The 114665-nt window shown below is 66.2% G+C and carries 95 protein-coding genes and 8 tRNA genes; 30 read left to right on the forward strand and 73 right to left on the reverse strand.

Features of this window, described 5'->3' with window-relative positions; genetic code table 11:
- The coding region (locus HNP46_RS35675) for a hypothetical protein (RefSeq protein WP_221454943.1) at nucleotides 1–206 on the forward strand (206 nt) is incomplete at its 5' end.
- An 88-nt stretch (nucleotides 207–294) separates the two neighbouring features.
- Here the strand turns inward: HNP46_RS35675 and HNP46_RS12135 are convergent.
- Nucleotides 295–5157: an NAD-glutamate dehydrogenase gene (locus HNP46_RS12135; protein WP_184589179.1), complete on the reverse strand. Its 4863-nt coding sequence runs from the start codon at nucleotides 5155–5157 to the stop codon at nucleotides 295–297.
- A gap of 305 nt (nucleotides 5158–5462) precedes the next feature.
- Between HNP46_RS12135 and HNP46_RS12140 the strand changes: the two genes are divergently transcribed.
- The 8 genes from HNP46_RS12140 (at nucleotide 5463) to HNP46_RS12175 (ending at nucleotide 14365) form a co-directional block, all read left to right on the forward strand.
- Nucleotides 5463–6335, forward strand: a complete 873-nt coding sequence (locus tag HNP46_RS12140) for a DUF1353 domain-containing protein (RefSeq protein WP_184589181.1) — start codon at nucleotides 5463–5465, stop codon at nucleotides 6333–6335.
- 62 nt (nucleotides 6336–6397) lie between these two features.
- A complete protein-coding gene (locus tag HNP46_RS12145; RefSeq protein ID WP_184589183.1) occupies nucleotides 6398–7357 on the forward strand; it encodes an AAA family ATPase in 960 nt (319 codons plus the stop codon).
- 1 nt (nucleotide 7358) lies between these two features.
- On the forward strand, nucleotides 7359–8303 hold the full coding sequence (locus HNP46_RS12150; RefSeq protein ID WP_184589185.1) for a DUF58 domain-containing protein: 945 nt from the start codon (nucleotides 7359–7361) through the stop codon (nucleotides 8301–8303).
- Entirely contained in the window at nucleotides 8300–8797 is a 498-nt protein-coding gene (locus HNP46_RS12155; RefSeq protein WP_184589187.1) for a DUF4381 domain-containing protein, read from the forward strand. The genes HNP46_RS12150 and HNP46_RS12155 overlap by 4 nt, the downstream gene beginning before the upstream one ends.
- Nucleotides 8790–9824 (forward strand): vWA domain-containing protein, encoded by a 1035-nt coding sequence (locus HNP46_RS12160; RefSeq protein WP_184589189.1) that lies wholly within the window; start codon nucleotides 8790–8792, stop codon nucleotides 9822–9824. The genes HNP46_RS12155 and HNP46_RS12160 overlap by 8 nt, the downstream gene beginning before the upstream one ends.
- Nucleotides 9821–11587: a VWA domain-containing protein gene (locus HNP46_RS12165; protein ID WP_184589191.1), complete on the forward strand. Its 1767-nt coding sequence runs from the start codon at nucleotides 9821–9823 to the stop codon at nucleotides 11585–11587. The genes HNP46_RS12160 and HNP46_RS12165 overlap by 4 nt, the downstream gene beginning before the upstream one ends.
- Nucleotides 11584–13230, forward strand: a complete 1647-nt coding sequence (locus HNP46_RS12170) for a BatD family protein (RefSeq protein ID WP_184589193.1) — start codon at nucleotides 11584–11586, stop codon at nucleotides 13228–13230. Before HNP46_RS12165 ends, HNP46_RS12170 begins: the two co-directional genes overlap by 4 nt.
- Before the next feature lie 37 nt (nucleotides 13231–13267).
- Nucleotides 13268–14365, forward strand: coding sequence for a chlorophyllase/cutinase-like alpha/beta fold protein (locus HNP46_RS12175; RefSeq protein ID WP_184589195.1), 1098 nt, complete (start codon nucleotides 13268–13270; stop codon nucleotides 14363–14365).
- A 564-nt stretch (nucleotides 14366–14929) separates the two neighbouring features.
- Here the strand turns inward: HNP46_RS12175 and HNP46_RS12180 are convergent.
- Complete coding sequence (locus HNP46_RS12180; RefSeq protein WP_184589197.1) at nucleotides 14930–15346, reverse strand: carboxymuconolactone decarboxylase family protein; 417 nt, start codon at nucleotides 15344–15346, stop codon at nucleotides 14930–14932.
- Nucleotides 15347–15458: 112 nt separating this feature from the next.
- Between HNP46_RS12180 and HNP46_RS12185 the strand changes: the two genes are divergently transcribed.
- Nucleotides 15459–16256, forward strand: coding sequence for a cyclase family protein (locus HNP46_RS12185; RefSeq protein ID WP_184589199.1), 798 nt, complete (start codon nucleotides 15459–15461; stop codon nucleotides 16254–16256).
- 178 nt (nucleotides 16257–16434) lie between these two features.
- On the opposite strand, the gene HNP46_RS12190 is transcribed toward HNP46_RS12185, so the two are convergent.
- The 10 genes from HNP46_RS12190 to HNP46_RS12235 form a co-directional block, all read right to left on the reverse strand.
- Nucleotides 16435–18816 carry an efflux RND transporter permease subunit gene (locus HNP46_RS12190; RefSeq protein ID WP_184589201.1) on the reverse strand — a complete coding sequence of 794 codons (2382 nt, stop codon included), beginning with the start codon at nucleotides 18814–18816 and terminating at the stop codon, nucleotides 16435–16437.
- A gap of 14 nt (nucleotides 18817–18830) precedes the next feature.
- Nucleotides 18831–19913: a WD40/YVTN/BNR-like repeat-containing protein gene (locus HNP46_RS12195; protein WP_184589203.1), complete on the reverse strand. Its 1083-nt coding sequence runs from the start codon at nucleotides 19911–19913 to the stop codon at nucleotides 18831–18833.
- A gap of 424 nt (nucleotides 19914–20337) precedes the next feature.
- Nucleotides 20338–21705, reverse strand: coding sequence for a DUF1329 domain-containing protein (locus HNP46_RS12200; RefSeq protein WP_184589205.1), 1368 nt, complete (start codon nucleotides 21703–21705; stop codon nucleotides 20338–20340).
- A 73-nt stretch (nucleotides 21706–21778) separates the two neighbouring features.
- Nucleotides 21779–23746: a DUF1302 domain-containing protein gene (locus tag HNP46_RS12205; protein ID WP_184589207.1), complete on the reverse strand. Its 1968-nt coding sequence runs from the start codon at nucleotides 23744–23746 to the stop codon at nucleotides 21779–21781.
- Nucleotides 23747–24233: 487 nt separating this feature from the next.
- The gene (pepN, locus tag HNP46_RS12210) at nucleotides 24234–26891 is read right to left on the reverse strand and encodes an aminopeptidase N (protein ID WP_184589210.1); all 2658 of its coding nucleotides are present in this window, start codon (nucleotides 26889–26891) and stop codon (nucleotides 24234–24236) included.
- A gap of 159 nt (nucleotides 26892–27050) precedes the next feature.
- Entirely contained in the window at nucleotides 27051–27878 is an 828-nt protein-coding gene (locus HNP46_RS12215) for a DUF2797 domain-containing protein (protein WP_184589212.1), read from the reverse strand.
- A complete protein-coding gene (locus HNP46_RS12220) occupies nucleotides 27878–28138 on the reverse strand; it encodes a YeaC family protein (RefSeq protein WP_184589214.1) in 261 nt (86 codons plus the stop codon). The genes HNP46_RS12215 and HNP46_RS12220 overlap by 1 nt, the downstream gene beginning before the upstream one ends.
- A 206-nt stretch (nucleotides 28139–28344) precedes the next feature.
- The gene (locus HNP46_RS12225; RefSeq protein ID WP_184589216.1) at nucleotides 28345–29217 is read right to left on the reverse strand and encodes a rhomboid family intramembrane serine protease; all 873 of its coding nucleotides are present in this window, start codon (nucleotides 29215–29217) and stop codon (nucleotides 28345–28347) included.
- A complete protein-coding gene (locus tag HNP46_RS12230) occupies nucleotides 29214–30194 on the reverse strand; it encodes a metallophosphoesterase (RefSeq protein ID WP_184589218.1) in 981 nt (326 codons plus the stop codon). Before HNP46_RS12230 ends, HNP46_RS12225 begins: the two co-directional genes overlap by 4 nt.
- The gene (locus HNP46_RS12235) at nucleotides 30194–31081 is read right to left on the reverse strand and encodes an NAD(+) kinase (RefSeq protein WP_017519352.1); all 888 of its coding nucleotides are present in this window, start codon (nucleotides 31079–31081) and stop codon (nucleotides 30194–30196) included. The genes HNP46_RS12230 and HNP46_RS12235 overlap by 1 nt, the downstream gene beginning before the upstream one ends.
- Before the next feature lie 112 nt (nucleotides 31082–31193).
- Between HNP46_RS12235 and HNP46_RS12240 the strand changes: the two genes are divergently transcribed.
- Nucleotides 31194–32132: a DUF1853 family protein gene (locus HNP46_RS12240; protein WP_184589220.1), complete on the forward strand. Its 939-nt coding sequence runs from the start codon at nucleotides 31194–31196 to the stop codon at nucleotides 32130–32132.
- Here HNP46_RS12240 and HNP46_RS12245 read toward each other — a convergent pair.
- From HNP46_RS12245 to HNP46_RS12255, 3 genes are all read right to left on the reverse strand, one after another.
- Nucleotides 32120–33022, reverse strand: coding sequence for a 1-aminocyclopropane-1-carboxylate deaminase/D-cysteine desulfhydrase (locus HNP46_RS12245; protein ID WP_260403158.1), 903 nt, complete (start codon nucleotides 33020–33022; stop codon nucleotides 32120–32122). The genes HNP46_RS12240 and HNP46_RS12245 overlap by 13 nt on opposite strands.
- 52 nt (nucleotides 33023–33074) lie before the next feature.
- The gene (locus tag HNP46_RS12250; protein ID WP_184589223.1) at nucleotides 33075–34535 is read right to left on the reverse strand and encodes a chromosome partitioning protein ParA; all 1461 of its coding nucleotides are present in this window, start codon (nucleotides 34533–34535) and stop codon (nucleotides 33075–33077) included.
- Between the two features lie 287 nt (nucleotides 34536–34822).
- Nucleotides 34823–36856, reverse strand: a complete 2034-nt coding sequence (locus HNP46_RS12255; RefSeq protein WP_184589225.1) for an NADPH-dependent 2,4-dienoyl-CoA reductase — start codon at nucleotides 36854–36856, stop codon at nucleotides 34823–34825.
- A 211-nt stretch (nucleotides 36857–37067) separates the two neighbouring features.
- On the opposite strand from HNP46_RS12255, the gene HNP46_RS12260 reads away from it, so the two are divergent.
- Together HNP46_RS12260 and HNP46_RS12265 are read left to right on the forward strand one after the other, a co-directional pair.
- Nucleotides 37068–38186 (forward strand): carbon-nitrogen hydrolase family protein, encoded by a 1119-nt coding sequence (locus tag HNP46_RS12260; RefSeq protein WP_184589522.1) that lies wholly within the window; start codon nucleotides 37068–37070, stop codon nucleotides 38184–38186.
- Nucleotides 38183–39220 (forward strand): AraC family transcriptional regulator, encoded by a 1038-nt coding sequence (locus HNP46_RS12265; RefSeq protein ID WP_184589227.1) that lies wholly within the window; start codon nucleotides 38183–38185, stop codon nucleotides 39218–39220. The genes HNP46_RS12260 and HNP46_RS12265 overlap by 4 nt, the downstream gene beginning before the upstream one ends.
- A 252-nt stretch (nucleotides 39221–39472) precedes the next feature.
- Here the strand turns inward: HNP46_RS12265 and HNP46_RS12270 are convergent.
- The 20 genes from HNP46_RS12270 to leuC form a co-directional block, all read right to left on the reverse strand.
- Nucleotides 39473–39549, reverse strand: a tRNA-Asp gene (locus tag HNP46_RS12270).
- Nucleotides 39550–39647: 98 nt separating this feature from the next.
- Nucleotides 39648–39724: transfer RNA gene (locus HNP46_RS12275), tRNA-Asp, on the reverse strand.
- Nucleotides 39725–39740: 16 nt separating this feature from the next.
- A tRNA-Val gene (locus tag HNP46_RS12280) sits at nucleotides 39741–39816 on the reverse strand.
- 265 nt (nucleotides 39817–40081) lie between these two features.
- Complete coding sequence (locus tag HNP46_RS12285) at nucleotides 40082–40840, reverse strand: SDR family oxidoreductase (protein ID WP_184589524.1); 759 nt, start codon at nucleotides 40838–40840, stop codon at nucleotides 40082–40084.
- 5 nt (nucleotides 40841–40845) lie between these two features.
- The gene (locus tag HNP46_RS12290) at nucleotides 40846–42057 is read right to left on the reverse strand and encodes an O-succinylhomoserine sulfhydrylase (protein ID WP_184589229.1); all 1212 of its coding nucleotides are present in this window, start codon (nucleotides 42055–42057) and stop codon (nucleotides 40846–40848) included.
- 27 nt (nucleotides 42058–42084) lie between these two features.
- Entirely contained in the window at nucleotides 42085–43590 is a 1506-nt protein-coding gene (purF, locus tag HNP46_RS12295) for an amidophosphoribosyltransferase (protein WP_184589231.1), read from the reverse strand.
- Between the two features lie 106 nt (nucleotides 43591–43696).
- A complete protein-coding gene (locus HNP46_RS12300; protein ID WP_138525869.1) occupies nucleotides 43697–44239 on the reverse strand; it encodes a CvpA family protein in 543 nt (180 codons plus the stop codon).
- A gap of 104 nt (nucleotides 44240–44343) precedes the next feature.
- Nucleotides 44344–45015, reverse strand: coding sequence for an SPOR domain-containing protein (locus tag HNP46_RS12305; protein WP_184589233.1), 672 nt, complete (start codon nucleotides 45013–45015; stop codon nucleotides 44344–44346).
- A gap of 23 nt (nucleotides 45016–45038) precedes the next feature.
- Nucleotides 45039–46319: a bifunctional tetrahydrofolate synthase/dihydrofolate synthase gene (folC, locus tag HNP46_RS12310; protein WP_184589235.1), complete on the reverse strand. Its 1281-nt coding sequence runs from the start codon at nucleotides 46317–46319 to the stop codon at nucleotides 45039–45041.
- Entirely contained in the window at nucleotides 46316–47191 is an 876-nt protein-coding gene (gene accD / locus HNP46_RS12315; RefSeq protein ID WP_184589237.1) for an acetyl-CoA carboxylase, carboxyltransferase subunit beta, read from the reverse strand. Before accD ends, folC begins: the two co-directional genes overlap by 4 nt.
- A gap of 257 nt (nucleotides 47192–47448) precedes the next feature.
- On the reverse strand, nucleotides 47449–48072 hold the full coding sequence (locus HNP46_RS12320) for a phosphoribosylanthranilate isomerase (protein WP_184589238.1): 624 nt from the start codon (nucleotides 48070–48072) through the stop codon (nucleotides 47449–47451).
- A gap of 57 nt (nucleotides 48073–48129) precedes the next feature.
- Nucleotides 48130–48987, reverse strand: coding sequence for a tRNA pseudouridine(38-40) synthase TruA (gene truA, locus HNP46_RS12325; RefSeq protein ID WP_184589240.1), 858 nt, complete (start codon nucleotides 48985–48987; stop codon nucleotides 48130–48132).
- Nucleotides 48988–49006: 19 nt separating this feature from the next.
- Entirely contained in the window at nucleotides 49007–51880 is a 2874-nt protein-coding gene (locus HNP46_RS12330; protein WP_184589242.1) for a FimV/HubP family polar landmark protein, read from the reverse strand.
- Between the two features lie 168 nt (nucleotides 51881–52048).
- A complete protein-coding gene (locus tag HNP46_RS12335) occupies nucleotides 52049–53059 on the reverse strand; it encodes an aspartate-semialdehyde dehydrogenase (protein ID WP_184589244.1) in 1011 nt (336 codons plus the stop codon).
- Nucleotides 53060–53154: 95 nt separating this feature from the next.
- Complete coding sequence (locus HNP46_RS12340) at nucleotides 53155–54363, reverse strand: type IV pilus assembly protein FimV (protein ID WP_260403159.1); 1209 nt, start codon at nucleotides 54361–54363, stop codon at nucleotides 53155–53157.
- Between the two features lie 273 nt (nucleotides 54364–54636).
- Nucleotides 54637–55749, reverse strand: coding sequence for an aspartate-semialdehyde dehydrogenase (gene asd / locus HNP46_RS12345; RefSeq protein WP_045211887.1), 1113 nt, complete (start codon nucleotides 55747–55749; stop codon nucleotides 54637–54639).
- Between the two features lie 80 nt (nucleotides 55750–55829).
- Nucleotides 55830–56912, reverse strand: a complete 1083-nt coding sequence (gene leuB / locus HNP46_RS12350) for a 3-isopropylmalate dehydrogenase (RefSeq protein ID WP_184589246.1) — start codon at nucleotides 56910–56912, stop codon at nucleotides 55830–55832.
- An 88-nt stretch (nucleotides 56913–57000) separates the two neighbouring features.
- On the reverse strand, nucleotides 57001–57765 hold the full coding sequence (locus tag HNP46_RS12355) for a class I SAM-dependent methyltransferase (RefSeq protein WP_184589248.1): 765 nt from the start codon (nucleotides 57763–57765) through the stop codon (nucleotides 57001–57003).
- 32 nt (nucleotides 57766–57797) lie between these two features.
- Entirely contained in the window at nucleotides 57798–58442 is a 645-nt protein-coding gene (gene leuD / locus HNP46_RS12360; protein ID WP_184589250.1) for a 3-isopropylmalate dehydratase small subunit, read from the reverse strand.
- A gap of 11 nt (nucleotides 58443–58453) precedes the next feature.
- Complete coding sequence (gene leuC, locus HNP46_RS12365; RefSeq protein ID WP_184589252.1) at nucleotides 58454–59881, reverse strand: 3-isopropylmalate dehydratase large subunit; 1428 nt, start codon at nucleotides 59879–59881, stop codon at nucleotides 58454–58456.
- Nucleotides 59882–60109: 228 nt separating this feature from the next.
- Between leuC and HNP46_RS12370 the strand changes: the two genes are divergently transcribed.
- Nucleotides 60110–61003 (forward strand): LysR family transcriptional regulator, encoded by an 894-nt coding sequence (locus HNP46_RS12370; protein ID WP_184589254.1) that lies wholly within the window; start codon nucleotides 60110–60112, stop codon nucleotides 61001–61003.
- A 112-nt stretch (nucleotides 61004–61115) separates the two neighbouring features.
- Entirely contained in the window at nucleotides 61116–63989 is a 2874-nt protein-coding gene (locus HNP46_RS12375; protein ID WP_184589256.1) for a bifunctional diguanylate cyclase/phosphodiesterase, read from the forward strand.
- Nucleotides 63990–63995: 6 nt separating this feature from the next.
- On the opposite strand, the gene HNP46_RS12380 is transcribed toward HNP46_RS12375, so the two are convergent.
- The gene (locus tag HNP46_RS12380; protein WP_184589258.1) at nucleotides 63996–64616 is read right to left on the reverse strand and encodes a helix-turn-helix domain-containing protein; all 621 of its coding nucleotides are present in this window, start codon (nucleotides 64614–64616) and stop codon (nucleotides 63996–63998) included.
- 111 nt (nucleotides 64617–64727) lie between these two features.
- Here HNP46_RS12380 and HNP46_RS12385 point away from each other — a divergent pair, with 111 nt between their 5' ends.
- The 3 genes from HNP46_RS12385 to HNP46_RS12395 are packed head-to-tail and all read left to right on the forward strand — an operon-like array spanning nucleotide 64728 to nucleotide 67361.
- Complete coding sequence (locus HNP46_RS12385) at nucleotides 64728–65840, forward strand: NAD(P)/FAD-dependent oxidoreductase (RefSeq protein WP_184589260.1); 1113 nt, start codon at nucleotides 64728–64730, stop codon at nucleotides 65838–65840.
- 20 nt (nucleotides 65841–65860) lie between these two features.
- Nucleotides 65861–66235, forward strand: a complete 375-nt coding sequence (locus HNP46_RS12390; RefSeq protein ID WP_184589263.1) for a RidA family protein — start codon at nucleotides 65861–65863, stop codon at nucleotides 66233–66235.
- Between the two features lie 58 nt (nucleotides 66236–66293).
- Entirely contained in the window at nucleotides 66294–67361 is a 1068-nt protein-coding gene (locus tag HNP46_RS12395; RefSeq protein ID WP_184589265.1) for a YkvI family membrane protein, read from the forward strand.
- Nucleotides 67362–67450: 89 nt separating this feature from the next.
- On the opposite strand, the gene HNP46_RS12400 is transcribed toward HNP46_RS12395, so the two are convergent.
- Entirely contained in the window at nucleotides 67451–67897 is a 447-nt protein-coding gene (locus HNP46_RS12400) for an Hsp20 family protein (protein WP_184589267.1), read from the reverse strand.
- A 147-nt stretch (nucleotides 67898–68044) separates the two neighbouring features.
- Here HNP46_RS12400 and HNP46_RS12405 point away from each other — a divergent pair, with 147 nt between their 5' ends.
- The gene (locus HNP46_RS12405; RefSeq protein ID WP_184589269.1) at nucleotides 68045–68791 is read left to right on the forward strand and encodes an SDR family oxidoreductase; all 747 of its coding nucleotides are present in this window, start codon (nucleotides 68045–68047) and stop codon (nucleotides 68789–68791) included.
- 122 nt (nucleotides 68792–68913) lie between these two features.
- Here HNP46_RS12405 and HNP46_RS12410 read toward each other — a convergent pair whose 3' ends face one another.
- From HNP46_RS12410 to HNP46_RS12460, 11 genes are all read right to left on the reverse strand, one after another.
- Entirely contained in the window at nucleotides 68914–69873 is a 960-nt protein-coding gene (locus HNP46_RS12410) for a tRNA dihydrouridine synthase (protein WP_184589271.1), read from the reverse strand.
- A 76-nt stretch (nucleotides 69874–69949) separates the two neighbouring features.
- Nucleotides 69950–70396, reverse strand: a complete 447-nt coding sequence (locus tag HNP46_RS12415; protein WP_184589273.1) for an acyl-CoA thioesterase — start codon at nucleotides 70394–70396, stop codon at nucleotides 69950–69952.
- The gene (locus tag HNP46_RS12420; RefSeq protein WP_184589275.1) at nucleotides 70393–71043 is read right to left on the reverse strand and encodes a bifunctional 4-hydroxy-2-oxoglutarate aldolase/2-dehydro-3-deoxy-phosphogluconate aldolase; all 651 of its coding nucleotides are present in this window, start codon (nucleotides 71041–71043) and stop codon (nucleotides 70393–70395) included. The genes HNP46_RS12415 and HNP46_RS12420 overlap by 4 nt, the downstream gene beginning before the upstream one ends.
- Nucleotides 71044–71209: 166 nt before the next feature.
- Nucleotides 71210–72049 (reverse strand): alpha/beta fold hydrolase, encoded by an 840-nt coding sequence (locus HNP46_RS12425; protein ID WP_184589277.1) that lies wholly within the window; start codon nucleotides 72047–72049, stop codon nucleotides 71210–71212.
- Nucleotides 72050–72062: 13 nt separating this feature from the next.
- Nucleotides 72063–72602 carry a TetR/AcrR family transcriptional regulator gene (locus HNP46_RS12430; protein ID WP_184589279.1) on the reverse strand — a complete coding sequence of 180 codons (540 nt, stop codon included), beginning with the start codon at nucleotides 72600–72602 and terminating at the stop codon, nucleotides 72063–72065.
- A gap of 169 nt (nucleotides 72603–72771) precedes the next feature.
- A tRNA-Glu gene (locus tag HNP46_RS12435) sits at nucleotides 72772–72847 on the reverse strand.
- A 58-nt stretch (nucleotides 72848–72905) separates the two neighbouring features.
- A tRNA-Ala gene (locus HNP46_RS12440) sits at nucleotides 72906–72981 on the reverse strand.
- Between the two features lie 44 nt (nucleotides 72982–73025).
- Nucleotides 73026–73101, reverse strand: a tRNA-Glu gene (locus HNP46_RS12445).
- Nucleotides 73102–73153: 52 nt separating this feature from the next.
- Nucleotides 73154–73229, reverse strand: a tRNA-Ala gene (locus HNP46_RS12450).
- 281 nt (nucleotides 73230–73510) lie between these two features.
- The gene (gene gltX, locus HNP46_RS12455; RefSeq protein WP_184589281.1) at nucleotides 73511–74995 is read right to left on the reverse strand and encodes a glutamate--tRNA ligase; all 1485 of its coding nucleotides are present in this window, start codon (nucleotides 74993–74995) and stop codon (nucleotides 73511–73513) included.
- A 75-nt stretch (nucleotides 74996–75070) separates the two neighbouring features.
- Entirely contained in the window at nucleotides 75071–75991 is a 921-nt protein-coding gene (locus HNP46_RS12460; protein ID WP_184589283.1) for a LysR family transcriptional regulator, read from the reverse strand.
- A 110-nt stretch (nucleotides 75992–76101) separates the two neighbouring features.
- Between HNP46_RS12460 and HNP46_RS12465 the strand changes: the two genes are divergently transcribed.
- Together HNP46_RS12465 and HNP46_RS12470 are read left to right on the forward strand one after the other, a co-directional pair.
- Nucleotides 76102–77136 (forward strand): HlyD family secretion protein, encoded by a 1035-nt coding sequence (locus HNP46_RS12465; RefSeq protein WP_184589285.1) that lies wholly within the window; start codon nucleotides 76102–76104, stop codon nucleotides 77134–77136.
- 49 nt (nucleotides 77137–77185) lie between these two features.
- On the forward strand, nucleotides 77186–78685 hold the full coding sequence (locus HNP46_RS12470) for an MDR family MFS transporter (RefSeq protein WP_184589528.1): 1500 nt from the start codon (nucleotides 77186–77188) through the stop codon (nucleotides 78683–78685).
- Nucleotides 78686–78774: 89 nt separating this feature from the next.
- Here HNP46_RS12470 and uvrB read toward each other — a convergent pair whose 3' ends face one another.
- On the reverse strand, nucleotides 78775–80784 hold the full coding sequence (gene uvrB, locus HNP46_RS12475; RefSeq protein ID WP_184589287.1) for an excinuclease ABC subunit UvrB: 2010 nt from the start codon (nucleotides 80782–80784) through the stop codon (nucleotides 78775–78777).
- A gap of 184 nt (nucleotides 80785–80968) precedes the next feature.
- Between uvrB and HNP46_RS12480 the strand changes: the two genes are divergently transcribed.
- Nucleotides 80969–82165, forward strand: coding sequence for an amino acid aminotransferase (locus tag HNP46_RS12480; RefSeq protein WP_184589289.1), 1197 nt, complete (start codon nucleotides 80969–80971; stop codon nucleotides 82163–82165).
- 69 nt (nucleotides 82166–82234) lie between these two features.
- Nucleotides 82235–82310 (forward strand) — tRNA-Asn (locus HNP46_RS12485).
- A 94-nt stretch (nucleotides 82311–82404) separates the two neighbouring features.
- On the opposite strand, the gene HNP46_RS12490 is transcribed toward HNP46_RS12485, so the two are convergent.
- The 9 genes from HNP46_RS12490 to HNP46_RS12530 form a co-directional block, all read right to left on the reverse strand.
- The gene (locus HNP46_RS12490; RefSeq protein ID WP_184589291.1) at nucleotides 82405–82752 is read right to left on the reverse strand and encodes a ComEA family DNA-binding protein; all 348 of its coding nucleotides are present in this window, start codon (nucleotides 82750–82752) and stop codon (nucleotides 82405–82407) included.
- A 193-nt stretch (nucleotides 82753–82945) separates the two neighbouring features.
- Entirely contained in the window at nucleotides 82946–84934 is a 1989-nt protein-coding gene (locus HNP46_RS12495) for a polysaccharide biosynthesis protein (RefSeq protein ID WP_184589293.1), read from the reverse strand.
- Between the two features lie 69 nt (nucleotides 84935–85003).
- On the reverse strand, nucleotides 85004–86029 hold the full coding sequence (locus HNP46_RS12500) for an MraY family glycosyltransferase (protein ID WP_184589295.1): 1026 nt from the start codon (nucleotides 86027–86029) through the stop codon (nucleotides 85004–85006).
- Nucleotides 86026–86988 (reverse strand): UDP-glucose 4-epimerase family protein, encoded by a 963-nt coding sequence (locus HNP46_RS12505; protein ID WP_184589298.1) that lies wholly within the window; start codon nucleotides 86986–86988, stop codon nucleotides 86026–86028. The genes HNP46_RS12500 and HNP46_RS12505 overlap by 4 nt, the downstream gene beginning before the upstream one ends.
- 56 nt (nucleotides 86989–87044) lie before the next feature.
- Nucleotides 87045–88193, reverse strand: coding sequence for a tetratricopeptide repeat protein (locus HNP46_RS12510; RefSeq protein ID WP_184589300.1), 1149 nt, complete (start codon nucleotides 88191–88193; stop codon nucleotides 87045–87047).
- Nucleotides 88186–88491, reverse strand: a complete 306-nt coding sequence (locus HNP46_RS12515) for a lipopolysaccharide assembly protein LapA domain-containing protein (protein ID WP_184589302.1) — start codon at nucleotides 88489–88491, stop codon at nucleotides 88186–88188. The genes HNP46_RS12510 and HNP46_RS12515 overlap by 8 nt, the downstream gene beginning before the upstream one ends.
- Nucleotides 88492–88524: 33 nt before the next feature.
- On the reverse strand, nucleotides 88525–88809 hold the full coding sequence (gene ihfB / locus HNP46_RS12520) for an integration host factor subunit beta (protein WP_003091441.1): 285 nt from the start codon (nucleotides 88807–88809) through the stop codon (nucleotides 88525–88527).
- Between the two features lie 202 nt (nucleotides 88810–89011).
- Nucleotides 89012–89611 (reverse strand): FMN-dependent NADH-azoreductase, encoded by a 600-nt coding sequence (locus HNP46_RS12525; RefSeq protein WP_184589305.1) that lies wholly within the window; start codon nucleotides 89609–89611, stop codon nucleotides 89012–89014.
- Between the two features lie 139 nt (nucleotides 89612–89750).
- Complete coding sequence (locus tag HNP46_RS12530; protein ID WP_184589307.1) at nucleotides 89751–90065, reverse strand: 3-phosphoglycerate kinase; 315 nt, start codon at nucleotides 90063–90065, stop codon at nucleotides 89751–89753.
- Nucleotides 90066–90119: 54 nt separating this feature from the next.
- Between HNP46_RS12530 and HNP46_RS12535 the strand changes: the two genes are divergently transcribed.
- From HNP46_RS12535 to HNP46_RS12550, 4 genes are all read left to right on the forward strand, one after another.
- Nucleotides 90120–91046, forward strand: coding sequence for a LysR family transcriptional regulator (locus HNP46_RS12535; protein WP_184589309.1), 927 nt, complete (start codon nucleotides 90120–90122; stop codon nucleotides 91044–91046).
- A 33-nt stretch (nucleotides 91047–91079) separates the two neighbouring features.
- The gene (locus HNP46_RS12540) at nucleotides 91080–91871 is read left to right on the forward strand and encodes an alpha/beta fold hydrolase (protein WP_184589311.1); all 792 of its coding nucleotides are present in this window, start codon (nucleotides 91080–91082) and stop codon (nucleotides 91869–91871) included.
- Nucleotides 91872–91899: 28 nt separating this feature from the next.
- Nucleotides 91900–92460, forward strand: a complete 561-nt coding sequence (locus HNP46_RS12545; protein ID WP_221454952.1) for a peptidylprolyl isomerase — start codon at nucleotides 91900–91902, stop codon at nucleotides 92458–92460.
- Between the two features lie 77 nt (nucleotides 92461–92537).
- Nucleotides 92538–94370 carry an ABC transporter ATP-binding protein gene (locus HNP46_RS12550; protein ID WP_184589315.1) on the forward strand — a complete coding sequence of 611 codons (1833 nt, stop codon included), beginning with the start codon at nucleotides 92538–92540 and terminating at the stop codon, nucleotides 94368–94370.
- 431 nt (nucleotides 94371–94801) lie between these two features.
- Here HNP46_RS12550 and HNP46_RS12555 read toward each other — a convergent pair whose 3' ends face one another.
- Genes HNP46_RS12555 through zwf form a run of 3 tightly spaced genes read right to left on the reverse strand, consistent with a single transcriptional unit; the run spans nucleotide 94802 to nucleotide 97654 of the window.
- Nucleotides 94802–95449 carry a bifunctional 4-hydroxy-2-oxoglutarate aldolase/2-dehydro-3-deoxy-phosphogluconate aldolase gene (locus HNP46_RS12555; RefSeq protein WP_184589317.1) on the reverse strand — a complete coding sequence of 216 codons (648 nt, stop codon included), beginning with the start codon at nucleotides 95447–95449 and terminating at the stop codon, nucleotides 94802–94804.
- A 32-nt stretch (nucleotides 95450–95481) separates the two neighbouring features.
- Complete coding sequence (pgl, locus tag HNP46_RS12560) at nucleotides 95482–96198, reverse strand: 6-phosphogluconolactonase (protein ID WP_184589319.1); 717 nt, start codon at nucleotides 96196–96198, stop codon at nucleotides 95482–95484.
- Nucleotides 96185–97654: a glucose-6-phosphate dehydrogenase gene (gene zwf / locus HNP46_RS12565; protein ID WP_184589321.1), complete on the reverse strand. Its 1470-nt coding sequence runs from the start codon at nucleotides 97652–97654 to the stop codon at nucleotides 96185–96187. The genes pgl and zwf overlap by 14 nt, the downstream gene beginning before the upstream one ends.
- 187 nt (nucleotides 97655–97841) lie before the next feature.
- On the opposite strand from zwf, the gene HNP46_RS12570 reads away from it, so the two are divergent.
- Nucleotides 97842–98699: a MurR/RpiR family transcriptional regulator gene (locus HNP46_RS12570; protein WP_184589323.1), complete on the forward strand. Its 858-nt coding sequence runs from the start codon at nucleotides 97842–97844 to the stop codon at nucleotides 98697–98699.
- Between the two features lie 286 nt (nucleotides 98700–98985).
- Here HNP46_RS12570 and HNP46_RS12575 read toward each other — a convergent pair whose 3' ends face one another.
- The 11 genes from HNP46_RS12575 to edd form a co-directional block, all read right to left on the reverse strand.
- Nucleotides 98986–99822: a D-hexose-6-phosphate mutarotase gene (locus tag HNP46_RS12575; protein WP_184589325.1), complete on the reverse strand. Its 837-nt coding sequence runs from the start codon at nucleotides 99820–99822 to the stop codon at nucleotides 98986–98988.
- A gap of 491 nt (nucleotides 99823–100313) precedes the next feature.
- Nucleotides 100314–101669 (reverse strand): carbohydrate porin, encoded by a 1356-nt coding sequence (locus HNP46_RS12580; RefSeq protein WP_184589327.1) that lies wholly within the window; start codon nucleotides 101667–101669, stop codon nucleotides 100314–100316.
- Nucleotides 101670–101741: 72 nt separating this feature from the next.
- On the reverse strand, nucleotides 101742–102902 hold the full coding sequence (locus tag HNP46_RS12585) for an ABC transporter ATP-binding protein (protein ID WP_184589329.1): 1161 nt from the start codon (nucleotides 102900–102902) through the stop codon (nucleotides 101742–101744).
- 11 nt (nucleotides 102903–102913) lie between these two features.
- Nucleotides 102914–103759, reverse strand: a complete 846-nt coding sequence (locus HNP46_RS12590; RefSeq protein WP_184589331.1) for a carbohydrate ABC transporter permease — start codon at nucleotides 103757–103759, stop codon at nucleotides 102914–102916.
- A complete protein-coding gene (locus tag HNP46_RS12595; protein WP_184589333.1) occupies nucleotides 103752–104678 on the reverse strand; it encodes a carbohydrate ABC transporter permease in 927 nt (308 codons plus the stop codon). The genes HNP46_RS12590 and HNP46_RS12595 overlap by 8 nt, the downstream gene beginning before the upstream one ends.
- A 103-nt stretch (nucleotides 104679–104781) precedes the next feature.
- Nucleotides 104782–106044, reverse strand: coding sequence for an ABC transporter substrate-binding protein (locus tag HNP46_RS12600; protein ID WP_184589335.1), 1263 nt, complete (start codon nucleotides 106042–106044; stop codon nucleotides 104782–104784).
- 364 nt (nucleotides 106045–106408) lie between these two features.
- Nucleotides 106409–106774: an endonuclease domain-containing protein gene (locus HNP46_RS12605; RefSeq protein ID WP_184589337.1), complete on the reverse strand. Its 366-nt coding sequence runs from the start codon at nucleotides 106772–106774 to the stop codon at nucleotides 106409–106411.
- Between the two features lie 263 nt (nucleotides 106775–107037).
- Entirely contained in the window at nucleotides 107038–108459 is a 1422-nt protein-coding gene (locus HNP46_RS12610; RefSeq protein ID WP_184589530.1) for an ATP-binding protein, read from the reverse strand.
- Between the two features lie 19 nt (nucleotides 108460–108478).
- A complete protein-coding gene (locus HNP46_RS12615) occupies nucleotides 108479–109213 on the reverse strand; it encodes a response regulator (protein WP_184589339.1) in 735 nt (244 codons plus the stop codon).
- A gap of 46 nt (nucleotides 109214–109259) precedes the next feature.
- Nucleotides 109260–110258, reverse strand: a complete 999-nt coding sequence (locus tag HNP46_RS12620) for a glucokinase (protein WP_184589341.1) — start codon at nucleotides 110256–110258, stop codon at nucleotides 109260–109262.
- A gap of 121 nt (nucleotides 110259–110379) precedes the next feature.
- Nucleotides 110380–112206, reverse strand: a complete 1827-nt coding sequence (gene edd / locus HNP46_RS12625; RefSeq protein ID WP_184589343.1) for a phosphogluconate dehydratase — start codon at nucleotides 112204–112206, stop codon at nucleotides 110380–110382.
- 128 nt (nucleotides 112207–112334) lie between these two features.
- On the opposite strand from edd, the gene gap reads away from it, so the two are divergent.
- Complete coding sequence (gap, locus tag HNP46_RS12630) at nucleotides 112335–113339, forward strand: type I glyceraldehyde-3-phosphate dehydrogenase (RefSeq protein ID WP_184589346.1); 1005 nt, start codon at nucleotides 112335–112337, stop codon at nucleotides 113337–113339.
- A 187-nt stretch (nucleotides 113340–113526) separates the two neighbouring features.
- Here the strand turns inward: gap and HNP46_RS12635 are convergent, their stop codons facing one another.
- On the reverse strand, nucleotides 113527–113709 hold the full coding sequence (locus HNP46_RS12635; RefSeq protein WP_088418061.1) for a DUF1289 domain-containing protein: 183 nt from the start codon (nucleotides 113707–113709) through the stop codon (nucleotides 113527–113529).
- A 169-nt stretch (nucleotides 113710–113878) separates the two neighbouring features.
- Here HNP46_RS12635 and HNP46_RS12640 point away from each other — a divergent pair, with 169 nt between their 5' ends.
- Nucleotides 113879–114658, forward strand: a complete 780-nt coding sequence (locus tag HNP46_RS12640) for a hypothetical protein (protein ID WP_184589348.1) — start codon at nucleotides 113879–113881, stop codon at nucleotides 114656–114658.
- Nucleotides 114659–114665: the final 7 nt, after the last annotated feature.

The raw sequence follows: 114665 nt of genomic DNA on the forward strand, positions 1-114665 counted from the left end.
TGGGCTCCTACTCGTGCTCGAACACTGCGGACCTGCAGCTTGCCTTGCGCCGCTCTCACCTCCGATCGTATCGGGAAAGGCAGACACAAGCGGACCTTGTCCGCGACATCCCCCGCCGCGAAGTCCACTGTTCGCCGGTATCCCCCGCCCATCTACAACAGCGCGCCATGGTCCTGATTGCGGACCTGGCCAGCGCCACGTCGTAAGCACGTCCCTCCCCACAAAACCCAAGCCGAAAAAAAGCCCCGCACGAGGCGGGGCTAGAGCATCAAAAGGTTTTCAGGGCGTTGAACGTCAGATCGCGCAGACGCCCTGCTGGTTGCTCTGCGCCAGGTCGAGCAGCTCGCGGTTGGCAACGGCGTACATGGCGTAGTCAGTGCTGGTGGAAGCGCGCAGGTCGGTGAGCATGGCGCGCCAGCGGGCGACCATCGGGGCGTGCTGTTCCAGCCACAGCGCCACACGCGCGTCGATCTCCGCCGGGCCGTCCTGCATCTGCAGTACGGAGACGGTGATCGCCCTCTGCTGCCAATCCAGATCGTCGCGGAAGGCTTCGCGGGCCAGCGCCTGCCAGTTGTTCTCCACCGGCAGGGAGCTGATCTGCTGCAGGTACCAGGTCAGTTCCAGCTCGCTGCCCAGGGCGAAGTAGGCGCGCGCCACGTCGGCCGGGTCCTGGCCGGTGACGTCCGCCGCTTCGACGATCGGCAGCAGGGTGTAGAGGTGACTGGTACCGGCGACCATACGCGCCAGCAGCTCCGGCACGCCGGCATCGACGTAGGCCTGATAGCGCGCCTGCCACAGCTCGCGGGTCGGGCCTTCGAGCAGTTCGTTGAGCTTCAGACCGAGGGCCGCGATACGCGGACCGAAGTGCGCGACGTCACGGGCGGCGTCCTGCTCGTTGCGACGGCTGCGCAGGAACCAGCGGGTCGCGCGGCGGCCCAGGCGCATCAGTTCGTCCATCAGGGTCAGCTGCACTTCCGCCGGCACCTGGTAGTCCAGCGCTTCGATCTGACGGAACCAGTGCGGCAGGTGGAAGACATCGCGCACGATCACGTAGGCACCCGCCACATTCGCCGGCGTCATGCCGGTGGATTCCTTCAGGCGCTGCACGAAGGTGATGCCCATGTGGTTGATCAGGTCGTTGGCGATCTGCGTGCTGACAATCTCGCGCTTCAGGCGGTGCCGGCGCATGGCCGGGGCGAAGGTTTCGACCAGGGTCTGCGGGAAGGCGGTCTCCATGTCGCGGGTCAGGTAGTCGTCGTCCGGGACCAGCGAGCCCAGCAGCTGTTCCTTCAGATCGATCTTGCTCCAGGAGATCAGCACGGAAAGCTCCGCGCGGGTCAGCCCCTGGCCGGCAGCGATACGCTCGGCCAGGCCCTCGTCGCTGGGCAGGAACTCCAGCGCGCGATCCAGCTTGCCGCGGCCTTCCAGGTCGCTCATCAGGCGCTTGTACTCGGCGATACGCTCGCGGGCGCGACGCTCGGCCAGGGACAGCGCCTGGGTCTGCTTGTAGTTGTTGCCCAGCACCAGGTCGGACACCTGGTCGGTCATTTCCGCGAGCAGCTTGTTGCGCTGCTTGCTGGTCATGTCGCCGGCGGTCACCACCTCGTTGAGCAGGATCTTGATGTTCACCTCGTGGTCGGAGCAGTCCACACCACCGGCGTTGTCGATGAAGTCGGTGTTGCAGGCGCCGCCGTTGAGGCCGAACTCGACCCGCGCCAGCTGAGTCATGCCCAGGTTGCCGCCCTCGCCCACCACTTTCACCCGCAGGTCGCGGCCGTCCACGCGCAGGCCGTCGTTGGCCTTGTCGCCGACGTCGGCATGGGTTTCCTTGCTCGACTTCACGTAGGTGCCGATACCGCCGTTCCACAGCAGGTCCACCGGCGCCTTGAGCAGCGCGTGGATCAGCTCGGTCGGGGTCAGGCGCTCGGCGTCGATGTCGAAGCGCGCGCGTACTTCCGGGGTCAGGGTGATGCTCTTCGCGCTGCGCAGGAAGATGCCGCCGCCGGCTGAGATCAGCGAGGCGTCGTAGTCGGCCCAGCTGGAGCGCGGCAGGTTGAACAGCCGCTGGCGCTCGGCGAAGCTCGCCGCCGGGTCCGGATTGGGGTCGAGGAAGATGTGCATATGGTTGAAGGCCGCGACCATCTGCAGCTTGTCCGACATCAGCAGGCCGTTGCCGAATACGTCGCCGGCCATGTCGCCGATGCCGATGACGGTGATGCTGTCCTGCTGCACGTTGATGCCGCGCTCACGGAAGTGGCGCTGCACCGAGACCCAGCCGCCACGGGCGGTGATCCCCATGCCCTTGTGGTCGTAGCCGGCGGAGCCGCCGGAGGCGAAGGCGTCGCCGAGCCAGAAGTTGTAGTCGGCGGAGAGCCCGTTGGCGATGTCGGAGAAGGTCGCGGTGCCCTTGTCCGCGGCCACCACCAGGTAGGGATCGTCGGCGTCGTGGCGGACCACGTTGGCCGGCGGTACGACCTGGCCTTCCTTGAGGTTGTCGGTGACGTCCAGCAGGCCGGAGATGAAGAGGCGGTAGCAGGCGATGGCCTCGGCCTGGATTTCATCGCGGCTGCCGCCGACCGGCAGGCGGCGCGGAATGAAGCCGCCCTTGGCGCCGGTCGGCACGATCACCGCATTCTTCACCTGCTGCGCCTTCACCAGGCCCAGCACTTCGGTGCGGTAGTCCTCTTCGCGATCCGACCAGCGCAGGCCGCCACGGGCCACGTCGCCGAAGCGCAGGTGCACGCCTTCCACCCGCGGGCAGTAGACGAAGATTTCGAACTTCGGCGTCGGCCGCGGAATTTCCGGGATGGCCTTGGGGTTGAACTTGAAGCTGAAGTAGCTCTTGTTCTGCCCGGCCGCGTCCGGCTGGTAGAAGTTGGTACGCAGGGTGGCCTTGATCAGGTCCAGATAGCGCCGCAGGATGCGGTCCTCGTTGAGCACCTGGACGTTGTCCAGCGCCGCGAGAATGGCCTGTTCGAGCTTCTGCTGCTTGTCTTCCAGGTCCTCGGCGGTGAGCTTGCGGGCCAGGTAGAAGCGCGTCTTGAACAGCCGCACCAGTTCGCGGGCGATGTCCACGTGGGCGTTCAGCGCGCTGGCGATGTAGCCCAGGTCGAAGCCCAGGCGGATCTGCTTGAGGTAGCGCGCGTAGGCGCGCAGCAGCGCCACGTCGCGCCACGGCAGACCGGCGGTCAGCACCAGGCGGTTGAAGGCGTCGTTCTCGGCATCGCCGTTGACGATGTGGACGAAGGCGTCCTGCAGGGTCTCGTTGAGCTCCTGGATGTTGACGTCCAGGCCCTCGGCGTAGGTGAAGGCGAAGTCGTGGATCCAGTATTCGCGGCCGTTGCTGTGGCGCAGGCGATAGGGGAACTCGCCGAGCACGCGCAGGCCGAGGTTCTCCAGGATCGGCAGGACATCCGACAGCGCCAGCGGCGTGTCGGCGTGGTAGAGCTTGCAGTGCAGCTGCTGCTCACCCTGGGCCAGCGGCTGGTAGAAGCTCATCACCAGCGGGCGGCTGTCGGAAAGGCTGGACAGGTGTTGCAGGTCGACCACCGCGAAATGCGCGGCGAAGCGCTCGCGGTAGCCGGCCGGGAAGCCTTTCGGGAAGTCTTCCAGCAGGGTGTTGCCCTGCCCTTCGCCGAAGTTCTCCAGCACCAGCGCGGCGTAGTCGTCCTGCCAGGAGCGGCAGGCCTGGATGGCTTCCTGCTCCAGCTGGGCGGTGTCGACGTCGATGCGGTTCTTCGGGTCGACGCGCAGGATGAACTGCACGCGGGCCAGGGTCGACTCGGAGAAGAAGGTCCAGAATTCGCAGTCGCTGGCCTTCAGGCGCTCCATCAGCACCTGCTGGATCTTCATCCGCGTTTCGGTGGAATAGATGTCGCGCGGCACGTAGGCCAGGCAGTAGGCGAAGCGGCCGTACGGGTCCTTGCGCAGGAACAGACGGATCTTGTTGCGTTCCTGGATCTGCACGATGGACATGGCGGTGTTGTACAGCTCGTCCACCGGGGTCTGGAACAGGTCGTCGCGCGGCAGCACTTCGAGGATCTGCGCCAGTTCCTTGCCCAGGTGCGCCTTGCTGTCGAAGCCGGAGTTCTTCAGCACGGCGGCGACCTTGCCGCGGATGAAGGGGATGTCGAACACGCTCTCGGCGTAGACCGCCGAGGTGTACAGGCCGAGGAAGCGGAACTCGCGGACCACCTTGCCCTTGGCGTCGATCTCGCGGATCGACACGTAGTCCGGGTAGGCCGGGCGGTGCACGCGGCTGGGCTGCGAGGCCTTGGCGAAGGACAGCAGCACCGGCTCGCGCAGGTAGGCGACGGCGTAGTCCTCGATGTGCAGGTCGTCCTTGTTCAGGCCGGCGCGCAGCAGCTTGGTCAGGCCGAGGAAGGCTTTCTCGTCGTACACCAGGTGGCCGCCATCGGCCTCCTCCTGCACGGTGAATTCTTCATAGCCAAGGAAGGTGAAGTTGTTGTCCAGCAGCCATTCGAGGAAGGCGCGCACCTCGGCGGTTTCTTCCGCACGGGCCTTGGCCTTGGATTTGCCCAGCCAGACCAGCAGTTCTTCGGCCTTGGTGCGCATCGCGGGGAAGTCGGCGACGGCCAGACGGACCTCGCCGAGCACGTCCAGCAGAGCTTTTTCCAGGGTGCGCAGTTCGGCGGCCTGGGAGACGCGGTCGATCTCCAGGTACATCAGCGATTCCTGATGCACGTCCTTGCCGGTGCTGTTCTTGGGCAGGATTTCCAGCAGTTCGCCCTTGGCGTTACGGCGCACGCTGAGCACGTTGGTCTGCAGGGTGTGGATGCTGTAGCCGCGGCGGTTCAGTTCCATGCGCACCGAGTCGACCAGGAACGGCTGGTCCGGGTGCAACACCTGCACGGCGGTGTGGGTGGACTGCCAGCCGTGTTTTTCGTAATCGGGGTTGTACACCGCCACTTCAGGCTGGGCGGGGTCGAAGCGTTCCAACAGGCGCCAGGAAGACAAGGTGCAGCCGACCAGGTCGGACAACCTGCGCTGGGTCAATTCGTCGAGGGAGATGAAGCCGAAGAACTGCTCGGCGAACAGGGCCACTTGTGGCAGGCCCTTGTCGTCGACGTGCTGCGCCAGGGCCGCTTTCAGTTGTTGCTGGAAGTCGGCTTTGCTGGCTGCGGTGAAGAACGCCATGTTGTTACTCCGCTGGACTCGTTTTGATGGATTGAGCGTAGAACGCATATCGTCTTGTGTCGGGCCACAGGTATAGCCGGGCAGTGTGACCCACGATTGACAGCCCCGACCGGGCGGTCACTCATCCCAGCGAGCTTATCGGGAGTCGACCGGCGCTGGCTTACGGGGCTGCGACATATTCGTTCAACGGCATGCAGGCGCGGCGCCTACGGGGAGACGACAGAAATCGTCGTACGATCGTTCCGCATCTGACTAAAGAAATGTCATAGCGCTATCATGGCAACCCCTCGCCTGGAACGGACGCCATGCAACGCCACCCGCCCCTGCACCGCCCGCTGCTGCGCCACCTGGACAACCTGCTGGTCACCCTGCTGGGCGTGGCGCTGCTGGTGCTGGCCTGGCTGTTCCTGGATGAGGCCGTGCGGCCGCTGCTGATCGGCGCGGTGCCGGTCTATCTGGGCGTCCTGCTGCCGCGCGTCGTCGGCCGGGGCGAGCGCCTGCGCCGTGTCGAAGCCGCACGGGAGCGCTCGGTGCGCGACTGGGGTTTCTGCAGCCGCGACCGCAACGGCCCGTGGATCAACTACATCGATTTCCCGCTGGTGCGCGAGGAGCCATTGTTCAACGGCCGCTTCTTCTATAGCGAGTGGCTGGTGGTGCACGACGGGCGCCTCATCATCAACCCCGGTCCGGCCAGCGTGGACCTCGCCGCCGGCACCGTCAGCTACGACTTCGGCTGCGCCCGCACCTACGCCTGGGACGGCTGCTCACCGAAAGTGCCGTTCTTCTGGGTCGCCACCCTCGGCACGCCGGACTGGTGGGAGCACCTGGAAAGTGTTCAATGCCTGCGCCACGGCCGGCAGAAGGAGCGCGTGATGTTCTGGCCGGTGGCGCACCACGCCAGCCTGGTGCACGACGCGCTGTACCAGTTCCTCAACGTGGCGCCGGTAACCAAGGCCGAGGCGGACGAGCTGTTCCACCGCATGTTGCTGGAAGCCGGCATGCCGCGCCTGCTGGCCTGGGTCTATCGCTTCGCGGTGGTCCATGGCGGCGCCCGCGACATGCGCCGGCAGCGCAACGGCAATACCGCCCTGCGCTGCCTGACCGCGCTGCCGGGTACCGCGACGCCTCAGGAACCACTAGCGCTGCACAAGGCTCGCAGCGCGGCGCTGCAAGAGTGACGGCCGATGCAGTAAAGTAGGCGGCCCGACAGCCCCACCCTTTCGTCCAGGAAATCCACGCGATGGAACATCGTGAGTCGCTCCTTGCACTGCGCCAGTATCTCTCCAGCCAGATCCTCGGCCAGGAAAAGCTCATCGAGCGGCTGCTCATCGCCCTGATCGCCGACGGCCACCTGCTGGTGGAAGGCGCACCGGGCCTGGCCAAGACCAAGGCGATCAAGGACCTGGCCGAAGGCCTGGAGGCCGAGTTCCACCGCATCCAGTTCACCCCCGACCTGCTCCCGGCCGACATCACCGGCACCGAGATCTATCGCCCGGAAAACGGCAGCTTCGTGTTCCAGCAGGGGCCGATCTTCCACCACCTGGTGCTGGCCGACGAAATCAACCGCGCGCCGGCCAAGGTGCAGTCCGCGCTGCTCGAAGCCATGGCCGAGCGCCAGGTCAGTGTCGGCCGCAGCACCTACGACCTGCCGCCGCTGTTCCTGGTGATGGCGACGCAGAACCCCATCGAGCAGGAAGGCACCTACCCGCTGCCCGAGGCCCAGCTCGACCGCTTCCTGATGCACGTGAAGATTGGCTACCCGGAAGCCTCCGTGGAGCGCCGCATCCTCCAGCAGGCCCGCGGTGAAGCGCTGCACGGCGAGACCAAGCCCGAACGCCGGGTCACCCAGGAAGCCATCTTCGCCGCCCGCCAGGAAATCCTCGGCCTGTACATGGCCGACGCCGTGGAGGAATACCTGGTGCAGCTGATCATGGCCACGCGCACCCCGGCCAAGTACGACGCCGAACTGGCCGAGTGGCTGTCCTATGGCGCCAGCCCGCGCGGTTCCATCGCCCTGGACCGCTGTGCACGCGCCCATGCCTGGCTGGCCGGGCGCGACTTCGTCAGCCCCGAGGACATCCAGGCGATGCTCTTCGACGTGCTGCGCCACCGCCTGATCCTCACCTTCGAGGCGGAAGCCGCCGGGATCGACCAGGACCGCGTGGTCCAGCGCATCCTCGACGTGGTCGCCGTCGCCTGACATGCACAGTGTCCTGGCGCCCGGCGTGGCGGTCTCCCTCGGCGAGCTGATCGAGATCCGTCACCGCCTGAACGAAGTCCAGCTGTTCTCCACGCCGTCGCGGCGCAGCCCGCTGATCGGCCTGCACCACTCGCGCCTGCGCGGCCGCGGCGTGGACTTCGACCAGGTGCGCGTGTACCAGGCCGGCGACGACGTGCGCACCATCGACTGGCGCGTCACCGCGCGCACCCAGGAGCCGCACACCAAGATGTTCCATGAGGAGCGCGAACGCCCGGTGTTCGTCCTCGTCGAGCAGAGCTCGCGGCTGTTCTTCGGCTCCGGGCTGTGCTTCAAATCCGTGCTGGCCGCCCGTGCCGCCGCCTTCGTCGGCTGGGCCGCGCTGGCGCACAACGATCGCATCGGCGGCCTGGTGTTCACCGACAGCGAGTGCCACGAGATCAAGCCGCGGCGCAGCAAGCAGAGCCTGCTGCAGCTGTTCAACCTGATCGTGCGCGCCAACCACGCACTGCTCGCCGGCTCCAACCTTGGCCTGAGCGGCGACGGTTTCGGCATGGCCCTGCGCCGCGCTCGCGAGGTGCTGAGACCGGGCAGCCTGATCATGGTGATGTGCGACGAGCGCGCCCTGGGCGAGGTGGCCGAACAGCAGTTGTCGCTGCTGGCAAGGCACACCGACCTGGTGCTGCTGCCGGTGTCCGACCCGCTCGACCACGCCCTGCCCGCCGCCGGCCTGCTGCGCTTCGCCGAAGGCCAGGCACAGCTGGAGCTGGACACCCACATCGACGAGCAGCGCCTGGCCTACCGCGCCCTAGGCGAGGCCCGCCGCGAACGCTGGCAGCGTCTGGCCATGCGCCTGGGCGTGCCACTGTTGCCGCTGACCACCCAGGAAGAGCTGGTGGAGCAACTGCGCAACCTGCTGGAACAGCACCAGCCGGGATATGCCAAATGAATCCGCTGGACCAGCTGGAACCGCTGATCGAGCCCGCCGCCGTGGCCTGGTGGCCGCCAGCGCCGGGCTGGTGGCTGCTCGCCGCGCTGCTGCCGGTGCTGTTCTGGGCGCTGTGGCGCCAGCGCCGACGCTGGCTGCCCCGGCGCAAGGCCAAGGTCGTCGCCGAGGCGCCGCTGGACCCGCTGCGCGAAGCCGCGCTGGAAGAACTCAAGCGCCTGCCGCGTCCCTACGACCGCGCCCCTGCCGGCCCCTGGCTGCAGGCGCTCAATGGCCTGCTCAAGCGCCTGTCCCGCGCGCGTTGGCCGGATAGCCACAGCCATACCCTGAGCGGTCGCGCCTGGCTGGCCTTCCTCGACACCCGCTGCCCGGCCGCCGGCCTGACCCGCTGGATGATCCTGGTGGAAGGTGGCTACCGCGCCGAGTGCAAGCTGGACGACAAGGCCATCGATGGCCTCGCCGCCGCCGTGGAAACCTGGGTGCGCAAGCATGTTTGAGCTCGCCTGGCCCTGGATCTTCCTGCTCGCCCCGCTGCCCTGGGTGATGCGTTTCATCCTGCCGCCGGCCGACAACGGCGAGGCGGCGCTCAAGGTCAGCTTCCTCAAGGAACTCGAAGGCCTCGCCGGCCGCCGCGCCCGCGCGCGCCTGCCGGCCTGGCGCCAGCAGGCGCCCTTTGCCCTGCTCTGGCTCTGCCTGCTGCTGGCCGCCGCGCGCCCGCAGTGGGTCGGCGAGCCGCTGCCGATCCCCGCCACCGGCCGCGACCTGCTGCTGGCCGTGGATGTCTCCGGCTCAATGGATTACACCGACATGACCTGGGACGGCGCCGAGATCAGCCGCCTGCACCTGGTGCAGAAGCTGTTCGGCGACTTCATCGAGGGCCGCCGCGGCGATCGCGTCGGGCTGATCCTGTTCGGCACCCGCGCCTACCTGCAGGCGCCGCTGACCTTCGACCGCCACACCGTGCGCGTCTGGCTCGACGAAGCGCTGATCGGCATCGCCGGCAAGGACACCGCCCTGGGCGACGCCATGGGCCTGGCAGTCAAGCGCCTGCGCCAGCGCCCGGCGCAGAGCCGCGTGCTGGTGCTGATCACCGACGGCGCCAACACCGCTGGCGAGATTTCCCCGCAGACCGCCGCGCGGCTGGCCGCAGAAGAACACGTCAAGGTCTACACCATCGGCATCGGCGCCGATCCCAAGCAGGGCGGCGTGGTCGGCCTGTTCGGCCTCAACCCGGGCCTGGACCTGGATGAACCGGCGCTCAAGGCCATCGCCGAGGCCACTGGCGGCGAGTACTTCCGCGCGCGCAACGGCGAAGAACTGCAGCGCATCTCCGAGAGCCTCGACCAGCTGGAGCCGGTGGAGCAGAAGCCGACCCAGGCGCGCCCGGCGATCGCCCTGTACCGCTGGCCGCTGCTGCTGGCACTGCTGATCAGCGCGGCGCTGGTGGTGGCCACCCTGTGGCCGCCGGAAGAATGGCGCTGGCCGGCGCGGATGACACGCCTGCAGAAGGAGCGTCGGCCATGACCGGCATCTGGCCGCACGTGCTGCACCCGCTGTGGCTGGTCCTGCTGCTGCCGCTGGGCTGGCTGCTGTGGAAGCTCTGGCACCGCGAACGCCGCGCCGGCCGCTGGCAACTGCTGTTGCCGCCGGCCTTCCATCCCTGGCTGCTGGCCGGCGGTGGCGGCCGCCACGAGCGCCGCCCGTGGATCTTCCTCGGCGTCGCCTGGCTGCTGGCCGTACTCGCCCTGCTCGGCCCCAGCTGGCAACAGGTGGAACAGCCGACCATGGAACGCAGCGACCCGCTGGTGGTGGTGCTGGAACTCACCCCGGCGATGCTCGCCACCGACCTCAAGCCCACGCGCCTGGAACAGGCCCGGCGCAAGTTGCTCGACCTGCTGCAGGCCCGCAGCGACGCGCAGACCGCCATCGTCGTCTACGCCGGCAGCGCCCACACGCTGGTGCCGCTGTCCAACGACCTGGGCACCGCGCGCAACCTGATCGACGCCCTCAAGCCGTCGATCATGCCCGAGCCCGGCCAGCGCGCCGACCTCGCGGTGGCCCAGGCGCGCCGCCTGCTGGACAGCGGCGCCGAGGGCAATGGCCGGATCCTGCTGATCACCAGCGCCCTGGACGCCCGTGAACGCCAGGGCATCCGCCAGGCGCTCAAGGGCAAGGGCAAGGACCTGCTGCTGCTCGCCGTCGGCACCCCCGGCGGCGCACCGATCGCCCAGGAGGACGGCACCTTCCTCAAGGACGACCAGGGCAACATCCTGGTGCCACGCCTGGACGAGAATTCGCTACGCGCCTTCGCCACCGACCTGGATGGGCGCTTCCAGCGCCTGCGCGCCAACGGCAGCGACCTGCGCAACCTCGGCCTGCTGGACAGCACCCAGGGCCTGCAGGTGAGTGAGGAAGACGCCCTGCTGCGCCTGCAGCGCTGGGCCGACCAGGGCTACTGGCTCCTGCTGCCGCTGCTCCTGCTCGCCGCCTGCGCCGGCCGCCGTGGCTGGCTGTTCAGCCTGCCCTTGCTGCTGCCGCTGCTGTGGGCGCCGCCGCAGGACGCCAACGCCTTCGAGCTGGGGGACCTCTGGCTGCGTCCCGACCAGCAAGGCCAGCGCCTGCTGGATGCCGGCCACCCTGCGGAGGCCGCGGAGCGCTTCGCCGACTTCCGCTGGAAGGGCCTGGCACTGTATCGCGCCGGCGATTACGTCGACGCCGCCCAGGCCTTTGCCCAGGGCGACGAAGCCGCCGACCACTACAACCGCGGCAACGCCCTGGCCCGGCAGAACGAACTGGAAGCCGCCATCGACGCCTACGACCAGGCCCTGGAGCGCAACCCCGAACTGGAGGCCGCGCGGCGCAACAAGACGCTGCTCGAAGACCTGCTGCGCCAGCGCAAGGACAACCCGGGCGCGGACAGCCAGGCGCAGCCGCCCCAGGAAAGCCACGACTCCGCACAGAGCAGCGACCCGCAGGCCGCCAAGCCGCAGGATCAGCAGCACGACGAAGAACACTCCGCCGAACGCGACTCGCAACCGGCGCCGGCGGCGAAGAATCCCTCCCAGGAGGCCGACCGGCCGTCCGCCAGCCATCCGGGCGGCCCGCCGGCCGAGCGCGACGCCGGGCAGGAAGAGGAAACCAACCCGGAGGACGCCGGTCCACTGGGTGACGAGCGCCGTCAGGCCCTGGAACAGTGGCTGCGGCAGATTCCCGACGATCCGTCCGAACTGTTGCGCCGCAAGTTCTGGTACCAGCAACAGCAGCAGCGCCAGGAACCCAATCCATGAGAAGGCTGATCTGCCTGACCCTGCTCTGCCTCGCCGCCTTCCGCGCCGAAGCCAGCTTCACCGCCAGCGTCGACCGCGCGCGCCTGACCCAGGGCGAAAGCGTCGAACTGACGCTGGAGTCCGACGACCCGACGCTGTTCGGCAAGCCTGACCTTAAACCGCTGGACGAGCACTTCGTGGTGCTCGGCACGCGCCAGGTCAACCGCCTGACCACCCTCAACGGCAAGTCCCAGGCCACCACCCGCTGGATCATCACCCTGCAGCCGCGCGACGAAGGCCAGGTAGAGATTCCGCCGATCCACCTGGGTGGCAACGCCAGCGAGCCGATCAGCCTGGAGGTGCTCAAGGCAGAGGAAAGTACCGACGCGCAGAAGCTCGCCCCGGTGTTCATCGACGCCAGCGTCGACCGCGAGGAAACCTGGGTGCAGTCCCAGGTGATCCTCACCCTGCGCATCAACCACTCGGTTTCGCTGTACGACGACAGCAGCCTTTCGCCGCTGCAGATGGCCGACGCCCGCGTCGAGCAACTGGGCGAACCGCGCACCTACGAGAAGGACATCAACGGCGTACGCCACGGTGTGATCGAGGTGCGCTACGCGATCTTCCCGCAGAAGAGCGGCACCCTGGAAATCCCCGGCCAGACCTTCAACGCCACCCAGGTGGCCCAGCGCCGCAGCGACGACTACAACCCCTTCGGCCCGCAACCGGGCAAGCAGGTACGGGTGGTCTCGCCGAGCATTCCGCTGCAGGTCGACCCGAAGCCCGCCGATTACCCCAAGGAGGCGCCCTGGCTGCCGGCCAGCGCGCTGAGCCTGAGCGAGACCTGGAGCCCGCAGCCGGAACAGGCCAAGGCCGGCGAAGCGCTGACGCGCAACATCATGCTGCGCGTGGAGGGCCTGTCCAGCGCCCAGCTGCCGCCTTTGCCGATCAGCCTGCCCGAGGGCCTGCGCCATTATCCGGACCAGCCGCAGCTGGCCAACGAAAGCGGCGACCAGGGCCTGATCGGCAGCCGCGAGGAGCGCGAGGCGCTGATCGCCGACAAGGCCGGGCAACTCGACCTGCCGCCGGTGGAAATCGTCTGGTGGAACACCCGCACCAGCCGCGTCGAACGCACCAGCCTGCCGGCGCGCACCCTGCAGGTAGCGGCCAATCCGCAGCTCGACGAGCACACGGATACCCCTCCTGCTCCGACGCAAAGCGCTTCGATCGACAGCACCCTGCTCTGGCCCTGGCAGTTGGCCTGCGCGCTGCTCAGCCTGACCACCCTGCTCGGCTTCGGCCTGTGGTGGCGCGCCCGCAGCCAACCGGCGGTCATCCGCGTGGCCCAGGCCGGGCCGAGCACTCGCACGCTGCTCGACGAGCTGCGTCGCGCCTGCCAGGCCAACGACTCCCACGCCACCCGCCAGGCGCTGGACGCCTGGGCGCGCCAGCAGCCGGAAACCCTGGCCGACATGGCGGCGCGCTTCGTGCCGCTGTCCGATGCGCTGGATGGCCTCAACGGCGCGCTGTACAGCGACAGCGAAGGCGGCCGCAACTGGCAGGGCGAGGATCTCTGGCGCGCCATCCGCACGCTCCCCGGAGCCGACCCGGACGCGCCGCCGGCAGCGGAAGCCAGCAGCCTGCCGCCGCTCTATCCACGCTGACAGCTATGCTGGAGCCATCCCCGCCAGAGGTGCCTCCATGCGTCGTCACCGGCTGATTCCGGCGCTGCTCGCCAGCCTGTTGCTTGCCCCCCTGCTGCACACCGCCCCGGTAGCAGCCGCCGATATCCTGCCGCCCACACAACCGTTGCAGGGGCCGGGCGGCTCGCACTACGCCCACGCCGACGTTCACCAGTGGCATTTCGATGTCGAGGGCGACGAATACTGGGTGTTCACCCCGGAGCGCCCCGTTCCGGCCAGCGCCCCGCTGATCGTCTTCACCCACGGCTGGAGCGTGATGCAGCCGGACCTGTATCGCGCCTGGATCGAACATATCGTGCGGCGCGGCGCGATCCTCATCTACCCGCGCTACCAGGCGACGCTGAAGACCCCGGCCGCGGAGTTCCTGCCCAACGCCGCCGACTCGGTGCGTCGCGCCATCGCCGACCTGCAGGCCGGCAAGCTGGGGGTAAAACCGCAGCTGGAGCACGTGGCCTATGTCGGTCACTCCGCCGGCGGCCTGATCGCCAGCGGGCTGGCCGCCTCCTGGCAACGCCTGGGCATCCCGCAACCGCGCGCGCTGATGGCGGTGGAGCCAGGCAAGAGCAGCGGCCCGCGCTGGCGCCAGGTGCCGCTGGAGCCGTTGTCGAACATCCCCGCCGGCACCCTGCTGCTGGCGGTCTGCGGCGACGAGGACGAACGCGTGGCCTGCGACGACGCCCGGCGCATCTACAGCGAAAGCACCCAGGTGGTCCCGCGCGACAAGGACCTGCTCCTGCTGCGCAGCGACCGCCACGGCAGCCCACCGCTACTGGCCAACCACGCCGCGCCCACCGCCCCGCGCTTCGACCCGCGCTATCCACCCAGCGATTCCACCAACTGGCTGCTCAACCGCGTGCAGGAACGGGTAAAGCAACGACTCAAGCAGGGCCAACCCTCGGCGCACAACGCCCTGGCCACCGATGCCATGGACTGGTACGGACCGTGGAAGCTGTTCGATGCGCTGTGCGACGCCGCCTTCTACGGCCAGGACCGCGACTACGCCCTGGGCGGCGGCCCGGCGCAGCTGTCCATGGGACGCTGGAGCGATGGCACGCCGGTGAAGGCTATCCAGCGGTTGTCCCCATCCCGTCCCTGATGGTTCGCGGAAGGACTGGGCGTCCCCCTCGGTCCTACGAAAAGCCACTGTTCCGGCTCTGGCTCTCAAAGACTTCCAGAGAAATGTCCGCACGCTCCGGAGTGCCCCTTTCAGGAGGCCGAAGGTGATCGGAGTTCCAGGGGCCGAGCGACATGGATCTCGCGAGAGCGTTGTCGGGCCAGGGATGGCCCGTCAACGCGGGCCCCTGGAACTCCGAGGAACCGAGGGTACTTTTCGCGAAGCGAAAAGCCGGATGGCAGGGGCGAGACCTTTGCCTACTTTGGGTGGGGCGGCCATCCGTCGTTTGCCAAAGTAGGTCGCCCGAGGGGGCGAAACACGGACTCCGCGCGCACGCCAAAGCGACGCAGAAATACCGAACGCCAAGCAAGAGCATCGCGGAGAAGCTCCGCTCCTACGTGAAATTCTGCGCGGGGACAGCCCTCTTCCCCGCCCTGGCTGCGCGCCCCGCTCCAAAGGGAGAGGGGAAATCCAAAGCACGAACGATCAGAAAAAGACTGTTGCTCCTACGGGGCCAGCACGGATCAGCCCCGAGCCCCAACGGAATCAGCTGCCACTGCTCTCCATCACCGCCCCCTTGAACACATCATCCAGCGGCACCTGGTACCCGATGGCCAGCCGGTTGGTCTCATTGGCCATCGCCACCACCGCCATCAACTCGCCAAGCATGGCGTCGTCCATGCCAGCCTTGCGCGCCGCCGCACCGTGGGAACCGATGCAGTAATTGCAGTTGTTGGTGACACTGACGGCGACGTAGATCAGCTCCTTCACCAGCGGGTCCAGCTGCCCCGGCCCCATGACTTGCTTGAGGCTTTCCCAGGTGCGCTGGAGGGTCTGCGGATGGTTGGCCAGGGCCTTCCAGAAGTTGTTCACCCAGTCGATCCTGCGGGTCGCCATGATGTCGTCATAGACGGCACGGACTTCGGGGCTGGCGTCGGCGTATTCGATGAGCTGGAAAGACATGGCAACTCCTGACGAAAAGGAATAAGAAAAGCAGAATTCAGAATTGGATGAGCGGTCGAGCGATGGAGAAAGATAAGGCGCTTTCTCCCATCCCCGTCAAGGAATCAGACCCATGCACCGCCTTCCCGCCCTGCTCTTCGCCACCGCCCTGTTGCCTGTCGCCGCCCAGGCCGCCCAACCCGGCCTGTGGGACACCTACGCCAGTCTCAAGCAGCACGACTGGGTCGACCTGACCCACTCGTTCGACAGCAATACACCGCACTGGAAAGGCTTCGAGCCCATGGGCCGCAAGACGCTCTATACCGTGGACAAGGACGGCTTCCAGGTGGAGCTGTACAGCCATGTCGGCCAGTGGGGGACCCACGTCGACCCGCCGGTGCACTTCCACAAAGGCTTGCGCAGCGTCGACCAGCTGGAGGTGAAGGAACAGTTCCTGCCGCTGGTGGTGTTCGACATCCATGAGCAGGTGGCGAAGAACCCCGACTACGTGCTGACTCTGGCCGACGTGAAGGCCTGGGAGGCCAGGCACGGCGCAGTGCCGGAGGGCTCCTTCGCGGCGCTGCGCACAGACTGGTCCCAGCGCTGGCCGGACCAGGCGAAGATGCAGAACCAGGATGCCAAGGGCGTGGCGCACTATCCGGGCTGGAGCAAGGAGGCGCTGGTGTACCTCTACGAGACGCGCAAGATCACGGCCTCCGGCCACGAGACCACCGACACCGATCCAGGCATCGCCACCAGCAAGGACGACTACTCGCTGGAGTCGTACATCCTGGGTACCAATCATTATCAGATCGAGCTGCTCGCCAACCTCGACAAGGTGCCTGAGGCCGGCGCGCTGGCGGTGGTGAGCTTCCCGAAGATCGCCCAGGGCACGGGCTTCCCGGCGCGGGTATTTGCGATCCTGCCGTGACCGGCCCGGACGCCGGGATGAAGTGAAGCCGATCGCGGACGGAGTCCGCTCCTACGCGCCATGACACGCCGTAGGAGCGGACTGCGTCCGCGATGGATTTCCGGCGGCTCGGAACCCGATCCGCAAGCCATAAAAAAACGCGGCCCGAGGGCCGCGTTTTGCATTGCTTGAGCGTCGATCAGTGAACCAGTATCGAAGCCTTCTTCTGCCGCACCTTCTCCGGGTTGATCAGGAAGCGTGCCAGCGCCGGCAGCAGCCAGAGGGCGCCGAACATGTTCCAGAGGAGCATGAAGGTCAGCATCAGGCCCATGTCGGCCTGGAACTTGATCGCCGAGAAGATCCAGGTGGCGACGCCGATGGCCAGGCACAGGCCGGTGAACAGCACCGCTTTGCCGGTGGACTTCAGGGTCTCGTAGTAGGCCTCCTGCAGGGACAGGCCCTGGCGCAAGAAGGACTCCAGGCGGGTATAGATGTAGATGCCGTAGTCCACGCCGATACCCACGCCCAGCGCGATCACCGGCAGGGTCGCCACTTTCACGCCGATGCCCAGGGTCGCCATCAGCGCGTTGCCCAGCACGGAGGTGAGGATCAGCGGCAGCACGATGCACAGGGTCGCGGCGAAGGAACGGAAGGTGATCAGGCACATCAGCGCGACGCAGATGTACACCAGGATCAGGATGGTCAGTTCCGAGTGCTTGATCACGTCGTTGGTGGCGGCTTCGATACCGGCGTTACCGGCGGCGAGCTTGAACTTCAGGTCGTCCTTCTCGTTGGCCTTGGCGAAGTCCTGCACGACGGCCACGGCGCGGTCGAGGGTCTCGGCCTTGTGGTCGTTGAGGAACACCAGCAGGGGCGCCAGCGAGCAGTTGCTGTTGAACAGGCCTTCGGCGCGGCTGATGGAGTTGTTCAGCACGTCCTGGTTGCGCGACAGCGACTCCCACTTCAGGTTGCCTTCGTTCATGCCCTTGATCATCTGCTTGGAGACGGTGACCAGGGAGATGGCCGACTGCACGCCCTGGGTGTTCTCCAGGCGCCAGGCCAGCTCGTCGATGGCGGACAGGGTCTTGTGGGTGGAGCAGCCTTCGGCCTCGGACGCCACCATCACCACCAGCACGTCGGAGCTGGTCGAGTAGTTGCGGATGATGAAGTCGTTGTCCAGGTTGTAGCGCGAGTCCGGACGCAGCTCCGGCGCACCCTGGTCGAGGTCGCCGATCTTCAGGTGATGGCCCTGCCACATGCCGCCGGCGAACATCGCCAGGGCGATGACCACGGAGATCGGCGCCACCGACGGGCTGGCGAAGTTGGACAGCGCACGCCAGAAGGGATGGTCGCGCACGGCGTCTTCCTTGCTGCGCTGCACCGCCTTCTTGCTGATGCCGATGTAGGAGATGGCGACCGGCAGCAGGATCAGGTTGGTGAACACGATCACCGCCACGCCGATGGACGCGCCGATGGCCAGTTCGCGGATCACGCCGATGTCGATCACCAGCAGGGTGATGAAGCCCACGGCGTCAGCCAGGATCGCGATCATGCCCGGCAGGAACAGCTGGCGGAAGGTACGGCGGGCGGCCAGCAGCGGGGTTTCCGCGTCACTGGACTGCAGGGCGATACCGTTGATCTTCTGCACCCCGTGGGAAATGCCGATGGCGAAGATCAGGAACGGCACCAGCATCGAGTACGGGTCCAGCCCGAAGCCGATCAGGTGCAGGATGCCCAGCTGCCAGATCACCGCCACCAGGGTGGTGGACAGCACGGCGATGGTCGAGCGCACGCACTTGGTGAACCACAGCAGCAGCACCAGGGTGATGACGAAGCAGATGCCGAAGAAGCCGACCACCATCAGCAGGCCGTCGATCAGGTCACCGACCTTCTTGGCGAAGCCGGTGATGTGGATCTTCACGTTGGGGTTCTGCAGCTGGTACTTGTCGCGGATCTTCTCTTCCAGCTCATGGGAGAACTGGCGGTAGTCCAGCTTCATCAGCTTGCCCTGGTCCTTCGGGTCCGGGTAGACCTCCAGCAGCGGCACGTCGACGATGCTCGACTTGAAGTTGTTGGCCACCAGGCGGCCGATCTGGCCGGACTTGAGCACGTTGTTGCGCAGCAGGTCCAGGGCCTTGGCGGAACCGTCGTAGGTCTGCGGGATCACCTCGCCACCGGCGAAGCCTTCCTCGGTCACCTCGGTCCAGCGCACGCTCGGGCTCCACAGCGACTTCATGCCGGAGCGGTCGACGCCGGGGATGTAGAACACTTCGTCATGGATCTGCCGCAGCGTCTCCATGTATTCCTTGGTGAAGATGTCGCCGTTCACCGCTTCCACCGAGATACGCACGGTGTTGCCGAGGTTGGCCAGGTCGTTGCGGTGCTCCAGCATGTTCTGGATGAACGGGTGCTGCAGCGGAATCATCTTCTCGAAGCTGGTGGACGGACGCACCTGCGTGGCCGACCAGGCGAGGAAGAGGGTCACCAGCAGACACGTGATGATCACGAAGGGCCGGTGGGTGAAGATGATGCGTTCCAGGAAAGTCGCCTTGTCCTGTTGATGCTTGTTCAGAGCGTTCATTGCGGCTCCCCGGCTTATTGTTGTTCTGTCAGCTCGGCGCCGGTCGCCGTAGCCAGGTGGATACCGCCCTGGCCGACGAGGACCAGGTTGCCATTGCCGGCCGCGCTGACGCCCGCGAGGGACAGGCGATCCGGACGGTTGACGACGCTGAAGCTGACGCCGTCGTCCTTGCTCTCCAGCACGCTGCCGCCGTGGCCGACGACGACGATGGTGCCGTCATCCAGCAGGCTGCCTTCGGAAAGGCCGAACTCCAGCTCGCCGCCATTGGCGGTGGGCAGGCTGACCTGCTGCCAGGTGTCGCCGAAATCGGTGGAGCGGAACAGGTGGCCGCGCAGGCCATAGGCCAGGACGGTGCCGGCCTGGCGGGTGCCGGTGGCGCCGAACAGCGAGCCTTCGTAGGGGCCCTGGAGTTTTTCCCAGGTCTGGCCCCAGTCCTTGGAGCGGAACATGCTGCCCGCCTCGCCGACCACGAACAGGCCGGAATCCTTCACCGCGGTGATGGCGTTGAGGTGGTACTGGTCTTCGTTGTCCAGGCGGTCGCTGGCGTCTTCCCAGCTCTTGCCGCCGTCGGTGGTTTCCAGCAGCGCGCCGTAGGCGCCCACAGCCACGCCGTGGTTCTCGTCCTGGAACCAGATGTCCAGCAGCGGCGCTTCGCGCTTGAGGTCCTCGAACTGGCGCACCCAGGTGGTGCCGCCGTCAGTGGTGGCCAGGACCTGGGCGTCATGGCCGACGGCCCAGCCCTTCTTGTCGTTGACGAAGAATACCGAGGTCAGCAGCTGGCGGGTCGGCACGCTGGCCTGGGTCCAGCTCTTGCCTGCGTCGTCGGAATAGAGGATGTGCCCGTGATCACCCACCGCGACCAGGCGCTTGCCGGCATGAGCAACGCTCAGCAGCAGGCTGCTGGAGGCCTTGGCCGAGACGATCGAGTTGGAGTCGCTGGCGGCGTCCGTTGCGGCTACGGCATGCAGCGGAGCCAGGGACATCATCAGGAAGGAAAACGCGCCGAGCAGGGAAACCGACTTGCGCGACATCGGGAAGGAGCTTCGCACTCCCGATACGGGCTGCTCGCTCGAAGTGCGCCACAGGGGCTCACGCATATGCCTTTACCTCTTTTTCTTATGCAGGCGGTATGTAGTTTGGAGCTATATAGCCAGCCTTTTCCGGGGCTGACAATTAACGGCACGTTATCTTTTGTTAAGCCCCGAGCGCCTCACTCGAAAGGATGAGTGCATTTTGCCATCTCGCCTGAAAGGCGCGTCACTGGTGGCCTGCAACGGGTGAAGCGGTAACACTTTCAGCGCTTCGGAACTTTCCTCGGACAAGAAAAAGCCCCGCCGAGGCGAGCTCCTTCTTTTCGTAGGACCGAGGGGGACGCCCAGTCCTTGCTCGCGAACCCGCCCGGCTCCGGCACTGTCGGCTGAATCGTTCGCGAGCAAGCTCGCTCCTACAACTGCTGACAACTTTTCTGCCGCCCATGAAAAAGCCCCGCCGAGGCGGGGCTTTTTCATTCATGCAATCAACTCAGCGAGTGCCGCGGCGACGCAGGGCGGACGGGCTGAAGTAGGAGTCGTCCGGTACGGCCTGGCCGAAGTCGATGGTGGTCGGTTCTTCGTTGTCCAGGTTCTGGACGTGGTAGCGACGGGCCTGCAGATCGTGGAAGGTATCCAGAGCGGTCCAGGTGGTGGGCAGCTCATAGTAGTTCTTCAGGTAGGCCAGCGACACACGCCACAGCTCGCCGCGACCGTCGTACTGGTCGACTTCGGCGGCGCCCCAGCTGTCCTCGTCGAGGAACAGTACGCGCTTGGAATAGATGTGGCGTGCACCCGGCTTCAGGGTGCCTTCGACGACCCACACGCGGTGCAGTTCGTAGCGGGTGTATTTCGGGTTCAGGTGGCTGGGGGTCAGCAGATCCTTGTACTTCACCTCAGGGCTGGAGACCTTGTAGTTGTTGTACGGGATGTACATTTCCTTCTTGCCGATCAGCTTCCAGTCGTAGCGGTCCGGCGAGCCGTTGAACATGTCGGTGTCATCGGCGGTGCGCAGGCCGTCGGCGGCGGCGATCGGGGTGTCGTAGGCCAGGTTCGGCGCACGGCGCACGCGACGCTGGCCGGCGTTGTAGCCCCAGGCCTGACGCGGTTCCTTCACCTGATCCAGGGTCTCGTGCACCAGTGCCGCACCACCGGCCAGGCGTGCCGGGCTCTTGGTGAAGGACAGGTAGTAGAACAGCAGGTTGTTCAGGTTGGAGAAGCTGTTGCCCTGGATGTAGTACTTGAACAGGGCTTCCTGCTGCGAGGTCACCAGCGAGTAGTCGCCATTGCGCTGTACGGCTACTTCGGAAGCGCGGCGCACGATGTAGGTGCCGCGATAGCGGGCAATGTGGTTCCACACCGCTTCCACACCGCTCTGCGGGATCGGGAACGGCACGCCGCCGATAGCGTCGACGAAGCCGTTGCCGCCCTCGGCCAGCTTGGCAGTGGTGGCGTTCTTCAGGGTGTTGTCGTACACCCACTGCGGCGCCGAACCACTGCGGCGGCTCGGGTACACCGGCATCTGGAAGGTGTCCGGGTAGGTGGCGAACAGCGCCAGGGTGCCCGGAGTCAGGTTGGCCTTGTACTGGTCAAGGTTGGCCTTGGTGATGGTGTACAGCGGCTTGTCGGCAGCGAACGGGTCGATGTGGTGCTGGCCCGGCTTGTAGCCGGCCGGTGCCTGGGTGATGCCACCGGTCCAGGCGGGGATGGTGCCGGCGGCGTTGCCGGCCTTTTCCGCGCCCATCGGGGTCAGGGTCGACTGCAGCTTGGCCGCGTCCTGCGGGGAAACCGCCGCCAGGGCACTGCCGGCGGACAGGGCCAGGGCCACGGCGGCGCCGACCAGGGTACGCATGTTGCGCATGTTGCTTCTCCGTGAGGTGCGTGCGGCGGGTACTTCGTGATCCCGCCGCACGGCTTTCGTTAGATCTATGGACTTAGAACGAGTACTTGACGCTGATGCCGACGTTGTCGCGGTCGCGGCCGGCGTTGTTCTGCCCGGCGCCATAGAACTCGGTGTATTGCATCTCGGCTTCCAGGGCGTTCAGGTAGGTGGCCTTGACGCCCAGGGTGTAGGCCTTGCGGCCTTCGATGAAGTTGCCGGTCTGGTAGGAGTTGCCTTCGAAGTCGTCCTTGTAGACGGCGTAGGGCGAGATGTTCACGCCGGCGAAGACGTCGTTCCAGGTACCCGAGAGCAGCAGGGTGTAGCCGTAGGCGTTCTTGTTCACCTGGTCGTCGCGGTCGTAGCCGGAGATGTAGGCGCCGTTGCTGCGGCCGGAGTAGTAGCGAGTGCTGCCGTCATAGGCGGTGTACTGCAGGCTGCTGCCGCGCAGGTGCTCGGAGGCCAGTTCCGCCACGCCCATCAGCGAGTCGAAGGACAGCGACGGGCCGAAGTTGTAGATGGTGCCCAGCGAGGTGTTGAAGGCTTCGACGCGCTCGTAGTTGTGGATCTGGTCGCGAATCGAGACGTCGCCGCCGCCGATGTTCACGGTCTTGCCGCTGGCCAGCGCCGGTGCCTGGACCAGCAGGTCGCCGAGCAGGTCGTTGGTGGTGGCGATGCCGATCGGCAGGTTCGGGCGGTAGGCCAGCTCACCGAACACCGAGGCATCGCCCACGGTGGTGTTGAAGCTGAAGCCGTACATGCGGATGTTCTCGACGTACTCGCGGCGGGCGTTGACCTGGTTGGCCACGTCCACCGAAGTGGCGCCGTTGACCAGGCTCAGCACCTGGCCGGCCATGGAGTTGCCGCTGCCGGCGGCGCTCACCAGCTGGTCGTAGGAGGAGAAGCCACCGACGCCGGCCAGTTGGTCGAGGTTGACGCCGGCATAGTCGCTGTTCAGGTCAGCGTAGATGGTCGGCTCTTTGGCGTGGTAGTTGACGAAGTAGAACCCGAACTCGGTGGAGTTCAGCTCTTCCGCCACGTAGTGGAAGGCCACGCCGAACTGACCGTCGTTCTTGGCGTTGATGTCCTTGCCGACGTGGGCCACCTTGAACACGCCGTTGGAGTCCAGGTACTCCGAACCCTGCAGGCCGCCGACATGAGCGGCGGAAAGCTGCGGGTAGAGGCTCTGGAACAGCGGGTTGGAGAGCGCACCCACGGTGGTGTAGGCGGTGTTGCCGCCATCGGCGAACAGGTCGGTCTCGGAGAAGAAGGTGCCCACCGGGTCGATACGGGTTTCCTTCCAGTTCCACTGGTAGAAGGCGTCCATCGACAGGTTGTCGGTCAGGCCGATGTTGAAGCTCGCGGCTTCCACCGGCATCAGCACTTCCTTCAGCTCGGAGCCCGGCAGGCGGAACTTGGCGGCATCCACCGGGTTGGTGGTGTTGACGCCACCACGGTAGAAGATGCCCTCGCCCCAGTTGAACACCTGGCGACCCAGGCGTGCGGTCAGCGGGTGGTCGGCCACGTCCCAGTTGCCGTAGACGTAGGCATCGAGGATCTCCGCGCGGTTGCCGGCGGCGTCGCGGGTCTCGTCGGTGAAGCGGTTGCTGTTGGGGTAGGTCTGGCTCGGTTGCGGCGGCTGGTTGTGATCGTAGTAGTCGTTGCGCTTGTCCATGATCTGGGTGTCATAGAAAGCCGAGCCGCGCACGAACAGCCCGTAGTTCTTGTAGGTCGCTTCCAGGTCGGAAGTGATCTTGTACACCTCGGAAACCAGGCCGGTGCTGAAGTTGCGGTTGCCGTCGTTGCCGTTGATGTCGTTGTTGGTCTTGTCCTGGCCCTGCACACGCCACAGGGCGCCGTAGGAAATGGTGCTGTCCAGCGAGCCGGAGACTTCGTTGTCGAGGAAGCTGAACTCGACGGCGGTCGCCGGGGCGGACATCAGCAGCGGCAGGATGCCTGCCAGGGCGAAGCCCGCACGGGCAGGCGCATAACGCAAGACGGGCTTGCGAACTGGGATTTCCATTAGGACTCACTCCATGGACTGATCATTCTTTGGCGGTGCCGCCACTGCGGGCGGTTCACCGTTTCAGCCGTTATTCCACGGCCTTGTTGTCGTCGATCTGAAGGAAACTCCCCCAAGGTGCTCGACACGCCTCCCGCCCCATCGGACGGGTAAAGGCTAAGCGGGGTCCGGCGGTGCAACCCCAGTGCCAAGAGCACGGATGTATCCGTTTCTGCTTACAAAAAATAAAAATAAAGTCCGCTACTTTTTGTGACTGGTCGTTCACTGATCAAAACCAGTGACCGATTGCGCCATTTGCCACCCCTGATGGCGCAATCCGCCCCTGAAGGCGCGACGCAGACACATCGGCCTTTTTCGCCCAATAGCTCGAAGCGATAAGCCAGACGTCGATCAATTTCGATAGGTAACAAAAAGGTGTTACCAACAAAAGTTGGTAACACCTTTTCGAACCCGACAGGCGCCCCTGGACCGGGGCGCGGAGGGAGGGTTAAGCGAGGCTCTTGCTGACCACTTCGTATACATCGCTGGACAGTTCGCCGGACGCCAGGATGCGTTCCAGCTCGGCCTTCATCAGCGCCTGGCGTTCAGGCGCGTACTTGCGCCAGCGGGTCAGCGGCGTCAGCAGGCGCGAGGCGATCTGCGGGTTGAGCGCATTGAGGGTGATGATCTGGTCAGCCAGGAAGCGGTAGCCGGCACCGTCGGCGCGGTGGAAGTTCACCGCGTTCTGGTTAGCGAAGGCACCGATCAGCGCGCGGATCTTGTTCGGGTTCTTCAGGGTGAAGGCCGCATGCTTCATCAGCTCCTGCACGCGCTCCAGCCCACCCGGCAGGGTGCAGCCGGCCTGGACGCTGAACCACTGGTCCATCACCAGCGGGTCGTCCTTGAAGTAGTCGGCGAACATCGCCAGCGCCTCGCCCTTCTCGCTGTCGAACTGCGAATTGACCAGCACGGCCAGCGCGGTCAGGCGCTCGGTCATGTTGTCGCAATCCTTGTACTGCTCCTGGCAGGCGGCGAGCACTTCGGCCTTGCCGCTCTGCATCAGGTAGGACAGGGAAATGTTCTGCAGGCTGCGGCGGGCGATGTGCGAGGCTTCGGCAACGTAGGCGGTCTCGCGGGACTGCTTGCGGTTGGCCTGGTAGCGTTCCCACAGCGGCTCGTGCAGCGCCGCGCCGATCTGCTGGCGGGCGAATTCGCGGGCGGCGTGGATGGCCTCGACGTCGGCCACTTCGCTGATCTCGGTGAGGTAGGCCTCGCTGGGCAGCGAAAGCATCTCGGCGACCATGGCCTGGTCCAGCCCGGTGTCCAGCAGCAGGGTGAGCAAGGCGGTGATCAGGCGTGCGTCCAGAACCAGCTTCTCGCCACGCTGGTGCTGGCCGATCAGTTCCTGCAGCACCTGCACGGACAGCTGCTGGCCGGCTTCCCAGCGGTTGAAGCCATCCTCGTCGTGCTGCATGAGGAACATCAGCTGGTCGCGGTCGTAGGGGAAGCTCAGCTTCACCGGCGCGGAGAAACCGCGCAGCAGCGACGGCAGCGGCTTCTCGGCCAGGCCGACGAAGGTGAAGGACTGTTCGGCTTCGGTGACCTGCAGCACGCGGTCGCTGCCGTGGGCGTGCTCTTCGCCCTGCAGGCGCAGCGGCAGGGCGTTGCCGAGCTTGTCGATCAGGCCCATCTGCACCGGGATGACGAAGGGCTGCTTCTCGCTCTGCCCCGGCGTCGCCGGGCAGCTCTGGCGGAAGGTCAGGGTGTAGCTCTGTGCGGCGGCGTCGAAGCGCTCCTCCACCGCCAGGCGCGGGGTGCCGGCCTGGCTGTACCAGCGCTTGAACTGGGTGAGGTCGACGCCGTTGGCGTCTTCCATGGCCTTGACGAAATCGTCGCAGGTCACGGCCTGGCCGTCATGGCGCTCGAAGTACAGGTCGGTGCCCTTGCGGAAGCCATCGGCGCCCAGCAGGGTGTGGATCATCCGCACCACTTCCGAGCCCTTCTCGTAGACGGTCAGGGTGTAGAAGTTGGAAATCTCGATGAAGGAGTCCGGGCGCACCGGATGCGCCATGGGGCCGGCGTCCTCGGCGAACTGGTTGGTGCGCAGGAAGGCCACGTCCTCGACGCGCTTGACGGTGCGCGAGTTCATGTCGGCGGAGAACTCGCTGTCGCGGAATACGGTGAAGCCTTCCTTGAGCGACAGCTGGAACCAGTCGCGGCAGGTCACGCGGTTGCCCGACCAGTTGTGGAAGTACTCGTGGGCGACCACGCCTTCGACGCGCTGGTGCGCAGCGTCGGTGGCAGTCTCGGCCTTGGCCAGCACGCAACTGGAGTTGAAGATGTTGAGGCCCTTGTTCTCCATGGCGCCCATGTTGAAGTCGTTGACCGCGACGATCATGAAGATGTCCAGGTCGTACTCGCGGCCGTAGACCTTCTCGTCCCAGCGCATCGAGTTCTTCAGGCTGTCCATGGCGTGCTGGACCTTGTCGATGTTTTCCGGCTCGACGTAGATGCGCAGGGTGACGTCGCGCTCGCTCATGGTGTTGAACTGGTCTTCGACGCACCAGAGATCACCGGCGACCAGGGCGAACAGGTACGCCGGCTTCTTGAACGGGTCCTGCCAGGTCGCCCAGTGGCGGCCGCCCTCTTCCGAACCGCTGGCCACCGGGTTGCCGTTGGACAGGAGCACCGGGTACTGGTGCTGCTCGGCCGACAGCGTGGTGGTGAAGCTGCTCATCACGTCGGGGCGGTCGAGGTAGTAGGTGATCTTGCGGAAGCCTTCGGCCTCGCACTGGGTGCAGAACATCTTGCCGGACTTGTACAGGCCTTCCAGCGCGGTGTTGCTTTCCGGGTGGATGCGCACGGTGCTGTCGACGGTGAAGCTCTTCGCCGTCGGCTGCAGGGTCAGGTGGTTGTCGTCGAGCTGGTACTGGCCGGCTTCCAGGGCCTGGTCGTCCAGCGCCACCGACAGCAGCTCCAGCTGCTGGCCGTCGAGCACCAGCGGCGGCAGGCCGTCGCCGCGCTCCGGGTTGCGGCGCATCACCAGCTGGGCGTGGACCAGGGTGTGGTCCTCGTACAGCTCGAAGGTCAGGTTGGTCTCGTCGATCAGGTACTCGGGCGCCTGATAATCCTTGAGGTGGATGACTTTCGGTTGCTCGGTACGCATGGCTTCTGGCCCCTTGGCAAACGGCGGCCCCGATGGGCCGGCCGGAGGAATACTGACTCTAGCGATTGGCAACGGCGCGGGCGAGTCGGGCACGCATCCATCCAGGATGCGTGTCTCTCTAGATGCGTGCTCCGGGCCGGAAATTCAATGGAGTTGCGCTCAGGCGCTGATCGCCAGCTGGTACGCGGAGAACTTGCGCACGTTGATCACCCCGGTATCGAAGATCAGGTACTGGCCCTTGATCCCCTGCAGGGTACCCTCGACCACCGGCGTCTTGTCCAGGTCGAAGCTGGTGATCTTGGCCAGGTAGGCTTCCACCGGGTAGCGGATCTCGATGGGCTGCATGTCGACCACCGGCTGGATCGCCTGCAGGCCGAAGCGCTGCTGCAGGGCGACGATGCCCTCGGCGCAGGCGTCGAAGATCTGCTCGCGGATGGCGACCAGGTCCAGCGGCTCGGCCTCGCCCTTGAGCAGCGCGCGCCAGTTGGTGCGGTCGGCGACCTGGCTGCGCAGCAGGTCCTCGACGAAACCGGACTGCTGGCGGGTCGCCACGCGCATGATCGGCAGCGCCTGGCGCGCGCCCTGGTCGATCCAGCGGGTCGGCACCTGGGTGGCGCGGGTGATGCCCACCTTGGCCCCCGAGGAGTTGGCCAGGTAGACCACGTGATCGGTCATGCAGAAGCGCTCGCCCCACTCCGGATCGCGGCAGGAGCCGTCCTCGAAGTGGCACTTCTCCGGGCTCATGATGCAGCTGTCGCACTGCGCCAGCTTGGTGAAGCACGGGTAGCAGTAGCCCTGGGCGAAGCTCTTTTTGGTCTTGCGAGCGCAGTGGCTGCAGAAGATTTCGCCCAGGTACTCCAGGCGCACCGTCCTGCCGATCAGCGGGTTGACCGGGACCTCTGTGTCGCCCAGGCGGAAGCTGTACTGCACGGGGTTTTCCAGGCGCGCCGACATCTTGTCCAGGGCGCCACGTCCAAGCTCCTGCATCAGTGCAGCGAGTTGGAGGAGAAGATCATGTTCGGGATCGGCTCGGCGTGGGAAGCGCATTCCTGCGGCCCCATGTAGCCAGTGCGCTGGTCCTCGGGCAGGTTGTCGATCTCCCAGGCGATCATCGCCTGCAACGACAGCTCCTTCTGCTCCTGGGACAGCTTGCGGCCATCCGGCCACTTGCCGATCTCCACGGCCAGCTTGAGGCTCTCGTAGATTTCGGGGGTGATGTTCTCGATCATTTCGGCGAAGGACGACATGGGCCGGCTCCTGCAGGGGAAAAACGAAGCCGGCATTCTACCGGGCGAACGCCCGGCGCGCACGAACGCCGGTCAAATGGCGGGCTTTCCTGTAGGAGCGAGCTTGCGCCAGCGTGCGAGGATCAATTCGTGGGATGGGTGGAGCCTAAGCGATACCCATGCTGTTGTTGCACGGATCGATGGGTATCGCTGCGCTCCACACCATCCTACGAAGCGCTGGAGCGACGCCGCGCCAGCAGTCCGCCGATCAATCCGCTCAGGCAACCCGCCACCAGGCCGCCGACATGGGCGCCGTTGGCGATGGAACCAAAGCCCAGCAGGTCGATCACGCCCGACAGGCACACCAGCAGCCAGATCAGCATCATCGCCACCACACCCTTGGGCAGGTGGTAGGCCGGCGTCGGCGCCAGGCGCTGGAAGATCCAGCAGTGGCCGAGCAGGCCGTAGAGCACGCCGGACAAGCCGCCGAACAGGCTCGCCCCGCCCCAGCTGTACTGCACCAGGTTGGCCACTAGACCGAAGCCCAGGCTCAGCCCCAGCAGCAGCCACGGCCCCTGGCGGTACTCGATGCGTCGGCCCAGCTCCCAATACCACATGGCGTTCATCGCCAGGTGCAGCCAGCCGAAGTGGATCAGCATCGGCGTGAACAGGCGCCACCACTGGCCCTGCGCCAGCGAGTCGGAGAGCGGATAGAACAGCGCGCGATCCTCGCCGACCAGCTGGAAATTCTGGAAGGTGAACCAGCGCAGGGTCTCCGGTGAAGTGCCGAGCAGGGTGATGGCGGCCACCACGAAGGTCACCAGCAACACCGCGGCGGTCATCCGGCTCATCTTCAACTGCTGCAGGAAGCCCGGCCCACGACGCTGCGGCTCGGCCTGCAGGGTGAACTGCGGGTCGCCCTGCGGATAGCGCTCATACAAGGTGCGGACCTGCTCCGCCAGTTGCGCATTGGGCACCCAGAGTACCTGCTCGCCGGACTCCTCGCTGACCCGGAACGGCACGTTCAGCCGTTGCAGCAGGGTGACGAACTGGCCCAGGTCGACCGCCGCCGGCAGTCGCATCGCTTCGATCGCGCTCACTCATCGCCCTCCGGCCGCTTCACATCCACCCACACGAACTTGTCGCGCTCCAGGCGCTGCTCGTTGTCCAGCCGGTAGGCCGCGAGCTTGCCGTACATCACCGCGCTGTAGTCCAGGCAGGCGAGGTTCGGGCGGATCGGCGCGGGCGTGCCGCGCCGCCAGTAATGGCCGACGAACAGCAGCGGCTCGTTGGCGCCGTAGGTCAGCAGGCGCGATTTCTGTTCCTCGCTCAGGCGCTCGCTGGCCACTTCGTCGGGCAGTGCGTCGGGCTGGAATACGATATCGCCGTAGGTTTCCGGCGCGCGGTCCTCTGCCCAGAACTTGGTGCGGAACGCCGAGCGGGTGAAGCCGTCGCTGCCGGTCAGCGTCATGCCGTTGGGCAGGCGCATGTCGGTACCGCGCAGCAGGCGATCGCAGGCCTGCTGGGCGAAACTGCCGGGTTCGGCTGTGGCCTTGAGGAAGGCCTCGTCGATGCGGCCATCATGGAACTGCTGGCGCAGCGTATCGATCACGCCGTGGTCCCAGCAGGCATGGACCATGCGGAAACGCCCGGCATCGAGGAACAGCGGCATCTCCTGGAACCAGCCGAGGAAGTCGCGCCAGTCCGCCGGGTGGCCCTCGAACTGCTCCAGGGTTTCCTTGATCAATCGGGCATGGCGCGGCGTGTGCTCGCGCACGTACTGGCGACCGCTGCCGGGCGCGGCCGGCATGGACCAGCCCAGGGCGTTGAACTCATGGTTGCCCATGATGCACAGCGCCTCGCCGGCGGCGACCATGTCGTGCACCCGATGCAACGCCTCGCGGATGCGCGGGCCACGGTCGATGATGTCGCCGAGGAACAGCGCCTGGCGCCGCCCGTGCCGCCACACGCCGCCCTGCAGCCGATAGCCGAGGCGCTCCAGCAGGTGGTCGAGGGTGTGTGCGCAGCCGTGGATGTCGCCGATCAGGTCGTAGCCGCGTGACGGGTCGAGTTCCATCACTCGCTGCTCCCGAGGCGGCTGCCCCAGCCCAGCTTGGTCCGGCAGACCTCGTAGTAGTTGTGGTCGATGGGGTGGATCAGGCGCAGTTTCTGCGGCTTCTTGCTCACCGTGACGGTATCGCCCGGCGCGCAGGTGAAGTGGTTCTGGCCGTCGCAGGAGACCTGCGGGTAGATCTGCATGTTCGGCGAGACGACGATCTTCAGCTCGCTGTTGCCGTCCACCACGATGGGCCGGCTGGAGAGCATGTGCGGGTACATCGGCACCACCACGATGGCATCCAGCTTGGGATGCATGATCGGCCCACCGGCGGACAGCGCGTAGGCGGTGGAGCCGGTCGGGGTGGCGACGATCAGGCCGTCGGCCTTCTGGCTGCAGACGAACTGGCCGTCGATGTACAGCTCGAACTCGATCATCCGCGTGGATTTGCCAGGGTGCAGCACCACGTCGTTCAGCGCGTCGCCCTGGCCGATGGATTCGCCGTGGCGGCGCACCAGGGCATCGAGCAGGAAGCGGCTCTCGACGATGTACTGGCCGCCCAGTACTTCGGCGACTTTCGTTTCCAGCTCGTCGGGGCGGATGTCTGTAAGGAAGCCCAGGCTGCCGCGGTTGATCCCCAGCACCGGCACCTTGTGGCGTGCCAGGGCGCGGGCGGCGCCGAGCATGCTGCCGTCGCCGCCGACGACTATCACCAGGTCGCAGATCTCGCCCATGATCTTCCGCGAGCAGGTCTGCAGGCCGTGGCCGGGCAGGACCTCGGCGATGGTGTCCTCGAGGATCACATGCAGGTGGCGCTCGGTGAGGAATTTCTTCAGCCGACGGATGGTTTCCAGGACCTGGGTGCTGCCCAGGCGGCCGATGATGCCGATATTGCGAAAGGGTTCCATGGGACTCCGGACGGCGTTGCGCTACTCGAATGGCGGAATTATGGGCGAAACGCGGAAGCAGCGGCAAACCGCAGCTTGGCCGGAGCGCGGGCAAAGCGGCTAGGCTTCCCGCATGACCGACTTCACCGCCCTGCTCGAAGAGCTGCTGATCGGCCTGCGCCAGCCGCAGGTCCGCGACCTCGCCTGGACGCTGCTCTCGCCGCCCCTGCTGCAGCCCGGCAGTCCGGCCCTGCGCCACCCGCTGGCGGCCAGCCGCTGGCACTCGCAACCCGCGCGCCTGGCCGATTGGCTGCGCGCCCAGGAGCAGTCGCCGGACGAGTTGCTGGAACAACTGCAGGCTGCTCCGCACCAGCGCCTGGGTCGCTACTACGAGCGCCTCTGGCAATACGCCCTGGAGCGCGCGCCGGACCTGCGCCTGCTGGCAGCCAACCTGCCGGTGCGCGACAACGGCCAGACCCTCGGCGAGCTGGACCTGCTGCTGCAGGACGACGAGGGCCTGCACCACCTGGAACTGGCCATCAAGCTCTACCTGGGCCCCAGCGACGACGGTCCCGACTCCTGGCTCGGGCCGGGCGCCGAGGACCATCTGCTGCGCAAGGTAGAACACTTCTACCAGCACCAGCTGCCGCTTTCGGCCACGCCCGAAGGGCTGGCAGTGGTGCGCCAGTTCAGCGACGCCAGCCCGACGCCCGGACTCTGGCTGGGTGGCTACCTGTTCTACTCCTGGCCGACGCCCTGCCCGCCGCCCGCCGGCTCCAGCAACACCCACCTGCGCGGGCGCTGGCTGCACCGCCACGCCTGGCCCACCTACCAGGCACAGAACCCGCAGGGCTGGCAGGTGCTGTCACGCAAGCACTGGCTGGCCCCGGCAGCCGAAGACGCCTGCTGGAGCGAAGCCCGATTCGCCGAGTGGCTGGCAGGACTGCCGGATGACGGTTTCCCGCAGATGCTGGTGCGCCTGGAGCCGCAGCAAGGCCGCTGGCGTGAGCAGGAAAGGCTGTTCCTGGTGGGCGACCGCTGGCCGCGGGTCCACAGCGGCTATTCGCGCTGAGCGGCCAGCGACTGCAACTGCTCTTCCAGCGCCCGGCGCCCCTGCAGGCCGCCGCTGTGGATGGCGACGATACGCGTGCCGTGGGCGATGCGTCCGGCGACGATCTCATCGTGCAGCGCCAGCAGCAGCTTGCCGGTGTACAGCGGCTCCAGCGGTACGCCACATTCGGCTTCGGTCGCCAGAATGAAGCGGGCCAGCGCCGCGTCGATTCTGGCGAATCCGCCGCGGCTGGCGTCGATCAGGCGATAGCCGCTGTCAGTACCCCCCGCTTCCAGCAGCAACTCGGGCACCTGGGTCTCGACGCCGTGCCCCGCAGGCACCGCCATGGCGCCGACCACCGGATGCGCACCGCCCTCACCCAGTACCAGGCCGGCCAGGGTCGTGCCGGTGCCGCAAGCCACCCAGAGTTGTTGATAGTCGTCCCAACCGATATCCCCCAGTTGCCGGCGAATCTGCTCCACCAGCGGCGCGCAGCCCTGCGCACCGGGCAGTCCACCGCCGCCCTCACCCACCGCGAGCAGCTGGGGATAGCGTTCCTGCCAGGGTGACCAGAAATTCGCCTCATGGCGCCGGCGATAGCCGCCATAGCCCAGCCAGTGCAGCTGCATGCCCAGCTGGCGCAGGTCGGCGACGGTGGGATTGTCCTGCTCTTCCCCGCGCAGCAGTCCGACGGTTTCGAAGCCGAAGCGCGCGCCGGCTGCCGCCACCGCATGCAGGTGATTGGAATGGGCGCCGCCCAGGGTCATCACGCCGTCCAGGCCGAGATCGGCGGCCTGCTTCAGGTAAGGCGCAAGCTTGAACCACTTGTTGCCGCAGACCTGCACGTCGACGAGGTCCAGGCGCAACAGCGCCAGCTCAATGCCGGCGCAGTCGAGCCAATCCAGGTGCAAGCGCTGTAGCGGTGCTGCGGGGCGCCAGTCGGGGAAGCGCCAGGCTCCCCGATCAGCCAGTGGTGACGCTGCGCAGCCGGCCGGCGGTCTTGTGCCGAGTGCAGCAGTTGCTGTCGCCTTCGACGAAGCGGCCAGGGGTTTCCACGCGGTCGATGGGCATGGCACAGCGCTCGCCGTTGGACAGTCGTCCTTCGCAGGCGGGTTGCTGGTAATGGGCGAGCCAGGCGCGGTACTGGTCTTCGGCGACGAAGCACTTGGCGGCGGCGTACGCCATGGGGTTTTCCTGGTAACGGGCGACATCCTGCAGGGACAGGGTCAGATGACCGGCGCCGGGATGGTACACCACGAAGATCACCCCGAGGGCGGACAGCTGTTCCAGCGCCGAAGCCTCGTTGGCCTTGGCGCTCAGCCCCTCCAGCTCCTGGCGCAGGCTTTGGGCGCTCTGCTGCAGCTGGCCGGCCAGTTCGCGCAGTTGTGCGGTCTCATCGCGCAGTTGCCCGGCTTCCTGGCGCAGCTGCTGGTTTTCCTGCTGCAGCTGCTGGTCGAGCTCGTTGCGATAGCCCAGCTCGACGTCACGGACAGCCAGCTGTTCCTTGTAGCGAGCCTCCAGGCTGGCCACGCGGGTGCGCGATTCTTCCTCGATCTGCTGGCGCAGCTGCTCCAGCTCGTCGCGGCCGCTCTGCTCGATATGTCGCAGCTGCGCCGTCAGCTCCTCGCGGCCGCGCTGGAACCCATTGGCCTGGCCATCCAGTTCGCGGCGCAGGCCTGCGTTGATCTCTTCCTCGCGCTTGAGGCCCTCGCGCAGGGCGGCGAGTTCGGCCTGCAGCACCTGGACCTGCTCCTGCGCGCCGAGCTTCAGGCGGCTGAGTTCCTCCTCGTGCTGCTGGCTGATCTGCGACAGACGCGTCTCGTGCTGGCCGAGCAGGTCAGCGGTCTTCTGCTGGTGCTCCTGGAGCATGGCGCGGGCGAGCTTCTCGGCCTCCTCGCGGGATTCCTCGGCGGGGGCATACCACTGGTGCTCGTCGGCCATCTGCAGGCGCTCGAGCTCCACCGCGGCGGGCTCCTCTTCCACCAGCAGGCCGAGGTGGTTGCGCTTGACCGCTTCGCGCAACTGCACCAGATGATTCCTGCCGGCTTCCAGGGTCGGGTCCCACAGGTGCATCTGATGCCAGGACACCGGGCACTGGCTACGGCAGGCCAGGCGGATGGGCCCGGCGCCCATGTCCGGACCACGCCCGGCGCGGTCGGCGAGATTGCGCAGCGGCAGGTTCCAGCCACGATCGGCTTCGCCCTTCTCGTCGAAATCCAGGTAGAAGAACACCACCGCCTTGACCAGCAGGCGCGGGTTGATCAGCACGTAGGCCAGCTGCATCTGCTGATCGGCGTACTCCGGCATCTGCACGACGTTGTCGAGCAGCGCCTCGAACTCGGGATAGAGCATTTCCTTGCAGACGCCATGGTCATTGAAGAAGACCACGGCTTCCACCATCTGAGGCTTCTTCTGCATGCTCATGGATTGACCTCTGGGCGGGTGCGGGAGGAAGTCTGGAGAAAGGAGCTGTCAGAAATGCAGCGCCCGGACAGCCGGAAAATACCGACATCCGGGCAAGTCTAGGGGAATTGATGTCGCAGGCAATGTGACTCGGTTGGCACCGGCCCCGGCGGTCGCGCCGGGCGGTTGACTGGCTGGATAATTCTGTGACGCGGTTGGATTTTCCAGAGGGTTTCCAGGCCCGGAAGGGAACTTTTCCGGGCCCGGTTTTGCGACCTGGGTCTCAGCCGACCCAGGTCGCAACCCCATCAGATCTCGGCGGCCAGGCGCGAGCCCTGGTTGATGGCGCGCTTGGCATCCAGCTCGGCCGCCACGTCGCCCCCCCCGATCAGGTGCACGCTCTGGCCGGCGGCGACCAGGCCGTCGTGCAGTTCGCGCAGCGGGTCCTGGCCGGCGCAGACGATCACGCTGTCCACCGGCAGCACCTGCGGCTCGCCGCCGGCGATGCTGATGTGCAGGCCGTCGTTGTCGACCTTGAGGTACTCGACGCTGTTGAGCATCTGCACCTGCTTGTTCTTCAGGCCCGTGCGGTGGATCCAGCCGGTGGTCTTGCCCAGGCCGTCGCCGACCTTGGATTTCTTGCGCTGCAGCAGGAACACCTGGCGCGCCGCAGCATGCGGATGGGCCTGGATGCCGGCGATGCCACCACGGGCTTCCAGCTTCTCGTCGATGCCCCACTCCTGCCAGAACGCGTGGCGATCCAGGCTGGTGGACTCGCCGCCGTGGGTGATGAACTCGGAGACGTCGAAGCCGATGCCGCCGGCGCCGATCACCGCGGCGCTGTGGCCGACCGGCTTGCGTTCGAGGATGGCGTCCAGGTAGCTGATCACCTTGGCGTTGTCGATGCCCGGAATGGCCGGGGTGCGCGGCACGATGCCGGTGGCGAGGATGATCTCGTCGAAACCGCCCTTGACCAGGTCATCGACGCTGACGCGGGTGTTCAGCTGCAGGTTCACCCCGGTGGTTTCCACCTTGCGCTTGAAGTAGCGCAGGGTCTCGTAGAACTCTTCCTTGCCCGGCACGCGCTTGGCGACGTTGAACTGGCCGCCGATCTCGCTGGCGGAATCGAACAGGGTCACCTCGTGGCCACGCTCGGCCGCCACGGTGGCGGCGGACAGGCCAGCGGGGCCGGCGCCGACCACGGCGATCTTCTTCACGTGGGTGGTCGGGATGTAGTTCAGCTCGGTCTCGTGGCAGGCGCGCGGGTTCACCAGGCAGCTGGTCAGCTTGCCGCCGAAGGTGTGGTCCAGGCAGGCCTGGTTGCAGCCGATGCAGGTGTTGATCTCGTCGGCACGGCCTTCGGCGGCCTTGTTGACGAAGTCCGGGTCGGCGAGGAACGGCCGGGCCATGGAGACCATGTCGGCGTCGCCTTCGGCCAGTACCTGATCGGCGACTTCCGGGGTGTTGATGCGGTTGGTGGTACACAGCGGGATGCTGACTTCGCCGCGCAGCTTGGCGGTGACCTTGGTGAAGGCCGCACGCGGCACCTTGGTGGCGATGGTCGGGATGCGCGCTTCGTGCCAGCCGATGCCGGTGTTGATGATGGTGGCGCCGGCCTGCTCGATGGCCTTGGCCAGCAGGACGACCTCGTCCCAGGTGCTGCCGCCTTCCACCAGGTCGAGCATCGACAGGCGGTAGATGATGATGAAATTCGGACCCACGGCCTCGCGCACGCGGCGGACGATTTCCACCGGCAGGCGCATGCGGTTCTCGTAGCTGCCGCCCCAGCGGTCGGTACGGTGGTTGGTGTGGGCGACCAGGAACTGGTTGATGAAGTAGCCTTCCGAACCCATGATTTCGACGCCGTCGTAACCGGCCACCTGGGCCAGGGCGGAGCAGTTGACGAAGTCGGCGATCTGCTTCTCGATGCCCTCTTCATCCAGCTCGCGCGGCTTGAACGGGTTGATCGGCGCCTGGATGGCACTGGGGGCGACGGACTTGGGGCTGTAGGCGTAACGACCGGCGTGAAGGATCTGCATGCAGATCTTGCCGCCCGCCTCGTGCACCGCCTGGGTGACGATCTTGTGCTTCTCGGCTTCCTCGACAGTGGTCAGCTTGGCCGCACCGGAGTACACGCCGCCTTCATCGTTCGGGCCGATGCCGCCGGTGACCATCAGGCCGACGCCGCCACGGGCGCGCTCGGCGAAATAGGCCGCCATGCGCTCGAAGCCCTGGGGCTTCTCTTCCAGACCGGTGTGCATGGAGCCCATCAGGGTACGGTTGCGCAGGGTGGTGAAGCCCAGGTCCAGCGGCTCGAGCAGGTGTGGATAAGTGGCGGTCATGATTCCTCCGGCATTCACGATGATGCCGCGCCCTCAGCCTGCGGAACGGCGAGGCATGGGGCGCGGTCGGTATGGGGCAGACTCTAAGCAGCACCCCCGCGCCGCTCAATGATCGAAAATGACAAGTTACTGACCCAAGATGACACGCCGCCTTGGCAACGCCCGGCCCAGGCCCTACCCTGTGCTGCATCCCATGAGTACCCGTCCTTATATGCGCAAGCTGATCTTCCTCGTCCTGGTGCTGATCTTCGCCGGTTATGCCGGCTGGGCGGAGCGTCGCCCGGTGGGGCACTACCTCTCCGACCTGCGTAGCCAGGTCGCGCTGAATCAGGGCCAACCCTCCGAGCGCGGCAACCTGCTGGGCGTGCAGCCGGAGCTGTTCACCCAGGACTACCAGAGCGTCGAGCGCCTGCGTCTGAAGTTCCACGCCTACCTGGCCAAGGCCCGCGACGAAGGGCTGATCAACCCGCGCACCGTGGTGGTGTTCCCCGAGCACATCGGCACCTGGCTGGTAGCCGCCGGCGAGAAGCCCGAGGTCTACCAGACCGAGCACCTGGCCGAGGCCATGGAATGGATGGTCGCCAGCAACCCGCTGAAAGTGGCGCGCGGCTGGCTCGGCGCCAAGGGCGAGGACCGCATGGCCGATGCGCTGTTCCGCATGAAGGCGGTGGACATGGCCCACGACTACCAGACGCTGTTCGGCGGCCTGGCCAGGGAATTCGGCGTGACCCTCGTCGCCGGCTCCATCGTGCTGCCCAATCCGCGCATCGTCGAAGGGCAGCTGCGCACCGGCAACGGCCGCCTCTACAACGTCACCCAGGTCTTCGGCAGCGATGGCCAGCCGCTGGGCAAGCCGCAGCGCAAGCTGTTCCCCATCGACGACGAGAAAGGCTTCACCCGCGGCGGCGACCCGGATGACCTGCAGGTCCTGCAGACTCCGGCCGGGCGCCTGGGCGTGCTGGTCTGCGCCGACAGCTGGTACCCGGCGAGCTACGCCGCCCTGGCGGCGAACAAGCCGGACATCATCGCCGTCCCCGCCTTCCTCACCGGCAACGGCAACTGGAACAAGCCGTGGAAGGGCTACAACGGCGCCCCCACGCCCAGCGACGTGACGCTCAAGCCCGGCGACCTCAGCGAAGGCCAGGCCTGGGAACGCCTGGCCCTGGCCGGCCGCCTCGGCGAGAGTGGCGCCCACGCCGGCATCACCGTATTCATGCGCGGCCACCTGTGGGACCTGGGCAGCGACGGGCGCAGCCTGGTGGTCAACGGCGACAGCCATACCCTGGCACCTGAAGGCCCGGGCGCGCGCCTGATCAACCTCTGGCTATGAACCGCCCGACCATGCGCCTGGGCGATCTTTCGGTGGGCTTCGTCCATAGCCTCGCCGATGCCCTGGCTGAAAGCGGCGTCGCTCCGCAGCCATTGCTCGAACAGTACGGACTGGACACCGCGCGCCTGGGCGAACCCGGCGCACGCCTGTCGATTCCCCGCTACATGCGCCTGGGGCACGCGGCCATCCAGCAGAGCGGCGACCCCGCCCTCGGCCTGCGCATGGGCCAGCTGAGCCGACCGAGCCAGAGCGGCCTGGCCGGCGTCACTGCCGCCCAGGCCCCCAACCTGCGCGCCGCTGCCCGCGCGCTGATCCGCTACGAGCCGCTCTACGCGCAGAACTACCGCGGCCAGAGCAGCTTCATCGAAGATTCCAGCGGCGCCTGGCTGCGCTTCTACTCCATCAGCCCGTACAACGCCTACAACCGCTTCGTGGTGGACTCGGTACTGGCCGGCTGGGTGAGCATGCTCGGCAGCATCGGTGCACAGCCTCTGCGTGCGCAGAAGGTGCAGATCGAGTACCCGGCGCCCGCCTGGGCAGCACGCTTCGAGGAGATGCTCGACTGCCCGGTGGAGTTCGGCGCCGAGCACAACCAGCTGCGCCTGGACCAGGCCACGCTGGCGCGCGCCAACCCGGACCATTGCCCAAGCACCTGGCGGCAACTGCTGGATATCTGCGAGAAGGAGCTGGAGCAGTTGACCCGCACGCGCAGCCTGCGCGAGCGCGTTGCCCAGTTGCTGGGCCCGATGCTCAACGGCCGCGAGCCGGACCTGGAAGAAGTGGCGGCGCGCCTGAAGCTGCCGACCTGGACACTACGGCGCAAGCTCGCCGAGGAAGGCACGCAGTTCCGCAGCATCCTCAACGACACCCGCCGCGACCTGGCGATGATCTACATCCGCGACACCGACCTCGCCTTCGGCGAGATCGCCTACCTGCTCGGCTTTGCCTCCGCCGAGGCCTTCCAGCGCGCCTTCAAGCGCTGGAGCGGGCAGACGCCCGGGGAATTCCGCCGCGCCCAGCGCCACAGCGCCTGATCACATCTGGGTGGCGTCGTCGGCCGGCTCCGGATGATCCTTCTCTGCCGCGTGCTGTTCCAGCAGTTCTTCCTGATAGTCGTCCATTGGCTTTTCTCCTGACCGTTCGATCCGGTTTTAGCAAAGACCACAGGAAAAAAGCTAGACGGCAAAGGTGAACGAGCTGTGACAGCGTCTTACAGAGCGACGGCTGGAATTTTCGGACGGAAACGAAAAAACCCTCAGGTATTGCTACCTGAGGGCTTTCGAATATGGCGCAGCGGACGGGACTCGAACCCGCGACCCCCGGCGTGACAGGCCGGTATTCTAACCGACTGAACTACCGCTGCGTGTCGGTTGGACTTGCGTCCGGTACAGCAACCTCCTGGCGCCTGGAGTGAATCACTCGACAAGCTGGTTCGGGGCAATGAACCAAGGAGGGGGAAAATGGCGCAGCGGACGGGACTCGAACCCGCGACCCCCGGCGTGACAGGCCGGTATTCTAACCGACTGAACTACCGCTGCGCGTAACTTGCGAGAGTGGTGGGTGATGACGGGATCGAACCGCCGACCCTCTGCTTGTAAGGCAGATGCTCTCCCAGCTGAGCTAATCACCCTTCGTCTCGAAGTGGGGCGCATTCTACAGCCGGCTGATCCTAAGTCAATGCCCTGATTGAACTTTTTTTCATTTTCCGCGAAAAAAGTTCGGCGCGGTGATTTCGGCGTCGGTGCCGGACAGGGTTCGCGAGCACGCTCGCTCCTACAGGCTGGATCAAGAACGTACTTGTAGGAGCGAGCTTGCTCGCGAAGCGCCTGATGCCTGAACCCACAGGAAAAGAAAAGGGCGACCCCTGGGCCGCCCTGCTCTGCCACACCCGACGCTCAGTCGAGGTAGATCATCTTGCGGGTCATGCCGCCATCGATCACCAGCTCCTGCGCGGTGACGAAGCCGGCGCTGTCGCCGATCAGCCAGGCCACCGCCGCAGCGACGTCCTCGACCGTGCCGACACGACCGACCAGGTGCTGGTCGTGGTCCAGCTCGGTCAGCGGCTCCGCCTCCCGCTCGCGCAGGTCGCGGGCGTCGATCCAGCCAGGGGAAATCGCGTTGACGCGAATGTCCGGGCCCAGGCTGCTGGCCAGGGCATGGGTCAGCGACAGCAGCCCGCCCTTGCTCGCCGCGTAGGCTTCGGAGTTCGGCTCGGACTGGTGCGCGCGGGTGGAGGCGATGTTGACGATGGCGCCGCTGTGCGCGCGCAGGTACGGCGCGCAGTGCTTGGCCAGCAGCAGCGGACCAGTGAGGTTCACCGCCAGGGTGCGGTTCCACTCGTTCAGGCCAAGGCTCTCCAGCGGCGTATTGTGCGGCCGGGCGATGGCAGCGTTGCTCACCAGCGCGTCGAGGCGACCGAACTGGCCGATCAACTCGGCCACGGCCGCAGCGACCTGCCCTTCGTTGGCCACGTCCAGCGCGATGAAGCTGGCGCGTTCGCCCAGCGCCGCCGCCACCTTCGGGCCGCGCTCGCGGTCGATATCCGCCAGCACCACCTGCCAGCCCTCGGCGACCAGCCACGCAGCGACGCCCAGGCCAATGCCGTGTGCTGCACCGGTGACCAGCACCACCTGGCCGTTGCCCAGGGCGTCCATCACGCTCACAGCGCCGCCAGGCCTCGCGCCAGGTCGACCTTGATGTCGTCGACATCTTCCAGGCCCACGGCGACGCGGATCAGGTTGTCACGGATACCGGCGTTCTCGCGCTCGGCCAGCGACAGACGACCGTGGGAGGTGGTGGCCGGGTGGGCGATGGTGGTCTTGGTGTCACCCAGGTTGGTGGTGATGGAGATCATCCGGGTGGCGTCGATGCAGCGCCAGGCCGCGTCCTTGCCGCCCTTGACCTCGAAGCTCACCACCGCGCCGAAGCCTTTCTGCTGACGCTTGGCCAGTTCGTGCTGCGGGTGGCTCGGCAGGCCGGAGTAGTAAACGCGCTCCACGCCCGGCTGCTGTTCCAGCCACTCGGCGACCAGCTGGGCCGAGGCGCTGTGGGCCTGCATGCGCACGCGCAGGGTTTCCAGGCCCTTGATGAAGATCCAGGCATTGAACGGGCTCAAGGTCGGGCCGGCGGTACGCAGGAAGCCGACGACGGGCTCCATCTGCGCGCGGCGACCGGCGACCACGCCACCCATGGTGCGGCCCTGGCCGTCGATGTACTTGGTCGCCGAGTGGATCACCACGTCCGCGCCCAGTTTCAGCGGCTGTTGCAGCGCCGGGGTGCAGAAGCAGTTGTCCACCGCCAGCAGAGCGCCCTTGGCGTGGGCGATCTCGGCCAGCGCGGCGATATCCACCAGCTCGGCCAACGGGTTGGACGGCGATTCGACGAAGAACAGCCTGGTGTTCGGCTTGCAGGCCGCTTCCCAGGCCGCCAGATCGCTCAGCGGCGGATAGTCCACCTCGATGCCGAAGCGCTTGAAGTACTTCTCGAACAGGCTGATGGTCGAACCGAACACGCTGCGCGAGACCAGCACGTGGTCGCCGGCGCTGCACAGGCTCATCACCAGCGAGAGGATCGCCGACATGCCGGTGGACGTGGCCACCGCCTGCTCGGCGCCTTCCAGCGCGGCGATGCGCTCCTCGAAGGTGCGCACCGTGGGGTTGGTGTAGCGCGAGTAGACGTTGCCCGGCACTTCACCGGCAAAGCGTGCGGCCGCATCGGCGGCGCTGCGGAACACGTAGCTGGAGGTGGTGAACAGGCCTTCGCCGTGTTCGCCTTCCGGGGTGCGGCGCTGTCCGGCGCGCACTGCGAGGGTGTCGAAACCGACGCCCTCCAGGTCGCTGTCCAGCCGGCCGGCTTCCCAATCCTGAGCCATGCCCTGCTCTCCCTATTCGTTTCTGAATCAGTCGTTGTAGAGATCGATGATGGCGCTGACCGCGGCACCCTTGGTCTTGGTCGCGTCGTTGCGCGCCTGCTCGATCTTGTCCAGGTAGGCTTCGTCGACGTCGCCGGTGACGTATTCACCGTTGAACACGGCGCAGTCGAAGCGCTCGATCTTGATCTTGCCGCCCTCGGTCGACTCGATCAGGTCCTGCAGGTCCTGATAGATCAGCCAGTCGGCGCCGATCAGCTCGCCGACTTCCTCGGTGCTGCGGTTGTGCGCGATCAGTTCGTGGGCGCTCGGCATGTCGATGCCGTAGACGTTGGGGTAGCGCACCGCCGGGGCGGCGGAGCAGAAGTAGACGTTCTTCGCGCCGGCCTCGCGGGCCATCTGGATGATCTGCTTGCAGGTGGTGCCGCGAACGATGGAGTCGTCCACCAGCATCACGTTCTTGCCGCGGAACTCCAGCTCGATGGCGTTGAGCTTCTGGCGCACCGATTTCTTGCGCGCGGCCTGGCCGGGCATGATGAAGGTACGGCCGATGTAGCGGTTCTTCACGAAGCCTTCGCGGAACTTCACGCCCAGGCGGTTGGCCAGCTCCAGCGCGGCGGTGCGGCTGGTGTCCGGGATCGGGATGACCACGTCGATGTCGTGGTCAGGGCGCTCGCGGAGGATCTTGTCGGCCAGCTTCTCGCCCATGCGCAGGCGCGCCTTGTACACCGAGATGCCGTCGATGATGGAGTCCGGGCGGGCCAGGTAGACGTGCTCGAAGATGCACGGCGCGTACTGCGGGTTGGCCGCGCACTGGCGGGTGTAGAGCTTGCCGTCTTCGGTGATGTACACCGCTTCACCCGGCGCGAGGTCGCGGATCAGGGTGAAGCCGAGGACGTCCAGGGCGACGCTTTCCGAGGCGATCATGTATTCCACGCCGTTCTCGGTGTGACGCTGGCCGAAGACGATCGGGCGGATCGCATGGGGGTCGCGGAAGCCGACGATGCCGTAGCCGGTGATCATCGCCACCACGGCGTAGCCGCCCACGCAGCGGGCGTGCACGCCGGCAACCGCGGCGAACACGTCTTCCTCGGTGGGCTGCAGCTTGTTGCGCACCGCCAGCTCATGGGCGAACACGTTGAGCAGCACTTCCGAGTCGGAGTTGGTGTTCACGTGGCGCAGGTCGGATTCGTAGATTTCCTTGGCCAGCTGCTCGACGTTGGTCAGGTTGCCGTTGTGCGCCAGGGTGATGCCGTAGGGCGAGTTGACGTAGAACGGCTGCGCCTCGGCGGAGCTGGAGCTGCCCGCGGTGGGGTAGCGCACGTGGCCGATGCCGATCTTGCCGACCAGGCGCTGCATATGGCGCTGCTGGAAGACGTCACGGACCAGGCCGTTGTCCTTGCGCAGGTACAGCCGGTCGTCCTGACAGGTGACAATCCCCGCAGCGTCCTGGCCACGATGCTGGAGAACGGTGAGCGCGTCATAGAGCGCCTGATTCACGTTCGACTTGCCCACGATACCGACGATGCCACACATGCGACGCAACCCCTAGTTGGTGTTCAGGCTAAAACAATTCCATATTCGGCAGTATCCACCGGACCTGCCGTAGCGGCGACGGCTTCCCGTCGCCTCTGCCCGCCCGTCACTGGGCCGGCAGCAAGGACCCCACTCCGGATGGCGGAGTGATGGTAACGCCGGACATCCACTGCCCGGCAAACGTCAGGATGAAGTTCTTCGACCAGTCGGCGACCATCAGGAAATGCGGCATCAGCACCGATTGCTGCCACCACGGGTCCTGTTGCACCGGCGCCAGGCTGAGCAGGCCGACCAGCAGCACCACCAGCAGCACGCCACGGGCGCCGCCGAACACCATGCCGAGCACACGGTCGGTGCCGGACATGCCGGTCACCCGCACCAGCTCGCTGATGAGGAAATTGACGAGTGCGCCCAGCAGCAGCGTGACGACGAAAAGCAGGGCGCAGGCGGCGATGACACGCCCGGAGGGCAGCTGGATGTAGGGTGCGAGATGCTCGGCCAGGGCGCCGCCGAACATCCAGGCGACCGCACCGGCTACGATCCAGGTGACCAGCGACAGGGCTTCCTTGACGAAGCCACGACTCAAGCTGATCAGGCTGGAAATGACGATGATGCCGATCATCGTCCAATCGACCCAGGTAAATGCCACGTTGCGGCCCAGAAACGGAAAGGCCCCGCATTTTAGCAGAGCCCTTCGATTTAGCAGAGCCCCAGATTGCACCGGGGCTGATTGATTGAAACTAACGAGCCGATTCAGCCGCGCTCGGGCTGGAAGCGCACCACGAAGCCGTTGAGCTTCTGCTGCTTGCCCAACTGGTCGCGCAGACGATCGGCCTCGGCGCGCTCGACCACCGGACCGACGAACACCCGGTTCATGCCGTCGAAGCTGCGCACATAGGCGTTGTAGCCCTGGCTGCGCAGGGTCTTCTGCAACTCGTCGGCGCGGGCACGGTTGGACAGGCTGGCCAGCTGCACCGACCAGCTCACCGGCAGGTTGTCGCCATCCAGGCGCTGGGCCGGCTGCTGGGTCGCCGCGCTCGCCTGGGCCGGCGCAGGCTGCTGCACCGCAGCGGGCTTGGGAGCGGGCGCCGGTTGAGCGGCCGGCTTCGGCGCTTGAGCCGGGGCCTGAGCCTGGGCCGGCTGCGTCGGCAGGCTGGTAATCGGCGCGGTAGGCGCCTGCGTCTGCGCAGCCTGCTGCTGCGGCTCGGCATTATCGGCGTCGCCGGCCTGCGGCTCGGGCACTTCGGTGGGCTGCACCTCGACCGCGGGCATGGCCGGCGGCTTGGGCATCACCGGGGCTTCGACCACCACCTGGCGCACATCATCCTCGCGGGAGAACAGCATCGGCAGGAAGATCACCGCCAGCGCCAGCAGCACCAGCGCTCCGACTACCCGCTGCTTGAGCCCCTTATCGAGCAACGCCATGCAACAACTCCCCTTGGGTCTACTTATTGAGCAGCCTTGGCGAGCCACTCCAGGGCATCCGCCACGCTGTAGAACGAACCGAACACCAGAATCTCGTCGTCGGCCACCGCCGCGTCGCACTGCGCTTCCAGCGCTGAAGCGATATCGGCATGGCAACTGACCGGGGCGCCGCGGGCTTGCAGTGCCTCCGCCAGCTCCTGCGCCGGGCGGCTGCGACCGGTGGGCAGCGGCGCGACGGCCCAATCCTGCACGAAGCCGAGCAAGGGTGCCAGCACGCCGTCGAGATCCTTGTCCGCCAGCAGGCCGAATACTGCACGGCGCACACCCTTGGGCGGCGCGGCGCGCAGGCGGCTGGCAAGGTATTGCGCGGCGTGCGGATTATGTCCGACATCCAGCAGCAGATGGCGTTCCTCGCCGTGCCGTTGCAGGGTGCGACGGTCCAGGCGGCCGGTGACGCGGGTGCGCAGCAAGGCTGCGACCAGTTGCTCGGGCTGCCAGGGCAGGTCCAGCTGGGCATAGACCTGCAGGGCCAGCGCGGCATTTTCCATCGGCAGGTCGAGCAGCGGCAGATTGTGCAGGCTCAGCGCCTCGCCATTGGCGGAGCGACCACGCCAGTGCCAGTCGCCCTCGCCCAGGGCCAGGTCGAAATCGCGCCCGCGCAGGGTCAGCGGCGCACCGAGCTGACGCGCCTGCTCGAGGATCGGCGCCGGCGGTTCCAGGTCGCCACACACGGCAGGCTTGCCGGCGCGGAAGATACCGGCCTTCTCGAAGGCCACGCTCTCGCGGGTATCGCCCAGCCAGTCGGCGTGATCGATGCCGATGCTGGTGACCACGGCGATGTCGGAGTCGATCAGGTTGACCGCATCCAGGCGGCCGCCCAGGCCGACCTCCAGCACCACGGCGTCCAGTTGGGCGCGCTCGAACAGCCAGAAGGCCGCCAGGGTGCCCATCTCGAAATAGGTCAGGGAAATCTCGCCGCGGGCCGCCTCGACTGCGGCAAAGGCTTCGCAGAGCGCTTCGTCGCTGACTTCGGCGCCATCGATGAGCACCCGCTCGTTGTAGCGCAGCAGGTGCGGCGAGCTGTACACGCCGACACGCAGGCCCTGCTCGCCAAGCATGGCGGCGAGGAAGGCGCAGGTGGAACCCTTGCCGTTGGTGCCGGTAACGGTCACCACGCGGGGCGCGGGGCGCCCCAGGCCCAGCCGGCCGGCTACTTCACGGGAGCGGTCCAGCCCCATGTCGATCGCCGTGGGATGGAGTTGTTCGAGATAGCTGAGCCAGTCGGCAAGGGTACGTTGGGTCATCCTGCGAGCGCGGTACTTGGGGTGTTGGTGAATTTGGCCAGCAGCCTGGCGATCCGCTCGCGCATTTCGGCACGGTGGATGATCAGGTCGATGGCGCCGTGTTCCAGCAGGAACTCGCTGCGCTGGAAGCCTTCCGGCAGCTTCTCGCGAACGGTCTGCTCGATCACTCGCGGGCCGGCGAAGCCGATCAGCGCGCGCGGCTCGCCGACGATCACGTCACCGAGCATCGCCAGGCTGGCGGATACGCCGCCGTAGACCGGGTCGGTCAGCACCGAGATGAACGGGATGCCTTCTTCGCGCAGGCGGGCCAGCGCGGCGGAGGTCTTGGCCATCTGCATCAGCGAGATCAGCGCTTCCTGCATGCGCGCGCCACCCGAGGCCGAGAAGCAGATCATCGGGCAACGGTTTTCCAGGGCGTAGTTGGCGGCGCGCACGAAGCGCTCGCCGACGATCGAACCCATGGAGCCGCCCATGAAGGAGAACTCGAAGGCGCTGACCACCACCGGCAGGCCCATCAGCTTGCCGCTCATGGAGATCAGCGCGTCCTTCTCGCCGGTGTCCTTCTGCGCGGCGGTCAGGCGGTCCTTGTACTTCTTGCTGTCGCGGAACTTCAGGCGATCCACCGGCTCCAGCTCGGCGCCCAGCTCTTCGCGGCCTTCCTCATCGAGGAAGATATCGATGCGCGCGCGGGCGCCGATACGCATGTGGTGATCGCACTTGGGGCAGACGTCGAGGGTCTTTTCCAGCTCCGGACGGTACAGCACCGCCTCGCAGGACGGGCATTTGTGCCACAGGCCTTCCGGGACCGAGCTCTTCTTCGCCTCGGAACGCATGATGGAAGGGATCAGCTTGTCTACCAGCCAGTTGCTCATGCTCTCGTCTCCAGTGCAGGGGCGCGGCGCGGTGGGTTGCGCGTGCCTCTGAGCAAATTCATCGTCGCGGTTCCGACCTCAAGGCCGGAACCCCTCGCAAACAAAGGCGCCGCCTGGGGCGTCGCCACGGATACAGCACTCGATGCGGGTCATCGACGGGCAGGCTTGCCCATTGCGACGACTCCCGGCGTTACCCGCAGGTAACGATTGGGTAGTGGACGGCGGCAGGCCGCTCGTCGTCACATGAAGATTCCGCGTCACGCCACCGACCGGCACTGGGCGATGAAGTCGCGGATCTTCTGCGCATCCTTGATGCCCTTGCTCGCCTCCACCCCGCCGCTCACGTCCACGGCATAGGGGCGCACCCGGGTGATGGCCTCGGCCACGTTGGCGGCCGTCAGGCCACCGGCCAGGATCAGCGGACGCTCGACATCCTTGGGTACCAGCGACCAGTCGAAGGCCTGCCCGGTTCCGCCTGGGACACCTTCCACGTAGGTATCGAGGAGGAAGCCGCTGGCCTGTGGATATTTCGCGATCTGCGCCGCGACGTCGTCGCCCGGCTTCACGCGCAGGGCCTTGAGGTAACGCTTGTGCCAGCCGGAGCAGGCCTCGGGCGTCTCGTCGCCGTGGAACTGCAGGACGTCCAGCGGCACCGCATCGAGGATTTCCCCCAGCTCGCAGCGACTGGCATCGACGAACAGGCCGACGGTGCTGACGAAGGGCGGCAGTGCGGCAACTATCGCCCGCGCCTGCTGGATGCTCACCGCGCGCGGGCTCCTGGCGTAGAACACCAGGCCGATGGCGTCGGCGCCCGCCGCGGCGGCGGCCAGGGCATCCTCGACTCGGGTAATACCGCAGATTTTGATGCGAACGGCGGACAAGATGCAGCAACCTTCAGGCAAGTGATCGATCGATGGTAGCAAATGACCCTGGCATCGTCAGCCAAAGGTATCCGGCAAACTTGAAAGGAAATGTGGCCCCAGGTAGCGCTGGGGCAACACGAACTCCTCGGGGTATTCCACGCTGACCAGGTACAGTCCGTAGGGGTGCGCGGTGATCCCGCTGGCACGCCGATCGCGCGCAGCCAGCGCCTCGGCCGCCCACTCCACCGGGCGCTCGCCGGCGCCGATGGTCATCAGCATCCCGGCGAAGTTGCGCACCATGTGGTGCAGGAAGGCGTTGGCGCGGACATCCAGCACGATGAAGCGGCCATGCTCGATCACCTCCAGGTGATGCACGGTCTTCATCGCCGACTTGGCCTGGCACTGCACCGCGCGGAACGAGGTGAAGTCATGGGTGCCGACCAGCGCCCTGGCCGCCTCGCGCATGCGCGAGACATCCAGCGGACGGTGGTTCCAGGTGACCTCTTCGGCCATGTGCGCCGGGCGGATCTGGTCGTTGTAGATCACATAGCGGTAGCGCCGCGCCATGGCGGTGAAGCGCGCATGGAAATGCGCCGGCATCACCTTGGCCCAGGTCACGCTGATGTCGTTGGGCAGGTTGGCATTGGTGCCCATGACCCAGGCGATCAGCGAGCGCTCGGCGGTGGTATCGAAATGCACCACCTGCCCGCTCGCATGCACCAGGGCATCGGTGCGCCCTGCACACATCAGCGAAACCGGGTGGTTGGCCACCTGCGAAAGGGCTTTTTCCAGCGCGCCCTGCACAGTCGGCACACCATTTTCCTGGCGCTGCCAACCGCGATAACGCGAGCCTTTGAATTCGACGCCCAGGGCAATCCTGGAAACGCCAACGGCGGCCGATTCGGCCGCCGCTGAGGGTACTACTTCAATCATCTATCTGGAGCCTTCCGGCTCAGGCGATACGCCCGAGCAGTTCGCGAGCTTCCTGCTGCTGGTTGTCGTTCCCCTCGGCGAGCACTTCGTCGAGGATGTCGCGGGCGCCTTCGGTGTCGCCCATGTCGATGTAGGCACGCGCCAGGTCGAGCTTGGTGGCCGCTTCGTCCGCACCGGAGAGGAAGTCGAAGTCATCCTCGTCGTCGCCTGCGTCGGCCGGCAGGGCCAGCTCATCGGCGCTGAAATGATCTTCGTCCGGGGCAGTAACCGGAGCCAGCGGCTCGTCGTTCTGCGCCGAGAGGCGATCGAGTTCTGCGCTGACCTCGTCCAGTTGCGCGGCGAAGCTGTCGCCGGAACGGACTGGAGCAGGCTCCTCGTCCGCCAGGGACAGGTCGAAATCGTCCGGCAGGTCGTCGACCTGCGGTGCCTTGGTTTCGCCGCCCAGGCTGAACTCCTCGGGGCTGACGCCGGACAGCGAAGCGCTGTCGTCTTCCAGACCCAGGAGGAAATCGTCTTCCGCGGAAGACAGGCTGTCCGCACCAGACTTCTGCTCCGGGTCCTTGTCCAGGTCCAGGGAGAAGTCGTCCAGCTCATCCATCAGCGACGGGCTGTCGACCTTGGCAGCCGGCTCTTCCGGCAGGTCCAGGTCGAAGGCGAAGTCATCCTCGGCCTTGGCGCTCGGCGCCGCGGCCGGTGCACCGCCCAGGCTCAGGTCGTCATCCAGGTCGAAGCTGCCGAAGGACAGTTCGTCGTGCTGGGCAGCGGCCGGAGCGGCAGGTTTCTCTTCGCCCAGGTCGAGGTCGTCCAGGGCCAGGTCGAAGGCGTCGTCCAGGTCATTGTGCGGCTGCGCGGCGGGGGCGGCGGCCGGCGGAGTCGGCTCCACCTCGAAGTCGTCCAGGCTGAAGCTGTCCAGGTCATCCTTTTCGGCCAGCGCGGCGGCGGCCAGACCACCGCCCACGGCAGCCAGGGCGACCATGCCCGGATAACGGGACTTCAGCTGCTCGACCTGCGGCTCGGCACCGCCGATCTCGCGCAGTTCGTTCTCCTGACGGGCGAAGCCTTCACGGTCGCCGATCTCGGCATAGACCTCCATCAGCTTCAGGCGCAGGTCGGTGCGCTGCGGCTCGTCGTAGATGGCGCCCTGCAACAATTCGGCGGCCTGGTTGAAGCGGCCGTAGGCGATGTAGATGTCGGCCTCGCCCAGCGCATCGCTGGTCTGCGCGGCGACGCGCTCCGGAGCGGCCACGGGAGCGGCGACCTCGGCGGCGTGCGGCACGTCGAGGGTATCCAGCTCGCTGCCGGCCAGGGTCAGGTCGTCATCCAGGGTCGGTTCGTCGTCATCGTTGGCGCGGGCGGCGAGGTCTTCCTGCTCCTTGGCGGCCCGACGGCGGGCGATGATCATCAGCAGGACCAGCAGGGCCAGCAGCAGGCTGCCGGCGATGGCGCCCAGCCAGATCGGGTTGGCGAGAATCTCGTCGACGAAGCTGGTCGGAGCCTGCTCCACCGGAGCCACGGCGGGCGCGGGCGCCGGCTTGGGCTGCTCGGCGGCAGGCGCCGGTGCCGGAGTGACCGAGGCAGGCGCGGGTTGCGGCTGGGCCTCGGGAGCGGCGGAGGCGGCCGGAGCCACGGGCGCGACAGCATTGTCGGCGGGAGCGGCAGGCTGCGGTTGCGCTTCGCCAGCCGGAGCGGCCGGCGGCACCGGCGCTTCGGCGGCGGCACCCGGAGCAGCAGCCCCCTGGGCGGCCTTGTCATTGCCCAGTTCGCTCTGCAGCTTGGCCAGCTGCGCATCCTTCAGCGCGATGAGCTTCTGCAGCTTGTCCATCTGGCCTTGCAGATCGGTCATGCGGCTGCTCAGCTCGTCGTTCTCGCGACGGGTGCTGTCGAGGCTTTCCTTGGTCACGGCGAGCTTGTCGGCGGTGGCCTGGCCGTCCTTGCTGCCCTTGTCGCCACCCTTGGCCTTGCCATTCTCGCCGGAGAGCAGGCGCAGGCTGTCCTTGCTTTCGGCCTGGGCCGGAGCGTTACCGGCATTGGCCCGCGCAGTAGCGTCGAGCTGGCGCGCACCGCCAGTGGGCAGGCTCCGGCCTTCACGCCAGGCGGTGTACTGCTGTTTGACTTCGGCTTCGGCAACCGGTTGAGTCCGCGCCTTGATCTGCTCGGCATCGGGCAGGCGCAGCACCTGGCCGCTCTTCAGGCGGTTGATGTTGCCGCCGAGGAAGGCGTCAGGGTTCATATCCTGGATCGCCAGCATGGTCTGCTGGACGGAAACGCTGCCATCCGGACGCGCACGGGCGGCGATTTCCCAGAGAGTGTCGTTCTTGCCGGTACGGTATTCGTTGCCTTCCAGGCGCCGCGACGGAGCTGCGGCAGCTGCCGGGGCGGGACGCGCAGCCGGAGCGGGAGTCGCACGCGGCGCGGCGGTGGCAGCCGGACGAACCTGCGGCGCCGGGGCGGCCATCGGCGCGCGCGGCACGGCGGCGGCGGTCTGCGGGGAATACAGCGGCGGGTCGAGCAGCACGGTGTACTCGCGCAGCAGGCGACCGTTGGGCCAGAGCACTTCCACGAGGAAGTTCAGGTAGGGTTCCTGCACCGGCCGGTCGGAGGTCACGCGAATGACGCTCTTGCCGTTGGGCTTGACGATCGGGGTGAACTTCAGCCCGGTCAGGAAGTACTGGCGGTCGACGCCGGCCTTGCTGAAGTCTTCCGGCGACGCCAGCTTCGGGATCACCTCGGCCGAGGACAGATCACGCACTTCGACCAGGTCGATCTCGGCATCCAGCGGCTGGTTCAGCGCTGAACGCAGGTGGATGTCTCCCAGGCCCAGCGCGTGCGCCATGCCAGAGGTCAATGCCGAAGCAGCTGCGATTGCCTGCACCAGTTTACGAAGCCGGACCATATATTAATCCCTTGTTTTAATAGCTTTTTTCTGGATTAGAACAACGTCTATCGGGCGCCGCTGCCCATTGCACCAACCGTTTTCACGGTGGTGTTCTCCCCTGTCAGCGACGTTACCGGCCAGTATTGCCAAGCTAGAATACTTCTTCAAATATTCGGTAAGTATCTTTTACAGATAGTGTTTTATCAACAATTCGCCCAAGTTCACAGCATTCAGCGCTGCGCCTTTTCTCACATTATCTGACGCAATCCACAAATTCAGTTCGCAGGAATCTGTAAGACCATTCCTTAGGCGGCCGACGTAGACACTATCCTGTCCCTGTGCATCGCCGATGACAGTCGGGTAATCGTCTTCCACCAGTTCGATCCCTTCCGCCGCCTCCAGCGCCGCGCTCACCGCCGCCAGGGAAACCGGCGCCGCGGCCTTGATCGACAGCATCAGTACATCACCGAAGAACACCGGCGCCAGGCTGCAGGTGACGCTCAGGCCGCCCTTCAGCTCGGGGAACAGCCCGGCGAGCTCCGCCGCCATGCGCCGCTCCACGGTGGAGTAACCCTGCTCGTCCACTTCACCCAACTGCGCCAGCATGTTGAAGGCGAACTGACGGTCCACCAGGCGTGGCTCCAGCGGGCGCGCATTGAGCAGCTCGGCGGTCTGCCGCGCCAGTTCCTGTACGCCCTCGCGCCCCAGCGCCGAGGCGGACAGGCAGGCAGCCACATTGACCTGGCGGGGCTCCAGCACGGTACGCAGGGCCGCGAGCACTTCCGCAACTTCGGCGGCAGGGGCTGCTGGTGCAGCGATCACTGCCGGCAACTGCAGCTGTTCGAGGGCGCTGCCGTTCACGCAGGTCAGGGCCAGGCTCGCGGCGGCATGGTTCAGCGCAGCGCCGCTGAGGTCGATGACGCTGCAGCCGGCGCCGATTGCGCGCGCGGAGCAGTCAGCGGCTGCTTCGGCGCCCACCGACAGGAACGCCAGGCGCACCCTGGAGAAGTCGAATTCATCGAGCTTGCCGACCCGGATATTGCGCCCGCGGAAGGCGATCGACTTGCCGGCGGACTCGCCGCTGGCCAGCAGATACAGGTTGGCGACCGGAAAGTCGCGCTCCTCCAGCAGCTCGACCAAAGCCTCGCCCACAAGTCCAGTGGCGCCTACTACGGCGATGTCGATGGTTTCAGGCATCCGGTGTCTCGCATTCGGTGGGAAAAGTAGCGCAGCACTTTACCGGCCCCACCGGCGGCGAAGCAATCGAGGGCTCCGCCGCCTATCGCCGCACCTCAGGGGCGCGGCTCAGCGGCGCTCGCTCCGGCAGTCAACGGCGCGCTGGCCTGGGCGACGCCCTGCGCGGCATCCGGGCTGCTGGTAGCGGCCTGGGGATTGCCCGCCGGGCCATTGCCGGCTGGCGCAGCCGCACCCTGGGCACGGCTGCGCTCCTGCTCGGCGAGGCGCGCGAGCAGCCCGGCGATCTGCGAGTCCTTCAGTTCGATCAGCTTGTTCAGCTTCTGCGTCTGGCCTTCCAGATCGGAAATCCGGCTGCGCAGCTCGTCGCCCTCGCGGCGTGCACTGTCCAGCCCTTCCTGGGCAACGGCAAGTTGCTCGCCGGCGGCCCGCTCACGCTCCTTGCCGGCCTGGCCGGAGACCAGGCGCAGGTTGTCGCGCTCTTCAGCCTTGGCCGGTGCGGCGCCCGCCTCGGCCTTGTGGGTGGCGTCCAGCTGGCGGCCCTGCTGGGCCAGCTGCGGATTGCGTCCGGCCTGTCGCTGCGAGCTCTGGGCCTCCACCTGCGCCACCGCCTGGGCATGGCTCTGCTCGCGCGCCTGCTGCTCGCTGGGCAGGCGCAGTACCTGGCCGACCTTGAGGCGGTTGATGTTGCCTTCGACGAAGGCATCCGGGTTCATCCGCTGGATCGCCGCCATGGTCTGCATGACCGAGACTCCGCCGGCGGGACGGTTGCGCGAGGCGATATCCCACAGCGCATCGTTGCGCTGGATGCGGTAGGAGTCGGCACGAGTCGCAGCGCTCGCCGGCTGCACCAGCGGCTGGGCCTGCGGCGCACGCGCCACTGCCAGCGGCGCAACCGCCGGCGGCGTCACCGGGCTTGCGACATAGCTGGGCGGATCGAGCAGCACGGTGAATTCGCGCACCAGCCGGCCCTGGGGCCAGACCACCTGCAGGACGAAGTTGAGATAAGGCTCGCGTACCGGACGCGAGGTCTTCACATGGATGACCCCGCGGCCATTCCTGCCGATATCGGCCGTGAAACTCAGGCCGCTGGTGACCACGTTGCGGTCCACACCCAGGCGCTCGAAGTCGTCGGCCGAGGCCAGGCTGACCAGGACGTCATCGGAGCCGAGGTCGCCCACCCCGCCCAGCTCGATGCTGGCCGAAAGGTTCTGCCCCAGAGTCGCCCGCGAGGAGATCTCGCCCAGTTCCAGCGCGCCTGCGATGCCAGGCATGAAGGCGGCGGCCACCGCCGTCGCCAGCAACATTCTGTGTAACCGAGCCATTTTCTCCCCCGCTGCTTGCATTCGGCCGGCACGAAAAGGCGCGCCGAAACCTGTCCCCATGGACGGGCAGCGAGGATAGCGACTGGGTCGCGGTGGCTTTTGCGGGTGCGTCACAGAAACTGGCGCCAGACGACCGGCGCCTGGTGCAATCGGCGTTTTTGTGCGGCGCTTCACCTGGCGCGACGGAACTTTCCATGCCGCACAATGCACGACGCCGGCTTGGGGCCGGCGTCGCGGGTGACACTCAGAAGCGGATCAACGTTCGAGCAGGATGCGCAGCATGCGCCGCAGCGGCTCGGCGGCGCCCCACAGCAGCTGGTCGCCAACAGTGAAGGCGCCCAGGTACTGAGTGCCCATGTTGAGCTTGCGCAGACGGCCGACCGGAACGCTCAGGGTGCCGGTGACGGCCGCCGGAGTCAGTTCGCGCATGCTGATCTCGCGCTGGTTGGGGATCAGCTTGACCCAGGGGTTGTGCTGGCTGATCAGGCCTTCGATGTCCGCGATGGGCACATCCTTGTTCAGCTTGATGGTCAGCGCCTGGCTGTGGCAGCGCATGGCGCCGATGCGCACGCAGATGCCGTCCACCGGGATCGGGTTCTTGAAGCGGCCGAGGATCTTGTTGGTCTCCGCCTGGCCTTTCCACTCTTCGCGGCTCTGGCCGTTGGGCAGTTCCTTGTCGATCCACGGGATCAGGCTGCCGGCCAGCGGTGCGCCGAAGTTCTCGGTAGGCATGGCGTCGCTGCGGATGGCTTCGGCGACCTTGCGGTCGATGTCGAGGATGGCGCTGGACGGGTTGGCCAGGTCATCGGCGACGGAGGCGTTGATGGCGCCCATCTGCTTGATCAGCTCGCGCATGTTCTGCGCGCCGGCGCCGGAGGCCGCCTGGTAGGTCATGGCGCTCATCCACTCGACCAGGCCGGCTTCGAACAGGCCGCCCAGGGCCATCAGCATCAGGCTGACGGTGCAGTTGCCACCGATGTAGTTCTTGGTGCCGGCGTCCAGCGAGTTGTCGATGACCTTGCGGTTCACCGGGTCGAGGACGATGACCGCGTCATCCTGCATGCGCAGGCTGGAGGCGGCGTCGATCCAGTAGCCCTGCCAACCGGCTTCGCGCAGCTTGGGGAAGACTTCGCTGGTGTAGTCGCCGCCCTGGCAGGTCAGGATGACGTCGAGGGTTTTCAGTTCCTCGATGCTGTAGGCGTCCTTCAGGGGGGCAATGTCCTTGCCAATGGACGGACCTTCGCCACCCACGTTGGAGGTGGTGAAGAACACCGGCTCGATCAGGTCGAAGTCCCGCTCTTCCAGCATCCGCTGCATGAGCACCGAACCCACCATGCCACGCCAACCGATCAGACCTACACGCTTCATCGCTACTACACCTTCAAATATTTAGAGGGCCGTCGTTCCCGCCTTCCTACAGGGCTACGGGAACGAGCGAGCCGGACAGATTACAGATTCCGCAGTGCTGCGACTACCGCGTCGCCCATTTCGCGGGTACCGACCTTCTTGCAGCCTTCGGACCAGATGTCACCGGTACGCAGGCCCTGGTCGAGCACCAGGCTCACGGCCTGCTCGATGGCGTCGGCGGCGGCGCCTTCGTTGAAGGTGTAACGCAGCATCATCGAGACCGAGAGGATGGTCGCCAGCGGGTTGGCGATGCCCTGGCCGGCGATGTCCGGCGCGGAGCCGTGGCACGGCTCGTACATGCCCTTGTTGTTGGAATCCAGCGAGGCAGAAGGCAGCATGCCGATGGAGCCGGTGAGCATGGAAGCCTCATCCGACAGGATGTCGCCGAACATGTTGTCGGTGACCATCACGTCGAACTGCTTCGGCGCGCGCACCAGCTGCATGGCGGCGTTGTCGACGTACATGTGCGACAGCTCGATGTCCGGGTAGTCCTTGGCGACTTCCTCGACCACTTCGCGCCACAGCTGGCTGGAGGCCAGGACGTTGGCCTTGTCCACCGAGCAGAGCTTCTTGTTGCGCACGCGGGCCATGTCGAAGCCGACGCGGGCGATGCGACGGATTTCGCTCTCGCTGTACGGCAGGGTGTCGTATGCCTGGCGCTCGCCGTTCTCCAGCACGCGCTGCTCGCGCGGTTGGCCGAAGTAGATGCCGCCGGTCAGCTCGCGGACGATGAGGATATCCAGGCCGGCGACCACTTCGGGCTTGAGGCTGGAGGCATCGGCCAGCTGCGGATAGAGGATGGCCGGACGCAGGTTGCCGAACAGGCCCAGTTGCGAGCGGATCTTCAGCAGGCCGCGCTCAGGGCGGATGTCACGTTCGATCTTGTCCCACTTCGGGCCGCCCACGGCGCCCAGCAGCACGGCGTCGGAAGCGCGCGCGCGCTCCAGGGTTTCGTCGGCCAGCGGTACGCCATGCTTGTCGATGGCGGCCCCGCCGATCACGTCGTGGCTCAGCTCGAAACCCAGGGCGAACTTGTCGTTGGCCAGCTCCAGCACCTTGACCGCTTCGGCCATGATTTCCGGGCCGATACCGTCGCCGGGGAGAACCAGAATCTGTTTGCTCATGAAATATTTTCCTTCGGAAAAAGCTGCAGGCTACAGGCTTCAGGCCGCAGGCTTTTTCTTGCCGCCTGCAGCCTGCAGCCTGTAGCCGTTAATTGATTGCCCAGAGCACCAGCACGTCGGTGCTGAAGGAACCCTCGGCGTCGATCTCGAAATACTCGCGCACCTCGTCGCCCATCGACAGCTGCAGGGCACGAATGGCCTGGCGCATCACCTCGGGGGTGCGCATGCGCTCGACCCAGGAGGTGAACTCCAGGCGCAGGCGCTGGCGTTTGGCGGCAGTCACCGCAAGCCCTGCCTCGCCGACCAGACGCGCCCACTCCGACGGGGAGTAGTCGCGCACGTGGCTGGTGTCGCGCAGGACCTCGACAGTCTGCAGATAGGTGTCCAGCAGAGGCAAGCCCGGCGCGGCGACATCAATGAAGCAGGCCACGCCGCCCGGCTTGAGCACCCGGCGCACTTCGCGCAACGCCTGGCCGACATCCCGCCAGTGGTGCGCGGAGTAGCGGCTGAAGACGAAGTCGAACTCGCCGTCGTCGAACGGCAGCTGCTCGGCGGCGCCACGGCTGGTGGAGATATTGTCCAGACCGCGCTCGGCGGCAGCCGAGGCCACCACGTCGAGCATCTGCTGGGACAGGTCGTAAGCCACCACCGCGCCGGCCAGCGGCGCGACGTTGAAGCTCACGTGCCCTGCCCCGCAGCCCAGGTCCAGCACGCGCGCACCGGTGGTCGCCGACAGTCGCTCGCGTAGCTGGGCGAATTCCTCGCCCTGGGCGTGTACGGCGCTGGTCAGGTAAGCGTTGGCCTGGGCGCCGAACTGGCGCTGGACCACTTGCTCGTGGCGACTCTCGGTCATGCTGTTCTCCTTGCAGAGGGGTGCGGCGCCACTCAGGCGTCGCGGAACAACCAGGGCTGGTTCTGCTTGTAGCCGGTTTCGAAGCCGCGGATGGCGTCGGCGTCCTGCAGGGTCAGGCCGATATCGTCCAGGCCGTTGAGCAGGCAGTGCTTGCGGAACGCGTCCACTTCGAAGCTGTACTGCTTGCCGTCCGGACGGGTCACGGTCTGCGCGTCGAGGTCGACGGTCAGCTGGTAACCCTCGGTGGCTTCGCACTGGGCGAACAGCTCGTCGACTTCTTCGTCCTTCAGGATGATCGGCAGCAGGCCGTTCTTGAAGCTGTTGTTGAAGAAGATGTCGGCGAAGCTCGGCGCGATCACCGTGCGGAAGCCGTACTCGTCCAGCGCCCACGGCGCGTGCTCGCGGGAGGAGCCGCAACCGAAGTTTTCACGGGCCAGCAGCACGCTGGCACCCTGGAAGCGCGGGAAGTTGAGGACGAAGTCCTTGTTGATCGGACGCTTGGAGTTGTCCTGGTTCGGCTGGCCAACGTCCAGGTAGCGCCACTCGTCGAACAGGTTCGGGCCGAAGCCGGTGCGCTTGATCGACTTGAGGAATTGCTTGGGGATGATCTGGTCGGTGTCGACGTTGGCGCGGTCGAGCGGCGCGACGAGACCGGTGTGCTGGGTAAAGGCTTTCATGTTCGGTCTCCTCAGGCCTGCATCAATTCACGTACGTCGATGAAACGACCGGTCACGGCAGCCGCGGCGGCCATCGCCGGGCTCACCAGGTGGGTACGACCACCGGCGCCCTGGCGGCCTTCGAAGTTGCGGTTGGAGGTGGAAGCGCAATGCTCGCCGCTCTCCAGGCGGTCCGGATTCATCGCCAGGCACATGGAACAGCCCGGTTCACGCCATTCGAAGCCGGCTTCGATGAAGATCTTGTCCAGGCCTTCCTGTTCGGCCTGGGCTTTCACCAGGCCCGAACCCGGCACGACCAGCGCCTGCTTGACGCTGGCAGCGACCTTGCGGCCCTTGGCCACGGCGGCGGCGGCGCGCAGGTCTTCGATACGCGAGTTGGTGCAGGAGCCGATGAACACGCGGTCCAGCTGGATGTCGGTGATTGCCTGGTTGGCGTTCAGGCCCATGTACTTCAGTGCGCGGGTGATGGAATCGCGCTTGACCGCATCGGCCTCGGCTGCCGGGTCCGGCACATTCTGATCAACGGCCAGGACCATCTCGGGCGAAGTGCCCCAGCTGACCTGCGGCTTGATGTCTTCGGCACGCAGCTCGATGACGGTGTCGAAGTGCGCGTCGGCGTCGGAAACCAGGTCACTCCAGGCTGCCACGGCCTTGTCCCAGTCGCTGCCTTGCGGCGAGAACGGGCGACCCTTGACGTATTCGACGGTCTTCTCGTCGCACGCCACCATGCCCACACGCGCACCGGCTTCGATGGACATGTTGCAGATGGTCATGCGGCCTTCCATGGACAGGTCGCGGATGGCGCTGCCGGCGAATTCCAGGGCATGGCCGTTGCCGCCGGCGGTGCCGATCTTGCCGATCACCGCGAGGACGATGTCCTTGGCAGTCACGCCGAAGGGCAATTTGCCTTCCACGCGGACCTGCATGTTCTTCATCTTCTTGGCGACCAGGCACTGGGTGGCGAGCACATGCTCCACCTCGGAGGTGCCGATGCCGTGGGCCAGCGCGCCGAAGGCGCCGTGGGTCGAGGTGTGCGAGTCACCGCAGACCACGGTCATGCCCGGCAGGGTGGCGCCCTGCTCCGGGCCGACCACGTGGACGATGCCCTGGCGGACGTCGTTCATCTTGAATTCGAGGATGCCGAAGTCGTCGCAGTTCTCGTCCAGAGTCTGCACCTGGATGCGCGACACTTCGTCGGCGATGGCCGCCAGGCCGCCCTTGCGCTCGACCTGGGTGGTCGGCACGTTGTGGTCCGGGGTGGCGATGTTCGCATCGATGCGCCACGGCTTGCGGCCGGCCAGGCGCAGGCCTTCGAAAGCCTGCGGCGAGGTCACTTCGTGGAGGATGTGACGGTCGATGTAGATGAGCGACGAACCATCGTCACGGCGCTTCACCTCGTGCATTTCCCAGAGTTTGTCGTAGAGCGTCTTGCCGGCCATCAGAGAGTCCTCATCAGCGTCTTTCTATGCCCCTAGGGCTTGTGGGGATGATGCTATGGCTTGTCGTCAAATAACTCAAATTCATATTTTTTATCCAAAGGATTCCCAACAGGAATGCATCAGGATATAAGTTAAGACAGGGCTGCAGGCTACAGGCTGCAGGCCCCAGGCAAGAGCCTCGAGCGCTTTTCGCCTGCCGCCTGAAGCCTGTCGCCTGGAGCTGCCCCAATGGACCTGACCAGCCTCAACACCTTCCTCGCCATCGCCGAGTCCGGCAGCTTCTCCGAAGCCGGCGAGCGCCTGCACCTGACGCAGCCGGCCATCAGCAAGCGCATTGCCGCCCTGGAGAACCAGCTGGGCGTGCGCCTGTTCGACCGCGTCGGCCGCGAGGTGAGCCTGACCGAATCCGGCCGTGCCCTGCTGCCGCGGGCCTACCAGATCCTCAACGTGCTGGACGACACCCGCCGCGCCCTGACCAACCTCAACGGCGAGGTGAGCGGCCGGCTGGTCCTGGCCACCAGTCACCACATCGGCCTGCACCGCCTGCCGCCGCTGCTGCGCGCCTTCACCAAGGCCCACCCGCAGGTGGCGCTGGACATCCAGTTCTGCGACTCGGAAGTGGCCTACGAAGAGATTCTGCATGGCCGCGCCGAGCTGGCCGTGATCACCCTCGCCCCGGAAACCGCCGAACCGGTGCGCGCCGTGCCGGTGTGGGACGACCCGCTGGACTTCGTCGCCGCCCCCGAGCATCCGCTGTCGGTGCAGGGCCCGGTGTTCCTCGCCGACGTCGCCCGCCACCCGGCGGTATTCCCCGGCGGCAACACCTTCACCCACCACATCGTGCGGCGCATGTTCGAGGCCGAGGGGCTGACGCCGAACATCGGCATGAGCACCAACTACATGGAGACCATCAAGATGATGGTTTCCATCGGCCTGGCCTGGAGCGTCCTGCCGCGCACCATGCTCGATGACAGCGTGGTGCGCCTGCCGCTGCAGGACATCCAGCTCAGCCGCCAGCTGGGCTACATCCTGCACACCGAGCGCACCCTGTCCAACGCCGCGCGGGCTTTCATGCGCCTGCTCGACGCCCAGGCGGGCGGGCTTGCACCGGTCGCGGCCTAACCTCTATTGTTCTGACAGAATTAGAAGAAGGGGCCCGAATGCCCGTCCGCATGTCACTTCGCGATTTCCGGCCCGATCTGGCCGGCGCCGGCAGACACAGGGGGAGTGCCGCATGAGCCGCGACCCGCACTCGCCACCGTTCGCCACCGACGGCCAGGACAAGTTCGCCAAAGCCTTCCATACCGCGCCCGACGCCATGGTCATCACCGACCGCGACAGCGGCCAGTTCCTCGACCTCAACGCCAGTTTCGTCGCCCGCTTCGGCTGGAGCCGCGAGGAAGCCCTGGGCCGCACCTCCCTGCAGCTCGGCCTCTGGCACAGCCTCGAAGAACGCCAGCGGATGCTCGACAGGATCACCGCCCAAAAGCAGATCGACGGCTTCGACGTTACCCTGCTCACCCGCTCCGGCGAAGCCCGCAGCGCGCGCGTCTACGGCTGCCAGATCGAACAGGACGGCCGCCCCTGCCTGGTCCTCACCGTCCGCGACATGACCCGCATGCGCGCCCAGGAGCGCGCCCTGCGCGACAGCCAGGAGCGCCTGGACCTGGCGCTGGACTCCGCGCAGCTGGGCATCTGGGACTGGCACATTCCCAGCGGCCTGCTCTACGGCTCGGCCCGCGCCGCCGTGCTGCACGAATTGCCTGACCGGGATTTCCACGGTCCCTTCGGCGAATTCTTCGCCTGCGTCGACAAGACCGACCGTGCGCGCATGCGCCAGGCTTACGCCCGGCTCGCCCGCGGACCGGAGAACGACTACCAGTTCACCTACCGCGCCCAGCTCGGCTCCGGCGAGGTGCGCTACCTGGAAAGCCGCGCGCGGCTGTACCGCGACCCGCACGGCAAACCGCAACGCATGGCCGGCACCCTGCTCGATATCACCGAGCGCGTGCTGCGTGAGCGCAGCCTGCAGGCCTCGGAGGAAAAGTTCGCCAGTCTGTTCCAGGGCAGCCCGGACCCGATTTGCGTATCGCGGGTGCGCGATGGCGAATTCGTCGAAGTGAACCCCAGCTTCTGCAGCACCTTCGGCTGGAGCGCCGAGGAAGTCATCGGCCGCTCCTCCCACCAGATCGCCTTCTGGGCCGACCACCACCAGCGCTCTCGGCTGTTCGAACAGCTGATGCGCGACCATTCGCTGCAGAACATCGAGGTGCAGTTCCTCACCCGCGACGGCCAGACCATCACCTGCACGGTTGCCAGCCGGCTGATCTGGGTCGACCGCCAGCTGTGCATCCTCTCCAGCTTCCGTGACGTCACCCGGCGCCTGCAGGCCGAGGCCGCGCTCAAGGCCAGCCAGGAGAAATTCGCCAAGGCGTTCCACTCCAGCCCCGACGCCATCACCATCACCGAGCGCGAGACCGGTCGCTACATCGAGGTCAACGAAGGCTTCCACCGCCTCACCGGTTACCGTACCGACGAGGTGATCGGCCAGACCGCCATGGGCATCAACATCTGGGCCGACCCCGACGAGCGCCTGAACATGCTCGCCGCACTGAACCGCGACGGCTTCGTCCACCACCTGGAAATGCGCGGCCGCCACCGCGACGGCACAGTCAAGACGGTGGACGTGTCGGTGGAACCCATCGAACTGGGCGGCCTCGACTGCCTGCTGCTCACCGCCCGCGACACCAGCGAACTACGCGAGGCCGAGGCGCGCATCCAGCACCTGGCCTACCACGACGCGCTGACCGACCTGCCCAACCGCGCCCTGCTGATGGACCGCCTCAAGCAGCAGATCTCCCTGCTGCAACGCCACGACCTGCGCGGCGCCCTGCTGTTCCTCGACCTCGACCACTTCAAGCACATCAACGACTCCCTCGGCCATCCGGTGGGCGATTCGATCCTGCAGATGGTCACCGCGCGGCTGGAAGCCAGCGTGCGCCAGGAAGACACCGTGGCGCGCCTGGGCGGCGACGAGTTCGTGGTGCTGATCACCGGCATCGAGGGCAGCCGCGTGGAGACCGCCCAGCAGGTGCGCCAATTGGCGGAAAAACTCCGCGACCTGCTGGCCGAGCCGATGCTGCTGGACGGCCACCGCCTGCAGATCACCCCGAGCATCGGCATCGCGCTGATCCCCGACGACGGCGCGACCCCGGAGGACCTGCTCAAGCGCGCCGACATCGCCATGTACCGCGCCAAGGACGCCGGCCGCAACACCGTGCAGCTGTTCCACGAATCCATGCAGCAGGCCGCCAGCGAGCGCCTGCGCCTGGAGAACGGCCTGCGCATGGCCCTGGCCCGTCGCGAGTTCAACCTTCACTACCAGCCGCAGGTGGACGCCCGCGGCTCGCGCATCGTCGGCGCCGAAGCGCTGCTGCGCTGGCGCCATCCGACCCGCGGCCCGCAGTCGCCGGCCAGCTTCATTCGCGTGCTGGAGGACAGCGGGCTGATCGTCGAAGTCGGCCAGTGGGTCATCGAGGAAGCCTGCCGCACCGGCGCGCGCCTGCTCGCCGAGGGCCTGATCGACGTCGACAGCTTCAGCCTGAGCGTGAACATCAGCCCGCGGCAGTTCCGCCAGAGCGACTTCGTCGAGCGCCTGCTGGCCATCCTGCACAAGGTCAAGCTGCCGCCGAGCCTGCTCAAGCTGGAGATCACCGAGGGCATCGTGATCCAGCAACTGGACGACACCATCGCGCGCATGGAACGCCTGCGCGAAGCCGGCGTGCAGTTCGCCATGGACGACTTCGGCACCGGCTACTCGTCACTGACCTACCTCAAGCGCCTGCCGGTGGACAGCCTGAAGATCGACCAGAGCTTCGTCCGTGACGCGCCCAACGACAGCAACGACGCGGAGATCGTCCGCGCCATCATCGCCATGGGCCACAGCCTGGGCCTGGAACTGATCGCCGAAGGGGTGGAAACCCCGGAGCAACTGGCGCTGCTCGCCGAACAGGGCTGCCACCTGTACCAGGGCTACCTGTTCAGCCGCCCGGTGCCGCTGGACGACTTCATCGCCCTGCTGCCCAGCCGCGAGCAGCAGGCGACCTGAGGCCCGTCACTCGGCGGGCCGCAACTCCGACATCACCACCATCACCTGCGCCTCGTCGGCTTCGCCGTCGTTGAGGTAGAGATGGCCGACGCTGCTGTCGAAATAAGCCGTCTCGCGCGGGCCGATGCTCACCGACTCGCCCGTCTCGAACTGGATGCGCACGCGGCCGGCCACCACCATGGCGAACTCCTGGCCGGGGTGGCGGACGAAATCGTCGAACTCGCCGACCTCGCGGGCGAAGATGCGCGCGTACAGCGGCGTCATGCTGCGCTGGGGGAAATCCCCGGCGATGGGGTAGTACTCGTAGCCGCCGGTGTCGTAGCCGGCGGCGTCATCGATGTCGGTCTTCACGAAAGTCTTCAATACCGTCAGCCCGACGGACGGCGACGGGCGGAACAGCTGGGCAATATCCACCTGCAACGCGCGGGCGGCGGCGGCCAGCTTGTCGTAGCTCACCGCGACCTGCGCCAGCTCCATCTTCGACAGGGTGGAAACCGCCACGCCAGAGAGGTCGGAGAGCTGTTTCAGGGTCAGCTTCTGCTGCTTGCGAACCGCCCGCAGGCGCGCACCGACTTCGTCTCGATCCAGTTGCTGGGGCTTGGGTAGTGCCTGGGCGGTTTCGCTCATGGGACATCTCGTGAGGGGGCCGACGAAAGTTTACCGGGCCTTGCCTTGGGAGCAAAAATTCTCATATCTTAGATTTCTCACATAAGAGAAAATCTGCAGAAGGCCCTTGCAGTGAGCCATTTCGATTTCGTCATCATCGGCGCCGGCATTGCCGGCGCCTCCCTCGCCTACCGCCTGAGCGAGAGGCACAAGGTGCTGCTGCTGGAGCGCGAAGAGCAGCCCGGCTACCACTCCACCGGGCGTTCCGCCGCCATGTTCATGGAGGCCTACGGCACGCCGCAAATCCAGGCGCTGACCCGCGCCAGCCGGGCCTTCTACGAGAACCCGCCGGCCGGTTTCAGCGAGCACCCGATCCTCACCCCGCGCGGTTGCCTGTACGTCGGCGGACCGGAGCATGTCGAGCTGCTCAAGCAGGCCGAAGCCACGCCGGGCGTCGAGCGCATCAGCACCGAGCAGGCCCTGGAAATGCTCCCCTGCCTGCGCGCCGACGCCATCATCGGCGCGCTCTACGAGCCGGACGCCCGCGACCTCGACGTACACGCCCTGCACCAGGGTTACCTGCGCGCGCTGCGCCAGCGCGGCGGCGAGTTGCGCTGCAATCGCGAACTACTGTCGGCCGAGTTTACGGACAGCGCGTGGACGCTTGAACTCAGCCAGGGCGAAACCGTCTACGCCGCACAACTGGTCAACGCCGCCGGCGCCTGGGCCGATCACGTGGCCGAGCGCTGCGGCATCCGCCCGGTCGGCCTGCAGCCGTGCCGGCGCACCGCCTTCACCTTCCCGGTACCCGACAGCATGGACATCAGCCGCTGGCCGACGGTGATCGGCATCGACGAAAGCTTCTACTTCAAGCCGGACGCCGGCCAGCTGCTCGGCTCGCCCGCCAACGCCGACCCGGTGCAGGCGCAGGACGTGCAGCCCGAAGAACTGGACATCGCCCTGGGCGTGTACCACATCGAAGAACACACCACCCTGGCGATCCGCCGGCCGAACCACAGCTGGGCCGGCCTGCGCTCCTTCGTCGCCGACGGCGACCTGGTGATCGGCGCGGATGCGCAGAACCCGGCGTTCTTCTGGCTGGCCGCCCAGGGTGGCTATGGCATCCAGTCCGCCGATGGCGTGTCGCGCCTGGCCCAGTCGCTGCTGCTCGGCCAGCCATTGCCCGAATCCCTGCGCCAGCAAGGCGTCGAACCCCAGCGCCTGAGCCCGGCGCGCCTGCGTTGAATTCCCCCGGAGACCTTAGAATGAGCGATATCCAGCGTTACCCCAGCACCCTGCCCTTCCCCTTCTCCCGCGCCGTGAAGGCCGGCGGCTTCCTGTTCCTGTCCGGGCAGATCCCGATGACCGCGGACGGCCAGGTGGTCAAGGGCGACATCCAGACCCAGACCGAGGCAGTGATGACCCGCATCGCCGAGAGCCTGGAAGCGTGCGGCGCCAACTACTCGCAGGTGGTGAAAGCCACCGTGTGGCTGTCCGACATGGCGCACTTCGCCGGCTTCAACGAGGTGTACAAGCGCTACTTCGAGCAGGGCCTGCCGGTGCGTTCCTGTGTGGCTTCGGCCCTGGCGCTGGGCGTGGACGTCGAGGTGGAAGTCCAGGCCTACGTCGGCCAGGCCTGACCTTTGCGGCCCCGCCGCACGCGGGGCCGCTCCCATAACAACAACTAGAGTCTCGATCATGAAAACCAGTCTCAAGCTCGGCGGTGCGTACATCGGCCTGGTGGTGGGCGTCGGCTTCGCCTCGGGCCAGGAGATCCTGCAGTTCTTCGGCGGCTTCGGCCTGATGGGCCTGGCCGGCGCGCTGGTGGCCCTGGCGCTGTTCGCCTTCCTGCTGATGAACCTCTACCAGATCGGCAGCCGCCTGCAGACCCAGTCGCACAAGGAAGCCATGGAGTACATCTGTGGCAAGCCGCTGGGCCGCGTCGTCGACCTGATGCTGACCTTCTTCCTGTTCGGCACCATGGTGGTGATGTTCGCCGGCGCCAACTCTTCGTTCGAGCAGCAGCTGGGCATCGGCCACTCCATCGGCGGCATGGTCCTCGGCGTGCTGACCGTCATCACCGTGTGCCTGGGCCTGAAGCGGGTGATCACCCTGATGAGCCTGATCACCCCGGTGCTGATGGTCATAGTCGCGATCATCGCCATCTACGCGCTGACGCATATTCAGAAGCCGCTGGCGGAGCTGGAGCAGATCGCCCTGGCCGTGCCGCACCCGGCGCCCAACTGGCTGCTGGGTGCGCTGCTCTATGTCTCCTACAACGTCGCCGCCACCGCGGCGGCCGTGGTGGTGATGGGCGGCAGCGTGGCGAATCTGCGCACCGCGGCAATGGGCGGTGTGTTCGGCGGCATCGGCGTGGGTGTGCTGATCCTCGCCATGGCCCTGGTGATGCTGGTGCAGATCGACGTGATCGGCGGCAGCGCCATCCCCACCCTGCTGCTGAGCAACAACATCGCGCCCTGGTTCGGTGACGTGATGCTCGCGCTGCTGCTGGTGAAGCTGTACTGCACCACCAGTGGTTTCGCCTACACCCTGGCCGCGCGCTGCGCTGCCTATGGCGTGCCGTTCCGGGTGGCGACCGTGGTCGCCGTGGTGCTCGCCTTCATCGCCAGCCAGGTCGGCTTCGTCAAGCTGGTGGGCCTGGTCTACCCGGCCATGGGTTACCTGGGCTTCGTGCTGATGGCGGCCATCGTCATCGCCTGGTGGCGTAATCGCTCGGCGCCACTGCCGGACCAGCAGAACGCCTGATTCGCCGGCCGCAGAAATGAAAACGCCCGCCTCTTTCGAGGCGGGCGTTCTGCTTTGCGGCGTTGACCCGGCTAGCACCGGGTCACTGCTCAGCCTTCGATGGCCGGGCGCTGGCCGTTGATGGCGATCCGCTTGGGCTTGGCTTCTTCCGGAACGATGCGCACCAGCTCGACGCTGAGCAGGCCGTTCTTCAGCGATGCGCCCTGGACCTCGATGTGATCGGCGAGGCGGAACGACAGCTTGAAGGCGCGCTGGGCGATGCCCTGGTGCAGGTAGGTGACGCTCTCGGAAGCCTTTTCGCGCTTGCCGCCGTTGACGGTCAGCACACCGCGCTCCACTTGCAGCTCCAGGTCGTCTTCCTGCAGGCCGGCGGCGGCGATGACGATGCGGTACTGGTCGTCACCATGCTTCTCGACGTTGTAGGGCGGGTAGGAACTGCCGCTTTCGCTACGCAGTGCGGACTCGAACAGATCGTTGAAGCGATCGAAGCCGACGGACTGGCGGAACAGCGGGGCGAGGGAAAGGACGTTGCTCATTGCGAATCTCCTGAAAATTTCAGCAAGGTATGATCTGGAGCCTGTCTTCAGTACTCCGGTGCGGGACCCGACTTCGGCCTCCCGCAGGGACATAGATAGGGACGGCAAAAGCCGTTTCAAGGCCCGCCTCGCCAAAAGGATTCGCCCATGCAACCCGTCATGCTCATCACCGGCGCCAGCCGCGGCATCGGCGCGGCCACCGCCCTGCTGGCCGCGCAGCGCGGTTACCGTGTGGCTCTCAACTACCGCCGTGAGCGGGAAGCGGCACAGGCGCTGGTGGAGCAGATCACCGCCGCCGGCGGCACCGCGCAGGCCTTCGCCGCCGACGTTTCGGTGGAGGAAGATGTGCTGCGCCTGTTCCGCGAAGTCGACCAGGCCTTCGGCCGCCTCGACGTGCTGGTGAACAACGCCGGCATCCTCGAACGCCAGATGCGCCTGGAGGACATGGACGTGGCGCGCCTGCAGCGGGTGTTCGCAGTGAACGTCACCGGCACCTTCCTCTGCTGCCGCGAAGCGGTGAAGCGCATGGCACGCCAGCATGGCGGCCACGGCGGGAGCATCGTCAACGTCTCGTCCATGGCCTCGCGCCTGGGCTCGCCCAACGAATACATCGACTACGCCGCGGCCAAGGGCGCGGTGGACAGCTTGACCATCGGCCTGGCCAAGGAAGTGGCGGGCGAAGGTATCCGCGTGAACGCCGTGCGGCCCGGACTGATCAGGACCGAGATCCACGCCAGCGGCGGCGAGCCGGGGCGCGTGGAGCGCCTTCAGGCGGCGATCCCCCTGGGGCGTGGCGGCGAGGCAGAAGAGGTGGCGCGGGCGATCCTGTTCCTTGCCTCGGAGGAATCCAGCTACAGCACCGGTGGATTCATCGATGTCAGTGGCGGGCGCTGATTAGCACTCCCGGACGTGAAGCGCTGCAGACAATCGTAGGAGCGGACTTTGTCCGCGATAGGTCCGCCTCGCGCCGGAAGGCATCGCGGACGGAGTCCGCTCCTACGAAATCAGGAGCAGCGTCAGGCAGCGACTTCGATCTCGACCTGCAGCATCCGGTCCAGCACTTCGCAGTCGTGCTCGCGGCGCACCTGGGCGAACAGCTCCACGGCTTCGGGATAACTGCGGGTAAGCATCCCCAGCCACTGCTTCAAACGCCCAGGCGCATAACGCGGCGCCAGCTTGCGCCGGGCCTGGCGCCAGAAGTCGTCGAGCAGCACGCGCACTTCCGACCATGGCATCGGCACCACCTCGCGGCCATCGCGCCAGGCGGCGATCTGCCGGGCGAGGTCGGGGCGGGACACCAGTCCGCGGCCGAGCATGATGTCCGCCACACCGCTGATGGAACGGCAGCGGTGGTAATCCTCCAGGGTCCAGACTTCGCCATTGGCGAACACCGGCACCTTTACCGCGTCGGCCACCTTCGCCACCCACTCCCAATGGGCCGGCGGCTTATAGCCGTCTGCCTTGGTCCGCGCGTGCACCACCACATGGGCGGAGCCGCCGTCGGCCAGGGCGCGGGCGCAGTCGATGGCACCGTCCGGGCTGTCGTAGCCCAGGCGCATCTTCGAGGTCACCGGAATGTGCGCCGGCACCGCGCGGCGCACGGCCTCGATGATGCTGAACATCAGCTCGGGTTCCTTGAGCAGCACCGCGCCGCCGCGGGAGCGGTTCACCGTCTTGGCCGGGCAGCCGAAGTTCAGGTCGATCACCGGGGCGCCCAGCTCGCAGGCCTGCACGGCGTTTTCCGCCAGCAGTTGCGGATCGGAGCCGAGCAGTTGCACGCGCATCGGCACGCCGGCACGGGTGCGGCTGCCGTGGGCCAGTTCCGGGGCGAGGGCGAGGAACGACGACGGCGGCAGCAGCCGGTCGTTGATGCGGATGAATTCGGTGACGCACCAGTCGATGCCGCCGACGCGGGTCAGCACATCGCGGAGGATGTCATCTACCAGCCCCTCCATCGGGGCCAGGGCGATCTGCACGGGGGAATCTCGGGCTAGGGCGAAGGCCGCGGATTGTAGGCAATGCGCCGTGCCGGGAAAAGCGCGGCGCGACGGATCACGCGCCGGTTTGCGGGGCCAGCAGCGCGCGGCCATAGCCTTCGATGAACTCCACCGGCATGCGCCTGGGCTTGCCGGTCGACAGCTCGATGCAGACGAAGGTGGTCTGTGCACGCAGCAGGGTCAAGGCATCTGCCGGGCGCACCAGCTGGAAGTGACGGGTCATCTTCAGGCGCTGGTCGGACTCGACGATCCAGGTCGCCAGTTGCAGCTGCTCGCCTTCGTAGGCGGCGGCCAGGTAATCCACCTCGTGGCGCACCACCGCCATGGCGCGATCCAGCCGGCGGTACTCGGCCAGGTCCAGCCCCAGGCTCTGCGAGTGACGCCAGGCGCAACGCTCCAGCCAGCTGACATAGACGGCGTTGTTGGCGTGGCCGAGGCCGTCGATGTCCTCGGACTTGACCTCGATGTCGATGACGAAGGGATCGGGCAACTGCCAACTCATGAAGCGTGCTCCAGGCTTGCGGCCAGGGCGTGCGCCTCGGCGGCCAATTGGGTGATCTGGTCCCAGGCGCGGGCGCGCACCAGGCTGGGCGGGGCGATCCAGGTGCCGCCGACGCAGGCGACGTTGGGCAGGCGCAGCACGTTGAGCAGGTTTTCCTGGGTGATGCCGCCGGTAGGGCAGAAGCGGATGCCGGCAAACGGCGACTTCAGGCTCTTGAGCATCTTGATCGCGGCATTGCCATCGGCGGGGAACAGCTTCAGCGAGCGATAGCCGTACTCCAGCGCCACCAGTACCTCGGACGGCGTCATCACGCCCGGCAGGAACGGCAGCTTGGCGTCGTCCGCGGCGGCCACCAGGCGCGGCGTGCAGCCGGGGCTGACGGCGAACTGCGCGCCGGCATCGCGCGCTTCCTGGAACTGCTCGGTGTGGATCAGCGTACCGGCGCCGATGATCATCTCCGGCAACTCGCGGCGAATCTCGGCCACCGCGTCCAGCGCCTGCGGCGTGCGCAGGGTCACTTCCAGCACCCGCACGCCACCGTCATACAGGGCACGAGCCAGGTCACCGGCCAGCGCCACGTCATCGATCACCAATACCGGCATGACCGGGCGCGCCTTCTGCAACACCCAATCCAGCGACAGATTCATGCATTCCCCCAATCGACCACCCGCGTGCGCAAGACCTCGCGCCCAGGCCGGGGTGGCCGGAAATGCCGAAAGTCTACGCCAGGGCTCCGGGCCTGACGACCCGCAATGGGCCATCATGGAACGAAAACGGCGGCCTGTAGCCGCCGTTATCAAGTTGGTGAATGAGTCAGGAAGCCAGCGCCAGGGGCAACGGGCTCTCGACCTCTTCCAGCAGTTCCAGGATCGCCTCGGTGACCGCCGCATCCGCCATGACGCGATGATGCCCGCCGGCCTTCAGGCGCAACAGGCGACTGCGCGGCCAGGCCTCGTGGATGGCGGCCGACTCGCTGGCCCGCACATAACGATCGTCCTCGGCGTGCACCACCAGACCGGGGAGGTCCAGCTGGTAGCGGGCGACGTCCAACTGCTTGGCGGCGATACCGGTGCGCCCTTCGATCATCCGGATGAAGCGCGAGCGTGCCACCGCCGGCAGGCCGACCATCTTCGAGAAGCCACGCAGCACAGCCAGCACATTGCTCGGCGCACCGATGGTCACCAGGGTTTCGGTGCGCAGACCCATCTGCGTTGCCAGCAGCGCGCTGGCGCCGCCCATGGAATGACCGATCACCGCGCGCAGCGGCGGCAGCTCACCCGCCGCCTCCAGCAGGGCGCGGGCGAACAACACGATATCCGCCTCCTGCCCCGGCGAACGGCCATGCCCCGGCCCATCGAGGGCGATCACGCCGTAACCGGCGCCCACCAGCTTCTCGATCAACGTGGCGAACTGCGTCGGCCGCCCTTCCCAGCCGTGCATCAGCAGCACCGCCGGGCCTTCACCCCAGCGCAGCGCGGACAGGCCGAAGCGCAGGGTCACGCGCTCGGAGCTGGCCAGCAGCGGCAGCTCCCAGTCACTCGGTGCATAGTTATTCGGCGTCACGAACAGCTGACGCATGCGTTGCGCCGCCCATTGCGGCGCGACGCGCCCCAGGGTGGCATTGATGCCGCGAACCCAGCTCAGACTGCTCATTTCACCTACCTCCTCAGACCACCGCTTTCTTCGCGGCACGCAGGACACGATCGGACAGGTCGCCGGAGCCAAGGGCTCGGGCCAACGCCAGTCCACCAATCATCAGGGCCATGTCGCTGAGCACGGTGTCGATTTCCTCGGGGCGGCCGGCCAGCGCCGCCACCATCAACTCCACGTGCTCTTCCAGGGTCTGGCGAAATGCTTTCGGCAGGTTCGCCACTTCGTTCAGCGAACTGGGGATCGGGCAGCCCTCTTCCTCGGTATCACGGTGCTTGCGCGACAGGTAGTACTGCGCGGTCAGCGCGCGTCGCTCGGCAAAGCTCGATTGCGGATCGAAGCGCTTGAGCCCTTCGCGGCGCTTGGCCAGCAGCTCGCGGAAGGCCTCCAGCATCAGCGCGTCCTTGCTCTCGAAATGCGAGTAGAAGCCGCCCACCGTCAGCCCCGCCGCCGACATCACCTCGCCCACGCTGGGACCGACCGGCCCGCGCTGCAGCAACGCGCTGGTGGCGGCGGACAGGATGCGTTCGCGGGTCTGGGCTTTCTTGTCGCTCATGGCGGACCTCGGATTCGGAAAATATTATGGAGAGAATATTATTCTCATAATAAAAATCGGCAAGCCTAATGCGCGACCACTGGTCGGAGGAAAATTTTCCGGAAGGAGAAAAAACAAAAGGGCCACTGAAAATCTCAGTGGCCCTATAGGCATCGCAGAGCGATAAAAATGGCGTCCCCTAGGGGACTCGAACCCCTGTTACCGCCGTGAAAGGGCGGTGTCCTAGGCCACTAGACGAAGGGGACATGTCCTTCGAAGAAACCCACCAGGCGGTGGATTCTGGCTTCATCCCGTATGGGAATTTGGTGGAGCTAGACGGGATCGAACCGTCGACCTCTTGCATGCCATGCAAGCGCTCTCCCAGCTGAGCTATAGCCCCAGATGACTCTGGCTGACGACGCGAACGCATCGTCGCTGGATAAGTGGCGTCCCCTAGGGGACTCGAACCCCTGTTACCGCCGTGAAAGGGCGGTGTCCTAGACCACTAGACGAAGGGGACGCAAAACCTTCGATTTCAGCTCCGTTCGGACAAACGAAGCTTACTGGTAATTTGGTGGAGCTAGACGGGATCGAACCGTCGACCTCTTGCATGCCATGCAAGCGCTCTCCCAGCTGAGCTATAGCCCCAAAGTACCGCTGGATCTACCGTTCCGCTTCGCCCTGTCAGTTCAGTTCGTCGCTGGAACGGGGCGCATCTTAGGGGTGAGGCGAACCCCTGTCAACATTATTTTTTCAGAATTCTTATTTTTTTCTCCCACAGAACAATCACTTATGTGACCGCTGCGGTTTCTGCCCGGCGAAATTCGCGGCTCGCCCGCCCTCCTCCCGCCCGTGAAGAACCCTCGGCGCCCGCATGAAAAAGGCCGAGCGCCTCTCAGCACTCGGCCTTTTTCAGTATAGGAATTATCTTAAACGCCGATGGCGTCGCGAATTTTTTCCCACTCCTTGGCTTCTTTCTTCGACGCACCGCCCAGCAGCTCCAGGGCCTGGCGCAGGCGATAGCGCGACAGGTCGGCGCCGAGGATTTCCATGGCGTCGAGCACCGACACCGAGCTGGCCTGGCCGGTGATGGCCGGGAACATCAGCGGCATCACGTCACGCAGCTTGAGGCCCAGGTGCTCGGCCACGGCCTGGATGGTCGCGGTGATCCGGTCCTTCTCCCACTGGCGCAGCGCTTCGAGCTTCCACAGCACCAGTTGCAGGACCTGGCGAACCTGGGTGGCGTCGAGCTTCTTGTGCTCGAACAGCTTGGCGTCCAGTTGCACGCCGCCGCTGAAGAAGAAACCGGCCAGCGGAGCGATCTGGCTGAAGTTCTCCACACGGCCTTGCACGTGCGGAGCGATCTTCATCAGGTACTCGGGGTTGAGCGCCCACTTCTGCACTTCCTTGGCGAAGTCCTCGACGGACAGCTCGCGAATCCACTGGCCGTTCAGCCAGGAGAGCTTCTCGATGTCAAAGATCGGCCCGCCCAGGGAAACGCGGGACAGGTCGAAGTGCTCGATCATCTCCGCCAGGCTGAACTTCTCGCGCTCGTCGGGCATGGACCAGCCCATGCGCCCGAGGTAGTTCAGCAGCGCCTGGGGCAGCAGGCCCATGCGCTCGTAGAAGGTGATCGAGGTGGGGTTCTTGCGCTTGGACAGCTTGCTTTTGTCCGGGTTGCGCAGCAGCGGCATGTAGCAGAGCACCGGCTGCTCCCAGCCGAAGTACTCGTAGAGCTTGATCAGCTTGGGCGCCGAGGGCAGCCACTCTTCGCCACGCAGGACGTGGGTGATGCCCATCAGGTGGTCGTCGACCACGTTGGCGAGGAAGTAGGTGGGCAGGCCGTCAGCCTTCATCAGCACCTGCATGTCCATACGGTCCCAGGGGATTTCCACGTCGCCACGCAGCATGTCCGGCACCACGCAGAGGCCCTCGGTCGGCACCTTCATGCGCACCACGTGGGATTCGCCGGCGGCGATGCGCTTGGCCGACTCCTCTTTCGGGATGTGCATGCAGTGGCCGTCGTAGCGCGGGGTCTCCTTGCGCGCCTGCTGTTCGGCACGCAGCGCATCGAGGCGCTCGGAGGAGCAGAAGCAGGGGAAGGCGTAGCCTTTCTCGACCAGCTCGTCGCTGTACTGCTTATAGATGGCGCCCCGTTCGCTCTGCCGGTACGGGCCGTGCGGGCCGCCGACGTCCGGGCCCTCGTCCCACTCGATACCCAGCCAGCGCAGCGCGTCGAAGATCTGCTGTTCCGATTCGCGGGTCGAACGCACCTGGTCGGTGTCCTCGATGCGCAGGATGAACTGACCGCCGTGCTGGCGGGCGAAACAGAGGTTGAACAGCGCGATATACGCGGTGCCGACGTGCGGGTCGCCGGTGGGAGACGGCGCGATACGGGTGCGGACTGTGGTCATGAAGGCTCTCGTGTGCAGCAATTCTTCGAGTGAAGCGGCGTCAGTGCGCGACGACGCGCGCGCTCACGCTCATTTTCATGGGTGCGATGGTATCAGGCGGGCCGCCTTCGGCTCCAGCCAGCGACCGGGATCGATGGGCAGGTTGTGGATCAGGAAGTCGAGGAAGGCCTTCACTTTCATGGCCTGGAAGCGCCGCGACGGGTAGACCGCGTAAAGCTCGCCCACCGGCAGCTGGATCTGCGGCAACACCCGCACCAGACGGCCGCTGGCGAGTTGTTCGTCGACAATCAGCTCCGGCAGCGAAGCGATCCCCGCCCCCGCCAGCACCGCCTCGCGGGCGAAGGTGATGTTGTTGCACGACAGCACGCGGTGGCACGGCACGGTTTCCCCACGCAGCGGCCAGTAACGCTGGGAGTCGGCCTGCAGCAGCACGGCACGGTGGCCGGCCAGTTGCTCGACGGTTTCCGGGCGGCCGTGCAGCGCCAGGTAGTCCGGGCTGGCGCAGAGGCAGCGGTTGGTGGTCAGCATGCGCCGGGCGATCAGCGTGGAGTCTTCCGGCTGGCCGACCATGATGACGATGTCCACGCCCTCCTCCAGCGGATCGACGTTGCGCGAGGTCAGCTCGACCTCGGCGGTGATCTGTGGATAAAGGTTCATGAAATCGCCCAGCACCTTGGCCAGGTACATCTGGCCGAACTCGATGGGTGCGGTGATCCGCAACAATCCCGAGGGCGCCTGCTGCAGCTGCATCACTGCCTGCTCGGCCTCGGCGAAGTCGTGCATGATCTGCCGACAACGGTCGTAGTAGGCCTGGCCCACTTCGGTCAGGCGCAGCTTGCGGGTGGTGCGGTTGATCAGGCGCACACCCAGGCGCTCCTCCAGCAGTGCAATACGCCGGCTCACCGTCGATTTCTGCATGCCCAGGCTGTGCGCGGCCTGGGTAAAACTGTGCAGCTCCACGACGCGGGTGAAGATCAGCGCATCATCCAGCCCCATGATTGTTCCCTATAAGCAACAAAGTTTCCGAAGTGTAGCGGCTACGTGCCGCCACGGAACACTGTTACATTGGCAAACATTTTTTCGGCCAACCAAACGCTCGTTTACCTATGCCCGCACAATTACAACGTCGTCTGACCGTCTTCCTCGTCATCCTCGCCGTGGTCGCCCTCGCCTTCCTGGCGCGCTGGTACTTCGTCGGCCGCTTCGTCGAGTCCACCGACAACGCCTACGTGCAGGGTGAAATCACCCGCATCGCCAGCCAGCTCGGCGCCCGCGTCGACGAGGTACTGGTGCAAGACAACCAGCACGTGGAGAAAGGCCAGCTGCTGGTGAAACTGGAGGCTGCCGACTTCCAACTCGCCCTGGACCGCGCCAAGGCCACCCTGGCTACTCGCGAGGCGGAACTGGAACAGGCACGCAGCAAGCTCAAGGGCCAGACCAGCATGATTGCCGCCAGCGCGGCGGACGTGAACGCCAGCCAGGCCACCCTCGGCCGCACCGAAGTCGACCTCGGCCGCGCCCAGGCGCTGCGCAAGCCCGGCTACGTCTCGGAAGAGCGCGTCACCACCCTGGCCGCCGACTCCAACGTCGCCCGCTCGCAAGTGGCCAAGGCCCAGGCCGACCTGCAGGCCCAGCGCGTGCAGCGTGAAACCCTGGGCACCGATGTGCAGCGCCTGCTGGCACAGATCGAAAGCGCCCGCGCCGACATCACCCAGGCCGAGATCAACCTCGCCCGTACCGAAATCCATGCACCCGTCAGCGGCCTGGTCGGCCAGCGCGGTGCCCGTGTCGGCCAGTACGTGCAGGTCGGCAGCCAACTGCTGTCGCTGGTGCCGGACGACGGCATCTGGGTCCAGGCCAACTTCAAGGAAACCCAGATCGGCAGGATGCGCCCCGGCCAGACCGTCCGACTGGTGTTCGACTCCTTCCCCGACCAACCCATCGAAGGCCAGCTGCAGAGCCTGTTCGCCGCCTCCGGCGCGCAGTTCAGCCTGCTGCCGCCGGACAACGCCACCGGCAACTTCACCAAGGTGGTGCAGCGCATTCCGGTCAAGATCACCTTCGCCAACGACACTCCGCTGCAAGGGCTGATCCGCCCGGGCATGTCGGTCGAGGCCGAGGTCGAGCTGCGTGGCCGGTGACCAGCTGATCCGGCCGGTCGGCGAGCCGACCCGGCGCGACTGGATCGCCGTGTTCAGCGCCATGCTCGGCGCGTTCATGGCGGTGCTCGACATCCAGATCACCAACTCCTCGCTCAAGGACATCCAGGGCGCGCTGGCCGCCACCCTGGAGGAAGGCTCGTGGATTTCCACCTCCTACCTGGTGGCCGAGATCATCATGATCCCGCTCACCGCCTGGCTGGTGCAGCTGCTCTCGGCGCGGCGGCTGGCGGTGATGATCTCCATCGGCTTCCTGTTCTCCTCACTGCTCTGCTCGTTCGCCTGGAACCTGGAGAGCATGATCGTGTTCCGCGCCATGCAGGGCTTCACCGGCGGCGCGCTGATCCCCCTGGCCTTCACCCTGGCGCTGATCAAGCTGCCGGAGCACCACCGCCCCAAGGGCATGGCGCTGTTCGCCATCACCGCCACCTTCGCGCCCTCCATCGGCCCGACCCTGGGCGGCTGGCTGACGGAGAACTTCGGCTGGGAATACATCTTCTACATCAACATCCCGCCGGGCCTGCTGATGATCGCCGGGCTGCTCTACGGCCTGGAGAAGAAGCCGCCGCACTGGGAGCTGCTGAAAAGCACCGACTACGCCGGCATCGTCACCATGACCATCGGCCTGGGCTGCCTGCAGGTGTTCCTCGAGGAGGGGCATCGCAAGGACTGGCTGGAGTCGAACCTGATCGTCAGCCTGGGCAGCATCGCCCTGGTCAGCCTGATCCTCTTCGTGATCCTGCAGACCTCGCGGCCCAATCCGCTGATCAACCTGGGGATTCTGCGCAACCGTAACTTCGGCCTGTCGAGCATTTCCAGCATCGGCCTGGGGATGGGGCTGTACGGCTCGATCTACGTGCTGCCGCTGTACCTGGCACAGATCCAGGGCTACAACGCCATGCAGATCGGCGAGGTGATCATGTGGATGGGCGTGCCACAGCTGTTCCTGATCCCGCTGATCCCCAAGCTGATGAAGATCATCGAGCCGCGCCTGCTCTGCGCCGCCGGCTTCGGCCTGTTCGGCGCGGCGAGCTTCTTCTCCGGCGTGCTCAACCCCGACTTCGCCGGCCCGCAGTTCAACCAGATCCAGCTGGTGCGCGCCCTCGGCCAGCCGATGGTGATGGTCACCATCTCGCTGATCGCCACCGTCTACCTGCAGCCGCAGGATGCCGGCTCGGCCTCCAGCCTGTTCAACATCCTGCGCAACCTCGGCGGCGCCATCGGCATCGCCCTGCTCGCCACGCTGCTCGATAGCCGCGCCAAGGTCTATTACGACTACCTGCGTGAAGCGGTGGTGCCGGTGAACGGCGCGGTGGACGAGCGCCTGGCGCAGCTGACCTCGCAACTGGGCACGCAGCAGGCGGCGCTGGGCAAGATCAGCGAGATCGTCCACCAGCAGGCGGCGATCATGGCCTACAACGACGCCTTCCACGCAATCGGTATCGTGCTGGCGATCAGCATGGTAGCGGTGCTGCTGACCCGGCCGTTGCCGGCAGGTATGGGCACGGGGGCGGGTGCTGGGGCACATTGAGAGCGGCTGCAAGCGGCAGGCTACAGGCTGCAGGCAAGAGCGGCGTGTGCTCCTGCCTGCAGCCTGAAGCCTGAAGCCTGCCGCCTCTCTTACCCCACCAACCGCTCGCGCAGCTTGCCGATCTCGTCGCGCACGCCGGCCGCGGCCTCGAACTCCAGGTCGCGGGCCAGCTGATACATGCGCTCCTCCAGCTGCTTGATACGCTTGCCGATCTCGTCGGGCGTGCGCAGTTCGTTCTCGTAGCGACCGCTCTCCTCCGCCACTTTCGCCAGGCTGCGACGCTTGCCCTTGGCGCCCGGCACCACGGCGCCTTCGAGGATGTCCTTGATGTCCTTCTTCACACCCTGGGGCACGATGCCGTGCCTGGCGTTGAACTCCAGCTGCTTGGTACGGCGGCGATCGGTCTCGTTGATCGCCCGCTGCATCGACCCGGTGATGTTGTCGGCGTAGAGGATCGCCTTGCCGTGCAGGTTCCGCGCGGCGCGGCCGATGGTCTGGATCAGCGAGCGCTCGGAACGCAGGAAGCCTTCCTTGTCCGCATCGAGGATCGCCACCAGCGCCACCTCGGGCATGTCCAGACCCTCGCGCAGCAGGTTGATGCCCACCAGCACGTCGAACTTGCCCAGGCGCAGGTCGCGGATGATTTCTACCCGTTCCACGGTGTCGATGTCCGAGTGCAGGTAGCGCACCCGCACGTCGTGGTCGCCCAGGTAGTCGGTGAGGTCCTCGGCCATGCGCTTGGTCAGGGTGGTCACCAGCACGCGCTGATCCACCGCCACGCGCTTGCCGATTTCCGAAAGCAGGTCGTCCACCTGGGTGGCCGCCGGGCGGATTTCCACCTCCGGGTCGACCAGGCCGGTGGGACGCACCACCTGCTCGATAACACGGCCCGCATGCTGTTCTTCATAGGGGCCAGGCGTCGCCGAGACGAAGATGGTCTGCGGACTGATCGCCTCCCACTCCTCGAAGCGCAGCGGCCGGTTGTCCAACGCCGAGGGCAGGCGGAAGCCGTACTCCACCAGGGTTTCCTTGCGCGAGCGGTCGCCCTTGTACATGGCGCCGACCTGGGGAACGCTGACGTGGGACTCGTCGATCACCAGCAGGGCGTTGTCCGGCAGGTAGTCGTAGAGGGTCGGCGGCGGCTCGCCGGGACCACGCCCGGAGAGGTAGCGCGAGTAGTTCTCGATGCCGTTGCAGTAGCCCAGCTCGAGGATCATCTCCAGGTCGAAGCGGGTGCGCTGCTCCAGGCGCTGGGCTTCCACCAGCTTGTTGTTGGTGCGCAGGTAGTCCAGGCGCTGCTTGAGCTCGGCCTTGATGTGCTCCACCGCTTCCAGCAGCGTCTCCCGCGGGGTGACGTAGTGGCTCTTGGGGTAGAAAGTGAAGCGCGGCAGCTTGGTCAGCACCTCGCCGGTCAGCGGATCGAAGGCGGCGATGTTTTCCACCTCGTCGTCGAACAGCTCGATGCGGATGGCTTCCAGGTCCGATTCCGCCGGGAAGACATCGATGACATCCCCACGCACGCGGAAGGTCGCGCGGGCGAAATCCATGTCGTTACGGGTGTACTGCAGGCTGGTCAGGCGGCGCAGCAGCTCGCGCTGGTCCATCTTGTCGCCACGGTCCAGGTGCAGGACCATCTTCAGGTAGGACGCCGGGTCGCCCAGGCCGTAGATCGACGACACGGTGCAGACGATGATGGCGTCCTTGCGCTCCAGCAGCGCCTTGGTCGCCGACAGCCGCATCTGCTCGATGTGGTCGTTGATCGAGGAATCCTTCTCGATATAGGTGTCCGAGGAAGGCACGTAGGCCTCGGGCTGGTAGTAGTCGTAGTAGGAAACGAAGTATTCGACGGCGTTGTTCGGGAAGAAGGTCTTGAACTCGCCGTAGAGCTGCGCGGCCAGCGTCTTGTTCGGCGCCAGCACCATGGTCGGGCGCTGCATCCGGGAAATGACGTTGGCGATGCTGAAGGTCTTGCCGGAGCCGGTCACCCCCAGCAGCGTCTGGTGCGACAGGCCCGCTTCGAGCCCTTCCACCATATGTCGGATGGCCTCGGGCTGGTCACCGGCGGGCTTGAAGCGCGAATCCAGCTGGAATAACGACATGGGAACCTCGCATTGGCGTGTGACGCTTCGGTCGCCAAAGCGTCATACCAGTCGAAAAGCATGCGCGACAACTCGCCGCCTGCATTAGAGGCCTATATAATACCGGCCCGTCGACGCAACCCCCAGCGCCGTGAGCGGGTGGGTTGCAATTGCACTTCACTCCCGCCTTAGAGCTGCTGCCAAAATGAGTCTGTTCTCCGCTGTCGAAATGGCCCCCCGCGACCCCATCCTGGGCCTGAACGAAGCTTTCAACGCCGATACCCGTCCGGGCAAGATCAACCTGGGCGTGGGCGTGTACTACAACGAGGAAGGTCGTCTCCCGTTGCTGCGTGCCGTCCAGGCCGCGGAGAAAGCCCGCATCGAGGCCCACGCCCCGCGCGGCTACCTGCCGATCGAGGGCATTGCCGCCTACGATTCGGGCGTGCAGAAGCTGCTGTTCGGTGCTGACTCCGAGCTGCTGGCCGAAGGCCGCGTGGTCACCACCCAGGCCGTTGGCGGTACCGGCGCGCTGAAGACCGGCGCCGACTTCCTCAAGCGCCTGCTGCCCAACGCCACCGTCGCCATCAGCGACCCGAGCTGGGAAAACCACCGCGCGCTGTTCGAGTCCGCCGGCTTCCCGGTGCAGAACTACCGTTACTACGACGCCGCCACCAACGGCGTGAACCGTGCCGGCCTGCTGGAAGACCTCAACGCCCTGCCCTCGCAGTCCATCGTTGTGCTCCACGCCTGCTGCCACAACCCGACCGGCGTCGACCTGACCATGGACGACTGGCAGCAGGTTCTGGACGTGCTCAAGGCCAAGGGCCACGTGCCGTTCCTCGACATCGCCTACCAGGGCTTCGGCGACGGCATCGACGAAGACGCCTCCGCGGTGCGCCTGTTCGCCAAGTCGGGCCTGAACTTCTTCGTGTCCAGTTCCTTCTCCAAGTCGTTCTCGCTGTACGGCGAGCGCGTTGGCGCCCTGTCGGTGGTCACCGACAGCCGCGAGGAATCCGCCCGCGTCCTGTCCCAGGTCAAGCGCGTGATCCGCACCAACTACTCCAACCCGCCGACCCATGGCGCCAGCGTCGTCGCCGCCGTGCTGAACAGCCCGGAACTGCGCAGCGTCTGGGAAGAAGAACTGGGCGAAATGCGCACCCGCATCCGCGCCATGCGCGTGGCCATGGTCGAGCAACTGGCGGCCCTGGGCTCCAAGCGTGACTTCAGCTTCGTGGCCCAGCAGCGCGGCATGTTCTCCTACTCCGGCCTGACCGCCGAGCAGGTCGAGCGCCTGAAGAACGAGTTCGGCATCTACGCCGTCGGCACCGGCCGCATCTGCGTCGCCGCGCTGAACAACGGCAACCTGGACACCGTGACCCGCGCCATCGTCCAGGTGCTGTAAGAAATAACGGGGAAGTCGTCGGCACGATGTTGACTTCCCCTTTTTAATCAGTAAGATACGCACCGTTGTTCCGCGATAGCTCAGTCGGTAGAGCAAATGACTGTTAATCATTGGGTCCCTGGTTCGAGTCCAGGTCGCGGAGCCAAAATTCAAAGCCCTCGGCACACGCCGGGGGCTTTTTTATTGGGCATGAAAAAGCCGGTCATCGACCGGCTTTCCTCATTGCAACCGATCAGCGCTCAGAGCGAAACCCGGTCGCGGTTCTTGTCCAGGGTGCCCTTGCCGATGCCCTTCACTTCCAGCAACTGGTCGACCGTGGTGAAGGGGCCGTGTGCGCTGCGGTAATCGACGATGGCCTGGGCCTTGACCTTGCCGATGCCCTTCATCGACTTCTGCAGCTCCTCGGCGGAGGCCGTGTTGATGTTCACCGCCTCGACCGACGAGACCGGCGCCTTGCCTGCGGGCGCCGGCGCCTGGGCGGCAGGTTGGGTCGCGGGATCGGGTTTCGTGGCGGCCTGGGCGGCACCGCCGAAGGAGAGGCTTGCCAGCAGGAGCATGCTTGCAACGGAAAGCAGCGTTCTTTTCATGAATCGTTCCCAGCCCTGTAGGTTTCGAGGCGGGCGCCCATGCACCCGCCGCCAAACCATATCGCTGGAAACACCCCTGAAACTGCCGGTTTAGAGAGTCGGCGGCAGTTTCCGCCGCCCCTGACATTTCACCGGGAATAACCTGACAGCGCTCGCGGATGCGCCTGCGCCGAAGCCTGCTAGCAGCGGCGGATCAGGGCTCCATCCGCCGCTGTTGGTGGATGAGATCGACGATGTCGCCTTCCGGGCAGTAGCCGCTGACGGTTTCCCGCAGCAATTGCCGCACCCGTGCGTAGTTGCCCTGGTCCACCGCCCTGAGCAGGTCGGCCAGCACCGGCTTGAAGCCCTCCCAGGGCAAAAGCTCCTCGTTGGCCTTCATGATCATCGGGTGCTCGGTGGCACTGACGTTGTCGCCAATCAACAGCTCCTCGTAGAGCTTCTCGCCCGGACGCAGGCCGCTGAACTCGATGGAAATATCGCCTTGCGGATTGCGCTCGGAACGCACGCTCAGGCCGGACAGGTGGACCATCCGCTCGGCCAGTTCGAGGATCTTCACCGGCTGGCCCATGTCCAGCACGAAGACGTCGCCGCCGCGGCCCATGGAGCCGGCCTGGATCACCAGCTGGGCGGCTTCGGGAATGGTCATGAAGTACCGCGTGATCCCCGGATGGGTCACGGTCACCGGGCCGCCGCGGCGAATCTGCTCGCGGAACAGCGGGATCACCGAGCCCGACGAGCCCAGTACGTTGCCAAAGCGGACCATGGTGAAGCGGGTCTTGTTGACCTGGTGCACCCCGGACTTGTCGCCGAACAGCACCGGCGCCGACTCCTGGCTCAGGGCCTGGAGGATCATCTCCGCCAGGCGCTTGGTGCTGCCCATCACGTTGGTCGGCCGCACCGCCTTGTCGGTGGAGATCAGCACGAAATGCTGGACGCCAGCCTGCACCGCCACCTGAGCGGTGTACAGCGTGCCCATCACATTGTTCAGCACGCCCTCGGAAATGTTGTGCTCGACGATGGGCACATGCTTGTAGGCCGCCGCGTGGTAGACGGTGGCCACCTTCCAGGTACGCATCACATCCAGCAGGCGCTCGGGATTGCGCACCGAGCCCAGGATCGGCACCAGCTGCACCGCCAGGGACTCGCGCTTGATGCGGTTCTCCAGCTCCTGGTGGACGCGGTACAGGTTGTATTCGCTGTGCTCGAAGAGCACCACCACGGTCGGTGACGAACCGAGTATCTGCCGGCACAGCTCCGAGCCGATGGAGCCGCCGGCGCCGGTGACCATCACCACTTCGCCGCGGATGCAGTGTTCGAACAGTTCCTTGCGCGGCGCGACCGGGTCGCGCCCGAGCAGGTCGGCGATGTCGACCTCCTGGATGTCGTCCACCCGCACCCGGCCGTTGGCCAGCTCGATGAACCCCGGCACGCTTCGCACGTGCAGCGGATAGGGTTCCAGCAGACCGAGGATCTCACGACGACGCGAGCGGGTGGCGGAAGGAATCGCCAGCAGGACCTCCTGCGCTCCAGTCTCGTCGATCATCTGTTGCAGGTGCTTGGGCTTGAACACCCGCAGGCCGGCGATCACCCGGTTGGCGATCTCGTCGTCGTCATCGATGAACGCCACCGGCCGCATCGCCCGCCCCAGGCGTAGCGCCGCCACCAACTGGTTACCGGCGGAACCCGCGCCATAGATGGCGACCTTGGGCAGGCCGTCCTGCTGCTTGAGGAAAGGCACCGCCTGCACCGTGCTGTACCAGTCGCCCATGAAGTACTGCCGCATGGCCAGGCGCAGACCGCCGATCATCAGCAGGCTGAGCCACCAGTAGTTGAGCACCAGCGAACGTGGCACCGCCTCGGTGACCGAGCGATTCCAGTAGACCACCAGCGAGAGCAGCAGGGCCGACACCGTGACCGCTTTCCAGATCGCAATCAGCGCGTCGTTGCCCAGGTAGCGCATGACCGCCCGGTACATGCCGAAGCGGATGAACAGCGGGATGGCCACCAGCGGCGCGGCAGCGAACAGCCAGCCGTGCACACGGACCGGGTACTCGAGATCATCCGCGCCCAGGCGCACGATGAAGGCCAGCCAGAGGGAAAACCACACCAGGGTGATGTCGGTCGCAACCTGCAGCAGCCGCTTGTATCGTCTCGGAAGCCTCAGCAGGCGTTCTCGGAGCATTTGCGCTTGTCCTTATCCGGAGCGGGAAATCGGCGCCCCCGCTACATTGACCACCAAATCCGCTGGAGTTCAGCTCACTTCCTGATCATCCGGACGACCAGCACCCAGATGAGCTACGACAAGCACCAACGGAGCATAGGCCAAAATCAGCGCCAACAGACCGGAAACTTTCCCCAGGCTGACCAGCACGGCCAGTGGCAGCAACCACAGCAGATTGATTGCGGTGACCGCCAGCGACACCTTCAGATGGCTGCCATGGCGGCGTGATGCGCGCTGGTAAGCGTGGCTGCGATGCGCCTCGTAGACCCGCTCGCCGCGCAACAGGCGATGCACCAGGGTGAAGCTGGCATCGACCACGAAAACGCCGAGCAGGATCAGCCAGCTCCAGATCAGCTGCGGCGCCACAGTCCCTGCCTGCAGCGCCAGGCCGCCAAGCATCAGACCGAGGAAACCGCTGCCGGCATCGCCCATGAAGATCCGTGCCGGCGGGAAATTCCATACCAGGAACCCGGCCGACGCCATGCCCAGGATCAACGGCAGCCACACCAGCTGCTGAGCCCCCGACAGCCAGCAGCACACCGCGGCAGCGGCGCAGACGCTGATGGCTTCCAGGCCGGCGATACCGTCGATGCCATCCATGAAGTTGTACAGGTTGAGCAGCCAGACCAGGAACACCAGGGCCAGCACATCGCCGAACAGTCCCAGGTCGAGCATCCCCCAGGGCATCGGCAGCGCGGGCAGCCCACCGAGCCCATAGAGCAACCAGCCAGCGCCGACAAAATGCCCGAGCAGGCGCCAGCGCGCCGGAATATGACGGTGGTCGTCGAGGAAGCCAATGGCCGCGACCCAGGCGCCGGCCGGCAGCAGGGCCAACAGGCTGCGCCCGTCGACTGCACCGAGCACACCCGCCAGCGGCAGGAAGCCGAGGAAGGCCAGCACGATGGCGACACCGCCGCCACGCGGGGTGGGAGTCCGATGCGAGCTGCGGGCATTGGGGATATCCATGATGCTGCGCGCCAGGGCATAGCGGCGCACGCCGGCAGTCATGGCCCAGGAGGCGAGCAGGACGAGGAGCAGGAGCACGCCCATATTCATCGCTGCGCACCGCCGCAGAAGGCTGCCGCAGTCTCGCGCAAAGCCTGGTCGACAGCCACTGGGGGCGTCCAGCCCAGGCGCTCGCGGGCTACCGAAATATCCACCTGCAGGGACCCCAGCAGGCGCTGGACCTGCGCGCTGCGTCCGCTCAGGCGACCGAGCAGGCGCAACGCCGCCGGCGGAACCGGCAGCAGACGCGGTCGAACGCCCAGGGCCAGACTCAGCCGGCGGCACAGCTGCGCCGTCGACAGGTCCTCGCCGTCGCCGGCCAGGAAGATCTGTCCGGCCGCCTGCGGATGACGCGCGCAGAGCAGCAGCAGGTCGACCAGGTTATCCCGTGCCACCAGGCTGCGGCGATTGTCGATGGACGCGAAGGGCAGCGGCAGACGCCGCTGCAGCGCCCCCATCAGGCTGGCGAAATTGGCTTTCACTCCCGGTCCGTAGACCAGCGGCGGACGCACCACCACCACTTCCAGGTCGCTGCGCGCGGCCAGCTCGAACAGGGCCTCTTCGGCCTCCCGCTTCGACTGGCCGTAAGGGTCCTGCGGTGCCGCAGGCGCGTCGGCGGTAAAGGGTCGGCCGGGTGCAGTCTCCTCGCCATTGACCTTGATCGAGCTGACGAACACCAGCCGCTTCACCCCGGCCTCGATGGCCTGCCGCGCCAGCTGCCGGGTCGCCTCGACATTCACCGCGCGAAAGGCCGCCAGTGGGTCGGCAGACTGCTCTTCCATCACATGGACCCGGGCAGCAGCATGAATGATCACGTCGACGCCGCGCAGTGCATCGCCCCAGGGCTGCGTCGCGCTCAACCCGTCGATGCGGAACACCTCGACCCGATCCGGCAGGGCTGAAGCGCTATCGCGGACGGCGACGCGCAGCTGCACGCCCTCCTCCCGCTCCAAACGCGCCAGCAAGCCTCGGCCGACGAATCCCGTCGCGCCCGTCAATAGAACCTTCAATCCAGTACCTGCAGAACCTGACGCCAGCGGCGTCTTCCATGTTTTGAGCGGAGTCGCTAGAGGGGCGAGATCACCGGCCGCAGCGCATTCCAGGCGTGGCAACTGGGACACTGCCAGTGCAGCTCGCGCCCGGCGAAGCCGCACTTGCCGCAGCGGTAGCGCGCCATTGTCTTATACAAGCCGATGATTATTGGAGCGATTTTTCCCGTAGGCGAATCTTTGTCACATTTGCCGTCAACCACTTCGAGGTACTCGCCCACGCCCTGCCAGGAAGGATGGCGCTCGACGCGCTGCAGCAGGCGATCGCACCACTGCGCCTGTCCCGGCAGTCCGCTTGCCGCCAGCATGGCGAGCACCGCGGGCGGCATCTCCTCGCTGCCGGCCAGCTCGCGCAGGCAGGCGAGTATCTCGGGCCGGGCCAGGCCGTCATGGCGGCGCAGCACCGGCACGATCTCGCCGAGGAAGGCCTTGGCATCGCGGACCAGCTCGCCGAGGGTGGCGACGGCGGCAGGCTGGTCCTGGCGCCACAGCTCGCAGTCCAGGCGCATCAGCAGCGCGCGCACGCAATGCCGGTCCACCCGCCGCGCCTCGCGCAGCAGTTCCTGCATCGCGCTGCGGTCGCCGCTCCTGGCTTTTTCCTGGGCCAGTTCGCAGTAGTAGTTGGCCAGCGCGGCACTCAGCTCGGGACGGCTGGGCACCAGCCGGGCCGCCAGTTCGATGGCTCGCGACCAGCTCTTTTCCCGCTCGCAGATCAGCCGCTGCTCGTCCAGGGCCTCCAGGGAAATCGGCTCGTCACCCTGCTGCGTCAGCTCGTCGAGCAGTTCCTCGGCGCTGCCCAGCAGGCCGCCGGCGATATAGTCGCGGGCCAGCTCCAGGCGTACCTGCGCCACCAGCGAGCCATCCTCGCCGGCACGACCGAGCAGGTCCTGGTGGATGTGAATGGCTTTCTCGATATCACCGCGACGGCGGAACAGGTTGCCCACATGCAGGTGGCTTTCAAGGGTTTCCGGACTGACCACCAGGCCCTGGGACAGGCTCTCCAGGGCATCGTCGGAATGGCGCTCCAGCAGGTTGTGCATGCTGTGGACGCGCGCCCTGAGGGTCTCCTGCGCGGCCGCGGGGGGGCGCGCCAGCGAACGGCGGCCCAGCCACCAGCCGATGGCCAGGGCGCAGAAGAAGAACAGCGTGGCGATGACGCTAGGCATGATCCGTCAGCGACTTTTCACGCAGCGCGTCATTCTCCTTGCGGAAGCGGGTGACTTCGGAGCGCAGGCCGCTCATGCGCGCATGCGTCTTCGCGCGGAAGGGCAGGCTCAGCAGCAGACCGATCACGCCGCCGAGAATGAAGGCCAGGGAAATGAAGACCACCAGCGGCCACTGCGGCGACTGCCAGCCAAGGAAGGTCAATTGGGTCGATTGCAGGTTTTCCAGGACGAAAACCACGACGACGGCGGCCAGGACGACCAGCGCCAGAATCAGCAGGAAACGCTTTGCCCGAAGCATGGACACTCCTTCTTGAAGACGGATACCCCGGGGTCACTCGGGTTCGTTGACGCGGTCGCGCAGCTCCTTGCCGGGCTTGAAGTGCGGGACGAACTTGCCGTCCAGGCGCACGGACTCGCCGGTCTTCGGATTACGCCCGACACGCGGTGCACGGTAGTGCAGAGAGAAACTGCCGAACCCCCGGATTTCGATGCGATCCCCCGTCGCCAGAGCCTGGGACATTTGCTCAAGCATGGTCTTGATCGCCAGCTCCACGTCCTTGGCGGAAAGCTGCCCCTGATGGGTGACGATTCTCTCGATCAACTCCGACTTGGTCATGGTTTTCCCTTCTTTTTCAAGCGGCTAGATCAGCTCTAGGTTCTTTTAGCATGCTGGTCATGCTTTGAACAGCCCGAAGGGAAAGGATGTGTTTTCCACCCGCTGCAGCGCGCACCGGATAAAAAATGGCCGATCCTGCGGGGAGCGGATCGGCCAGGGTCGCGCCCAGGAGCGAAAGGGCGCGCAAGGGAGAGCGGATCGATCAGGCGATGGCGGCCAGCTGGGCCTTGGCCTTGGCCAGACCCTTTTCGGCGAACTCACCGCCCATGTTCAGGCCTTCGGCGTGGATAAAGGTGACGTCATGGATGCCGACGAAGCCCAGCGCCTGGCGCAGGTAGGGTTCCTGGTGGTCCAGCGCACCGCCGGCGTAGACGCCGCCGCGGCTGGTCAGGACGAAGGCCCGCTTGCCACCGAGCAGGCCCTGCGGACCGCTCTCGGTGTACTTGAAGGTGACCCCGGCGCGCAGGACGTGGTCCAGCCAGGATTTCAGGGTGCTGGGGATGGCGAAGTTGTACATCGGCGCGGCCAGCACCAGCACGTCGGCAGCCTGCAGCTCGGCGGTCAGCAGGTTGGAGCGCTCCAGCGCGGCGCGCTCGATGTCGCTGTGCTCCTGCGCCGGCTTCATCCAGCCGCCCAGCAGGTTGGCGTCCAGGTGCGGCACCTGTTCGACGGCCAGGTCGCGGACCTGGATCTCGTCGGCCGGGTGGGCGGCCTGCCACTGGGCGATGAAATCGCGGGTCAGCTGGCGGGAAACGGAACCTTCCTGACGGGCACTGCTTTCGATGACGAGAACGCGGGACATGGACTGGACCTCCATCGGTCGTTGACTGTGTCGATGGAGGCCATGCTAAAGATGGATAAATCGATTAAAAAGCGGAATTAATCGCTACTAATGATCGAATAAATTGATTTTCGACAGCGCTGCTTCTACCCTGTGGCCATCAGCCCGGCGTGCAGGTCAGCTTGATCCGCAACTTGATCACCGCACGGCTGAAGCTGGAGGTCAGGTTGGCCTGCTTGCCCGGCGCGACGGTGGCCTTGCGCACGTGCGGGGTTTCCGGACCGTTGACGAAGACCGCGGTGCAGGTCGCCGGCTGCTGGCCATTGTTGCGCAGCAGGATGGCGCCCATCTGGTCGCCGATGTCCTGGGTCTCGTAGTCCACCTCGGCGCCATTGAGGGTCTTCTCCACCTCGATGGGATAGGCCAGGGCAGTCAGCGGCAGCAGTGCCAGCACGGCGCAACAGAATTTTTTCATGGCGATCTCTTGTGGTTTTCCCGAGAGCGCCAGATTAGACAAGAGGAAGCGAGGATGAAAGCGCCCCGCGTTACCCTGGATCAGTGGAGAACCCTGCAGGCCGTGGTCGACCACGGCGGCTTCGCCCAGGCGGCGGAAGCCCTGCACCGTTCGCAGTCGTCGATCAGCTATACCGTGGCGCGCATGCAGGAACAGCTCGGCGTGCCGCTGCTGCGCATCGACGGGCGCAAGGCCGTGCTCACCGAGGCCGGCGAGGTGCTGCTGCGCCGCTCGCGGCAACTGGTGAAATCCGCCGGGCAACTGGAAGAACTGGCCCACCACATGGAACAGGGCTGGGAGCCGGAGGTGCGCCTGGTGGTCGACGCCGCCTACCCCACCGTGCGCCTGGTGCGCTCGCTTTCCGCGTTCATGCCGCAGAGCCGCGGTTGCCGCGTGCTGCTGCGCGAGGAAGTGCTGTCCGGCGTGGAAGAGGCGCTGGTGCAGGGCCATGCGGACCTGGCCATCAGCGGCCTGAACATTGCCGGCCACCTGGGCGCCGACCTCAGCGTGGTGGACTTCGTCGCCGTCGCCCACCCCGACCATCCGCTGCATCGCCTGCAACGCGAGGTGACCCACCAGGACCTGGAAACCCAGATGCAGGTGGTGATCCGCGACTCCGGTCGTCTGCAGCCGCGCGATGTCGGCTGGCTCGGCGCCGAGCAGCGCTGGACGGTGGGCAGCCTGGCCACAGCCGCCACCTTCGTTAGCAACGGCCTGGGCTTCGCCTGGCTGCCGCGGCACATGATCGAGCGCGAGCTGCGCGACGGTCAGCTCAAGCCGCTGCCGATGAAACAGGGCGGCGTACGCGAGAGCCGCTTCTATCTTTATCCGAACAAGGAAAAACCCCTGGGTCCGGCCACGCAGATCCTCGTCGAGCTGCTCACCGCGTACGCCAACGTGCCACTGGATGCCCATTTCGCCGCGCCCGAGAGCCCGGCCTGAGCCTGGGCCCCACGGAAAAGGAGCTCGCCCGCCATGCCGTTCTTCGACCACGCCGGTCACCGCCTGCACTACGAGGAAAGCGGATTCGGCACGCCGGTGCTGCTGGTGCACGGCCTGGGTTCCAGCACCCGCGACTGGGAATACCAGGTACCGGAACTGGAGAAGCGCCACCGCGTGATCGCCCTCGACGTGCGCGGTCATGGCCAGTCGGACAAGCCACGCCAACGCTACAGCATCGCCGCCTTCGCCGAGGACGTGATCGCCCTGCTCGACCACCTCAAGCTGGGGCGCGTGCATCTGGTGGGCATCAGCATGGGCGGCATGATCGGCTTCGAACTGGCCACCCGCTGGCCGGACCGGCTGAACAGCCTGACCATCGTCAACAGCGCCCCGGAAGTAAAGCCGCGCAGCCTGCGCGACTACCTGGAAGTGGCGCGCCGGCTGTTCCTCGCCCACGTGCTGGGCCTCGACACGGTGGGCAAGGCGCTGGGCAAAATGCTGTTCCCCAAGCCCGAACAGAGCGACCTGCGCCGCAAGATCCAGCAGCGCTGGCCGCAGAACGACAAGCGCGCCTACCTCTCCAGCCTGCACGCCATCATCGGCTGGGGTGTGCAGGAACGCCTGGCGCGCATAACCTGTCCAACCCTGGTGATCAGCGCCGACCGCGACTACACCCCGGTCTCGCTCAAGCAGGCCTACGTCGGACGCATGCCCAACGCGCGCCTGGTGGTGATCGAGGATTCGCGCCACGCGACGCCGCTGGACCAGCCGGAAAGATTCAATACCACCCTGCTCGGCTTCCTCGAGCAGGTCGACCATCCCTAGACCTTCAGGAAACATCCGCCAAATGACCCTGTTCAAACGCTTCCTGCTCGCCGCCTGCTCCCTGGTCCTGGCCGGCTCGGCGCTTGCCGCCGACGCCAACAAGCCGCACGTCGTGCTGACCACCACCTCCGGTGAAATCGAAATCGAGCTGTACGCCGACAAGGCACCGATTTCCGTGAAGAACTACCTGTCCTACGTCGACAGCGGCTTCTACAACGGAACCATCTTCCACCGCGTGATTCCCAACTTCATGATCCAGGGTGGTGGTTTCACCGAGGCCATGAAGGAGAAGGACACCCAGGCACCGATCAAGAACGAGGCCGACAACGGCCTGCTCAACGAGCGCGGCACCCTGGCCATGGCGCGCACCAGCGACGTCAACTCCGCCACCAGCCAGTTCTTCATCAACCTGAACGACAACGGCTTCCTCGACCACGGCGCCCGCGACTTCGGCTACGCGGTGTTCGGCAAGGTCGTGCGCGGCATGGGCGTGGTCGACCAGATCGCCGGGGTGAAGACCGGCAACAAGGGCATGTTCCAGGACGTACCGACCACCCCGGTGGTCATCCTCTCCGCCAAGCGTCTGTAAGTTTCCACGATTACGGCTGACGGAGGCCATTCCAGGCGGGCCCGGGACGGGCTCGCCGACACAACCCGAGAGCCATCATGCTTTACCGTCGTTTCGAGCGTCTGATCGATCCCTTCCGCGACGTCCCCGAGCGCATGCCGCCCTCCGATGTCGTCCGCTTCTACGTCTACTACCTGCGCCAGGTCTGGCCGGTATTCCTCGCCCTGCTCTTCGTCGGCCTGATCGTCGCGCTGATCGAAGTGGCGCTGTTCAGCTACCTGGGCCGCATCGTCGACCTTGCCCAGGGCACCGCCCCCGCCGACTTCTTCACCCGGCACGGCCGCGAGCTGATCTGGATGGCCGTCGTCGCGCTGGTCCTGCGCCCGCTGTTCAACGGCCTGCACGACATGCTGGTGCACCAGAGCATCAACCCCAGCATGACCAACCTGATCCGCTGGCAGAACCACCGCTACGTGCTCAAGCAGAGCCTGGGCTTCTTCCAGAACGACTTTGCCGGGCGCATCGCCCAGCGCATCATGCAGACCGGCAACTCGCTGCGTGACTCCGCCGTGCAGGTGGTCGATGCGATCTGGCACGTGCTGATCTACACCCTCAGCGCCCTGGTGCTGTTCGCCGAAGCCGACTGGCGCCTGATGATCCCGCTGGTGCTGTGGGTGATCGGTTACGTCGGCGCTCTGGGCTACTTCATCCCCCAGGTGAAGCACCGCTCGGTGGTCGCCTCGGAGTCGCGTTCCAAGCTGATGGGCCGCATCGTCGACGGCTACACCAACATCACCACCCTCAAGCTGTTCGCCCACACGCGCCAGGAAGAGGACTACGCCCGCGAAGCCATCGACGACCAGACCCGCAAGGCCCAGCGCGCCGGGCGCGTGGTGACCTCGATGGACGTCACCATCACCATCCTCAACGGCCTGCTGATCGCCGGCACCACCGGCCTGGCCCTGTGGCTGTGGACCCAGTCGCTGATCTCGGTGGGCGCCATTGCCCTGGCCACCGGCCTGGTGATCCGCATCAACAACATGTCCGGCTGGATCATGTGGGTGGTTGGCGGCATCTTCGAGAACGTCGGCCAGGTGCAGGACGGCATGCAGACCATCGCCCTGCCCCGCCAGGTGATCGACGCGCCGGACGCCAAGCCGCTGCTGGTGAAGCATGGCGAAGTACGCTTCGACCAGGTGGCCTTCAGCTACGGCAAGGGCGGCGGGCTGATCAGCGGCCTCGACCTGACCGTGCGCCCCGGCGAGAAGATCGGCCTGGTCGGCCCGTCCGGCGCCGGCAAGTCGACCCTGGTGAACCTGCTGCTGCGCCTGTATGACCTCGAAGGCGGACGCATCCTGATCGATGGCCAGGACATCGCCCACGTCACCCAGGAAAGCCTGCGCGCGCAGATCGGCATGGTCACCCAGGACACCTCGCTGCTGCACCGTTCGATCCGCGACAACCTGCTCTACGGTCGCCCGGACGCCAGCGAGGCGGAACTGCAGGACGCGATCCAGAAGGCCCGCGCCTCGGAGTTCATCCCGCAGCTGTCCGACGCCGAGGGCCGCTTCGGCCTCGACGCCCATGTCGGCGAGCGCGGTGTGAAGCTCTCCGGCGGCCAGCGCCAGCGCATCGCGATCACCCGCGTGCTGCTCAAGGACGCGCCGATCCTGATCCTCGACGAGGCCACCTCGGCGCTGGATTCGGAAGTGGAAGCGGCGATCCAGGAAAGCCTGGAGACCCTGATGCAGGGCAAGACGGTGATCGCCATCGCCCACCGCCTCTCAACCATCGCCCGCATGGACCGCCTGGTGGTGCTGGAGCACGGCCGCGTGGTCGAGAGCGGCAGCCATGCCGAGCTGCTCGCCCATGGCGGGCTGTATGCGCGGCTGTGGCGGCACCAGACGGGTGGGTTTGTCGGGGTGGATTGATCCACCGAACCGACCAATCGAACGCACCTTGTCCGCGTCCGCGAATCGCGACGAGGTCCGCTTACGTGAAGTCCTGCGCAAGGTCTGCCCTCTCCCTAACCCTCTCCCTGAAGGGAGAGGGGACTGGTTCGGCGTAGGTTGAAACCAGTGCGTCAGCCGGCACATACGGCTCCCTCTCCCTTCAGGGAGAGGGCGGGGGAGAGGGAACCCCAGGCACAGGACATTCCAGAGGAAGACAGTTGCTCTTACGATGGCAATACGTGCGGAGCTTTCCATTCATCGCCTTGCTCGCGAACAGCCTGAGCATCAGAGCCGTCGGGAAGTCCATTCGCGAGCAAGAACTAGGCGTCCCCCTCGCTCCCACGAAAAGCACTTCAAACGTCCATAAAAAAGCCCGGCACTGAGGCCGGGCATGTCCAGATCAGGACAGCTCAGTGTGTATCCAGCAACGCCAGCGCCTCGCGGCTCAGGCGTTCGACGGTAGCCCAGTCGCCCGCGTCGACGGCGGCCTTGGGCAGCATCCAGCTGCCGCCCACGCACATCACGTTGGCCAGCCGGTAGTAGTCGTTGAGATTGTCCGGGCCGACGCCACCGGTGGGGCAGAAACGGATATCCGGGAACGGCCCGCCGAAGGCCTTGAGCGCCTCCACGCCTCCGGCTACTTTCGCCGGGAACAGCTTGAAGCGGCGCAGGCCGAAGCGGTAGGCCACCATGATCTCCGAAGCGGTGGCCACGCCGGGCAGCAACGGTACCGGGCGCGTCACCGCGTACTGCAGCAACTCATCGGTGCAGCCGGGGGTGACGATGAACTTCGCCCCCGCCTCCTCCGCCTGGGCGAAGGTTTCCGGGTCAAGCACGGTGCCGGCGCCGACGATCAGCTGCGGACGCTGTTCGCTCAGCTGACGGATCGCGGTAAGCCCCAGCGAGGTCCGCAAGGTCACTTCCAGAACGGTGATACCGCCGGCTGCCAGGGCATCCGCCATGGGCAGGATGTCCGCCTCGCGGTCGATGGTGATCACCGGCAGGATGCGCGCGCGCTGCGCCAGGGCATCGATCTGCTGGATGTGTTGTTCAGACATTGCGGTGGCTCCTATTGCCATAGCTCCGTGCCTCAGGGGCACCAGTGGATCGAAAGAGGTGCACGCAGGAACGCGTTGACCGGCATGCGCTGGTCGTCGTTGTCGCCGAGCGCCTGGCTCAGGGTGGCCAGCTTGGACTCGCCCTGGATCGCCAGGATCTGCACCCGCGCGCCTTGCAGCACGGAGCGGGTCAGGGTCAAGCGCTGGTGCGGCACGGTGGGTGCCCACATCGGCAGGCACAGGCGCCTGCCGGCCGGATCGAGTGCCTGGACCAGGTTGGCGCTGCCAGGGAACAGCGAAGCCGTATGGCCGTCGTCGCCCATGCCCAGTACCAGCACATCAATGGGCAGGGTCAGTTCCTGGAGGAAGCGGTCGGCCTTGTCGGCCGCCTCTTCCAGGCTGGTCGCCGGCTGGTAGAGGCCGATGAACTGCGCCTTGGCCGCCGCCCCCTTGAACAGGTGACGACGCAGCAGCCCGGCATTGCTGTCCGGGTGCGACTCGGGCACCCAGCGCTCGTCGGCCAGGCTGACGGCCACCTTCGACCAGTCCAGCACTGCGCCGCTCAGGGCTTCGAGAAAGGCCACCGGGCTGCGCCCGCCGGACACCACCAGCAATGCACGGCCGCGCTCGATGAGCGCCTCGCGCAGCGCATCGGCCACCGTATCGGCAAGCCCACGGGCCTGCTCGGCAGCGTTGTTCCAGGTCTTCCAGGCCATGCCTTCTTTCAGTGTCGGTTCAAAGATCGCCATACCAGTCCCTCCCATCGCGGGCAATCAGGGCAACGGCCGCCTGCGGCCCCCAACTGCCGGCCGGATAGGGCTTGGGCTCCTCGCCCAGGCGCCCCCAGCCGTCGATCAGGCCGTCGCACCAGGTCCAGGCGGCCTCGATCTCATCCTTGCGGACGAACAGGTTCTGGTTGCCCTGCGTGACTTCCAGCAACAGCCGCTCGTAGGCATCCGGCGTGCGGGCGGTCTGGAAGGTTTCGGAAAAATTCAGTTGCAGCGGGCCGGTGCGCAGTTGCATGCCCTTGCCCAGGCCCTGGTCCTTGGTCATCACCTGCAGGGAGATGCCCTCGTCCGGCTGCAGGCGGATGATCAGGCGGTTGCTGATCAGCGAGCGCTGTTCCGGAGCGAAGATGTAGTGCGGCGGTTCCTTGAAGTGGATGACGATCTGCGACAGCTTCTGCGGCATGCGCTTGCCGGTGCGCAGGTAGAACGGCACGCCGGACCAGCGCCAGTTACGGATATCCACGCGCAGGGCGACGAAAGTCTCGGCATCGCTGTTGGGGTTGGCATTTTCCTCGGCGAGATAGCCGGGCACTGCCTTGCCGTCGATGTAGCCGGCGGTGTACTGGCCACGCACCACGCGAGTCGCCAGTTGCTCCGGAGCAATCGGCTCCAGCGCGCGCAGCACTTTCACCTTCTCGTCGCGGATGCTGTCGGCGGTGAGGTTCGCCGGCGGGTCCATGGCGATCAGGCAGAGCAGCTGCAGCAGGTGGTTCTGCACCATGTCGCGCAGCTGGCCGGCCTTGTCGAAGTAGCCCCAGCGGCCTTCGATGCCGACCTTCTCGGCCACGGTGATCTCCACGTGGGAGATGTGGTTCTGGTTCCACTGGGTCTCGAACAGGCTGTTGGCGAAGCGCAGCGCGATGAGGTTCTGCACCGTCTCCTTGCCCAGGTAATGGTCGATCCGGTAGATGCGGTTTTCCGGGAAGAAGCGCGCCACCGCGTCGTTTACCGCGCGGGAGGATTCCAGGTCGTGGCCGATGGGTTTTTCCAGCACCACCCGAGTGCGCTCGGCGAGACCAACGGCGGCGAGGTTCTCGCAGATGCCGCCGAACACCGAGGCAGCGGTGGCGAAGTAGGCAACCAGGGTCTGCTCGTCACCGACCAGTTCGGCCAGCGCCTGGTAGGACCCGGCGTCGAGGAAATCCATGCTCAGGTGCTGCAGGCGCGCCTGGAAGCGGGCCCACACCTTCTCGTCCCACTCCTTCGCCGGCACGGCCTGGCGCAGGCGACGCTCGATGGTCGCCAGGGGCTCTTCGCTGGCGCCGTCGTCGCGGGCCAGGGCGAGGATGCGCGTGGCGGGGTGCAGCAGGTCTTCGCGGTCCAGCTGGTAGAGCGCTGGCAGCAGCTTGCGCAGGGCGAGATCGCCCAGGGCGCCGAACAGGGCAAGGGTACAAGGCAGAACGCGGACTTCAGGCATTTGTTGTTACCAACCAAATTTTGAACGATAGTTAGCCAACTGCGCAGCAATTAAGACAAATATGTAGTAATTAAACAACATATTTTTCGGCAACCGCTTCGCTGTTGGTCGCTGGGCGGCCTGAAAGTTAGGATAGCGCCGCTGACCGGCCCTACCCGGTCAACCGTCGATTAACCAAGGAGCACGGATGAAGAACCTGCTGGAGCAGATCAAGGGCCGCCTGGATGAGCTGAACAAGGCCGAGCGCAAGGTCGCCGAGGTGATCCTGCACGACCCGCAGCAGGCCACGCGCTTCAGCATCGCCGCGCTGGCCCAGGCTGCCAGCGTCAGCGAGCCGACGGTGAACCGCTTCTGCCGCTCCTTCGGCATGAGCGGCTACCCGGAGCTGAAAATCCAGCTGGCGCAGAGCCTGGCCAGCGGCGCGGCTTTCGTGACCCAGGCGGTGGCCGCCGACGATGGCCCCGAGGCCTACACGCGAAAGATCTTCAGCAGCACCATCGCCTCGCTGGACAGCGCCCACAAGCTGCTCGACCCGAAGGTCATCGACCGCGCCGTGGACCTGCTGATCCAGGCCCGGCAGATTCACTTCTTCGGCCTCGGCGCATCTAGTTCAGTGGCGCTGGACGCGCAGCACAAGTTCTTCCGCTTCAACCTCGCGGTGTCGGCCCAGAGCGATGTGCTGATGCAGCGGATGATCGCCTCGGTGGCGCACACCGGCGACCTGTTCGTGGTGATCTCCTATACCGGCCGCACCCGCGAGCTGGTGGACGTGGCGCACCTGGCGCGGCAGAACGGCGCCTCGGTGCTCGGCCTGACCGCCGCCGACTCGCCCCTGGCGCGCGCCAGCACCCTGAGCCTGGACATCCCGCTGCCCGAAGACACCGACATCTATATGCCGATGACCTCGCGGATCATCCAGCTCACCGTGCTCGACGTGCTCGCCACCGGCGTGACCCTGCGCCGCGGCGTGGACTTCCAGCCGCACCTGCGCAAGATCAAGGAGAGCCTGGTGCCGACGCGCTACCAGCTCGACGAGGAAGATTGAGAGTTCCCGCGGACGCATCGAATTCCCGTAGGAGCGGACTCTGTCCGCGAATGCATCCATCGCGGACGAAGTCCGCTCCTACGAGAGCCGAAATGTCGGAGCCAACTGGTGGGAGTGCGCCAAGTGCGCAATCACGGCGTGGCTCGCCCCCTGCAAAAACATGAGAGCGGCGTTTCTTTTGTAGGAGCGAGCTTGCTCGCGAACAGGCTCGCAGGGCACGACGGGGTCAAGCGGTTCGCGAGCAAGCTCGCTCCTGCAGTCAGGCCTACCGACGGATATCAGTGACTCAGACCAGCCCTGCGCGCAGGTTCAGCAGCATCCGCTCGCCCTGGCCGAGGATCAGCCCGCCGGCGCGATAGCCGGCGGCGCCGATGCACAGGAATCGCTCAGCTTCGCCCGGCTCGACCTGCTCCACCGCGCGACTGCCGGGGTGCCAGATGACGCTGCCGGCGCTGGTGTTCTTGTCGATGCGCAGGCGGCGCTGCCAGCCAGCATCCTCCAGCACAAGGGAACCGGTGTTGTAGAGCACCTGCTTGACCGCGCCGCGGGGCGCCCAGGTGTTGGGCAGGCTGCTGGCCTTGCCGTCCAGTTCCATGCCGTGGACCACCGAGCGCCGCAGCGAGCCCACGCGCCAGTATGGCTGCAGGGCGAAGCTGAACAGGCAGTCGCTGTCATCCTCGTGGTAGCTGGAAAGTTCGATGTCCAGCTCCTGGCCCAGCCGCGCTTCCAGGCGCACGTGCCAGTCCTCGATATCCAGCTGCCAGCTGATCACGGCTTTCTGGTCGTCCGCCCAGGCGTCGAGCATCCGCCATTCGCGCTGGCGCGCCCAGCCGTGCTGGGGCCAGTCGGCCTCGGTGGGATGGCTGCCGAACCACGGCCAGCAGACCGGGATACCGCCGCGGATCGGCGCTGTGCTCAGGCTCGGCCACTGGCTGGAACACCACAGCAGCGGACGCGCGCCGCGCGGCTGGAAGTGCAGCAGTTGCGCGCCCTGGCGGCTGAACACCGCCTGGCATTGCGGATGATCGATGAGCAGCAGGTCGCGACGCTGGAAGCGCACCCAGTCGAAGGGCCGCTTGGCCCGCATGGAATGAAAAAAGCGCTGCAGCGGATGCTCGAGCATTATCCGGATGTCCTGATCCAATCCCTGCCCGGACATTCCGGGGCGTGAAAATCTCTGTAGTTTCACTACATCTTACAGAAAAGGCCGCGATTCTAACCGCAAAGCCTAGCCACGCGTAGCGCCTGCGCCAATGAAAACGGACTCCCCACCCGCTTGGGGCTCCTGCTTCTGTAGGAGCGAGCTTGCTCGCGAACAATCCACGGCTGTGGCGTCAGGCGCTTCGCGAGCAAGCTCGCTCCTACAAAAAGCTGCCGAAGGACCACCCAACACACCGCCCGGAGCAGCACCGTAGGGCGCATAGCCTGGAACAGGTTATCCGCCGGGGCCCTAGCGGCGGTTAACGCTGGCGCGTTATGCACCCTACGAAAGCCGGCGCCTGCCGGCGGCAGGCCGAACCTACCAGAAGCCGTCCACTCGATTCGAGCACGCTCCACGTTGGAATCGAAAAAAGGCCCGTCGCAAGGACGGGCCAGGTTCGCACCACGGAGCAATCAGAAGCTGGACTGGATCTTCAGGCCGGCCACCACGGCGTTGTTGACCTCGTCCACGCCGCCCGGATGGCGGATGTACTGCAGGTTCGGGCGCACGGTGAGCCAATTGGTCACATGCACACCGTAGTACAGCTCGGCGTTGTACTCGGTGTCCTGGATGGGCTGGAACAGCGGGTTGTCGTAGTCGTCGATGCCGTTGACCTGGTTCACCAGGCGCTGGCGGTCCTGCACGTCGTCGTTGACGTGGATGCGCGCTACGCCGAAGCCGATGTCGTCCTTGGGCCGCGCATCGAACGGGCCTTTGTAGACCACACCGAGCTGCTGGTAGTTGTCGACGGTATTGGTGGCCTTGTCGTGCACGGTGAAGTTGGCGAACAGGCTCAGGCCGCGCGAGGCATCGCCGTTGTGCGCGGTGACCTGCTGTTGCGCCACCACCCACCAGCCGTGCTTGCCGTTGTGGGTCTTGGGCGCTTCGCCGGTGAGCGCCTGCGGGTTGCCGTTGACGTCGTAGTACACGTCGTCGGCCTCGGCGGTGCTGTAGTAGTAGCCCAGGCGGTATTCGCCAGGCAGTTGCTGGGCGCCAACCTTGGGCATCCACACCAGCTCCACCGGCAGGATGGTGCCCTTGGTGCCGCTGCCGTTGAGCTTGAAGCCGTTGCCGGTCTCCAGGTTCGACGGGTTCTGGTTGTAGGCGCCGACCTGGGCGTACCACTCATCGTTGAAGTTCCACTTCACACGGGCCGCCCACTGGCTGACCGGCCAGTTGTACCAGATGCCGCCGACCCAGTTGCCCACCTGCGAGCCGCAGAAGGCGAGGTTCTGGAAATCGCAGGGGAAGCTGTTGAAGTCCTCGCCCTCGCCGAAGCGGCCGACCTTCACGTCCAGCGCGCCGTCGAAGTACTGCTGCTTGATCCACATCTGCGTCAGGCGCCAGGTCTGGCCACGACCCCAGACTTCCTGCACGGAGCTGAACTGGCCGGCGCGCGGGTCGCTGATGCGGTCGTTGGAGAGGTTGCGGCCGCTGCGCTCGGTGACCGTCAGCTGGAACTCGGTGGCATCCCAGCCGAGGATCTTCTGCAGGTCCAGGTGGGTGCCCAGGGCGAACTGGTCGGAGTAGCGCGCGGTGGTGTGCTGGTCATAGCCGCCACCCAGGTTGCTGGCGACCTCGCCGACGTAGTCGAGCTTGAAGTCGTAGCCCTTCTCCAGCAGCTCGGTGCGCTTGCCGCCCCAGTCGCCCAGGCCCCATTTGGAGTCGGATGAGAAAGCGTCGGCGGCATGGGCGACGTTGCCCACACAACCCAGCGCGAGCAGGCAGCCCAGGGTTCGTGCAGCGGGCCGGTTGTTGTTCTTGTGCATCTCCAGCGTCCTCGTTGTCTTGGTTTCCAGCGTAGTTTCAGGCAGTGAATTTCAGGGCAGTGGTCGTACAGCTCAGGAATGTTTCTGGCGCGCCAGCGGCGTCACCTTGTTCGCACCGTCGCCGCGCGGTTCGGCACGCAGGCGTTCGCCGCTCTGCGCATCGAACAGCAAGGCGCGGGCAGGATCGAAGCGCAGCTGCAGGGAGGAGCCCGGCTGTGGCGTCTGGTCCGGCGCGAGACGGCAGCAGACCTTGGCGCCGTTGAGCGTGACGAAGGCCAGGGTGTCCGGGCCGGTAGGCTCGACCACCTCGACCTCGGCGCGCAGGTCATTCGGACCGTTGGCGCCATCAGTGGCCAGCTGCACCTGTTCCGGGCGCACGCCGAGGATCAGCTCGCGCCCCTCGACCAACCCGGCCTCCAGTTGCAGCGGCAGCTCGCAGCGGTCCTGGCCGCTGTCCAGCAGACCGACCAGCCGGCCGCCCTGCTGCTGCACCTTGAGCGGAATGAAGTTCATCGGCGGCGAGCCGATGAAGCTGGCAACGAACAGGTTCGCCGGGTCGTTGTAGATCTGCTGCGGGGTGCCGAACTGCTGGACGATGCCGTCCTTCATTACCGCCACCTTGTCACCCAGGGTCATGGCCTCGATCTGGTCATGGGTCACGTATACCGTGGTGGTCTTCAGGCGCTGGTGCATCAGCTTGATCTCGGTGCGCATCTCCACGCGCAGCTTGGCGTCGAGGTTCGACAGCGGTTCGTCGAACAGGTAGATCTTCGGCCGCCGCGCCAGCGCCCGGCCCATGGCCACGCGTTGCTGCTGGCCGCCGGAAAGCTGCGAGGGCTTGCGTTCGAGCAGGTGCTCGATCTGCAGCAGCTTGGCCACGCGGGCCACCTCGGCGTCGATCTCGGTTTTCGGCAGCTTGCGGATCTTCAGGCCGAAGGCGATGTTCTCGCGCACGCTCATGGTCGGGTACAGCGCATAGGACTGGAACACCATGGCGATGTCACGATCCTTCGGGCTCATGCCACTGATGTCCTGGCCGTCCACCAGAATGGCGCCGCCGGTGAGGTTCTCCAGGCCGGCGATGCAGTTCATCAGGGTGGATTTGCCGCAGCCGGAGGGGCCGACCAGGATCAGGAACTCGCCCGAGTTAATCGACAGGTTGATCGACTTCAGGGTATCCGCCAGGCCGGCGCCGTAGGACTTGTGCAGGTTGTGCAGTTCAAGGGTGGACATCGGTGCTTACCTCAACCTTTGACGGCGCCGGCGGTGAGGCCGCGCACGAAGTACTTGCCGGCCAGTACGTAGACCACCAGCGTGGGCAGCGCCGCGATCATCGCGGCCGCCATGTCGACGTTGTATTCCTTCACGCCCGTGCTGATGTTCACCAGGTTGTTCAGAGCCACCGTGATGGGTTGGGCGTCGCCGCTGGCAAACACCACCCCGAACAGGAAATCATTCCAGATCTGGGTGAATTGCCAGATCAGGCAGACCATCACGATGGGGGTGGACATGGGCATCAGAATGCGTAGGAAAATGGTGAAGAACCCCGCACCGTCCAGGCGCGCGGCCTTCACCAGGGCGTCGGGGATCGCCACGAAGTAGTTACGGAAGAACAGCGTGGTGAAGGCCAGGCCGTAGATGCAGTGCACCATCACCAGGCCGGTGGTGGTGTTGGCCAGGCCGAGCTTGCCGAGGGTGAAGGACATCGGCAGGAGGATCACCTGGAACGGCAGGAAGCAGCCGAACAGCAGCGCGCCGAAGAACAGCTGCGAGCCGCGGAAGCGCCACATCGACAGCACGTAGCCGTTCATGGCGCCGATGAAGGTGGAGATCAGCACACCCGGCACGGTGATCTTCACCGAGTTCCAGAAGTAGTCGCCCACCGCGCCCCAGGCCTTCACCCAGCCGATCGCAGTGAACACCTCCGGCAGCGCCAGCAGGTTGCTGCTCCTGATGTCCTCGGGCGACTTGAAGCTGGTCAGCAGCATCACCAGCAGCGGGATCACGTACAGCGCCACTGCGCCCCAGAGGGTTGCGTGGACTGCCAGTCGGCTCAGGCTGAAGCGCGGATTCAGGGTCGACTCATGCATGGCGCTTGCCCCGCAGTTCGGAGTACAGGTACGGCACGACGATGGCCAGCACGGCGCCCAGCATCAGCATTGCGCTGGCCGCGCCCAGGCCCATCTGGCCGCGGGTGAAGGTGTGGGCGTACATGAACATTGCCGGCAGGTCGGAGGAATAGCCGGGGCCGCCGGCGGTCATCGCGGCGACCAGGTCGAAGCTCTTGATGGCGATGTGCGCGAGGATCATCAGCGCGCTGAAGAACACCGGGCGCAGGCTCGGCAGGACGATGCGCAGGTAGATGGTCGGCAGGCTCGCGCCGTCCACCTGGGCGGCGCGCACGATGGCCGGATCGACCCCGCGCAGGCCGGCGAGAAACAGCGCCATGACGAAGCCCGAGGCCTGCCACACGGCGGCGATCACCAGGCAGTAGACGACCCGCTCCGGGTCCACCAGCCAGTCGAAGCGAAAGCCCGTCCAGCCCCAGTCGCGCAGCAGCTTGTCCAGGCCCAGGCCGGGGTTGAGCAGCCATTTCCAGGCGGTGCCGGTGACGATCATCGACAGCGCCATCGGGTACAGGTACACCGTGCGGATGAAGCCTTCGCGACGGATGCGCTGGTCCAGCAGCACCGCGAGGAACACGCCGAGCAGCAGGCAGACGCCGATGAACAGGCCGCCGAACAGCAGCAGGTTTTTGCTCGCCACCCACCAGCGGTCGTTGTCCCACAGGCGCAGGTATTGGCTCAGCCCGGCCCAGCTGTAGGCCGGCATGAAGCGCGAATTGGTGAAGGACAGCAGCAGCGTCCAGCCGATGTAGCCGTACACGCAGACCAGCACCACGAGCATGCTCGGGGCCAGCACCAGCTTCGGCAACCAGGTCTGCAGGCCGTCGAGCAGCGAGGCGCGGGGACTGGCGGCGGGTGTGAAAGTCGGAGATTGGGTCGCCATCTGCTTTCTCTCAGGATGAGTGAGCCCGTCCGGGCTGCCGTGGCGGCCCGGAATCGTTCTGGGGAGTCAGGAAACCGGCTCCATCACGGAGCCGGTGAGCGCCTTACTGCGCGGCGGCCTGGATGGCGGCGCCCAGTTGCTGCGCGGCCTTCTGCGGGTCGGCGGCGGGGTCGTTGAAGAAGTTGGTGACCACGTCGAAGATCGCACCCTGCACGTAGCTGGAGGCGGCCATGCTGTGGGCCATGCTCGGCACCAGGTTGTTGCTGGCCGATGCCGCCTTGAAGTCCTTCATCGACTGCTGGGCGCAGCTGTCGAAGGGCGTCATGTCGACGTCCAGGCGCACCGGGATCGAGCCCTTGTTCAGGCTGAAATCCTTCTGGAAGGCCGGGTCGAGCACCGCGCGTGCCAGGTCTTCCTGGGCCTTGCGGTTCTCGGCGTTGCTCAGCTTGAACATCACCAGGGAGTCGATGTTGTAGTCGAAGGCCTGCTGCGTGCCGGGGAACGGCAGGCACTGGTAGTCCTTGCCCGCCACCTTGCCGGCGGCGGTGAACTCGCTCTTGGCCCAGTCGCCCATGATCTGCATGCCGGCCTTGCCGTTGATCACCATGCCGGTGGCGACGTTCCACTCGCGGCCGGCGGCATCGGCGTCGACGTAGCTGTGCAGCTTCTTCAGCGCGGCGAACACGTCGGCCATCGGCGCGCCGGTGAGGGTTGCCTTGTCCAGTTCGACGAAGGCCTTGCGATAGCCTTCCGGGCCCATCTTGCTGAGTACCAGATTCTCGAACAGGGTGCCGTCCTGCCAGGGCTGGCTGCCATGGGCCAGCGGCGTGAAGCCGGCGGCCTTGAGCTTGTCGGCGGCAGCGAAGAGCTCGTCGAGGGTGGTCGGCGGAGTAGCGCCGGCCTTCTTGAAGACTTCCGGGTTGATGTACAGCCAGTTCACCCGGTGCACGTTGACCGGCACGGCCACGTAGTCGCCCTTGTACTTCATGATCTGCGCCACCTGCGGTGGCAGCAGCTGGTCCCACTTGCCCTCGGCGGCGACGTCGTTGAGGTCGGCGAGCAGGCCCAGTTCGCCCCACTCCTGGATGTCCGGCCCCTTGATCTGTGCGGCGGCCGGCGGGTTGCCGGAGACGGCGCGGGTCTTCAGCACGGTCATGGCCGCTTCACCACCGCCGCCGGCGACGGCGAAGTCCTTCCAGGTGTGGCCCTTGGCTTCGACGAGCTTCTTCAGGGTTTCGGCGGCGCGCTTCTCGCCGGGGGAGGTCCACCAGTGCAACACTTCGACTTCACCGGCGTGAGCGAGCATTGGGGAGAGACAGAAGGAGGACAGACAGATGGCGGCCGACAGGCGACGGATCGCATTCATGGGGAGCACCTTGTTCTTGTTATTGGAGGCAAGTCTGCGCTTGCGATGGTCCGAGTCTATCCAAGGCATTCTGCTTTCCGGGTAACGAAGGGATGGTTGATTGTCACGAGGTGGTGACATTGGGAGTCCTCTGATGGGGGTGGCGCTCAGCAAGATTCAGGGATGAAAAATGCCTAGGGATAATCCCTGGGCTCTGTGCCTTGGCCCACCACCCTCTCCCCCGCCCTCTCCCTGAAGGGAGAGGGAGCCGATCGGCATGAAGCGAAACTGCAGTTTCAGCCGGCCTCCTCTCTGATTTCTAAACGCTGCAACAGCATCAGGAGCACTGCGCACCTGGCACGGCAGAGGACAGCCCCCTCTCCCTTCAGGGAGAGGGTTGGGGAGAGGGAAAGGAGCCCGAGTCGAGCACCAAGCGTATCGCCTCCAGCACCGAATCCATCCTCGACAACACATCATGATTCCAGAAGCGCAGCACCGTGAAACCCCTGTTCTTGAGCCATGCATCCCGTTCCAGATCGGTACTCGAATCCAGATGCTGCCCACCATCCAGTTCGATGATCAACATCCGTTCGTGGCAGATGAAATCGATGATGTAAGGCCAGATGATCTTCTGCCGACGGAACTTGAGACCGAGAAAGCGGTGGGCGCGCAGATGGTGCCAGAGAGCGCGTTCGGCTTCGGTCTGGTCGGTGCGCAGTTGTTTCGAGAATGGGGTGAGGTGGGAGGTCATCGGCGTGGCTCCAGCGGGAGTGATGCTGGAGGCTAGTGCCTTGGCCCACCGCCCTCTCCCCAGCCCTGGCTGCGCGCCCCGCTCCGAAGGGAGAGGGAGCTTTCCGAGCTGTCTGTACGCCTTTGCGTCCACTCACACCAAGGCGTCATGCGGACTCCTTGATAACCTCTCGCTCCGATCCAGTCCCCGCTCCCTTCAGGGAGAGGGCTAGGGAGAGGGAAAAGGCATCCGCAAACGCCGAAACAACGGCAGAAACGACTGCCCTACTCCACCTCCAACCGCGGCAACCTCAACGTCACCCGTAACCCACCCTCACGGCGGTTCTGCAAAGTGACTTCCCCGCCATGGGTGTGCGCGATATTGCGCGCGATGCCCAGGCCGAGGCCGTACCCCTGGCCACGCTCAGACAACCTGAAGCGCGGCTCGAAGACCTTCTCCAGGCGCTGCTCCGGCACACCGGGCCCCTGGTCGTCGACATGCAGGACCACTGCGTCCGGGTCGTCCTCGATGCTCAGCTGGGCGCGGCCGCCGTATTTCAGGGCGTTGTCCAGCAGATTGCCGATGCAGCGCTTGAGCGCCAGGGGCTTGCCCGGATAGGGCTCGCTGGCGGCGCCGAGGACTTCGACGCGGCCGTCGGCAATGTAGGGACCGGCGACGTATTGCAGCAGCTGGTTGAGGTCCACCGGTTCGACGTTCTCGTGGATGTCGGTGTCCTTCACGCATTGCAGCGCGCCCTTCACCAGCAGCTCCAGTTCGTCGAGGTCGTGGCTGAACTTGTCGCGGGCCTGCTCGTCCTCCAGCAACTCCACGCGCAGGCGCAGGCGGGTGATCGGCGTGCGCAGGTCGTGGGAGATGCCGCTGAACAGCTGGGCGCGTTCATTGACGTAGCGGTCGATGCGCTCGCGCATGGTGTTGAAGGCGCGGGACACTTCCACCAGCTCGCTCGCCCCGCTCTCCTCCAGCGGCTGGTCCTGGCCGCCCAGGGCGATGTCGCGGGCGGCGCGAGCCAGGCGCTTGAGCGGGCGGCTCTGCCAGTGCACCAGCAGGCCGGTGAACAGCAACAGCAGGAGGCTGGTGAAGGCGATGGAGATGATCTGCTGCGGCGGCAGGCCTTCCGGCTCCAGGGTCACGTAGGGCGCGGGCATCAGGCTGGCGATGTACAGCCATTCGCTATCGCCGATGCGGATCTGCGTGACCAGCACCGGCGGGTTCACCGGCTCCAGGGTCAGCGCGTAATGCGCCCAGGAGCGCGGCAACTCCTCCAGCTTCAGTTCGCCGTTGAACAACCGCAGGTCATCGGGGCTGACGAACTCCACCTGCAGTTCGACGTCCTTGCCCAGCTTCTGGTGCAGCACGTCCTGCACGATGTCGATCACCGCCTGTTTGTTCGTCGTGTCCGGCAGCGCGCGCAGGTTCAGCGGGCGTTCGTTGAGCGAGACGAAGAAGCGCGTGCCGCCCATGCTGCGCAACTGGTCGAGCACCAGCGGGCGGTAACCTATGGGCAGCGAGCGGAAGTAGCTGACGCTGGCGGCCATGGAGTACGCCAGGCTGCGTGAACTGGTGAGCAGGCCGTCGCGCTGGCTGCTGCGCAGGTGGGAAATCCAGAACAGGCTCGACAGGCCCTGGGCGATCAGCACTGCCAGCAGGGTGAGCAGCAGCATGCGGCCGAGCAGCGAGCGCGGCACCAGGCTGCGGCGGCGGCGTTCACTCATGGCCGGCAAGGTGCGGGCGAACCTGGGCGGCCAGCAGGTAGCCGCTGCCGCGCACGGTCTGGATCAGCCGCGCCGGTTTCTCGGTGTCGCGCAGACGCTGGCGCAGGCGCGACACGGCCATGTCGACGATGCGCTCCAGCGGCATCACCTCACGGCCACGGGTGGCGCTGGCGATGGTGTCGCGGTCGAGTATCTGCCGGGGGTTGTCGAGGAACAGCTTGAGCAGGGCGAAGTCGGCGCCGCTGAGGAAATGTTCCTCGCCGTCCTCGTGGAACAGCCGGTGGCTGATGGTATCCAGCCGCCAGTCGTCGAAGGCGATGACCTCGCCGCCGCGCACCTGGGTGAACTGCGCGCGGCGCAGCAGCGCCTTGATCCGCGCCAGCAGCTCGCGGGGACTGAAGGGTTTGCCGAGGTAGTCGTCGGCGCCTAGCTCCAGGCCCACCACGCGGTCGGCCTCGTCGGAGCTGGCGGTGAGCATGATCACCGGCATGCAGGCATGGCGCTGGTGCGAGCGAATCCAGCGACACAGGCTGAAGCCGTCCTCGTCGGGCAGCATCACATCGAGGATTGCCAGGGCGGATTCCTCGTCGCACAGCGCACGACGGAAGTCCGCACCATTGGCGACGGCGCGCACCTGGAAACCGGCGCGGCTGAGGTAGGTTTCCAGCAGCTCGCGGATTTCCTGGTCGTCGTCCACCAGCAGGATGGATCGGGCAGGCTGGTTCACTTCGTGCGTCCTTTCTTGTTGTTTTTCTGATCGATGAAACGTTGACTCAGCCTTCGTTGCGCAGCGCCTGTTCCAGGGCCACGCCGGCGCCGAACAGGCCGGGATGCTCGGCGGTCATGACCCACACCGGCACCGGGTCGAGGTACGGCCCGCTGGTTTTGCCGCGGCTGCGGAACGCCTCGGCAAAACCGCTGCGCTGGAAGCGTTCGAGGAAGCGCGGAACGATGCCGCCGGTGATGTACACGCCCCCCAGCGCGCCGACCGTCAGCACGGCGTTGCCGGCGACCCGCGCCAGCCAGAGGAAGAAATGCTCCAGCACCGCATCGGCGTAGGCGTCGCCAGCCATGGCGCGCTCGCCGATCTCGGCTGCGGTGGCGCATTGCGGCTCCACGCCGTCCAGCTGGCAGCTCATGCGGTAGAGGTTTTCCAGGCCGCTGCCGGACAGTACGCGCTCGGCCGAAACGTGGCCGTACTTCTCGCGCAGCAGTTGCCAGAGGGCGAAGTCGCGCTCGGAGGTCACCGGCAGGTCGACATGGCCGCCTTCGCAGGGCAGCACTTCCCAACCGCCGGCCGGCAGCGGCATCAGGCTGCCGACGCCCAGGCCGGTACCGGGGCCGATGATCAGCCGGGCGCGGCCTTCCAGCGCCTTGCCCGGGCGCACCTGCACCAGGTGTTCTTCCGACAGCCGTGAGGCCGCCCAGGCCATGGTGCTGAAGTCGTTGACCAGCAGCAGGTGGCTCAGGCCCAGTTCGGCGCGGAAGGCGTCACGCTTGATCACCCAATGGTTGTTGGTGAACTTGAAGTCGCCGGCACCGACGGGGCCGGCGCAGGCCAGGCAGACGTTATCCACCGCCGACAGCGGCTGGCCGACGCGCTGCAGGTAGTCGCGCACGGCGTCTTCCGGGCGCGGGTAATCGGCGCAGGCCAGGACCTGGATGGATTCGAGGACTTCACCACGCCACAGGGCGAAGCGGGCGTTGGTGCCACCGATGTCGCCCACCAGGGCGAAACCGTTGGAGAAGGGCTGAGCGTTGTTGGAGTTCATTGCGGGCTCGGGCCTGGAAGATGGGTGAAAGGGTGCGGCGCGGGATCATGCCAGCATAGGACAGCGGCGGAAACGCCCCGTGCGACGGACAGGCAGTCCGTCACACCAGGACGCCGGACGATCAGCTCGGACCGTTGAGCTCAGCGGTGAAGCTGCAGGCGCCCTGCTCCGCCGGGCTGAAGGCATTGCGCATGAAGGCGAACAGCTCGCGGCCCATGCCCTGGTTATCGATCACCGGGGTGTCCACCAGCGGACGGGCATCCCATTCAACCGCGTCCACCAGCACGCGCAGCTCGCCGGTGGTGCCATCGACCCGCACCACGTCGCCATCGCGCAGCTTGGCCAGCGGCCCGCCATTGAGTGCTTCCGGGGAGATGTGGATGGCCGCCGGCACCTTGCCGGAAGCCCCGGACATGCGCCCGTCGGTGACCAGCGCCACCTTGAAGCCGCGGTCCTGCAGCACGCCGAGGAACGGCGTGAGCTTGTGCAGCTCCGGCATGCCGTTGGCGCGCGGGCCCTGGAAGCGCACCACGGCCACCAGGTCGCGCTCCAGCTCGCCGGCCTTGAAGGCGGCGGCCAGGCTCGACTGGTCATGGAAGATGCGCACCGGCGCCTCGACGATCTGGTGCTCCGTCGCCACGGCGGAGACCTTCATCACGCCGCGCCCGAGGTTGCCTTCCATCAGGCGCAGACCGCCTTCGGCCGAGAACGGCTTGTCGATGGGGCGCAGGATGTTCTCGTCCAGGCTCGCCGCCGGGCCTTCGCGCCAGACCAGCTTGCCGTCGTCGAGGAAGGGTTCGTTGATGTAGCGACGCAGGCCCTTGCCGACCACGGTCTGCACGTCTTCATGCAGCAGGCCGCCATCGAGCAGCTGACGGATCAGGAAGGACATGCCGCCCGCCGCCTGGAAGTGGTTGATGTCGGCCTGGCCGTTGGGGTAGATGCGCGCCAGGGTCGGCACGATCTCGGAGAGGTCGGCCATGTCCTGCCAGGTCAGCTGGATGCCGGCGGCCTGGGCGATGGCCAGCAGGTGCAGGGTATGGTTGGTCGAACCGCCGGTGGCGAGCAGTGCCACCACCGAGTTGACCATGGCCTTCTCGTCGACGATCTCCGCCATGGGTACGAACTGGCCGTTCTCCGGCGTCAGGCGTGCGGCCTGGCGGGCGGCTTCGCGGGTCAGTTCGTCGCGCAGCGGGGTGTTCGGGTTGACGAAGGAGGCGCCCGGCAGGTGCAGGCCCATCACTTCCACCAGCAGCTGGTTGGTGTTGGCGGTGCCATAGAAGGTGCAGGTGCCCGGCGCGTGGTAGGAGGCCATCTCCGAGGCCAGCAGCTCCTCGCGGGTGGCCTTGCCTTCGGCGAACAGCTGGCGCACTGCAGCCTTCTCCTTGTTGGAGATGCCGGTGGGCATCGGGCCGGCGGGGACGAACACCACCGGCAGGTGGCCGAAGCGCAGCGAGCCGATCAGCAGGCCGGGGACGATCTTGTCGCACACGCCCAGGCACAGCGCGGCGTCGAACATGTTGTGCGACAGCGCGATGGCGGTGCCCATGGCGATCACGTCGCGGCTGGCCAGGGACAGCTCCATCCCCGGTTCGCCCTGGGTCACGCCGTCGCACATGGCCGGCACGCCGCCGGCGAACTGGCCGACCGAGCCGATCTGCCGCAGGGCGTCCTTGATCAGCTCCGGGAAGCGCTCCAGCGGCTGGTGCGCAGAGAGCATGTCGTTGTAGGCGGAGACGATGGCGACGTTGGCCTGGTTCATCAGCCGCAGTGCCTGTTTGTCGGAATCGCCACAGGCCGCGACGCCGTGGGCGAGGTTGCCGCAGGGCAGCGTGCCGCGGTGCGGGCCCTTGGTGGCGGCTGCCTTGACCAGGTCGAGGTAGCGCTGGCGCGTGGCCGCGCTGCGGGCCTGGATGCGCTGGGTGACTTCAAGCACACGGGGGTGCATGGCAGCATTCTCCTACAGACTATCGGTTGTTGTTTTTACAACATTATCGTTGATTACTCGGTGTTTACTTTTCTTCAACGTGGAAATTTAATGGTTTTTACCACAACAAAAGAAAAGAGACGACCTCAATGACTATACGCCTGGCTATCAACGGATTTGGCCGCATCGGTCGGAACGTGCTCCGCGCGCTCTACTCGGGCCCGTATCGCCAGCACCTGCAAGTAGTGGCGATCAACGATCTGGGCGACGCGGCGATCAACGCCCACCTGCTCCAGTACGACAGCGTGCACGGGCGCTTCCACGGCCGCGTCGAGCACGACGCCGAAAGCCTCAGGGTAGAGGGCGACCGCATCGCCGTCACGGCGATCCGCAACCCGGCGGAACTGCCCTGGAAGACCCTGGGCGTGGATATCGTGCTGGAATGCACCGGCCTGTTCACCTCCCGCGACAAGGCCGCCGCGCACCTGCAGGCCGGCGCGCGCCAGGTACTGATCTCCGCGCCCGGCCAGGGCGTGGATGCCACGGTGGTGTTCGGCGTCAACGAACAGATTCTGCGCGCGGAGCACCAGATCGTCTCCAACGCCTCCTGCACCACCAACTGCCTGGCGCCGGTGGCCCAGGTGCTGCACCGCGAACTGGGCATCGAGCACGGACTGATGACCACCATCCACGCCTACACCAACGACCAGAACCTCTCCGATGTCTACCACAGCGACCCGTACCGGGCGCGCTCGGCCACCCAGTCGATGATCCCGACCAAAACCGGCGCCGCTGAAGCGGTGGGCCTGGTGCTGCCGGAGCTGGCCGGCAAGCTGACCGGGCTGGCGGTGCGGGTGCCGGTGATCAACGTGTCGCTGGTAGACCTCACCGTGCAGGTCGCCCGCGACACCAGCGCCCAGGAGGTCAACGAACTGCTGGAGCGGGCCAGCGAGACCTCGACGATCCTCGGCTTCAACCGCCAGCCGCTGGTCTCGGTGGACTTCAACCACGACCCGCGCTCGGCCATCTTCGACGCCAGTCATACGCGGGTGAATGGCCGGCTGGTGAAGGTGATGGCCTGGTACGACAACGAGTGGGGGTTTTCCAATCGGATGCTGGATACGGCACTTGCCATGGCTGCGGCACGCAGCTGAGGCCAGCGCCTCTGTAGGGCGCATAACGCGCCAGCGTTATCCGCCGAATGGGTGCGGCGGATAACCCGTTCCGGGTTATTCGCCCTACGTCCTGCATTTCCCTTCACCACCCTCTCCCCAGCCCTCTCCCTGAAGGGAGAGGGTTAGGGAGAGGGCAAACCACGGCACGGCGCCCCAGGAATGCCATTCAGCGATACAACCTTTTCCCCTGCGCCTCCAGCACCAGCAGACGCATGTCCGCCTCGGCACGGATGGCCTCCTGGCCGAGGTGATCGACGCGTTTCCACGCCTTGATTTCCTCGCGGCTGCGGCCGCAGCCCAGGCAGATGCCTTCTTCGAATTCGCAGATCTTGATGCATGGACTCTTCACGGACTTCCTCGCGGCTCAGGGATGAATGTCAGTGGGCTTGCACTGGACCTGCCCCTAAAAGATCGGACACCCGCGCGGCGCCAAGGTCCAACTCGATTTCCCCATCGGCGCCATCGAACCAGGCAATCGAAGCGCTAGAATCCGCCTTCCATGCTTTCCGACTGCGCCCATGCTCGCCCTCAAGCTCACCCTGGTTCCGCTGTTCCTGCTGCTGGTGTCCCTCTCCGGGCGCTGGTGGGGACCGACGGTTGCCGGCTGCCTCGCCGCCCTGCCCGCCATCGCCGGGCCGATCCTGTACCTGATCACCGTGGAGCACGGCCGCGAGTTCGGCGCCCAGGCCGCGTTGCTGGCGCTGGCGGCGATCTTCGCCGCGGAGGCCTTCAACTTTGCCTACGCCTGGCTGTGCCTGCGCTACGCCTGGCCGCTGGCCCTGGGCGGCGCGATGCTCGCCTGGCTGGTGGCCGCTTGGAGCCTGACGCAGTTGCCGGCCGCGCCCGTCTGGGCGCTGATGGTGGCGGCACTGGGCGCGTTGACCAGCCAGCTGTTCATGCCCCGCGCCGAGCTGCCGGCCAGCATCGCTCCGCTGGGTCGTCTCGAACTGGGCCTGCGCATGCTTGCGGGTGCGCTGCTGACCCTGGCGGTCACCGCCCTCGCCGGCTGGGCCGGGCCGAGCTGGAGCGGCCTGCTGGCGGTGTTCCCATTGCTCTCCATCGTGCTCTGCGTATCGTCGCAGCGGCTGCACGGCGCGGGCTTCGTCATCGCCCTGCTGCGCGGCATGGTCAGCGGTCGCCCGGCGTTCGCCGCCTTCTGCCTCTGGCTGGCGCTGCGCCTGCCGGACAACGACATCCTGCCGAGCTTCGCCCAAGCAGCGCTGCTGGCCGTGCTGGTGCAGAGTGCGGTACGCGGGCTGATCGGGCTCAGATCAAGAAGGGCAACCAAAGCCGCCTGAAACGCTG

Source organism: Pseudomonas nitroreducens, assembly GCF_014204515.1.
Classification (GTDB): domain Bacteria; phylum Pseudomonadota; class Gammaproteobacteria; order Pseudomonadales; family Pseudomonadaceae; genus Pseudomonas; species Pseudomonas nitritireducens_A.

Bases quoted from the DNA above. Each gene is read 5' to 3' on its own strand.
- HNP46_RS12195 (WP_184589203.1), bottom strand. From the start codon at position 19,913: ATGCGTGAGCCCCTGTGGCGCACTTCGAGCGAGCAGCCCGTATCGGGA.
- HNP46_RS12285 (WP_184589524.1), bottom strand. From the start codon at position 40,840: ATGGACGCCCTGGGCAACGGCCAGGTGGTGCTGGTCACCGGTGCAGCA.
- HNP46_RS12165 (WP_184589191.1), top strand. From the start codon at position 9,821: ATGACCGGCATCTGGCCGCACGTGCTGCACCCGCTGTGGCTGGTCCTG.
- HNP46_RS12640 (WP_184589348.1), top strand. From the start codon at position 113,879: ATGCTCGCCCTCAAGCTCACCCTGGTTCCGCTGTTCCTGCTGCTGGTG.
- HNP46_RS12530 (WP_184589307.1), bottom strand. From the start codon at position 90,065: ATGAAAAAATTCTGTTGCGCCGTGCTGGCACTGCTGCCGCTGACTGCC.
- HNP46_RS12525 (WP_184589305.1), bottom strand. From the start codon at position 89,611: ATGTCCCGCGTTCTCGTCATCGAAAGCAGTGCCCGTCAGGAAGGTTCC.
- HNP46_RS12555 (WP_184589317.1), bottom strand. From the start codon at position 95,449: ATGTCTGAACAACACATCCAGCAGATCGATGCCCTGGCGCAGCGCGCG.
- leuB (WP_184589246.1), bottom strand. From the start codon at position 56,912: ATGAGCAAACAGATTCTGGTTCTCCCCGGCGACGGTATCGGCCCGGAA.
- HNP46_RS12465 (WP_184589285.1), top strand. From the start codon at position 76,102: ATGCCCGCACAATTACAACGTCGTCTGACCGTCTTCCTCGTCATCCTC.
- HNP46_RS12145 (WP_184589183.1), top strand. From the start codon at position 6,398: ATGGAACATCGTGAGTCGCTCCTTGCACTGCGCCAGTATCTCTCCAGC.
- HNP46_RS12255 (WP_184589225.1), bottom strand. From the start codon at position 36,856: ATGACCGCCACTTATCCACACCTGCTCGAGCCGCTGGACCTGGGCTTC.
- HNP46_RS12215 (WP_184589212.1), bottom strand. From the start codon at position 27,878: ATGCAGGAGCTTGGACGTGGCGCCCTGGACAAGATGTCGGCGCGCCTG.
- pgl (WP_184589319.1), bottom strand. From the start codon at position 96,198: ATGGCGATCTTTGAACCGACACTGAAAGAAGGCATGGCCTGGAAGACC.
- accD (WP_184589237.1), bottom strand. From the start codon at position 47,191: ATGAGCAACTGGCTGGTAGACAAGCTGATCCCTTCCATCATGCGTTCC.
- HNP46_RS12150 (WP_184589185.1), top strand. From the start codon at position 7,359: ATGCACAGTGTCCTGGCGCCCGGCGTGGCGGTCTCCCTCGGCGAGCTG.
- HNP46_RS12595 (WP_184589333.1), bottom strand. From the start codon at position 104,678: ATGGCGACCCAATCTCCGACTTTCACACCCGCCGCCAGTCCCCGCGCC.
- zwf (WP_184589321.1), bottom strand. From the start codon at position 97,654: ATGCCTGAAGTCCGCGTTCTGCCTTGTACCCTTGCCCTGTTCGGCGCC.
- HNP46_RS12380 (WP_184589258.1), bottom strand. From the start codon at position 64,616: ATGAGCGAAACCGCCCAGGCACTACCCAAGCCCCAGCAACTGGATCGA.
- HNP46_RS12550 (WP_184589315.1), top strand. From the start codon at position 92,538: ATGCTTTACCGTCGTTTCGAGCGTCTGATCGATCCCTTCCGCGACGTC.
- HNP46_RS12190 (WP_184589201.1), bottom strand. From the start codon at position 18,816: ATGAACGCTCTGAACAAGCATCAACAGGACAAGGCGACTTTCCTGGAA.
- HNP46_RS12250 (WP_184589223.1), bottom strand. From the start codon at position 34,535: ATGAGCATGCAGAAGAAGCCTCAGATGGTGGAAGCCGTGGTCTTCTTC.
- HNP46_RS12400 (WP_184589267.1), bottom strand. From the start codon at position 67,897: ATGAGCAACGTCCTTTCCCTCGCCCCGCTGTTCCGCCAGTCCGTCGGC.
- HNP46_RS12480 (WP_184589289.1), top strand. From the start codon at position 80,969: ATGAGTCTGTTCTCCGCTGTCGAAATGGCCCCCCGCGACCCCATCCTG.
- HNP46_RS12200 (WP_184589205.1), bottom strand. From the start codon at position 21,705: ATGCGCAACATGCGTACCCTGGTCGGCGCCGCCGTGGCCCTGGCCCTG.
- HNP46_RS12620 (WP_184589341.1), bottom strand. From the start codon at position 110,258: ATGAACTCCAACAACGCTCAGCCCTTCTCCAACGGTTTCGCCCTGGTG.
- HNP46_RS12600 (WP_184589335.1), bottom strand. From the start codon at position 106,044: ATGAATGCGATCCGTCGCCTGTCGGCCGCCATCTGTCTGTCCTCCTTC.
- HNP46_RS12490 (WP_184589291.1), bottom strand. From the start codon at position 82,752: ATGAAAAGAACGCTGCTTTCCGTTGCAAGCATGCTCCTGCTGGCAAGC.
- HNP46_RS12235 (WP_017519352.1), bottom strand. From the start codon at position 31,081: ATGGAACCCTTTCGCAATATCGGCATCATCGGCCGCCTGGGCAGCACC.
- HNP46_RS12230 (WP_184589218.1), bottom strand. From the start codon at position 30,194: ATGGAACTCGACCCGTCACGCGGCTACGACCTGATCGGCGACATCCAC.
- HNP46_RS12515 (WP_184589302.1), bottom strand. From the start codon at position 88,491: ATGCTTCGGGCAAAGCGTTTCCTGCTGATTCTGGCGCTGGTCGTCCTG.
- HNP46_RS12185 (WP_184589199.1), top strand. From the start codon at position 15,459: ATGCACCGCCTTCCCGCCCTGCTCTTCGCCACCGCCCTGTTGCCTGTC.
- gap (WP_184589346.1), top strand. From the start codon at position 112,335: ATGACTATACGCCTGGCTATCAACGGATTTGGCCGCATCGGTCGGAAC.
- HNP46_RS12535 (WP_184589309.1), top strand. From the start codon at position 90,120: ATGAAAGCGCCCCGCGTTACCCTGGATCAGTGGAGAACCCTGCAGGCC.
- HNP46_RS12155 (WP_184589187.1), top strand. From the start codon at position 8,300: ATGAATCCGCTGGACCAGCTGGAACCGCTGATCGAGCCCGCCGCCGTG.
- HNP46_RS12425 (WP_184589277.1), bottom strand. From the start codon at position 72,049: ATGAGCAGTCTGAGCTGGGTTCGCGGCATCAATGCCACCCTGGGGCGC.
- edd (WP_184589343.1), bottom strand. From the start codon at position 112,206: ATGCACCCCCGTGTGCTTGAAGTCACCCAGCGCATCCAGGCCCGCAGC.
- HNP46_RS12260 (WP_184589522.1), top strand. From the start codon at position 37,068: ATGCGCAAGCTGATCTTCCTCGTCCTGGTGCTGATCTTCGCCGGTTAT.
- gltX (WP_184589281.1), bottom strand. From the start codon at position 74,995: ATGACCACAGTCCGCACCCGTATCGCGCCGTCTCCCACCGGCGACCCG.
- HNP46_RS12330 (WP_184589242.1), bottom strand. From the start codon at position 51,880: ATGGTCCGGCTTCGTAAACTGGTGCAGGCAATCGCAGCTGCTTCGGCA.
- purF (WP_184589231.1), bottom strand. From the start codon at position 43,590: ATGTGTGGCATCGTCGGTATCGTGGGCAAGTCGAACGTGAATCAGGCG.
- HNP46_RS12495 (WP_184589293.1), bottom strand. From the start codon at position 84,934: ATGCTCCGAGAACGCCTGCTGAGGCTTCCGAGACGATACAAGCGGCTG.
- pepN (WP_184589210.1), bottom strand. From the start codon at position 26,891: ATGCGTACCGAGCAACCGAAAGTCATCCACCTCAAGGATTATCAGGCG.
- HNP46_RS12340 (WP_260403159.1), bottom strand. From the start codon at position 54,363: ATGTTGCTGGCGACGGCGGTGGCCGCCGCCTTCATGCCTGGCATCGCA.
- HNP46_RS12265 (WP_184589227.1), top strand. From the start codon at position 38,183: ATGAACCGCCCGACCATGCGCCTGGGCGATCTTTCGGTGGGCTTCGTC.
- HNP46_RS12420 (WP_184589275.1), bottom strand. From the start codon at position 71,043: ATGAATCTGTCGCTGGATTGGGTGTTGCAGAAGGCGCGCCCGGTCATG.
- HNP46_RS12240 (WP_184589220.1), top strand. From the start codon at position 31,194: ATGACCGACTTCACCGCCCTGCTCGAAGAGCTGCTGATCGGCCTGCGC.
- HNP46_RS12205 (WP_184589207.1), bottom strand. From the start codon at position 23,746: ATGGAAATCCCAGTTCGCAAGCCCGTCTTGCGTTATGCGCCTGCCCGT.
- HNP46_RS12175 (WP_184589195.1), top strand. From the start codon at position 13,268: ATGCGTCGTCACCGGCTGATTCCGGCGCTGCTCGCCAGCCTGTTGCTT.
- HNP46_RS12370 (WP_184589254.1), top strand. From the start codon at position 60,110: ATGGACCTGACCAGCCTCAACACCTTCCTCGCCATCGCCGAGTCCGGC.
- HNP46_RS12510 (WP_184589300.1), bottom strand. From the start codon at position 88,193: ATGCCTAGCGTCATCGCCACGCTGTTCTTCTTCTGCGCCCTGGCCATC.
- asd (WP_045211887.1), bottom strand. From the start codon at position 55,749: ATGAAGCGTGTAGGTCTGATCGGTTGGCGTGGCATGGTGGGTTCGGTG.
- leuC (WP_184589252.1), bottom strand. From the start codon at position 59,881: ATGGCCGGCAAGACGCTCTACGACAAACTCTGGGAAATGCACGAGGTG.
- HNP46_RS12575 (WP_184589325.1), bottom strand. From the start codon at position 99,822: ATGCTCGAGCATCCGCTGCAGCGCTTTTTTCATTCCATGCGGGCCAAG.
- HNP46_RS12570 (WP_184589323.1), top strand. From the start codon at position 97,842: ATGAAGAACCTGCTGGAGCAGATCAAGGGCCGCCTGGATGAGCTGAAC.
- HNP46_RS12540 (WP_184589311.1), top strand. From the start codon at position 91,080: ATGCCGTTCTTCGACCACGCCGGTCACCGCCTGCACTACGAGGAAAGC.
- ihfB (WP_003091441.1), bottom strand. From the start codon at position 88,809: ATGACCAAGTCGGAGTTGATCGAGAGAATCGTCACCCATCAGGGGCAG.
- HNP46_RS12585 (WP_184589329.1), bottom strand. From the start codon at position 102,902: ATGTCCACCCTTGAACTGCACAACCTGCACAAGTCCTACGGCGCCGGC.
- HNP46_RS12220 (WP_184589214.1), bottom strand. From the start codon at position 28,138: ATGTCGTCCTTCGCCGAAATGATCGAGAACATCACCCCCGAAATCTAC.
- uvrB (WP_184589287.1), bottom strand. From the start codon at position 80,784: ATGTCGTTATTCCAGCTGGATTCGCGCTTCAAGCCCGCCGGTGACCAG.
- HNP46_RS12390 (WP_184589263.1), top strand. From the start codon at position 65,861: ATGAGCGATATCCAGCGTTACCCCAGCACCCTGCCCTTCCCCTTCTCC.
- HNP46_RS12415 (WP_184589273.1), bottom strand. From the start codon at position 70,396: ATGAGTTGGCAGTTGCCCGATCCCTTCGTCATCGACATCGAGGTCAAG.
- HNP46_RS12355 (WP_184589248.1), bottom strand. From the start codon at position 57,765: ATGACCGAGAGTCGCCACGAGCAAGTGGTCCAGCGCCAGTTCGGCGCC.
- HNP46_RS12180 (WP_184589197.1), bottom strand. From the start codon at position 15,346: ATGTCTTTCCAGCTCATCGAATACGCCGACGCCAGCCCCGAAGTCCGT.
- HNP46_RS12580 (WP_184589327.1), bottom strand. From the start codon at position 101,669: ATGCACAAGAACAACAACCGGCCCGCTGCACGAACCCTGGGCTGCCTG.
- HNP46_RS12460 (WP_184589283.1), bottom strand. From the start codon at position 75,991: ATGGGGCTGGATGATGCGCTGATCTTCACCCGCGTCGTGGAGCTGCAC.
- HNP46_RS12160 (WP_184589189.1), top strand. From the start codon at position 8,790: ATGTTTGAGCTCGCCTGGCCCTGGATCTTCCTGCTCGCCCCGCTGCCC.
- HNP46_RS12305 (WP_184589233.1), bottom strand. From the start codon at position 45,015: ATGGCGTTGCTCGATAAGGGGCTCAAGCAGCGGGTAGTCGGAGCGCTG.
- HNP46_RS12290 (WP_184589229.1), bottom strand. From the start codon at position 42,057: ATGGCTCAGGATTGGGAAGCCGGCCGGCTGGACAGCGACCTGGAGGGC.
- truA (WP_184589240.1), bottom strand. From the start codon at position 48,987: ATGATTGAAGTAGTACCCTCAGCGGCGGCCGAATCGGCCGCCGTTGGC.
- HNP46_RS12405 (WP_184589269.1), top strand. From the start codon at position 68,045: ATGCAACCCGTCATGCTCATCACCGGCGCCAGCCGCGGCATCGGCGCG.
- HNP46_RS12375 (WP_184589256.1), top strand. From the start codon at position 61,116: ATGAGCCGCGACCCGCACTCGCCACCGTTCGCCACCGACGGCCAGGAC.
- HNP46_RS12500 (WP_184589295.1), bottom strand. From the start codon at position 86,029: ATGAATATGGGCGTGCTCCTGCTCCTCGTCCTGCTCGCCTCCTGGGCC.
- HNP46_RS12140 (WP_184589181.1), top strand. From the start codon at position 5,463: ATGCAACGCCACCCGCCCCTGCACCGCCCGCTGCTGCGCCACCTGGAC.
- folC (WP_184589235.1), bottom strand. From the start codon at position 46,319: ATGACCCAACGTACCCTTGCCGACTGGCTCAGCTATCTCGAACAACTC.
- leuD (WP_184589250.1), bottom strand. From the start codon at position 58,442: ATGAAAGCCTTTACCCAGCACACCGGTCTCGTCGCGCCGCTCGACCGC.
- HNP46_RS12170 (WP_184589193.1), top strand. From the start codon at position 11,584: ATGAGAAGGCTGATCTGCCTGACCCTGCTCTGCCTCGCCGCCTTCCGC.
- HNP46_RS12605 (WP_184589337.1), bottom strand. From the start codon at position 106,774: ATGACCTCCCACCTCACCCCATTCTCGAAACAACTGCGCACCGACCAG.
- HNP46_RS12335 (WP_184589244.1), bottom strand. From the start codon at position 53,059: ATGCCTGAAACCATCGACATCGCCGTAGTAGGCGCCACTGGACTTGTG.
- HNP46_RS12135 (WP_184589179.1), bottom strand. From the start codon at position 5,157: ATGGCGTTCTTCACCGCAGCCAGCAAAGCCGACTTCCAGCAACAACTG.
- HNP46_RS12430 (WP_184589279.1), bottom strand. From the start codon at position 72,602: ATGAGCGACAAGAAAGCCCAGACCCGCGAACGCATCCTGTCCGCCGCC.
- HNP46_RS12395 (WP_184589265.1), top strand. From the start codon at position 66,294: ATGAAAACCAGTCTCAAGCTCGGCGGTGCGTACATCGGCCTGGTGGTG.
- HNP46_RS12590 (WP_184589331.1), bottom strand. From the start codon at position 103,759: ATGCATGAGTCGACCCTGAATCCGCGCTTCAGCCTGAGCCGACTGGCA.